This is a genomic window from Streptomyces griseorubiginosus, from assembly GCF_001514195.1.
GTDB lineage: Bacteria > Actinomycetota > Actinomycetes > Streptomycetales > Streptomycetaceae > Streptomyces > Streptomyces griseorubiginosus.
Genome location: NZ_KQ948739.1, coordinates 289,058 through 404,400, shown reverse-complemented (window position 1 = coordinate 404,400; position 115,343 = coordinate 289,058). Strand labels below are relative to the sequence as shown.

General features: G+C 71.0%; 101 protein-coding genes, 1 tRNA gene and 2 pseudogenes (2 of these 104 running past the window's edge). 65 read left to right on the top strand and 39 right to left on the bottom strand.

The annotated features are described in order from the left end of the window. The 8 genes and pseudogenes from AQJ54_RS27600 to AQJ54_RS27565 all read left to right on the top strand — a co-directional run. A protein-coding gene (locus AQJ54_RS27600) for a molybdopterin oxidoreductase family protein (protein ID WP_062241752.1) crosses the window boundary here: on the top strand, positions 1-290 show its end. Its footprint begins 1,942 nt before the window's first position; 290 of the gene's 2,232 nt are visible here — the last part of the coding sequence; its start codon lies beyond the left edge, outside the window; the stop codon is at positions 288-290. Positions 291-411: 121 nt separating this feature from the next. Further along, complete coding sequence (locus AQJ54_RS27595) at positions 412-1,836, top strand: CitMHS family transporter (RefSeq protein WP_062241751.1); 1,425 nt, start codon at positions 412-414, stop codon at positions 1,834-1,836. A gap of 23 nt (positions 1,837-1,859) precedes the next feature. Then, positions 1,860-3,101, top strand: coding sequence for an MFS transporter (locus AQJ54_RS27590; protein ID WP_062241750.1), 1,242 nt, complete (start codon positions 1,860-1,862; stop codon positions 3,099-3,101). 101 nt (positions 3,102-3,202) lie between these two features. After that, positions 3,203-3,865 carry a hypothetical protein gene (locus AQJ54_RS27585; protein ID WP_062241749.1) on the top strand — a complete coding sequence of 221 codons (663 nt, stop codon included), beginning with the start codon at positions 3,203-3,205 and terminating at the stop codon, positions 3,863-3,865. Next, a pseudogene (locus AQJ54_RS27580) lies at positions 3,852-4,610 on the top strand (class F sortase); the annotation flags it as partial. The gene AQJ54_RS27585 and the pseudogene AQJ54_RS27580, both read left to right, overlap by 14 nt. 496 nt (positions 4,611-5,106) lie before the next feature. Beyond that, positions 5,107-6,444, top strand: coding sequence for an ABC transporter ATP-binding protein (locus tag AQJ54_RS27575; protein ID WP_062241748.1), 1,338 nt, complete (start codon positions 5,107-5,109; stop codon positions 6,442-6,444). A 318-nt stretch (positions 6,445-6,762) separates the two neighbouring features. Continuing rightward, positions 6,763-8,151 (top strand): aldehyde dehydrogenase family protein, encoded by a 1,389-nt coding sequence (locus AQJ54_RS27570; RefSeq protein WP_062241747.1) that lies wholly within the window; start codon positions 6,763-6,765, stop codon positions 8,149-8,151. Between the two features lie 10 nt (positions 8,152-8,161). After that, positions 8,162-9,241 carry a Zn-dependent alcohol dehydrogenase gene (locus tag AQJ54_RS27565; RefSeq protein ID WP_062241746.1) on the top strand — a complete coding sequence of 360 codons (1,080 nt, stop codon included), beginning with the start codon at positions 8,162-8,164 and terminating at the stop codon, positions 9,239-9,241. Between the two features lie 26 nt (positions 9,242-9,267). Here AQJ54_RS27565 and AQJ54_RS27560 read toward each other — a convergent pair whose 3' ends face one another. Together AQJ54_RS27560 and AQJ54_RS27555 are read right to left on the bottom strand one after the other, a co-directional pair. Further along, complete coding sequence (locus tag AQJ54_RS27560) at positions 9,268-10,212, bottom strand: DMT family transporter (RefSeq protein ID WP_062028683.1); 945 nt, start codon at positions 10,210-10,212, stop codon at positions 9,268-9,270. A 207-nt stretch (positions 10,213-10,419) separates the two neighbouring features. Beyond that, a complete protein-coding gene (locus AQJ54_RS27555; protein ID WP_062241745.1) occupies positions 10,420-11,061 on the bottom strand; it encodes a TetR/AcrR family transcriptional regulator in 642 nt (213 codons plus the stop codon). A 76-nt stretch (positions 11,062-11,137) separates the two neighbouring features. Here AQJ54_RS27555 and AQJ54_RS27550 point away from each other — a divergent pair, with 76 nt between their 5' ends. The 3 genes from AQJ54_RS27550 to AQJ54_RS27540 all read left to right on the top strand — a co-directional run bounded on the left by AQJ54_RS27550 (position 11,138) and on the right by AQJ54_RS27540 (position 13,650). Then, positions 11,138-12,292, top strand: coding sequence for an acyl-CoA dehydrogenase family protein (locus AQJ54_RS27550; RefSeq protein ID WP_062028682.1), 1,155 nt, complete (start codon positions 11,138-11,140; stop codon positions 12,290-12,292). A 59-nt stretch (positions 12,293-12,351) separates the two neighbouring features. Beyond that, the gene (locus AQJ54_RS27545; protein ID WP_028809924.1) at positions 12,352-12,639 is read left to right on the top strand and encodes a YiaA/YiaB family inner membrane protein; all 288 of its coding nucleotides are present in this window, start codon (positions 12,352-12,354) and stop codon (positions 12,637-12,639) included. Between the two features lie 384 nt (positions 12,640-13,023). Beyond that, entirely contained in the window at positions 13,024-13,650 is a 627-nt protein-coding gene (locus AQJ54_RS27540; protein ID WP_062241744.1) for a TetR/AcrR family transcriptional regulator, read from the top strand. A gap of 42 nt (positions 13,651-13,692) precedes the next feature. Here the strand turns inward: AQJ54_RS27540 and AQJ54_RS27535 are convergent, their stop codons facing one another. Continuing rightward, positions 13,693-14,154, bottom strand: a complete 462-nt coding sequence (locus AQJ54_RS27535; protein WP_062241742.1) for a MaoC family dehydratase — start codon at positions 14,152-14,154, stop codon at positions 13,693-13,695. A 108-nt stretch (positions 14,155-14,262) separates the two neighbouring features. On the opposite strand from AQJ54_RS27535, the gene soxR reads away from it, so the two are divergent. Together soxR and AQJ54_RS27525 are read left to right on the top strand one after the other, a co-directional pair. Continuing rightward, positions 14,263-14,760, top strand: a complete 498-nt coding sequence (gene soxR / locus AQJ54_RS27530) for a redox-sensitive transcriptional activator SoxR (RefSeq protein WP_062028677.1) — start codon at positions 14,263-14,265, stop codon at positions 14,758-14,760. Between the two features lie 121 nt (positions 14,761-14,881). Beyond that, positions 14,882-15,616, top strand: a complete 735-nt coding sequence (locus tag AQJ54_RS27525) for a hypothetical protein (RefSeq protein ID WP_062241740.1) — start codon at positions 14,882-14,884, stop codon at positions 15,614-15,616. Here AQJ54_RS27525 and AQJ54_RS27520 read toward each other — a convergent pair. Together AQJ54_RS27520 and AQJ54_RS27515 are read right to left on the bottom strand one after the other, a co-directional pair. Further along, a complete protein-coding gene (locus AQJ54_RS27520; protein WP_062241738.1) occupies positions 15,562-16,284 on the bottom strand; it encodes a 3-keto-5-aminohexanoate cleavage protein in 723 nt (240 codons plus the stop codon). The genes AQJ54_RS27525 and AQJ54_RS27520 overlap by 55 nt on opposite strands. 93 nt (positions 16,285-16,377) lie before the next feature. Next, positions 16,378-16,980, bottom strand: coding sequence for a hypothetical protein (locus AQJ54_RS27515; protein WP_062241737.1), 603 nt, complete (start codon positions 16,978-16,980; stop codon positions 16,378-16,380). 222 nt (positions 16,981-17,202) lie between these two features. On the opposite strand from AQJ54_RS27515, the gene AQJ54_RS27510 reads away from it, so the two are divergent. Continuing rightward, positions 17,203-20,007 (top strand): penicillin acylase family protein, encoded by a 2,805-nt coding sequence (locus AQJ54_RS27510; protein ID WP_062241735.1) that lies wholly within the window; start codon positions 17,203-17,205, stop codon positions 20,005-20,007. Between the two features lie 32 nt (positions 20,008-20,039). On the opposite strand, the gene AQJ54_RS27505 is transcribed toward AQJ54_RS27510, so the two are convergent. Together AQJ54_RS27505 and AQJ54_RS27500 are read right to left on the bottom strand one after the other, a co-directional pair. Beyond that, positions 20,040-21,356 (bottom strand): hypothetical protein, encoded by a 1,317-nt coding sequence (locus tag AQJ54_RS27505; protein WP_062241733.1) that lies wholly within the window; start codon positions 21,354-21,356, stop codon positions 20,040-20,042. A 71-nt stretch (positions 21,357-21,427) separates the two neighbouring features. After that, on the bottom strand, positions 21,428-22,660 hold the full coding sequence (locus tag AQJ54_RS27500; protein WP_062241890.1) for an exo-beta-N-acetylmuramidase NamZ family protein: 1,233 nt from the start codon (positions 22,658-22,660) through the stop codon (positions 21,428-21,430). A 163-nt stretch (positions 22,661-22,823) separates the two neighbouring features. On the opposite strand from AQJ54_RS27500, the gene AQJ54_RS27495 reads away from it, so the two are divergent. The 3 genes from AQJ54_RS27495 to AQJ54_RS27485 are packed head-to-tail and all read left to right on the top strand — an operon-like array spanning position 22,824 to position 25,869. Further along, entirely contained in the window at positions 22,824-23,585 is a 762-nt protein-coding gene (locus AQJ54_RS27495) for an SDR family oxidoreductase (protein WP_062241731.1), read from the top strand. Continuing rightward, positions 23,582-25,249, top strand: coding sequence for a class I adenylate-forming enzyme family protein (locus tag AQJ54_RS27490; RefSeq protein ID WP_062241729.1), 1,668 nt, complete (start codon positions 23,582-23,584; stop codon positions 25,247-25,249). The genes AQJ54_RS27495 and AQJ54_RS27490 overlap by 4 nt, the downstream gene beginning before the upstream one ends. 26 nt (positions 25,250-25,275) lie before the next feature. After that, on the top strand, positions 25,276-25,869 hold the full coding sequence (locus AQJ54_RS27485; protein WP_062028657.1) for a TetR/AcrR family transcriptional regulator: 594 nt from the start codon (positions 25,276-25,278) through the stop codon (positions 25,867-25,869). 7 nt (positions 25,870-25,876) lie between these two features. Here AQJ54_RS27485 and AQJ54_RS27480 read toward each other — a convergent pair whose 3' ends face one another. The 5 genes from AQJ54_RS27480 to AQJ54_RS27460 form a co-directional block, all read right to left on the bottom strand. Then, positions 25,877-27,091: an acyl-CoA dehydrogenase family protein gene (locus tag AQJ54_RS27480; protein WP_062241728.1), complete on the bottom strand. Its 1,215-nt coding sequence runs from the start codon at positions 27,089-27,091 to the stop codon at positions 25,877-25,879. 5 nt (positions 27,092-27,096) lie between these two features. Further along, positions 27,097-28,143, bottom strand: coding sequence for a phosphotransferase family protein (locus AQJ54_RS27475; RefSeq protein WP_062241726.1), 1,047 nt, complete (start codon positions 28,141-28,143; stop codon positions 27,097-27,099). 173 nt (positions 28,144-28,316) lie between these two features. After that, positions 28,317-28,613, bottom strand: a complete 297-nt coding sequence (locus AQJ54_RS27470; protein ID WP_062028644.1) for a hypothetical protein — start codon at positions 28,611-28,613, stop codon at positions 28,317-28,319. Between the two features lie 574 nt (positions 28,614-29,187). Next, positions 29,188-29,511, bottom strand: coding sequence for a DUF202 domain-containing protein (locus tag AQJ54_RS27465; protein ID WP_062241723.1), 324 nt, complete (start codon positions 29,509-29,511; stop codon positions 29,188-29,190). Beyond that, on the bottom strand, positions 29,508-29,900 hold the full coding sequence (locus tag AQJ54_RS27460; protein ID WP_030324239.1) for a YidH family protein: 393 nt from the start codon (positions 29,898-29,900) through the stop codon (positions 29,508-29,510). Before AQJ54_RS27460 ends, AQJ54_RS27465 begins: the two co-directional genes overlap by 4 nt. A 126-nt stretch (positions 29,901-30,026) precedes the next feature. Here AQJ54_RS27460 and AQJ54_RS27455 point away from each other — a divergent pair. Both AQJ54_RS27455 and AQJ54_RS27450 read left to right on the top strand, forming a co-directional pair. Next, positions 30,027-30,689, top strand: a pseudogene (locus AQJ54_RS27455) (response regulator transcription factor); the annotation flags it as partial. A 223-nt stretch (positions 30,690-30,912) separates the two neighbouring features. Then, the gene (locus tag AQJ54_RS27450; protein WP_062241721.1) at positions 30,913-32,007 is read left to right on the top strand and encodes a sensor histidine kinase; all 1,095 of its coding nucleotides are present in this window, start codon (positions 30,913-30,915) and stop codon (positions 32,005-32,007) included. Here AQJ54_RS27450 and AQJ54_RS27445 read toward each other — a convergent pair. Together AQJ54_RS27445 and AQJ54_RS27440 are read right to left on the bottom strand one after the other, a co-directional pair. Then, entirely contained in the window at positions 31,982-32,497 is a 516-nt protein-coding gene (locus tag AQJ54_RS27445) for an NUDIX hydrolase (protein WP_062241719.1), read from the bottom strand. The genes AQJ54_RS27450 and AQJ54_RS27445 overlap by 26 nt on opposite strands. Before the next feature lie 114 nt (positions 32,498-32,611). Continuing rightward, the gene (locus AQJ54_RS27440; RefSeq protein ID WP_062028896.1) at positions 32,612-33,505 is read right to left on the bottom strand and encodes a DMT family transporter; all 894 of its coding nucleotides are present in this window, start codon (positions 33,503-33,505) and stop codon (positions 32,612-32,614) included. A gap of 540 nt (positions 33,506-34,045) precedes the next feature. Here AQJ54_RS27440 and AQJ54_RS27430 point away from each other — a divergent pair. The 4 genes from AQJ54_RS27430 to AQJ54_RS27415 all read left to right on the top strand — a co-directional run bounded on the left by AQJ54_RS27430 (position 34,046) and on the right by AQJ54_RS27415 (position 38,076). Beyond that, positions 34,046-34,990, top strand: a complete 945-nt coding sequence (locus AQJ54_RS27430; protein ID WP_062241715.1) for a hypothetical protein — start codon at positions 34,046-34,048, stop codon at positions 34,988-34,990. 29 nt (positions 34,991-35,019) lie between these two features. Further along, entirely contained in the window at positions 35,020-36,552 is a 1,533-nt protein-coding gene (locus tag AQJ54_RS27425; protein ID WP_062241713.1) for an APC family permease, read from the top strand. A gap of 191 nt (positions 36,553-36,743) precedes the next feature. Then, the gene (locus AQJ54_RS27420) at positions 36,744-37,472 is read left to right on the top strand and encodes a molybdopterin-dependent oxidoreductase (protein ID WP_062028631.1); all 729 of its coding nucleotides are present in this window, start codon (positions 36,744-36,746) and stop codon (positions 37,470-37,472) included. Then, positions 37,456-38,076, top strand: coding sequence for a cytochrome b/b6 domain-containing protein (locus tag AQJ54_RS27415; RefSeq protein WP_062241711.1), 621 nt, complete (start codon positions 37,456-37,458; stop codon positions 38,074-38,076). Before AQJ54_RS27420 ends, AQJ54_RS27415 begins: the two co-directional genes overlap by 17 nt. 213 nt (positions 38,077-38,289) lie before the next feature. On the opposite strand, the gene AQJ54_RS27410 is transcribed toward AQJ54_RS27415, so the two are convergent. Next, complete coding sequence (locus AQJ54_RS27410) at positions 38,290-39,687, bottom strand: GntP family permease (protein ID WP_062028627.1); 1,398 nt, start codon at positions 39,685-39,687, stop codon at positions 38,290-38,292. Positions 39,688-39,797: 110 nt separating this feature from the next. Next, on the bottom strand, positions 39,798-40,304 hold the full coding sequence (locus AQJ54_RS27405; RefSeq protein ID WP_062028625.1) for a gluconokinase: 507 nt from the start codon (positions 40,302-40,304) through the stop codon (positions 39,798-39,800). Positions 40,305-40,446: 142 nt separating this feature from the next. Between AQJ54_RS27405 and AQJ54_RS27400 the strand changes: the two genes are divergently transcribed. After that, positions 40,447-41,148, top strand: coding sequence for a FadR/GntR family transcriptional regulator (locus tag AQJ54_RS27400; protein WP_062028623.1), 702 nt, complete (start codon positions 40,447-40,449; stop codon positions 41,146-41,148). Here the strand turns inward: AQJ54_RS27400 and AQJ54_RS27395 are convergent. From AQJ54_RS27395 to AQJ54_RS27380, 4 genes are all read right to left on the bottom strand, one after another. After that, positions 41,145-41,537 (bottom strand): YchJ family protein, encoded by a 393-nt coding sequence (locus AQJ54_RS27395; RefSeq protein WP_062028621.1) that lies wholly within the window; start codon positions 41,535-41,537, stop codon positions 41,145-41,147. The two genes, AQJ54_RS27400 and AQJ54_RS27395, sit on opposite strands and share 4 nt — an antisense overlap. Continuing rightward, positions 41,534-42,910, bottom strand: coding sequence for a M1 family metallopeptidase (locus AQJ54_RS27390; RefSeq protein WP_062241886.1), 1,377 nt, complete (start codon positions 42,908-42,910; stop codon positions 41,534-41,536). Before AQJ54_RS27390 ends, AQJ54_RS27395 begins: the two co-directional genes overlap by 4 nt. A 77-nt stretch (positions 42,911-42,987) precedes the next feature. Next, positions 42,988-46,851 carry a Pls/PosA family non-ribosomal peptide synthetase gene (locus AQJ54_RS27385; protein ID WP_062241709.1) on the bottom strand — a complete coding sequence of 1,288 codons (3,864 nt, stop codon included), beginning with the start codon at positions 46,849-46,851 and terminating at the stop codon, positions 42,988-42,990. 272 nt (positions 46,852-47,123) lie between these two features. Continuing rightward, positions 47,124-47,211, bottom strand: a tRNA-Leu gene (locus AQJ54_RS27380). 197 nt (positions 47,212-47,408) lie between these two features. Here AQJ54_RS27380 and AQJ54_RS27375 point away from each other — a divergent pair. The 3 genes from AQJ54_RS27375 (at position 47,409) to AQJ54_RS27365 (ending at position 50,233) form a co-directional block, all read left to right on the top strand. Then, on the top strand, positions 47,409-48,734 hold the full coding sequence (locus tag AQJ54_RS27375) for a M20/M25/M40 family metallo-hydrolase (protein ID WP_062241707.1): 1,326 nt from the start codon (positions 47,409-47,411) through the stop codon (positions 48,732-48,734). 168 nt (positions 48,735-48,902) lie between these two features. Continuing rightward, on the top strand, positions 48,903-49,136 hold the full coding sequence (chpH, locus tag AQJ54_RS27370) for a chaplin ChpH (protein WP_007380902.1): 234 nt from the start codon (positions 48,903-48,905) through the stop codon (positions 49,134-49,136). 149 nt (positions 49,137-49,285) lie between these two features. Beyond that, positions 49,286-50,233 (top strand): chaplin, encoded by a 948-nt coding sequence (locus tag AQJ54_RS27365; RefSeq protein ID WP_062241705.1) that lies wholly within the window; start codon positions 49,286-49,288, stop codon positions 50,231-50,233. Positions 50,234-50,294: 61 nt separating this feature from the next. On the opposite strand, the gene AQJ54_RS27360 is transcribed toward AQJ54_RS27365, so the two are convergent. Beyond that, complete coding sequence (locus tag AQJ54_RS27360; protein ID WP_007380901.1) at positions 50,295-50,483, bottom strand: DUF5703 family protein; 189 nt, start codon at positions 50,481-50,483, stop codon at positions 50,295-50,297. Between the two features lie 47 nt (positions 50,484-50,530). Here AQJ54_RS27360 and AQJ54_RS27355 point away from each other — a divergent pair, with 47 nt between their 5' ends. Next, positions 50,531-51,199, top strand: coding sequence for a hypothetical protein (locus AQJ54_RS27355; RefSeq protein WP_062028614.1), 669 nt, complete (start codon positions 50,531-50,533; stop codon positions 51,197-51,199). Between the two features lie 101 nt (positions 51,200-51,300). Here AQJ54_RS27355 and AQJ54_RS27350 read toward each other — a convergent pair whose 3' ends face one another. Beyond that, positions 51,301-53,658, bottom strand: coding sequence for an ATP-dependent DNA helicase (locus tag AQJ54_RS27350; RefSeq protein WP_062241703.1), 2,358 nt, complete (start codon positions 53,656-53,658; stop codon positions 51,301-51,303). Then, a complete protein-coding gene (locus tag AQJ54_RS27345; RefSeq protein ID WP_062028610.1) occupies positions 53,655-54,641 on the bottom strand; it encodes an aldo/keto reductase in 987 nt (328 codons plus the stop codon). The genes AQJ54_RS27350 and AQJ54_RS27345 overlap by 4 nt, the downstream gene beginning before the upstream one ends. 174 nt (positions 54,642-54,815) lie before the next feature. Between AQJ54_RS27345 and AQJ54_RS27340 the strand changes: the two genes are divergently transcribed. Both AQJ54_RS27340 and AQJ54_RS27335 read left to right on the top strand, forming a co-directional pair. Then, on the top strand, positions 54,816-55,871 hold the full coding sequence (locus AQJ54_RS27340; RefSeq protein ID WP_062028608.1) for an LLM class F420-dependent oxidoreductase: 1,056 nt from the start codon (positions 54,816-54,818) through the stop codon (positions 55,869-55,871). A gap of 743 nt (positions 55,872-56,614) precedes the next feature. After that, on the top strand, positions 56,615-57,403 hold the full coding sequence (locus AQJ54_RS27335; protein WP_062241702.1) for a hypothetical protein: 789 nt from the start codon (positions 56,615-56,617) through the stop codon (positions 57,401-57,403). 88 nt (positions 57,404-57,491) lie between these two features. Here the strand turns inward: AQJ54_RS27335 and corA are convergent, their stop codons facing one another. Continuing rightward, the gene (gene corA, locus AQJ54_RS27330; RefSeq protein WP_062241700.1) at positions 57,492-58,487 is read right to left on the bottom strand and encodes a magnesium/cobalt transporter CorA; all 996 of its coding nucleotides are present in this window, start codon (positions 58,485-58,487) and stop codon (positions 57,492-57,494) included. A 61-nt stretch (positions 58,488-58,548) separates the two neighbouring features. On the opposite strand from corA, the gene AQJ54_RS27325 reads away from it, so the two are divergent. The 5 genes from AQJ54_RS27325 (at position 58,549) to AQJ54_RS27305 (ending at position 63,205) form a co-directional block, all read left to right on the top strand. Beyond that, positions 58,549-59,235, top strand: a complete 687-nt coding sequence (locus AQJ54_RS27325) for a histidine phosphatase family protein (RefSeq protein ID WP_062028602.1) — start codon at positions 58,549-58,551, stop codon at positions 59,233-59,235. 114 nt (positions 59,236-59,349) lie between these two features. Continuing rightward, positions 59,350-59,940 carry a DUF3090 domain-containing protein gene (locus AQJ54_RS27320; protein ID WP_020139287.1) on the top strand — a complete coding sequence of 197 codons (591 nt, stop codon included), beginning with the start codon at positions 59,350-59,352 and terminating at the stop codon, positions 59,938-59,940. Continuing rightward, on the top strand, positions 59,904-60,716 hold the full coding sequence (locus AQJ54_RS27315; RefSeq protein ID WP_211278592.1) for an SCO1664 family protein: 813 nt from the start codon (positions 59,904-59,906) through the stop codon (positions 60,714-60,716). Before AQJ54_RS27320 ends, AQJ54_RS27315 begins: the two co-directional genes overlap by 37 nt. Before the next feature lie 101 nt (positions 60,717-60,817). Next, entirely contained in the window at positions 60,818-62,047 is a 1,230-nt protein-coding gene (mshC, locus tag AQJ54_RS27310) for a cysteine--1-D-myo-inosityl 2-amino-2-deoxy-alpha-D-glucopyranoside ligase (protein WP_030324297.1), read from the top strand. Between the two features lie 174 nt (positions 62,048-62,221). After that, positions 62,222-63,205, top strand: a complete 984-nt coding sequence (locus AQJ54_RS27305) for an SMP-30/gluconolactonase/LRE family protein (RefSeq protein ID WP_062241696.1) — start codon at positions 62,222-62,224, stop codon at positions 63,203-63,205. A gap of 67 nt (positions 63,206-63,272) precedes the next feature. On the opposite strand, the gene AQJ54_RS27300 is transcribed toward AQJ54_RS27305, so the two are convergent. Together AQJ54_RS27300 and AQJ54_RS27295 are read right to left on the bottom strand one after the other, a co-directional pair. Next, positions 63,273-64,322, bottom strand: a complete 1,050-nt coding sequence (locus AQJ54_RS27300; RefSeq protein ID WP_062241694.1) for a PAC2 family protein — start codon at positions 64,320-64,322, stop codon at positions 63,273-63,275. A 243-nt stretch (positions 64,323-64,565) separates the two neighbouring features. Further along, complete coding sequence (locus AQJ54_RS27295; protein ID WP_062028592.1) at positions 64,566-65,237, bottom strand: FadR/GntR family transcriptional regulator; 672 nt, start codon at positions 65,235-65,237, stop codon at positions 64,566-64,568. 260 nt (positions 65,238-65,497) lie between these two features. On the opposite strand from AQJ54_RS27295, the gene mtnA reads away from it, so the two are divergent. Then, positions 65,498-66,532 carry an S-methyl-5-thioribose-1-phosphate isomerase gene (gene mtnA / locus AQJ54_RS27290; protein ID WP_062241691.1) on the top strand — a complete coding sequence of 345 codons (1,035 nt, stop codon included), beginning with the start codon at positions 65,498-65,500 and terminating at the stop codon, positions 66,530-66,532. Between the two features lie 62 nt (positions 66,533-66,594). On the opposite strand, the gene mtnB is transcribed toward mtnA, so the two are convergent. Genes mtnB through AQJ54_RS27275 form a run of 3 tightly spaced genes read right to left on the bottom strand, consistent with a single transcriptional unit; the run spans position 66,595 to position 68,500 of the window. Continuing rightward, complete coding sequence (gene mtnB, locus AQJ54_RS27285; protein WP_062241690.1) at positions 66,595-67,203, bottom strand: methylthioribulose 1-phosphate dehydratase; 609 nt, start codon at positions 67,201-67,203, stop codon at positions 66,595-66,597. After that, positions 67,200-67,919 (bottom strand): acireductone synthase, encoded by a 720-nt coding sequence (gene mtnC / locus AQJ54_RS27280; protein ID WP_062241688.1) that lies wholly within the window; start codon positions 67,917-67,919, stop codon positions 67,200-67,202. The genes mtnB and mtnC overlap by 4 nt, the downstream gene beginning before the upstream one ends. After that, positions 67,916-68,500 carry a 1,2-dihydroxy-3-keto-5-methylthiopentene dioxygenase gene (locus AQJ54_RS27275; protein ID WP_062241687.1) on the bottom strand — a complete coding sequence of 195 codons (585 nt, stop codon included), beginning with the start codon at positions 68,498-68,500 and terminating at the stop codon, positions 67,916-67,918. The genes mtnC and AQJ54_RS27275 overlap by 4 nt, the downstream gene beginning before the upstream one ends. Before the next feature lie 504 nt (positions 68,501-69,004). On the opposite strand from AQJ54_RS27275, the gene AQJ54_RS27270 reads away from it, so the two are divergent. Genes AQJ54_RS27270 through mtnK form a run of 4 tightly spaced genes read left to right on the top strand, consistent with a single transcriptional unit; the run spans position 69,005 to position 73,869 of the window. Next, positions 69,005-70,102: a substrate-binding domain-containing protein gene (locus tag AQJ54_RS27270; protein ID WP_062028582.1), complete on the top strand. Its 1,098-nt coding sequence runs from the start codon at positions 69,005-69,007 to the stop codon at positions 70,100-70,102. Next, complete coding sequence (locus tag AQJ54_RS27265; RefSeq protein WP_062241685.1) at positions 70,089-71,609, top strand: sugar ABC transporter ATP-binding protein; 1,521 nt, start codon at positions 70,089-70,091, stop codon at positions 71,607-71,609. The genes AQJ54_RS27270 and AQJ54_RS27265 overlap by 14 nt, the downstream gene beginning before the upstream one ends. Positions 71,610-71,634: 25 nt before the next feature. Beyond that, positions 71,635-72,681, top strand: a complete 1,047-nt coding sequence (locus AQJ54_RS27260; RefSeq protein ID WP_062028578.1) for an ABC transporter permease — start codon at positions 71,635-71,637, stop codon at positions 72,679-72,681. A 15-nt stretch (positions 72,682-72,696) separates the two neighbouring features. Next, complete coding sequence (gene mtnK, locus AQJ54_RS27255) at positions 72,697-73,869, top strand: S-methyl-5-thioribose kinase (protein WP_062241682.1); 1,173 nt, start codon at positions 72,697-72,699, stop codon at positions 73,867-73,869. Here the strand turns inward: mtnK and AQJ54_RS27250 are convergent. The 5 genes from AQJ54_RS27250 to AQJ54_RS27230 all read right to left on the bottom strand — a co-directional run bounded on the left by AQJ54_RS27250 (position 73,841) and on the right by AQJ54_RS27230 (position 79,746). Beyond that, positions 73,841-74,356, bottom strand: coding sequence for a hypothetical protein (locus tag AQJ54_RS27250; protein ID WP_063806462.1), 516 nt, complete (start codon positions 74,354-74,356; stop codon positions 73,841-73,843). The two genes, mtnK and AQJ54_RS27250, sit on opposite strands and share 29 nt — an antisense overlap. A gap of 221 nt (positions 74,357-74,577) precedes the next feature. Then, entirely contained in the window at positions 74,578-76,194 is a 1,617-nt protein-coding gene (locus AQJ54_RS27245; protein ID WP_062028574.1) for a glycerol-3-phosphate dehydrogenase/oxidase, read from the bottom strand. A 46-nt stretch (positions 76,195-76,240) separates the two neighbouring features. Beyond that, a complete protein-coding gene (gene glpK, locus AQJ54_RS27240; protein WP_062028572.1) occupies positions 76,241-77,782 on the bottom strand; it encodes a glycerol kinase GlpK in 1,542 nt (513 codons plus the stop codon). A gap of 48 nt (positions 77,783-77,830) precedes the next feature. After that, entirely contained in the window at positions 77,831-78,631 is an 801-nt protein-coding gene (locus tag AQJ54_RS27235) for an MIP/aquaporin family protein (RefSeq protein WP_062028571.1), read from the bottom strand. A 341-nt stretch (positions 78,632-78,972) separates the two neighbouring features. Next, on the bottom strand, positions 78,973-79,746 hold the full coding sequence (locus AQJ54_RS27230; RefSeq protein WP_062241680.1) for an IclR family transcriptional regulator: 774 nt from the start codon (positions 79,744-79,746) through the stop codon (positions 78,973-78,975). Between the two features lie 307 nt (positions 79,747-80,053). Here AQJ54_RS27230 and metH point away from each other — a divergent pair, with 307 nt between their 5' ends. The 4 genes from metH to AQJ54_RS27210 all read left to right on the top strand — a co-directional run bounded on the left by metH (position 80,054) and on the right by AQJ54_RS27210 (position 88,106). After that, positions 80,054-83,575 (top strand): methionine synthase, encoded by a 3,522-nt coding sequence (gene metH / locus AQJ54_RS27225; protein WP_062241678.1) that lies wholly within the window; start codon positions 80,054-80,056, stop codon positions 83,573-83,575. 125 nt (positions 83,576-83,700) lie between these two features. Beyond that, the gene (locus AQJ54_RS27220; protein WP_062241676.1) at positions 83,701-84,399 is read left to right on the top strand and encodes an HAD family hydrolase; all 699 of its coding nucleotides are present in this window, start codon (positions 83,701-83,703) and stop codon (positions 84,397-84,399) included. Positions 84,400-84,844: 445 nt separating this feature from the next. After that, positions 84,845-86,449, top strand: coding sequence for an ABC transporter substrate-binding protein (locus tag AQJ54_RS27215; protein ID WP_062028563.1), 1,605 nt, complete (start codon positions 84,845-84,847; stop codon positions 86,447-86,449). A 76-nt stretch (positions 86,450-86,525) separates the two neighbouring features. Further along, on the top strand, positions 86,526-88,106 hold the full coding sequence (locus tag AQJ54_RS27210) for an ABC transporter substrate-binding protein (protein WP_062241674.1): 1,581 nt from the start codon (positions 86,526-86,528) through the stop codon (positions 88,104-88,106). 108 nt (positions 88,107-88,214) lie between these two features. On the opposite strand, the gene AQJ54_RS27205 is transcribed toward AQJ54_RS27210, so the two are convergent. After that, positions 88,215-88,886, bottom strand: a complete 672-nt coding sequence (locus AQJ54_RS27205; protein ID WP_020141342.1) for a response regulator — start codon at positions 88,884-88,886, stop codon at positions 88,215-88,217. A gap of 14 nt (positions 88,887-88,900) precedes the next feature. Then, entirely contained in the window at positions 88,901-89,821 is a 921-nt protein-coding gene (locus AQJ54_RS27200; protein ID WP_062241672.1) for a RecB family exonuclease, read from the bottom strand. 935 nt (positions 89,822-90,756) lie between these two features. Between AQJ54_RS27200 and AQJ54_RS27195 the strand changes: the two genes are divergently transcribed. The 3 genes from AQJ54_RS27195 (at position 90,757) to AQJ54_RS27185 (ending at position 94,161) form a co-directional block, all read left to right on the top strand. Continuing rightward, complete coding sequence (locus AQJ54_RS27195) at positions 90,757-92,427, top strand: site-2 protease family protein (protein ID WP_062241670.1); 1,671 nt, start codon at positions 90,757-90,759, stop codon at positions 92,425-92,427. A gap of 38 nt (positions 92,428-92,465) precedes the next feature. Then, positions 92,466-93,368, top strand: a complete 903-nt coding sequence (locus AQJ54_RS27190) for a tRNA (adenine-N1)-methyltransferase (RefSeq protein ID WP_020141345.1) — start codon at positions 92,466-92,468, stop codon at positions 93,366-93,368. Positions 93,369-93,582: 214 nt separating this feature from the next. After that, positions 93,583-94,161 carry a hypothetical protein gene (locus tag AQJ54_RS27185; protein ID WP_062241668.1) on the top strand — a complete coding sequence of 193 codons (579 nt, stop codon included), beginning with the start codon at positions 93,583-93,585 and terminating at the stop codon, positions 94,159-94,161. A 57-nt stretch (positions 94,162-94,218) separates the two neighbouring features. On the opposite strand, the gene AQJ54_RS27180 is transcribed toward AQJ54_RS27185, so the two are convergent. Further along, complete coding sequence (locus tag AQJ54_RS27180; protein WP_062241666.1) at positions 94,219-94,524, bottom strand: ferredoxin; 306 nt, start codon at positions 94,522-94,524, stop codon at positions 94,219-94,221. 244 nt (positions 94,525-94,768) lie between these two features. On the opposite strand from AQJ54_RS27180, the gene arc reads away from it, so the two are divergent. The 6 genes from arc (at position 94,769) to prcA (ending at position 100,933) form a co-directional block, all read left to right on the top strand. Next, positions 94,769-96,535, top strand: coding sequence for a proteasome ATPase (gene arc, locus AQJ54_RS27175; RefSeq protein WP_030324355.1), 1,767 nt, complete (start codon positions 94,769-94,771; stop codon positions 96,533-96,535). A 245-nt stretch (positions 96,536-96,780) separates the two neighbouring features. Further along, entirely contained in the window at positions 96,781-98,292 is a 1,512-nt protein-coding gene (gene dop / locus AQJ54_RS27170) for a depupylase/deamidase Dop (RefSeq protein WP_174856997.1), read from the top strand. Positions 98,293-98,447: 155 nt separating this feature from the next. Continuing rightward, positions 98,448-98,666: a ubiquitin-like protein Pup gene (locus tag AQJ54_RS27165; protein ID WP_020141350.1), complete on the top strand. Its 219-nt coding sequence runs from the start codon at positions 98,448-98,450 to the stop codon at positions 98,664-98,666. 48 nt (positions 98,667-98,714) lie between these two features. Further along, on the top strand, positions 98,715-99,320 hold the full coding sequence (locus AQJ54_RS43855; RefSeq protein WP_079070035.1) for an endonuclease VII domain-containing protein: 606 nt from the start codon (positions 98,715-98,717) through the stop codon (positions 99,318-99,320). Beyond that, positions 99,272-100,117, top strand: coding sequence for a proteasome subunit beta (prcB, locus tag AQJ54_RS27160; protein ID WP_062241664.1), 846 nt, complete (start codon positions 99,272-99,274; stop codon positions 100,115-100,117). Before AQJ54_RS43855 ends, prcB begins: the two co-directional genes overlap by 49 nt. A 60-nt stretch (positions 100,118-100,177) precedes the next feature. Continuing rightward, on the top strand, positions 100,178-100,933 hold the full coding sequence (gene prcA / locus AQJ54_RS27155) for a proteasome subunit alpha (RefSeq protein WP_062241662.1): 756 nt from the start codon (positions 100,178-100,180) through the stop codon (positions 100,931-100,933). Between the two features lie 80 nt (positions 100,934-101,013). Here the strand turns inward: prcA and AQJ54_RS27150 are convergent, their stop codons facing one another. Next, positions 101,014-102,030, bottom strand: coding sequence for a LacI family DNA-binding transcriptional regulator (locus tag AQJ54_RS27150; RefSeq protein ID WP_062241660.1), 1,017 nt, complete (start codon positions 102,028-102,030; stop codon positions 101,014-101,016). A gap of 137 nt (positions 102,031-102,167) precedes the next feature. Here AQJ54_RS27150 and AQJ54_RS27145 point away from each other — a divergent pair, with 137 nt between their 5' ends. From AQJ54_RS27145 to AQJ54_RS27090, 12 genes are all read left to right on the top strand, one after another. Further along, complete coding sequence (locus AQJ54_RS27145; RefSeq protein WP_062241658.1) at positions 102,168-103,427, top strand: MFS transporter; 1,260 nt, start codon at positions 102,168-102,170, stop codon at positions 103,425-103,427. A gap of 9 nt (positions 103,428-103,436) precedes the next feature. Then, a complete protein-coding gene (gene pafA / locus AQJ54_RS27140; protein ID WP_020117715.1) occupies positions 103,437-104,798 on the top strand; it encodes a Pup--protein ligase in 1,362 nt (453 codons plus the stop codon). Positions 104,799-104,925: 127 nt separating this feature from the next. Next, the gene (locus tag AQJ54_RS27135; protein ID WP_062241657.1) at positions 104,926-105,930 is read left to right on the top strand and encodes an FKBP-type peptidyl-prolyl cis-trans isomerase; all 1,005 of its coding nucleotides are present in this window, start codon (positions 104,926-104,928) and stop codon (positions 105,928-105,930) included. An 86-nt stretch (positions 105,931-106,016) separates the two neighbouring features. Beyond that, positions 106,017-106,388, top strand: coding sequence for an FKBP-type peptidyl-prolyl cis-trans isomerase (locus AQJ54_RS27130; RefSeq protein WP_062028544.1), 372 nt, complete (start codon positions 106,017-106,019; stop codon positions 106,386-106,388). Positions 106,389-106,575: 187 nt separating this feature from the next. Further along, the gene (locus AQJ54_RS27125) at positions 106,576-107,529 is read left to right on the top strand and encodes a helix-turn-helix transcriptional regulator (RefSeq protein WP_020141357.1); all 954 of its coding nucleotides are present in this window, start codon (positions 106,576-106,578) and stop codon (positions 107,527-107,529) included. A gap of 18 nt (positions 107,530-107,547) precedes the next feature. Continuing rightward, entirely contained in the window at positions 107,548-108,612 is a 1,065-nt protein-coding gene (locus AQJ54_RS27120) for a helix-turn-helix transcriptional regulator (protein WP_062241655.1), read from the top strand. Continuing rightward, positions 108,609-108,899 (top strand): hypothetical protein, encoded by a 291-nt coding sequence (locus tag AQJ54_RS27115; RefSeq protein WP_028810250.1) that lies wholly within the window; start codon positions 108,609-108,611, stop codon positions 108,897-108,899. The genes AQJ54_RS27120 and AQJ54_RS27115 overlap by 4 nt, the downstream gene beginning before the upstream one ends. A 10-nt stretch (positions 108,900-108,909) precedes the next feature. Then, positions 108,910-109,104 (top strand): hypothetical protein, encoded by a 195-nt coding sequence (locus AQJ54_RS27110; protein ID WP_062028539.1) that lies wholly within the window; start codon positions 108,910-108,912, stop codon positions 109,102-109,104. A gap of 258 nt (positions 109,105-109,362) precedes the next feature. Beyond that, positions 109,363-109,650: a Sec-independent protein translocase subunit TatA gene (tatA, locus tag AQJ54_RS27105; protein WP_062028537.1), complete on the top strand. Its 288-nt coding sequence runs from the start codon at positions 109,363-109,365 to the stop codon at positions 109,648-109,650. 48 nt (positions 109,651-109,698) lie between these two features. Beyond that, positions 109,699-110,649, top strand: a complete 951-nt coding sequence (gene tatC, locus AQJ54_RS27100; RefSeq protein ID WP_030324384.1) for a twin-arginine translocase subunit TatC — start codon at positions 109,699-109,701, stop codon at positions 110,647-110,649. Between the two features lie 31 nt (positions 110,650-110,680). After that, on the top strand, positions 110,681-111,571 hold the full coding sequence (locus tag AQJ54_RS27095) for a diacylglycerol kinase (protein WP_062241654.1): 891 nt from the start codon (positions 110,681-110,683) through the stop codon (positions 111,569-111,571). A 40-nt stretch (positions 111,572-111,611) separates the two neighbouring features. Beyond that, positions 111,612-114,476 carry a DEAD/DEAH box helicase gene (locus tag AQJ54_RS27090; RefSeq protein ID WP_062028533.1) on the top strand — a complete coding sequence of 955 codons (2,865 nt, stop codon included), beginning with the start codon at positions 111,612-111,614 and terminating at the stop codon, positions 114,474-114,476. A 70-nt stretch (positions 114,477-114,546) separates the two neighbouring features. On the opposite strand, the gene atzF is transcribed toward AQJ54_RS27090, so the two are convergent. Continuing rightward, positions 114,547-115,343 carry the 3' portion of an allophanate hydrolase gene (gene atzF, locus AQJ54_RS27085; RefSeq protein WP_062241651.1) on the bottom strand. The gene runs 850 nt beyond the window's last position, so 797 of the gene's 1,647 nt are visible here — the last part of the coding sequence; the start codon falls outside the window, past its right edge; it ends in the stop codon at positions 114,547-114,549.

The following is a 115,343-nucleotide window of genomic DNA, read 5'->3' as shown; positions in this document are numbered from 1 at the left end:
TCCACCCCGAGGACGCGGAGGACCTGCGGCTCGCCGACGGCCAGCTGGTCGGGATCAAGGGGGCCGGGGGAGCGGTGACCGCGCCGGTGGAGATCACCGACACGGTACGGCGGGGCGTCGTGAGCCTGCCGCACGGCTGGGGCCACGACCGCCCCGGGACCCGTCTGCGGCACGCGGCCCAGGACCCCGGTGTCAATGTGAACCAGCTGCTCGACGGCACTCTCCTGGACCCCCTGTCGGGCAACGCGGTCCTCAACGGAGTGCCCGTCGAACTGATCGCAAGTCCGTGACCTGGAGTTTTGCGCTTATTGCTCGCACGTCAACGTCTTGTTAACGCCAAACGAACGGACCTAACGTCGTCGAACCGCCGGCCCTGGTGGGAGTTCAAGGGCGAACGTTAGGTATCCACTCATGTTGACCATCCTCGGCTTCGCCATGATCGCGACCTTCCTGGTCCTGATCATGATGAAGAAGATGTCGCCGATCGCGGCGCTCGTGCTGATCCCGGCACTGTTCTGTGTGTTCGTCGGGAAGGGCGCCAAGCTCGGTGACTACGTCATCGACGGCGTCACCAGCCTCGCCCCCACGGCGGCGATGCTCATGTTCGCGATCGTCTACTTCGGTGTGATGATCGACGTCGGCCTCTTCGACCCGGTCGTGCGCGGCATCCTGAAGTTCTGCAAGGCCGACCCGATGCGGATCGTCGTCGGCACCGCGGTGCTCGCCGCGATCGTCTCGCTCGACGGCGACGGCTCGACCACCTTCATGATCACCGTCTCGGCGATGTACCCGCTGTACAAGCGCCTGAAGATGAGCCTGGTCGTGATGACCGGTGTCGCCGCCATGGCCAACGGCGTGATGAACACGCTGCCCTGGGGCGGTCCGACGGCCCGCGCGGCCACCGCGCTGAAGGTCGACGCCAGCGACATCTTCGTCCCGATGATCCCGGCCCTGGCCGTCGGTCTGCTGGGCGTCCTCGTCCTCTCGTACGTCCTCGGCATGCGCGAGCGCAAGCGGCTGGGCGTGCTCACGCTGGGCGACGTCCTCGTCGAGGAGAAGGTCGAGGAGAAGGAGACCGAGTCCGTCCTGGTCGGCGCCGGCTCCGGCGGCTCCGGCACCATCAAGTCCACGGCGGCCACCGGCGGTTCGAGCTCCGGCGCCGACGCCGACGACGAGGCCGACGAGCAGAAGCGCTTCCAGGTCCTCGACCCGAACCGCCCCACCCTGCGCCCCAAGCTGTACTGGTTCAACGCGCTGCTCACGGTCGCCCTGCTCACCTGCATGATCATGGAGTGGCTGCCGATCCCGGTGCTGTTCCTGCTCGGCGCCGCGCTCGCGCTCACCGTCAACTTCCCGCACATCCCCGACCAGAAGGCGCGGCTCGCCGCCCACGCGGACAACGTCCTCAACGTCTCCGGCATGGTCTTCGCCGCCGCCGTCTTCACCGGCGTCCTCCAGGGCACCGGCATGGTCGACCACATGGCCCGCTGGATGGTGGACGTCATCCCCGCGGGCATGGGGCCGCACATGGCCCTCGTCACCGGTGTGCTGAGCCTTCCGCTCACCTACTTCATGTCGAACGACGGCTTCTACTTCGGTGTCCTGCCGGTGCTCGCCGAGGCCGGTGCCGCGCACGGCGTCACCCCGCTGGAGATGGCCCGCGCCTCCCTCGTCGGCCAGCCCCTGCACATGTCGAGCCCGCTCGTCCCGGCCGTGTACGTGCTCGTCGGCATGGCCAAGGTGGAGTTCGGCGACCACACGAAGTTCGTGGTCAAGTGGGCCGCTCTCACATGCCTGGTGATCCTCGGGGCAGGCATCCTCTTCGGCATCATCTGATCCATCTCCAGGGAGACTTGAACATGGCGCCCGGTGGGAACCGCGGCTGGCTGCTCCGCCTCGTCATCGCCTTCAGCTTCACGCAGGGGGCGGTGTCGATGGCACGGCCCGCCGTCTCCTACCGGGCCCTCGCGCTGGGCGCGGACGAACGCGCGATCGGTGTCATCGCCGGTGTGTACGCGCTGCTCCCGCTGTTCGCCGCCGTACCGCTGGGCCGCCGTACGGACCACGGGCGGTGTGCGCCGCTGCTGCCCGTGGGAGTGGTGCTCATCTCCGGCGGGTGCGCGCTGAGCGGGGTCGCCGACTCCCTGTGGACGATGGCGGTCTGGAGCGGGGTGATGGGGCTCGGCCACCTCTGCTTCGTCATCGGCTCCCAGTCCCTGGTCGCCCGCCAGTCCGCCCCGCACGAACAGGACCGCAACTTCGGCCACTTCACCATCGGCGTCTCCCTCGGCCAGCTGGTGGGCCCGCTCGCGGCAGGCGCGCTGATCGGCGGTTCCGACCGGGCGGGCACCAGCGCGCTCGCGCTGCTCGTCGCGGGCGCGGGGGCGGCGGTCTCGTTCACCTCGCTGTGGCGCATCGAGCACCGCGACACGGCGGCCACGTCCCGTAGCGGGCCGGGCGACCGGGTCCCCGTCGGACGCATCCTGCGCGCCAGGGGCGTACCCGGCGGGATCTTCGTGAGCCTGTCCGTGCTGTCCGCCACCGACATCCTCACCGCGTACCTCCCGGTGGTCGGCGAGCACCGGGGCATAGCTCCCTCGGTGATCGGTCTGCTGCTGAGCCTGCGCGCGGCGGCGACCATCGCCTGCCGTCTGGTGCTGACTCCGCTGCTACGGCTGCTGGGGCGCGCGGCGCTCCTCACCGTGACGTGTCTGCTGGGCGCCCTCCTGTGCGCGGGTGTCGCACTGCCGGTCCCGGGGTGGGCGCTGGCGGTGATGCTCGCGCTGCTCGGCTTCTGCCTCGGTGTCGGACAGCCCCTGTCGATGACGACGGTCGTCCAGGCCGCCCCCGACGGCGCCCGCTCCACCGCCCTCGCCCTGCGCCTGACCGGCAACCGCCTCGGCCAGGTCGCCGCACCGGCCACCGCGGGGCTGGTGGCGGGGGTCGCGGGAGTAGCGGCTCCGTTCGTGATGCTGGGCGGCCTGCTGCTGGTGTCGTCGGGAGTCGCGCTGCGCTCGGCGGCGCGGCGCGAGGAGGGGGCCGGACCGGCCGCGGGGGAGCGGCCGAAGCGCTCGGGATTGCGCCGCACGAGCGATATCTGACGGCGCGCCGGGCGTCGATGCGGCCGACCGCCGCACCCATGAAGCAGAGTCCTCGCGAAAGAACGATTTGTATGAAAATCGTCTGAATCGGAGGAGCGCGCATGCCCAGCCTGACACTCCCACGTGGTCTCCGCGCCCGCGCGGGTGCCACTGTCGTCCTCACCGCCCTCGCCGCGTCCGGCGCCTCCTGGGTGGCGGCACCGGCCGCCTCGGCCGCAGGAGAGAACGGTGACATCAGGATCCACCGCGTGGGTGTGCCCTTCGGCGTCTCGAAGGACGACCCCAGGGTCTGCAAGTTCTACCTGGATGCCGTCAACTTCGACACTCTCACCACCATCCCCTACACCATCACCCCCCAGCCTCCGTTGCCCACCGCCGCGACCGTGACCGGCGCCATCCAGCTCGCCGGAGGTGCCGGCCACACCGACCCGCTGGGCGTGGCGGACGGACAGTACAAGATCACGTGGATCGTGGCGGGTGTCACCAAGGAGAAGGTCTTCCGCGTCAACTGCCATGAGGCCAACCGCGACGGCGGGCGCCGTCCGGGCGACCAGATCGAGGACCGGCAGCAGGGCGGCGGCGCGGCCTGGGGTCAGAGCGACTCCAACGGCCCGAAGGGCGGTGTGCACGCGGGTGGCGGCGGTCTCGTCGACACCGCGGCCGCGTACGCGCCGGTGGCCGGCGCCGGCGCGGTCGGCCTGGTGGCGGTCGGCGGCGTCGCCTGGTTCCGGCAGAACCGCCGTCGGCCCCATGGCGCCGCGTAGGCGCAGACGCAGGCCCTGGTACCGGACCCGCGCCTACCGTCTCACCAGGACGGCCCTGCTCACGGTCGTCCTGGTGACGACGGGGGTGCGGTGCACGGCCGATGACGGGCCGCCCCTGCCGGACGGGGCCGGCGGCCCGGACGCCGTGGCGGCCGCCGGCTCGGGCGCCGGCCCGGATGCGAAGGTGGCCGGTGGGCCGGGAGCGGCCGTGGGGTCGACTCCCTCGGCCCGCCGCCCGCCGCGGAGCACCCCGCCGCGCATGCCCCCGCCGCGCCCGTTGTCCCGGTCCCGGCCGACGTCCCTGCGCATTCCGTCCCTGGGCATCAACGCCCCGGTCATGGGCCTCGGGCTCATCAAGGGCCGGGAGCTGGCGACACCGCCGGTCGACAAGCCGAAGCTCGTGGGCTGGTACGAGGGCGGCCCGACCCCCGGTGAGCCCGGCACGGCGATCGCCGTGGGCCACCGCGACACCAGGACCGGCCCCGCCGTCTTCGCCGCCCTCGCCGAGGTGAAGCCCGGCAAGCTCATCGAGGCGCGGCGCGCGGACGGCCGTACCGCCGTCTACGCCGTGGACCGGGTGAAGGTCTTCGACAAGGCGGGCTTCCCCGACAAGGAGGTCTACGGCCGGTCCCGGCGCCCGGAACTGCGCGTGATCACCTGCGGCGGGCTCTTCACGAGACGGACGGGCTACACCAGCAACGTCGTGGTCTTCGCCCACCTCGTCCGGACCCGCGAGCCCCGGCCCGGCCCGACCCGGTCCACCGGGCTCCGCAGTCCCGGGCCGACAGGTTCCGGGCCCGCCAGTCCCGGGCTCCAGAGCCCCGGGTCCTCAAGTCCTGGGTCCTCAAGTCCCGGCTTCCAGAGCCCCGGATCCGCAAGTACCGGACTCCAGAGCCCCGGGCCCGCAAGTCCCGGGTCCTCGAACGCCGGGCTCCCAGGTCCCGGCTCGCGTGCCCCCGATCCCTCGGACAACGGGCCCCGGAGCTCCGTGCCGCAAGGTGCCGACCCCCGGAATCGCGAGCCCGAGATCCCCGTGTGGCAGCTGTCCACGAACGTGGCGGTTCGCTGAACCAGGTCGTCCGCTTTCTCAGGGACTGGACGGGAGTGCCGGATCCCGTCCGGTCCCTTCCCCCCACCGGGTGCGTTCCGTTAACTTCCGTGACCCACAGCCCCGTGCGAGCCGTCCGGGGTCGTCCGAACGCGGAGCACCAACGCCTGAGTCAGCCCCCGGGGGCACTGCCATGACACGCTCCATCTCCCTGCACGACGTGAGCAAGACGTACACCCGAGGCACCCGGGTGGTGGACCGTCTCACGCTCGACATCGCGCCCGGCGAGTTCCTCGTCCTGCTCGGCCCCTCCGGCTGCGGCAAGTCCACCGTCCTGCGCATGATCGCCGGGCTGGAGGAGATCACCGAGGGCGAACTCAGGCTCGACGGCGAGTACGCCAACGACCTGGGGCCCGCCGAGCGGCGCATGGCGATGGTGTTCCAGAACTTCGCCCTCTACCCGAACATGACGACCCGCGCGAACATCGGCTTCCCGCTGCGCATCGAGGCCCCTGGCGCGGACCCGCGCCCGCGGGTGGACGCCACCGCCCGCATGCTGGGCATCGAGGACCTCCTCGACCGCTACCCGGCCCAGCTCTCCGGCGGTGAACGCCAGCGCGTGGCGATGGGCCGGGCCATCTCCCGCCACCCCTCCGCCTTCCTGATGGACGAGCCGCTGTCCAACCTCGACGCCAAGCTCCGCAACCACCTGCGCGCCGAGATAGCGAGCCTCACCCGCGAACTGGGCGTCACCACCGTCTACGTCACCCACGACCAGGCCGAGGCCATGTCGCTGGGCGACCGGGTCGCCGTGATGCGCGGGGGAGTCCTCCAGCAGGTCGACTCCCCGCGCTCGGTGTACGCCCTGCCCCGCAACGTCTTCGTCGCCGCGTTCATCGGCACCCCGCGCATCAACCTCCTGCGCGGCCTGGTCCGGGCCCCGCTGGACGGGGCCATGACCATCAGCCTCGGCAAGCAGTACCTGCGGCTGCCCGAACCGCTTTCCCTGGACCACCAGTTGCTCCGCGTCCAGCAGGGCCGTGAGGTCATCGTCGGGCTGCGTTCGGAGGCCGTCCGCATCGCCCACCCCGGCTCCGCCCGGCCGGGCGAGATGCCGATCACCGGGCTGGTCGAGCACGTGGAGTTCCAGGGGCACGAGGTCCTCGTCCACTTCAACACCGGTTCCCGTCCGGCCCACGTCCCCGACCTGGAGGCCGCGCGGCCCACCGCCCGCCCGGCGGCCCGGCGCCGCCGCGACGGCACCGTCCTGAACCGCCTAAGAGAGCGCGCCGGCTCCCTGCGGGCGGGCCCGGTCGTGGTCCTGGACGACGCGCCGGAGCCCGGTCCCGGCGCCACACCGCCCGACCCCCGCCTCCCCGGCGACCTGGTCGTCCGCACCACCCCGGACATCGACCTCCGCCGCGGCATGCAGGTCCCCCTCCTCGTCGACATCTCCCACCTGTTCGTCTTCGACCAGCACGGCGAACGCATCTGCCCGTCCCCGGACCACCTGCCGGACCTGGACGAGTGAACTCCGTGCGCGCCGAAGGGGCTTGGCACCGGACAGGCCCTGGGCGGTGCGATGCGACCGCACCTCACCAGTACCGGGGCGGTCCTGAACCAGTGCCGGGGCGGTCCTGAACCAGTTCCAGGGCCGTCCTGATCGTCGCCCGTACATCGACACACAGCTCTTCGCCGGCACCGAACGGCCCGACGAGCGGCCGCGGGCCGACTTCTGATCTCCTGGGGTCGTCCGGCCCGCCCTGGCGTCGAAAAACTATCGCCGCTAGTTTGTGGGCTGGACTATGTGAGCCGGACGACGACACGGCCCAGCCCGGGAGGACGCACCATGAAGGCGCACGACGGCATGTACATCGACGGCGAGTGGCGCCCGGCCACCGGACCGGACGTGATCGAGGTCGTGAACCCGGCCGACGAACAGGTCATCGGGCGGGTCCCGGCGGGCACCGCCGAGGACGTCGACCTCGCCGTACGGGCCGCCCTCGCCGCCCTCCCGGCCTGGGCCGCCACCGCTCCGGCCGAGCGGGCCGCCCGGCTGGCCGCCCTCCGGGACGTGCTGGCCGCCCGCAAGGACGAGATCGCCGAGACGGTCACCGCCGAACTCGGCTCGCCGCTGAAGTTCTCGCAGAACGTCCACGCGGCCGTCCCCGTCGCGGTCGCCGGCTCCTACGCCGAGCTGGCCGCGACCCACCCGTTCGAGGAGAAGGTCGGCAACTCCACGGTCCACCTGGAACCGGTCGGTGTGGTGGCCGCGATCACCCCCTGGAACTACCCGCTGCACCAGATCGTCGCCAAGGTCGCCCCGGCGCTGGCGGCGGGCTGCACGGTGGTCCTGAAGCCCGCCGAGGACACCCCGCTGGTCGCCCAGCTCTTCGCCGAGGCGGTCCATGAGGCGGGCGTCCCGGCCGGTGTCTTTAACCTGGTCACCGGCCTCGGCCCGGTCGCCGGACAGGCCCTCGCCGAGCACCCCGGGGTCGACCTGGTCTCCTTCACCGGCTCCACCGCCGTCGGCCGGCAGATCGGCGCGACCGCCGGTGCCGCGCTCAAGAAGGTCGCCCTGGAGCTCGGCGGCAAGTCCGCCAACGTCATCCTGCCGAGCGCCGACCTCGCCAAGGCCGTCAACGTCGGCGTCGCCAACGTCATGTCCAACTCCGGCCAGACATGCAGTGCCTGGACCCGGATGCTGGTCCACCGGGACCAGTACGAGGAGGCCGTCGAGCTGGCCGCCGCCGCTGCCGCGAAGTACGGCGAGCGCATCGGCCCCGTCGTCAACGCCAAGCAGCAGGCACGGGTGCGCGGTTACATCGAGAAGGGCGTGGCCGAGGGTGCCCGGCTGGTCGCCGGTGGCCCCGAATCCCCGCGAGATCAGGGCTACTTCGTCGCCCCGACGGTCTTCGCCGACGTGACGTCCGAGATGACGATCGCCCAGGAGGAGATCTTCGGCCCGGTCCTGTCGATCCTGCGCTACGAGGACGAGGAGGACGCCCTGCGCATCGCCAACGGCACGGTGTACGGCCTCGCGGGCGCCGTCTGGGCCGGTGAGGAGGCGGAGGCGGTGGCCTTCGCGCGCAGGATGGACACCGGCCAGGTCGACATCAACGGCGGCCGCTTCAACCCCCTTGCCCCCTTCGGCGGTTACAAGCAGTCCGGCGTCGGCCGCGAGCTCGGCTCGCACGGCCTCACCGAGTACCTCCAGACCAAGTCCCTCCAGTTCTAGGAGCCTTCACGTGGTTCGCGCAGCAGTCCTTCCCGCCGTAGGCGCTCCCCTGGAGGTCACCGACATCGAGCTCCCGGACCCCGGCCCCGGCCAGGTCCGGGTCCGGCTCGCCGCCGCCGGGGTCTGCCACTCCGACCTGTCCCTCTCCAACGGCACCATGCGCGTCCCCGTCCCGGCCGTCCTCGGCCACGAGGGCGCGGGGACGGTCGTCGCCGTGGGCGAGGGCGTCACCGGTGTGGCGCCCGGCGCCGGAGTCGTCCTCAACTGGGCTCCCTCCTGCGGCAGTTGCCACGCCTGCTCGCTCGGCGAGGTCTGGCTGTGCGCCAACGCCCTCAAGGGTGCCGCCGACGTCTACGCCCGCACCGCCGACGGCACCGACCTCCACCCTGGCCTGAACGTCGCCGCGTTCGCCGAGGAGACGGTCGTCCCGCAGTCCTGCCTCCTGCCCCTCCCCGACGGCATCCCGCTCACCGACGCGGCCCTCCTGGGCTGTGCCGTCCTCACCGGCTACGGCGCCGTCCACCACGCCTCCCGGGTCCGCGAGGGCGAGACGGTCGCGGTGTACGGCGTCGGGGGCGTGGGCCTGGCCGCGCTCCAGGCGGCCCGGATCGCCGGTGCCTCGCGGATCGTCGCGGTCGATGTCTCCCCGGAGAAGGAGGAGTTGGCGCGCGCCGCCGGAGCCACCGACTACGTGATCGCCTCGGAGAACACCGCCCGCGAGATCAGGGGTCTCACCGGAAAGCAGGGCGTCGATGTCGCCGTCGAGTGCGTCGGCCGCGCCTCCACCATCCGCACGGCCTGGGACTCCACCCGCCGCGGCGGCCGTACGACGGTCGTCGGCATCGGCGGCAAGGACCAGCAGGTCACCTTCAACGCCCTGGAGATCTTCCACTGGGGACGGACCCTCGCGGGCTGCGTCTACGGCAACTCCGACCCCGCCCAGGACCTGCCGGTGCTCGCCGAGCACGTCCGGGCGGGCCGCCTGGACCTCGGGATGCTGGTGACCGAGCGGATCGCCCTGGACGGCATCCCGGCGGCCTTCGACAACATGCTGGCGGGCAAGGGCGGCAGGGCGTTGGTCGTGTTCTGACCCACGGTCCTCGCGGACGGGGTCCTTTACGAGGAGTCCGAGGCCTTCTCGGGCTGCGGAACCGGTGCCGTCACGGTCACCAGGCCCGCGGCGTTCCGGTTCCGGGACCGCGACACCGCCACGCCCGCCAGGCACAGCGCCCCGCCCGCGAGGGTGAGCAGCCCGGGGACCTCGCCGAGCGCCAGCCAGGACATCAGGACGACCAGGGCGGGCACCGCGTACGTGGTCGCGCCCATCCGGCTGGCCGTCGTACGGGCGAGGGCGTAGGCCCAGGTGGTGAAGGCCAGGGCGGTCGGGAAGACGCCCAGGTAGACCATGTTGAGCGTGGCGGAGGCGGGGGCGTGGGCCGCCTCCGACACCAGCTGCCCGGCGAACGGCAGGCAGACGACGGCCCCGACCAGGCAGCCGAACGTCGTCACCTGGAGGGGACTCGCCGACCCGAGGGCGGGCTTCTGGGCGACGACCCCGCCCGCGTAGGCGATCGCCGCGAGCAGGCACAGCACCACGCCGAGCACGGAGGAGCCGCCCTCGTCCGTCATCGACAGGCCCACGGTGACCGCGCCCGCGAAGGACACCGCCATGCCGGCCAGCAGCCGGGGCGGCATCGCGTCGCCGAGCAGTCGGGCGCCGAGCAGGGCGATCAGCAGGGGGCCGATGTTGACGACCAGGGCGGCGGTGCCCGCGTCGACCTGCTGTTCGCCCCAGTTCAGGACGACCATGTAGAAGCCGAACCAGAGGATGCCGGAGACGGCGATGCCTCGCCAGGCCTCGCGCGGCGGAAGGCCTTCCCGCCGCACCAGGCAGAGCACGCCCAGGGCGAGTGCGCCGGACAGGAGCCGGCCGAGGGCCAGGGCGCCGGGGGAGTAGGCCTCGCCCGCGCTGCGGATGGAGACGAAGGCGGAGGCCCACAGGACGACGGTGACGGTGGCTGCGCCGGCTGCCAGCAGTTCGGTGCGGCGGGGGTTCATCATGCTTCCGAGGGTAGGAAGGCGCGGGGCCGAAAAGCTCGCGGATTTCGGACGGCTGCGTTGCCGTGCCGGTGCCAACGCCGGTGCTTGAGTGCCCGTTCCCATGCCCGTGCCGGTGCTTGTGTGCCTGTGCCTGTGCCCGTGCCGACCCCGCGCTGGACCGCGGACGTACCGGTGGCGGCCCCGGAGTTCCTCTGCCGGCAGGCGCCGCTACGCGGTGCGTCCGACCTGCTCGTACTGCTGGGCCAGCCCCTCCAGCAGGGCGCCGAGGCCCGTCTCGAAGGCCCGCTCGTCGATCTTCTCCTGCTGTTCCGCGAGCAGGTGGGCCTGGCCGAGGTGGGGGTAGTCGGCCGGGTCGTACGCGCTGGCGTCGTCCACGAAGCCGCCCGCGAAGGAGCCGAGGGCCGAGCCCATGATGAAGTACCGCATCAGCGCGCCGATGGACGTGGCCTGGGCCGGGGGCCAGCCCGCGTCGACCATCGCGCCGTAGACCGCGTCGGCGAGCCGGAGTCCCGCGGGACGTCGGCCGGGGCCCTGGGCCAGGACCGGGACGATGTTGGGGTGGTCGCGCAGGGCGGAGCGGTAGGAGACGGCCCAGTCGTGCAGGGCGGTCCGCCACGGCCGGCCGTCCTGGAACATCGACAGGTCGACCTGGGCGCTCACCGAGTCGGCGACCGCCTCCAGGATCTCGTCCTTCGTGCGGAAGTGGTTGTACAGCGACGGGCCGCTGACCCCGAGCTCCGCGGCGAGCCGGCGGGTGGAGAGGCCCGCCAGACCCTCGGTGTCCACGAGCGCGCGGGCCGTCTCGACGATCCGGTCGGTGCTGAGGAGGGGCTTGCGCGGTCGGGCCATGGCGCACATAGTAGGGCGGCGGAAGCTAAACTAGCAGTGCTAATTTAAAGGTGTCCTTCTCAAGTGAGGTGATCTCGTGGTCGACCTGGGGCTCAGCGAGGAGCAGACCGCCGTCCGGCGGCTGGCGCGGGACTTCGTGGACCGTGAGATCGCTCCCCATGTCGTGGCCTGGGATCGCGCCGAAGAAGTGGACCGTTCGATCGTCAAGAAACTCGGCGAGGTCGGGTTCCTCGGGCTGACGATCGACGAGGAGTACGGCGGCTCGGGCGGTGACCATCTCGCGTACTGCCTGGTCACCGAGGAGCTCGGGCGGGGCGACTCCTCCGTGCGCGGGATCGTGTCGGTCTCCCTGGGGCTGGTCGCCAAGACGGTCGCGGCCTGGGGGAGCGAGGAGCAGAAGCGGCGCTGGCTGCCGGGGCTCACCTCCGGGGAGTACGTCGGCTGCTTCGGCCTCACCGAGCCCGGGACCGGCTCCGACGCGGGCAACCTCGCCACCCGCGCGGTGCGGGACGGCGACGAGTACGTCATCGACGGCACCAAGATGTTCATCACCAACGGCACGTGGGCCGACGTGGTGCTCCTGTTCGCCCGCTCGACGGACGCGCCCGGCCACAAGGGCGTCTCCGCGTTCCTGGTCCCGACCGACACCCCCGGTCTGACCCGCCGGACCGTCCACGGCAAGCTCGGCCTGCGCGGACAGGCGACCGCCGAACTCGTCCTGGAGGGGGTGCGGGTGCCGGCCTCCGCGATGCTGGCACCCGAGGGCAAGGGGTTCTCCGTCGCGATGTCCGCGCTGGCCAAGGGGCGGATGTCGGTGGCGGCGGGATGTGTGGGGATCGCGCAGGCCGCGCTGGACGCGGCGGTCCGGTACGCCGGTGAGCGCGAGCAGTTCGGCAAGCCGATCGCGGGGCACCAGCTGGTCCAGGAGCTGATCAGCGACATCGCCGTGGACGTGGACGCGGCCCGACTGCTGACCTGGCGGGTCGCCGATCTGATCGACCGCGGCCTGCCCTTCGCCGTGGAGTCCTCCAAGGCCAAGCTGTTCGCCTCGGAGGCCGCGGTGCGGGCCGCGAACAACGCGGTGCAGGTGTTCGGCGGATACGGCTACATAGACGAGTACCCGGTGGGCAAACTGCTGCGGGACGCGCGCGTGATGACCCTGTACGAGGGCACGAGCCAGATCCAGAAGCTGGTGATCGGGCGCGCGTTGACCGGTGTGTCGGCGTTCTGAGTACGGGATGAGTATCTGAGCGGATGTGGCCGGGGTCGCCGCAGTCCGAGACTCTGTCCATGAGTGAGACACCGGTCAAGCAGCAGAACACCGCGGCCTTCTACGGACAGGCCGTGGCCTCCTTCGGTGTGGCCATGGCGGCCACGGCCATCGGCATCTTCCGGCTGAACGCGGATGCCTGGGTGCGGGGGTTCCTCGCCATCGCCGTCCTGTACCTCGTCACCTCCGCCTTCACCCTGGCCAAGGTGATCCGTGACCGCCAGGAGGCCGGCCAGATCGTCAGCCGCGTCGACCAGGCCCGCCTGGAGAAGCTCCTCGCCGAACACGACCCCTTCGAGAAGCTCTGAGGCTCCGCCGTCACCGGCCCTCCGCGTGCCGCCACCTGCGGAGGGCGGGGATGACGGCCGCCTTGAGGTGCGCACGGGCCCGTCCTTCCCCGGAAGCACGCCCTTGGCGTGGTGGACGACGTCGAGCCGCCCCTCGCGTCGCCGCCGTACTCGGCCGCCGTCCAGCGGCCTGTGGGGGCATCCTCGGCCGGGCCCCGTCGGGCGATGTGAACTCCGGCCCCGCCGACCCGGTGATCGGCGTCCGCGTCCCATGCCCGCCACGTGCCACCTGTCCTCCCCGCCCTGTCGGCCCTCCCGCGGTCCCCCCGTCCGAGCGGGGAGGCTAAGCGGTTGCTCAGGTTCGGCGGTATGGTGGGGGTTCTGAACGGTGGAGAGGGGTGTGCGATGAGCACGGCGGAGGAGACGGCCGGCGGCGAGACGTCGGCGTGGGGTGAGGTCACGCCCGACGCGGCGCGGCGGCTGCTCGTCGCCGCGGTGGAGGCGTTCGCCGAGCGCGGCTACCACGCCACCACGACCCGCGACATCGCCGGCCGGGCCGGAATGAGCCCCGCCGCGCTCTACATCCACTACAAGACCAAGGAAGAACTGCTCCACCGCATCAGCCGGATCGGGCACACCAAGGCCCTGGAGATCCTCCAGGTCGCCGCCCGCCGCGAGGGCACCGCCACCGAGCGGCTGACCGACGCCGTGAGCTCGTTCGTCCGCTGGCACGCCGGCGGCCGTACCACCGCCCGGGTCGTCCAGTACGAACTCGACTCCCTCGGCCCCGACGCCCGCGCCGAGATCCTCGACCTGCGCCGCCAGTGCGACGCCGTGGTGCGCGGGATCATCGAGGACGGCATCGCCTCCGGCGAGTTCGACGTCCTCGACGTCAAGGGCACCACCCTCGCCGTGATGTCGCTCTGCATCGACGTGGCCCGCTGGTTCAACGTCGACGGGCCGTGGACCCCCGACGAGGTCGGCGCGCTCGACGCCGACCTCGTGCTGCGGATGGTGGGGGCGGCGAAGTAGCCCCCATGGGCCCCTGCGACAGCCCCGCCGGTAGTACCGCGTCTACAGGTAGTACCGCGACACCGACTCCGCCACGCACACCGGCTTGTCCCCGCCCTCGCGCTCCACGCTGAAGGCCACGGTGACCTGCACCCCGCCCGCGACGTCGTCGACTCCGGTGATCCGCGCGGTGGCGCGCAGCCGGGAGCCGACGGGCACCGGCGCGGGGAAACGCACCTTGTTCGTCCCGTAGTTGACGCCCATCTTCACGCCCTCGACCTTGATCAGCTGGGGCCCGAAGAGCGGCAGCAGGGAGAGCGTGAGGTAGCCGTGCGCGATGGTCGTGCCGAAGGGCCCCGCGGCGGCCTTCTCCGGGTCGACGTGGATCCACTGGTGGTCGCCGGTGGCCTCCGCGAACAGGTCGATGCGCTTCTGGTCGACCTCCAGCCAGTCGGTGTACCCCAGCTCCTCGCCCACCGCCGCCTTCAGGTCGTCCGCACCCGTGAAGATCCTCGGCTCTGCCATGTCCCGGCCTCCTCGCCCCATCATGTCTAAGCGACTGCTTAGCATGGTCGGCCGGAGAGCCCCTGTCAACGGACTCGCGGCGGTGGCGGCATGGGTAGGGTTCGAGGGGTGCCCCAGATTCCCGAGAAGATCCACGAGCTCACGGTCGGCCAGCTCGCCGCGCGCAGCGGCGCCGCCGTCTCCGCCCTGCACTTCTACGAGTCCAAGGGGCTGATCAGCAGCCGCCGCACCACGGGCAACCAGCGCCGCTACTCCCGTGACGCGCTGCGCCGGGTCGCCTTCGTCCGGGCCGCGCAGCGGGTCGGCATCCCGCTGGCCACGATCCGCGACGCCCTCTCCGAGCTCCCCGAGGAACGCACCCCCACCCGTGAGGACTGGGCCCGGCTCTCCGAGGCCTGGCGCTCCGAACTGGACGAGCGCATCAAGCAGTTGAACCGTCTGCGCGACCATCTCACCGACTGCATCAGCTGCGGCTGCCTCTCCCTCGACACCTGCGTGCTGTCCAACCCGGACGACGTCTTCGGCGACCGTCACACGGGGTCTCGCCTGCTGGTGCAGCAGAGCGGGGAACGGCGACCGAAAGGGGCGGCGGGGGAGTGCTGTTGAGCCACGGTGGCGGTCACTGCGTCCCGGGGAAATCGCTGGCTCCCCCTTCGAGGGCCTGGTAGCGTCGCGATCTTCGGTCGGCGGCGACACCGCGGCCGGAGTCCTGACGGGACCAACTCCCATGACCTCAACGGCCCTTGCCGCGGCCCTCGCCGACATCGACACCGTGTTCAACGGCTTCGCGAGCCCCACCGAGACCGGCTGCGAGCGGTGTTACGGGCCCGAGGAGATCGCGTATCTGCGTACGCCGTACACGCGCGTGCCCGCCGATCTGGTCCGCCGGTTCGTGTTCGAGAGCCCCGGTCACTTCGAGGACCACCCGGCGGTGATGCGTCGCCTCCTCCCGCAGACCGCGCACGCCATGGCCGACGGCAGTCTGGACGGCATCGGCTGGGCCTGGCACGGCCTGAGCCGCGTCGACTGGCGGGCCTGGCCGCCCCGGCAGGCCGGAGCCGTCGAGGCGTTCGTGCTGGCCTGGTGGGACGACACCCTCACGAACCCCGAGCCGCCGTACCCCGTCCACGACGTGTTCGAGACGTGCGCCATGATCCTGGACGACATGACCCCGCTCCTCGACCGCTTCCGGGACGGGCCCGCCGTCGAGGCGCACCTGGTGAGCTGTGCGAAGGACTGGCTGTACCACCTGATCACCGACGGTTCGCCGTGGCTCTGGTGGATCCAGGACGACGAGGGCTCCGCGGTCGCCGCCCTCCGGTCCTGGCTGGCCGCCCATGCCCCCGCCCGCCTCCGCGCCTGCGGCGAGGCCGACCTGGCCGTCCAGGCCGAACTCCTCGCCCTGCCCTACGACGAGCGCTGGGCGCACCCGTACTGGACCAGCCCCTCGGACACCAACTGAGCGTTGGACACGGCCCGTTGCCCGTCCGGCAGGACCAGCGTGTCCTCCAGGCCCACCCGGGTCGCGAGCCCCAGCCGTCCGGCCAGCCGCAGCACCGGCCAGGCTCCGGCGTCCTCGCCGTGCAGCAGCACCGGGCGGCCGTGAGCCGGGCCCAGGTCGGCGAGGAGGCGGTGCGCTGCGGTCTCGGCCGCCTCCGTGTCGGTCACCTCCGCGAGCACCCGCAGCACCCTCGGTCCGAGCGGTGACCTCGCGAACCGGGCCGCCGCGTCGGTCCCCGACCAGACCCCGGCCTCCACGCCCACCCCGCGCTCGATCAGGGCGGCCGCCACCGACTCGGCACCCGGCTCGTGCCAGTTGACCGAGGCGTGGTCGGGCAGCACGGTCCACTCCCGGACGCGCGCGACCCGGGCGGCGGGGTCCGGCTCGGACCAGGCGCCGGTGGTCACACCGACCGGGACCGACACCAGGGCCCGGATCGCCTCCAGCGTCGCCGCGACCACACGCGGCGACAGGCTGTCCTGTCCGCACGGTGTCTTGGGGTGGACATGGATGTCCGTCGCGCCTGCCGCGACGGCTTCGGCCGCCGACCGGGCCATGGCCTCGGGCGTCAGCGGTACCGCCGTCCCGTCGGCCGCCCCACGCGGACCGTTCAGACACACCTGCACCATCCCCCGATGATGCCAGCCGGCACCGACAGTCCCGCCGGGCCCGGCAAAACAGGGGGTGCGGCATCCCCGGCGCACCCCCAGCGCGCACCTGCTCTAGGCGGACACCAGCTGCCGTCCGCGCCTGGCGTCCGCCAGGGCCTCCGGGGTGAGCACGGGCCGCGGCACCAGGATCCCGCAGTCCACGCAGACCGGACCCGTCGAGGGTTCGTGGTCCAGTTCGTACTTCCAGACGAGCCGCTCGCCGTCGCACACCGGGCACACCGCGCCCGGCTCGCGCTCCAGCGCGGAGATCAGCCGGCGCAGCACCTCCGCCAGCGGCTCACCGGGGTGCACCCGGGGGTCGTCGCACCACGCGACACCGAACCCGCCCCAGGTCAGCCGGTGCCAGTCGTCCACACTGCCCGGCCTGCGCAACCCGTCGTGCTTCTCCTTCTTGCGCCGCTCGGCGAACCCGGCCTCGTATGCCAGCCACACCGAACGCGCCTCCTCCAGTTCCACCAGTGCGGCCACGAGCCGCGCTGGGTCGGGGGAGCGGTCCTCGGGACCGAATCCCGCCCGGGAGCACAAATGGTCCCAGGTCGCCCTGTGCCCGTAAGGAGCGAACCTCTCAAGGCACTTGCGCAGTGAGTAGCGCCGAAGCGCCAGATCGCACCGCGGATCTCGCACCTGTCTCGCCAGACTCCGGAAACCGGCCATCGCCCTGCACCTCCGTCACACCTGCACCTGTACTTCGGTCACTTCGGCGTCGTCGTTCGGACTTCGCCGAATAGACGTATCGACAAGCGATTTGGCTCCATCCGATTTCCGATGCCCTCCATCAGCCCACGCACCCCTGTCAAAACTTGACGCATGTTCATCTTCAAATCTGGGGGCTACCGGCGGTAACCTCCGGCCACACCCCCGTCGGTTGGAGCTGCCATGCCTCGACGTAACCCGCGCACCCTCCTTGACAGACTGAGAACTCCCGGCAGGCTCTCCGGGTTCCTGAAGTCGGCATCCATATGCGTCCTGATTGCAGGTCTTTTGTCCCCGCTCGCAGGGACCTCGGCCACCGCGCAGACCTCGGCCACCGCGGCAGCGGCCGCCGCCAACGACTACTGCGGCGGCCAGTGTTCCGACATCCTGCCGCCCGGTGAGAACGGCAACGCGACCCTCGCGCAGGTCCTCCTCAACCAGGCCTTCGGCACCCAGCCCGACCACGCGGAGGACCAGCTCGGCCCCTACGCCAACCTGGCCAAGGGCTACCCGAGTCTCACCAATTCCACGATCAACACCTTCTTCAACGACGCCTCCTTCGGGGTCCCCTCCGACCAGGTCGCCTCCACCCTCAGCCCGGCCGGCCGCACCGACGTGACGATCGTCCGCGACAAGAAGACGGGTGTGCCGCACATCACCGGTACCACCAGGTACGGCACCGAGTTCGGCGCGGGCTATGCGGCGGCCCAGGACCGGCTGTGGCTCATGGACGTCTTCCGGCACGTGGGCCGGGGCCAGCTGACCGGCTTCGCCGGCGGGGCCGCCTCCAACCAGGGCCTGGAACAGCAGTTCTGGCGCAACGCCCCCTACAGCGAGGCCGACCTCCAGGCCCAGATCGACAACGCGGTCGCGGCCAACGGCGCCCGCGGCCAGCAGGCCCTCGCCGACGCCAACGCCTACATCGCCGGCATCAACGCCTACATCGACGCCTCCGACAGCGGCCGCTACTTCCCCGGCGAGTACGTCCTGACCGGACACAAGGACTCGATCACCAACGCGGGCACCATCGACCACTTCAAGCTCACCGACCTGGTCGCGCTGGCCTCCGTCATCGGCGCCCTCTTCGGCTCCGGCGGCGGCGGCGAGGTCAACAACGCGATCTCGCTGCTGGCCGCCCAGCAGCAGTACGGCGTGACGAAGGGCACCGAGGTCTGGGAGTCCTTCCGGGAGCGCAACGACCCCGAGGCCGTCCTCACCGTCCACAACGGCGAGAGCTTCCCCTACGCCACCAAGCCCACCGACCCGCAGGGCGAGGCGCTGCCCGACGCCGGTTCGGTGAGCACCGAGCCGCTGGTCTACGACGCCACGGGCACCGGCGCGTCCCAGAGCGCGACCGCCGCCTCCGCCGCGGCCACCGCGAACGCCCTCACCTCCGCCAAGCGCGGCATGTCCAACGCCCTCGTGGTGAGCGGGAAGTACACGGCCAGCGGCCACCCGGTCGCCGTCTTCGGGCCCCAGACCGGCTACTTCGCCCCCCAGCTGCTGATGCTCCAGGAGATCCAGGGCCCCGGCATCAGCGCCCGCGGCGCCTCCTTCGCGGGCCTGAGCATGTACGTCGAACTGGGCCGCGGCCAGGACTACTCGTGGTCCGCCACGACCTCCGGCCAGGACATCATCGACACCTACGCCGTCGAGCTGTGCCAGGACGACTACCACTACCTGTACCACGGCACCTGCACGGCCATGGACAAGATCGAGCAGAAGAACTCCTGGACCCCGACCACGGCCGACGGCACCGCCGCGGGGTCGTACACGATGAGGGTCTGGCGCACGAAGTACGGACCCGTCGAGTACCGGGCGACCGTCGGCGGCAAGAAGGTCGCCTACACCACCCTGCGCTCCTCCTACATGCACGAGGCCGACTCGATCATCGGCTTCCAGATGCTCAACGACCCCGACTACGTCAAGAGCCCGCAGACCTTCCAGAGCGCGGTGCAGCACATCAACTACACCTTCAACTGGTTCTACGCCGACTCCTCGCACACCGCGTACTACAACAGCGGCGACAACCCGGTGCGCGCCTCCGGCGTCGACGCCGAGTTCCCGGTGTGGGCGCAGGCCGCGTACGAGTGGCGGAACTGGAACCCGACGACCAACACCGCCGACTACACCCCGCCCTCCGCGCACCCCAACTCCATCGACCAGGACTACTACATCTCCTGGAACAACAAGCAGGCCAAGGACTACACCACCGCGCCCTGGGGCGACGGCTCGGTGCACCGCGGCAACCTGCTGGAGGACCGGGTGAAGAAACTGGTCGCCGCGGGCGGGGTCACCAGGGCCTCGCTGGTGAAGGCCATGGCCGACGCGTCCCTCACCGACCTGCGCGCCGAGGACGTCCTGCCCGACCTGCTCAAGGTGATCAACAGCTCGACGGTCACCGACTCCACGGCCGCCGCCGCGGTCACCAAGCTCCAGACGTGGCTGACGGCCGGCGGCAAGCGCACCGAGACCTCCGCGGGTTCGAAGAAGTACGCCGACGCCGACGCGATCCGCATCCTGGACGCGTGGTGGCCGCTGCTGGCCAAGGGCATCTTCGAACCGGGCCTCGGCACCGCCCTGTACACCGACCTCCAGGCCAACCTGCCCGTCGACGAGTCCCCGTCCGCCGCGCACGGCCCCACCGGCTCCCACGCGGGCAGCTCCTTCCAGTACGGCTGGTGGAGCTACGTCGACAAGGACGTCCGCGCGGTGCTCGGGGAGAACGTGCAGGGCCCGCTGGCGAACAAGTACTGCGGCGGCGGCAGCCTCAGCGCCTGCCGGGACATCCTCATCAGCACCCTGAAGACCGCGTCCGGCAAGACCGCGGCCCAGGTCTACCCGGGCGACAGCCTGTGCTCGGCGGGTGACCAGTGGTGCGCCGACTCGATCGTGCAGCGCACCCTGGGCGGCATCAAGCACTACAACATCAGCTGGCAGAACCGTCCGACCTTCCAGCAGGTGGTGGAGTACACCTCGCACCGGTAACACCGTTCATCAGTACGCCTGTTGGCGGCGGGTCAGTGCACACGGCCCGCCGCCAGCACCAGCCGGGCCAGCTCGCGGTGGCAGATGTCGCTGTGCGCGCCCGAGGGCGGCCCGCCCCGTCTGACGACGGCCGCCGCGTCGACGTTCACACATCCCTGCGCCGGCAGCCCCGTCACGAGGGCGTCGGCGAGCTTCAGGGCTTTCGTGCCCGGCACCGCCTGCACCCCGTCGTGCCCCATCGCGCCCCACCGGTCGCCCAGCATCCGCCCGATGCCGAAGTCCGCGACGCCCTGCGCGTCCCCCGCCATCCGCGACGCGAGCGGGTACAACGTGCCCAGCGCCGAGTCATGGCTGGAGTAACAGCACACCAGCGGCCCGTCGACACGGTTCTGCTGCCCCTGGAGCACCCCTCCCGCGCGCGGGTCGTGCGGCAGCCGGGCCGCGAACGCGTAGTGGGAGAAGGCCCCTTGCAGCAGGGTGACCGACTTGACCGTGTGCACCCCCTCCGGCAGCCCGCGCAGCGCGAACGACACCAGCCGGGCGCCGAAACTGTGCCCGACCAGATGCACCCGCACCCCGGGCGCCCGCTCGGCGAGCTGCCCGATCGCCCGGCCGAGCCCGCGCTCGCCGACGGTGCCCGCGCGCCGCTTCATCGCGTAGTACGTCCCCTGCCGCAGCAGTTCGTGCGCCCCGTCCCACGGGTTCGGGAGCGCGAACCCCCGCATCCCGTCGGGGTCTTCGAGCTGCGCGACGGCCCGCGCGAACTCCTCGCACAGGGTCGCCGTGTCCCCGGCGAGGATCTCGGGCTCGTCCTGAGGCACCCCCTCCGCGAGCGTGTCCGCCGCGAACAGCGCCTGCGGCCCCGGCGGCACGACCTCCACGAGCAGCCGCACCAGCCGCCCGAACTCCGCCAACTCCGCTTCCTCCCGCGGCTGTTGATCCAGCAGCTGGGCCAGCCGGTCGATCACCGTGGCCCGGCCGGGGAAGGTCTCCAGGAGGGCGTGCCGGGTGTCCTTGTCCAGCACCGGACGCGGCGGCAGCTCGGCGGCCACCGCCCTCGGGAAGTCCGGGATCGGCTCGTCCGAGAACCGCATCGACGGCCATACGACCCCCACGTACCCGAGCCTGGCCGCCGGCGCGAGCTCCGGGAACGGGGCGAAGAAGTGGCTGTAGAGCCGGGTCGCCCCCGAGCGGTCGCTGTTCCAGCCGTGCGCGAAGACGACCAGGTCCCTGACGCCCCGGGCCGTCACCTCCGCGAGCAGCCGGTCCCGCCGGCCGGTGTCCGGGTCGCCGTCCGCGTCGAAGGTCAGCTCCCAGTACGGTGTCACGCTCATCGCCGGATCCGCCATGACAGGCTCCCTCGTCCCCGCAGTGGTGCGTATCGTCCTGCTACCGGGCGAAGTTGGCCATACGTCACGGCTCATCCGTAGAGGAGGTAATTCTTTCGAATCCGCCGGAACGCCCTCAGTTCGTCCTGCCAGCCGCCGACGACCTCGTCGGTGCCCGCGCCGGCGTCGATCATCGTGCGGACCCGGGTGGAGCCGGTGAGCTTGTCGATCCAGTTGTCCGGGCGCCAGGCGAAGTCGGACCACGTCCTCCTGGCGGTCACGAGCAGGCCGACGCCGGTGCGGACGGGGTCGTACGCGGGCCTGTCGTGGACGTGGATCTGCACCCCGCCGATCGTCTTGCCCTGGAACTTGGAGAACGTTGGGGCGAAGTAGGCCTCCCTGAAGTGCACACCGGGCAGGCCCAGTTCGTTCGCGGCGGCGGCCCAGCGGCCGTCCAGGCCCTCCGCGCCGAGGAGTTCGAAGGGGCGGGTGGTGCCGCGGCCCTCGGAGAGGTTCGTGCCCTCGAAGAGACAGGTCCCGGAGTAGACGAGCGCCGTGTCCGGGGTGGGCATGTTCGGGCTCGGCGGGACCCAGGGGAGGTCCCAGGCGTCGTAGAACTCCTCGCGCCGCCAGCCGGTCATCAGGACGGTGTCCAGGGCCACCGGGGTGGTCAGGAACTCGCCGTTGAAGAGGCGGGCCAGTTCCGCGACCGTCATGCCGTGCGCCTGGGAGATGGGCTGCCGGCCCACGAAGGTCGCGAACTCCCTGTGCAGGACCGGTCCTTGGGCCCGGCGGCCGGTGACGGGGTTGGGGCGGTCCAGGACGACGAACCGCTTGCCGGCGAGCCGGGCGGCCTCCATGCAGTCGTACAGCGTCCAGATGTAGGTGTAGAAGCGGGCCCCGACGTCCTGGATGTCGAAGACGACCGTGTCCACGGCGGAGGCGGCGAAGATGTCGGCGAGGGCCTGGCCGCTCTTGAGATATGTGTCGTAGACGGGGAGGCCGGTGGCCGGGTCGTCGTAACGGCCTTCCGACCCTCCCGCCTGCGCGGTGCCCCGGAAGCCGTGTTCGGGGCCGAAGACGGCCCCCAGGTTCACCCTTTCATCGGCGTGCATCACGTCGACGATGTGGTGGACGTCGCGGGTCACGCCGGTGGGGTTGGTGACGATTCCTACGCGTTGGCCTCGGAGTGGTTCGTAGCCGGATGCGGCGAGGTTCTCGAATCCGGTGCGTCTGCGATGGTGGGCCGCTTGGGTGGGGGGTGCGGAGGTGAGTGACGCCGTTGCCGTTGCTGCTGCGAGCAGGGTTCGTCTGGATAGGCGCATGAGCTGCACGGTAGGTGCTCCCGCCGGTTGTGGGGAGGCTGCGGGTTCGTCGTGGCTTGTCGCGCAGTTCCCCGCGCCCCTGGGTGGGCCTCCCTTCACCTTCCTTTCAACATACCGACCGGTTAGTCTGGCCACGCAGTCGAGCCGTAGTCGAAGGAGACCGATGGTGGAAGCCCTGCACGACGCCGGAGTGGTTGTTACCGGAGCGGGAGGTGGCATCGGGGCTGCGCTTGCGCGGCGGTTTGCCGCGGAAGGGGCGAGGGTCGTCGTCAATGACCTGGATGCCGGGCGGGCCAAGGCTGTCGCCGAGGAGGTCGGGGGGATTGCCCTGGCCGGGGATGCCTCCGCGGTCGTTCCCGATGCGCTGGACGCTCTCGGTGGGAGCGTCGATGTCTACTGCGCCAACGCCGGTGTCGCCTTCGGCGGGGACTCGCTCGACGAGGGTGCCTGGGCCGCCTCCTGGGACGTCAATGTGATGGCCCATGTGCGGGCCGCCCACGCGCTGCTCCCGGGGTGGCTGGAGCGGGGGAGCGGGCGGTTCGTGTCGACCGTGTCCGCGGCCGGGCTGCTGACCATGATCGGGGCCGCTCCCTACGCCGTGACCAAGCACGGGGCGCTCGCCTTCGCCGAGTACCTGTCGCTGACGTACCGGCACCGCGGGATCAAGGTGCACGCGATCTGTCCGCAGGGTGTGCGCACCGACATGCTCGCCGCCACCGGGAGCGCGGGGGACCTGGTGCTCAAGCCGACCGCCGTGGAGCCCGAGGACGTGGCCGAGGCGCTGTTCCGGGGGATCGAGGAGGACCGGTTCCTGATCCTTCCGCATCCGGAGGTCGCCGAGTACTACCAGGCGCGGGCCGCCACGCCCGACCGGTGGCTGGCCGGGATGAACCACCTCCAGCAGAAGTGGGAGGAGATGCGATGACCGACTCGTTGTACGCGGCCAAGCCGTGGCTCGGGCTGCTGAGCGAGGCCCAGCGTGGTCCGGTCGCGCCCGACGACTCCCTGGTCCACGCCCTGCGACGGGCCGTGGCCGAGGCGCCGGAGCGGCCCTTCCTCGCCTACTTCGACGGACGGCTGAGCTACCGCGAGGTCGACGAGCTCAGCGACTCCGTCGCCGGGCACCTGGCCGCGCGCGGACTGGAGCGCGGGGAGCGGGTGGCGATCCTGCTCCAGAACTCCCCGCTCTTCGTGCTCGCCCTGCTCGGCGCCTGGAAGGCGGGCGCCGTCGTGGTGCCGGTCAACCCCATGTACAAGGCGGGGGAGGTCGGGCATGTGCTGCGGGACGGCGAGGTGGCCGCGCTGATCTGCTCCGACCGGGCCTGGGAGTCGTACCTGCGCGAGACGGCGGCCGGCTCGCCGGTGCGGATCGCGCTCACCGGGTGCGAGCTGGACTTCCAGAGCCGCGGGGACGCGCGCGTGCTCACCTTCGAGCGGCTGCCGCAGGCCGGGGACGCCGATGATCTGGTCGCGGTCGCCCGCGCCGGGCACAAGGCGCCCGAGGGCCGGGACGTCACACCCGGCGACCTCGCGCTGATCAGCTACACCTCCGGCACCAGCGGCACCCCCAAGGGAGCCACCAACACGCACGGCAACATCATGTACAACGCCGAACGGCAGCGGACCGGGCTCGCGCTGCCGGACGCGCCCGTCTACTTCGCGCTCGCACCCCTGTTCCACATCACCGGGATGGTCTGCCAGCTCGGGGCGTGCCTGAACAGCGTGGGCACACTCGTGCTGGCATACCGCTTCGAGGCGGGCGTGGTCCTGGAGGCGTTCGCCGAGCACCGGCCGCACTACACCGTGGGCCCCTCGACCGCGTTCATGGCCCTGGCCGCCCACCCGGCCGTGACCCGCGAGCACTTCGCGTCCTTCGTCAACATCTCCTCCGGCGGGGCCCCGCTGCCGCCCGCCCTGGTGGAGAAGTTCCGGGCCGGCTTCGGGCCGTACATCCGCAACGGCTACGGGCTGACCGAGTGCACCGCGCCCTGTGCGTCCGTGCCGCCCCAGCTGGAGGCGCCGGTCGACCCGGTGTCCGGGACGCTCGCGGTGGGCGTGCCGGGGCCCGACACCGTCGTCCGCATCGTCGACGACCAGGGCGCCGAGGTGCCCTTCGGGGAGCAGGGCGAGATCGTCGTACGGGGGCCGCAGGTCGTGCCCGGGTACTGGCGCCGGCCCGACGCCACCGCCGAGACCTTCCCGGACGGTGAGCTGCGCACGGGTGACATCGGGTTCATGGACCCGCAGGGCTGGCTCTACGTCGTCGACCGCAAGAAGGACATGATCAACGCGTCCGGCTTCAAGGTGTGGCCGCGCGAGGTCGAGGACGTCCTCTACACCCACCCGGCGGTGCGCGAGGCGGCCGTCGTCGGGGTGCCCGACGGGTACCGCGGGGAGACAGTCAAGGCGTACATCAGCCTCCGTCCGGGTGCCGAAACCGACCCCGATGCACTCGCCGCGTACTGCAAGGAGAGACTGGCCGCCTACAAATACCCGCGGCACGTGGAGATACTGACCGACCTGCCCAAGACGGCAAGTGGGAAGATCCTCCGTCGGGAACTGCGTTCCCGACCGCAAGGCAGTGAATGACCTCCAGGAAGGCAGGTGGCGGCACAGTGCCCAGGACGACCGACGGAGACGGTACGCCCGTCCCGCAGCGGCTGCTGGCCGCCGCCACCCGGCTCTTCGCCGAGCAGGGCTACGACCGCACCTCGGTGCAGGAGATCGTCGAGGCGGCCGGCGTCACCAAGGGCGCGCTGTACCACTACTTCGGCTCCAAGGACGACCTCCTGCACGAGGTGTACGCGCGCGTGCTGCGCGTGCAGCAGGAGCGGCTCGACGCGCTCGCGGGCACCGACGAGCCGATCGAGAAGCGGCTGCGGGCGGCGGCCGCCGACGTCGTCGTGACCACCATCGAGAACCTCGACGACGCGATGATCTTCTTCCGGTCGATGCACCACCTCAGCCCGGAGAAGAACAAGCAGGTGCGGGCCGAGCGGCGCAAGTACCACGAGCGCTTCCGCGCGCTCATCGAGGAAGGCCAGGAGGCGGGAGTCTTCTCGACGGCGACCCCGGCCGACCTGGTGGTGGACTACCACTTCGGTTCCGTCCACCACCTGTCCACCTGGTACCGCCCGGACGGACCGATGGGCCCGCAGGAGGTGGCCGACCACCTGGCCGACCTGCTGCTGCGGGCCCTACGGCCCTAGCCGCCCGTCACAGGTACTTCTTCAGCTCCCGCCGGGCCAGCGACCGCTGGTGCACCTCGTCCGGGCCGTCCGCGATCATCAGGGTGCGGGCGCCGGCGTAGAGCTCGGCCAGCGGGAAGTCCTGGCTGACGCCGCCCGCGCCGTGCAGCTGGATGGCCCGGTCGATGATGTCGACGACCGCGCGGGGCGTGGCGATCTTGATGGACTGGATCTCGGTGTGGGCGCCCCGGTTGCCGACGGTGTCCATCAGCCAGGCCGTCTTCAGGACCAGCAGCCGCAGCTGCTCCACGGTCACGCGCGCGTCGGCGATCCAGTTGTGGACCACGCCCTGCTGGGCCAGCGCCTTGCCGAAGGCGGTACGGGAGACCGCCCGGCGGCACATCAGCTCGATCGCCCGCTCGGCCATGCCGATCAGCCGCATGCAGTGGTGGATCCGCCCCGGGCCCAGACGGGCCTGGGCGATGGCGAAGCCGCCGCCCTCCTCACCGATCAGGTTCGAGGCCGGCACGCGCGCGTGGTCGAAGATCACCTCGGCGTGGCCGCCGTGGTAGTGGTCCTCGTAGCCGAAGACCTTCATCGCGCGCCTGACCGTGACGCCGGAGGTGTCCCGAGGTACCAGGATCATCGACTGCTGGCGGCGGATGTCCGTGCCGTCCGGGTCGGTCTTGCCCATCACGATGAAGATCTTGCAGTCCGGGTTCATCGCCCCGGAGATGTACCACTTGCGGCCCGTGACGACGTACTCGTCGCCCTCGCGCTCGATGTACGTGGTGATGTTGGTGGCGTCCGAGGAGGCCACCTCCGGCTCGGTCATCGCGAACGCCGAGCGGATCTCACCGGCGAGCAGCGGCTCCAGCCACTGCTTCTTCTGCCGCTCGTCGCCGAACTGGCTCAGCACCTCCATGTTGCCGGTGTCCGGCGCGGCGCAGTTCAGCGCGGTGGGCGCGAGCTGCGGGGAGCGGCCGGTGATCTCGGCGAGGGGCGCGTACTGGAGGTTGGTGAGGCCGGCGCCGTACTCGGCGTCGGGCAGGAAGAGGTTCCACAGGCCCTGCCTGCGCGCCTCCGCCTTCAGCTCCTCCACCACGGCCGGCGTGTCCCACGGCGAGGCGAGCTCGGCACGCTGCTCCTCCGCGACGGCCTCGGCGGGGTAGACGTACTCGTCCATGAAGGCGAGCAGCTTGGCCCGCAGTTCCTCGGTGCGTGCGTCGAACGCGAAGTCCATGCGGGTCAGCCTTCCTGGATGCGGTCTTGGATGCCGCCTTGAAGAGTGGTCAGACCGTGCCGGATGAAGACCGGGACGAGGTCCCCGATGCGGTCGAAGCCCCGGCCGACCGTCTGGCCGAGGGTGTAGCGGTAGTGGATGCCCTCCAGGATCACGGCGAGCTTGAACCACGCGAACGCCGTGTACCAGGACACCGCCGTCACGTCCCGCCCGGAGCGCTCGGCGTAGCGTGCGACCAGCTCGGCGGGGTCCGGGTGGCCGGGGGCCTCGGCGGTCGTGGAGACGGGGGAGTCGGACATGCCGAGCGGCATGCTGTACATCACCAGCAGACCGAGGTCGGTGAGCGGGTCGCCCAGGGTCGACATCTCCCAGTCGAGGATCGCCTTGATGCGGTCGTCGTCGCCCATCAGGACGTTGTCCAGCCGGTAGTCGCCGTGCACGACCGTGGCCGCGGGGGACTCGGGGAGGTGACGCCCGAGGGCCGCGTGCAGCTCGTCGATGCCGGGCAGGTCGCGGTTGCGGGAGGCGTCCAGCTGCTTGCCCCAGCGGCGCAGCTGGCGGTCCAGGAAGCCCTCGGGGCGCCCGAAGTCCGCGAGGCCGACCTCGGCGGGGTCCACCGCGTGCAGCTCCACGAGGGTGTCGACGAGGGAGAGCACGGCCTCGCGGGTGCGCTCGGGGCCGAGGGGGGCGAGCTGGTCGGCGGTGCGGTACGGGGTGCCCTCGACGAACTCCATGACGTAGAAGGGCGATCCGAGGACTTCCTCGTCCTCGCACAGCAGGACCGGCTTCGGGACCGGTACGTCGGTGGGGTGCAGGGCGCTGATGACCCGGTGCTCGCGCTTCATGTCGTGGGCGGTGGCCAGGACATGGCCGAGCGGGGGCCGTCGTACGACCCATCGCGCGCTGCCGTCCGAGACTGCGTAGGTGAGGTTGGACCGTCCGCCCTCGATCAGCCGTCCGGTCAGGGGGCCCTGCACCAGGCCGGGCCGCTCGCGGTCGAGCAGGCCGCGCAGCCGGTCGAGGTCGAGGCCTGGCGGATGGTCGGGGCTCATCGGGGCTCCTTACGCGCGTGAACGGTTGTGACCATCATGCCGACTGGTCGGTATGTCGTCCAGGGGTGGGGGTGAACGTGATCCGGCCCACGATAGGCCGACAGCTCCCCGCGGGGTGCGGCGGGGAGCTGTCGGCGGTGCCTGTTCTCCGGTTCTCCGGTTCTCCGGTCAGGTCAGTGGTCGTCCCAGTGGCCGTCGTGCGCGGCGTGGCGGTGGCCGTCGTGGAGGTAGTCGACGTGGTCGCCGTGCAGGACGCTCTCGTGTCCGCAGTCCTGGCCGTGCCGGTGCTCGTGACCGTCGTGCGAGACGTGCCCGCCGGCCTCGCACTCGTCCCAGTGGCCGTCGTGCGCGCGGTGCAGGTGCCCGTCGTGCGCGTAGTCGACATGCCCCTCGTGCGGCACCTCGGTGTGCCCGCAGCCGGGGCCGTGGTCGTGCGTGTGGGAGGCGTGCTCGTGGTGGAGGGTGGTCATGATGCGGTCCCCTTCGGGGTGGCGGGCGATGACGTCGGAAAGGGTGCCACGGGAAAGGGGTATATGGGGCGATTCGGGTGGTGTGGCGTGGGGATGGCGGGTGGTGAGTGGTGGGTGGTGGGTTATGGGGGCGTGCGATTGTCGGATGGGTGCGGGTCGGTGGGGGCTGGTCGCGCAGTTCCCCGCGCCCCTGGGGGAGTGCGGGGGGCGTGTGTCGGGGGCTGGAGTGGGGCCGGGCGGGAGGCGCTGGATCGGCTGGCCTTGTCGCGCTCGCCCGTGTGACTTCGCGCTGCGTGCCTGGATGTCTCGCCGGGCCCGGCGCCCTGGATCCGCCGAGCCCGGACCGCCGGACCTCGGTCACCGAAATCCGGGCTCTCGGCCTCCGCCCCTGACCCCCGACCCTCCCGCCTGACGGGCTACCCGGGCCCATGCCTGGGGCTCCCCGATGCGGGCCGCTGGGCCTAGACCGCCCGGACTCCTGGTCTCGCACCCCCGGAGCCCTGACCGTGAACCCTCAAACCCGCGATCTGAAACCCCCAGCCCCTCCGCCGAAGCGCCACCCCCCGTCACCCCCTCACAGCACCAACGCCGCCCCGCAAACCGCCAACGCGACCGTGCACAGCGCCGCTGCTGTTGCGTGGCGGGGGGTGAGGGGGGTCGGGAGGGCTGGGGATGCCAGGGAATGGATGCGGCGGTGGGCGGCGTAGAGGAAGGTCAGCCAGAAGGTGCAGCACAGGGCGCAGGCGATCAGGCCCGCGGGGGACGGTCCGCCGTGCAGTGCGGTCTTCGCGGCGAGGACGGCACAGACGGTCCCCGAGAGAGTCGTACGGCGCCAGGCGAGCCGGGTGCGTTCGGGCTGGAGTCCCGGGTCGCGCTCCCCTTCGGCGCCCTCGCTCACCCCTCCCACCCGAGGAACACGACGACGACCATGGCCACGGCCACCACCGCGACCACGAGACTCAGCAGCGTGGGGAACCGGGACGCCGGCAGATCCTCACCCCGCCGCATCGCCCGCTCGCACCGCACCCAGTGGTTGACCGCCCGCAACGAGCACAGGACCCCCGCCGCGAGCAGCGCCAGCGCCAGCCCGACCCGCCAGCCCCAGCGCAGGTCCGGCAGGAACTGGTCCACGGCGAAGCCGCCGCCGATCAGGGCGAGCGCGGTCCGCAGCCAGGCCAGGAAGGTGCGTTCGTTGGCGAGGGAGAACCGGTAGTCGGGGGTACGGCCCTCCTGTCGTACCTCCTCAGGGGCGAACCAGACGCGGACGTTCCGTGCGAAATCGATCACGCGCACGAGCCTAGCGGCCCCGCTGCGGGAGGACGCCGTCGCCCGGTGTTCACCGGCCGCGCCCGGCGCAGCGCCTCGCGGTTTTCGATATGCCGCCGATACGCGCCGGTTCGTAGCATCGGGACCATGCGTGTGCTGATTGTCGAGGACGAGCCCTATCTGGCGGAGGCCATCCGTGACGGCCTGCGCCTGGAGGCGATCGCCGCCGACGTCGCGGGCGACGGGGACACCGCGCTGGAACTGCTGGACGTCAACTCCTACGACATCGCCGTCCTCGACCGCGACATCCCCGGACCCTCCGGTGACGAGATAGCCGAACGCATCGTCGCCTCCGGCAGCGGGATGCCGATCCTCATGCTCACCGCCGCCGACCGCCTCGACGACAAGGCCTCCGGGTTCGAACTGGGTGCCGACGACTACCTCACGAAACCCTTCGAACTGCGGGAACTCGCGCTCCGGCTCAGGGCGCTCGACCGCAGACGCGCCCACAGCAGGCCTCCGGTGCGGGAGATCGCCGGGCTGCGTCTCGACCCGTTCCGCCGGGAGGTCTTCCGGGACGGCCGCTTCGTCGCGCTGACCAGGAAGCAGTTCGCCGTGCTGGAGGTCCTCGTCGCCGCCGAGGGCGGAGTCGTCAGCGCCGAGGAGCTGCTGGAGCGGGCGTGGGACGAGAACGCCGACCCGTTCACCAACGCCGTCCGCATCACCGTCTCGGCCCTGCGCAAACGGCTCGGCGAACCGTGGATCATCGCCACCGTGCCGGGCGTCGGCTACCGGATCGACCCGCAGCCCGGCGTCGGCTCCAGCGACGACCCGCAGTCCGGCGTCGGCTCCGGCAACGAACCGCAGTCCGGCGTCGGCTCCGGCAACGAACCGCAGTCCGGCGTCGGCTCTAGCGGCGAACCGCAGCCCGGCGTCGAGTCCCGCATCCACCCCCAGCCCCGAGTCGGTTCCCGCATCGACCCGCAGCCGGGCACCGGGGACGCCGGAGCGGGCCGTGGATAGGCGGCCCGGGGTGAGCGTCCGCCTGAAACTCACCCTCAGCTACGCCGGGTTCCTCATGGTCGCCGGTCTCCTGCTGCTCGCCGCGGTGTGGCTGTTCCTGCTGCGGTACGTCCCCGACCGCGGGATGCTCTACAACCCCGACGACCGGCCCGCGGGAGTCTTCCCCATCCGGTCCGCCCTCCTGGAGGTCTTCGCGCCGAGGGCGGCCGCCGTGCTGGCGTTCCTGCTGGTGTTCGGCCTGGTGGGCGGGTGGATCCTCGCAGGCCGGATGCTCGCCCCGCTGACCCGCATCACGGACGCCACCCGCTCGGCCACCCACGGATCGCTCTCCCACCGGGTCCTGCTGCCGGGCCGCAGGGACGAGTTCCGTGAGCTCGCCGACGCCTTCGACGCGATGCTCGCCCGGCTGGAGGCGCACGTCGCCGAGCAGCAGAGGTTCGCGGCCAACGCCTCGCACGAGTTGCGCACCCCGCTGGCCGTCTCGAAGACCCTGCTCGACGTGGCCCGCGCCGACCCGCACGCCGACACCGGCGAGGTCATCGAACGCCTGCACTCCGTCAACGCCCGGGCGATCGACCTCACGGAGGCGCTGCTCCTGCTCAGCCGCGCCAACCAGCGGTCCTTCACCCGCGAGCCCGTCGACCTGTCCCTGCTCGCGGAGGAGGCCACCGAGACGCTCCTCCCCCTCGCGGAGAAGCACGGGGTCGGGGTCGAGACCGGCGGGGACGCCGCCGCCACCGGCGGATCACCCGCGCTGCTGCTGCAACTCACCGTGAACCTCGTGCACAACGCGATCGTCCACAACCTGCCCGACGGGGGCGCGGTGCGGGTCACGACCGGCGTGCGTCCGGGGACGGCGGTGCTCACGGTCGAGAACACCGGCGAGAGACTCACCCCGGAGCGGGCCGCCACCTTCGCCGAGCCGTTCCAGCGGGGCACGGAGCGCGTGCACACCGACCACGCGGGCGTCGGCCTCGGGCTCGCCATCGCCAGGACCATCACCCACGCGCACGACGGCACCCTCGACCTCGCGCCACGTGCGGGCGGCGGGCTCCGGGTCACGGTGGAGCTTCCGGCGGTCAGCCCATCGAGCGGTACGCCTTGAGGCGTTCGTAGGCCGCCAGTCCGTCGGGCACCCACTCCCAGTCGCGCAGCCGCAGCTCCACCTCGTCCTCGGGCAGGAAGTCGTGCCAGGCGACCTCCTCCACCTGGGGGCTGACCGGGAGCTCGCAGCGGACCTCGTAGACCGCGGACCACCAGGTGTGACCGGCGCCATCGTCGTAGAGGAACTTGAAGAGGAACTCCGGCCGGGGCAGCCCGCTCACACCGAGCTCCTCCTCCGCCTCGCGCAGGGCCGCGTCGTCGTAGGACTCACCCGCGCCGACGACTCCGCCCACGAACATGTCGTGGAGCGAGGGGAAGACCAGCTTGGTGTCCGTACGGCGATGCACGAACAGCCGCCCCGCGGCGTCCCGGGCCTGGACGAACACACAGCGGTGCCGCAGCCCCTCGGCGTACGCCGCACCACGGGGGGACTGGGAGACGACGTTGTCGTTCTCGTCGACGATGTCGAGGATCTCGTCAGCAGAACTCATGGCCCCATCCAACCAGGGGCCACGATTCAACCAGGGGCCACGATTCAACCGGCGGCCAGGATTCAACCAGGGCCACCCACGCGAACCCACGGGCGACCGACGCCCCGGAAACCCTCAGCTCGGCTGAAGATCCCGCGCAGGTGCCGAGTTGTCCGCCCCGCACGGCATCGCCGGGTGCATGCCCAGCAGGACGATGCCCGTGACGATCGCCGCGAGGCCCACCGCCTCCCAGGTCAGCGCGGCCGTGTCGGTGCGCAGGCGGTCGCCCAGGAAACCCACTCCGCAGACGATCCCGGCGAGCGGCTGGGCCGCGGTCAGTGCGGGGAGCGACATCCGCAGCGGGGCCGTCTCGAACGCGCTCTGCACCAGGACCAGCCCGGTGACCCCGAGGGCCAGCACGGCGTACGGCTGCCAGCCGGTCAGCAGCTCGGCGAGGCCGCCCTCGGTGAAGCGCTGGCCACTGACCCGGGTCAGCGCGTCCTGGACGCCGTAGAGGAGACCGGCCGCCAGGGCGAGCAGCACCGGGCCCGCGCTCAGCCGGGAGCGCTTCGCGTACGTCGTGAGCAGCAGGGCGAGGCCGATCATCGCGCCGATGATCAGCCAGTGCCGGAAGGGGTCGGTGACCGCGCTGCCCCCGCGCGGCTCGCCCGCCACGATGAACGCGCTCACCCCGCCCGCGAGGAGCGCCAGGCCCGCCCAGCCCTGGCGGCCCAGGGGCTGCTTCGTCTGCCGGCGGGACAGGGCGAGGGCGAAGAGCAGGTTCGTGGCGAGCAGGGGTTCGACCAGCGAGACCTCGCCCTGGCCCAGCGCGATCGCGCCCAGCACCATGCCCACCACCATCAGGCCGATGCCGCCGAGCCACCGCGGCACCTTGACCAGGTCGAGCAGCAGCCGGGGCGAGAGGAAGTCGCTCAGCGGTGCCTGACGGGCCGCGTTCTGCTGGAGCACGAACCCGAAGCCCAGGCAACAGGCCGCACTCACCGCGAGAGTCAGAACCAGAACCGACACGCTGTCTACCTCGATCATCCGGCCGGGCGGCGGCGGGGTGGGGGTGGTGGTAGTCGCCGACTGTAGCGTCCCAGTGCCCGGCTTGCCCCTGGGAGTACCCGCATTCGGACCGTCGACTCTGCCGTCGACACGTCGAAGCCGTGGCCGTCATCGACACCGTGGCCGTCATCGACGCCATCGACACCGTGGCCGTCAGCGACGCCGCCGACCCGGACCTCGCGTCCGTCTCGGCGGCGGGGGTTCCCGTCATGGTGCGGGGCGACGGGAGGCCGCGCCATGGCGTACGCCACAACCATAAGGCCTTGACCGGGCCTCACCAGCACCAATTCACCACAACTTCCCCTTAGGTATGGAGAGTTGACGCGTGTAACGCGCCTTCTGCTCTTGACTCGAACCATGGGTGAGGGGTTGGCTGTGCGTGATCGATCGATGGCGGCGCGAATCAGCCCGTCGATCTGCCCGCATCGGTTGTCGGCCTGCCCGCACCGGGCCGGGCACCCCTGTGTACATTCGCCACGTTCCGTGAGGAAAGCTCACACGGTGTCCCCGCCCCCCTTCGGCCGCAGCCGCAAACGCGCCGCCCAGGCTTTCGACGCGGCCCTCGACGACGCCGAACTCGTCGACGCACGCGCCGCGTTGGCGCAGGGCAGATGGCAGGCGGTCCGGACGCTGCTGTCCCGCACCGGCGACGACTGGGACCGGCGCGGCCACCGCGTGACGGTGCTCGCCGCGGAGTCGTACAGCGAGGCCTGGGCCCGCGACTGGCTGGTGGCCGAACCGGACGCCCCGGACGCCGCCGTACTCCTGGCCCTGGCCCTGGTCCAGCGCGTCCGGCACGGCAAGGGCAAGCCCGACGCCGCCCGTGAGGCCTGCCGGACCGCGGCCCTGCGCGCGCCCGCCGACCCCACCCCCTGGCTCGGCCTGCTCCTGCTGGAGCGCGACCTCGGCGCGGCCGACGTGATGTCCGAGGTCTTCGGCGAGATCAGACAGCGTCACGCCGACCACCACCACGCCCACCACCTCATGGTCGCCCGGCTGGCCGAGCGCCGCGCCGAGGCCGGTCCCGACCCGCTGCACGAGGTGTACGACTTCGCCAACTGGGCCGCCGAGCAGGCACCCGCCGACTCCCCGCTCGCCATCCTGCCGGTCATCGCGCACGCCGAGCGCTACCGCGCCCTGGCCACCGCCGGGCACGAGCCGGGAGACCCCACCGCCTCCGGCCACTGGACCGGCCGCCGGGCCCGCCAGGTGATGAAGTCGGCCTTCGACTGGTGGCTGGAGTGGGAGCACGAGGGCCACCCCCGCCGCCTGGTCGACCTGAACTTCCTCGCCCACGCGAAGGTCTGCGAGGGCCGCGGCGCCGAGGCCGCCGCCCTCTTCCACCGCATCGGCGAACGCCCCACCCCGGCCCCCTGGTCCTATCCGGACCGGGATCCGTACTCCGCCTTCCGTACGGCCCGCGACAGCGCGCTCGGCACGGTGTAGCACCCCCCAGACCCCAGAAGGACGGTCCCATGACCACCGAGAGTTCCAACAAGAGCAGACCAGGCATCAGTACGTTCAAGGGGGAGGACCGCGCGCTGCGGGCCGGCCGCCTGGGCACGGGGGGTCTGCTGCTCTCCGTCCTCGCGGCGACCGCGCCCCTCATGGTCGTCGCGGGTGTCATGCCCACCACATTCGCGGTGATGGGGATCGTCGGCCAGCCCCTGCTCTTCGTCGTCCTCGGTGTCGTCCTCGTGCTGTTCAGCGTCGGGTACGCCGAGATGAGCCGGCACGTCCACAACGCGGGCGCCTTCTACGCCTACATCTCCCGCGGCCTCGGCGGCACCGCGGGCGCGAGCGCGGCCCTGGTCGCCCTGGTCGCCTACAACGCCCTCCAGGTCGGCATCTACGGCATCTTCGGCTTCGAGGTCTCCGGACTGTTCGCCACCTACGCCGACCTGTCCGTGGCCTGGTGGATCCCGGCCCTGGTCGCCGCCCTGGTCGTCGGCACGCTCGGCTGGCTGAAGATCGACGTCAACGCGCGCGTGCTCGGCGTCCTGCTGATCATCGAGGTCGCCCTGGTGGTCATCTTCGACATCGCCGCCGTCTCCGACCCGGCCGCCCAGGGCCTGTCCCTGCACGCCTTCAACCCGGACACCCTCAGCGGGGCCGGCATCGGCACCGCCCTGTGCTTCTGCATCGCCGCCTTCACCGGCTTCGAGCAGGCGCCCGTCTACGCCGAGGAGACCAGCCGCCCGCACGTGCTCGTCCCGCGCGTGATGTTCCTCGCCGTCAGCGGCGTCGCCGTGTTCTTCGCGCTCAGCAGCTGGGCCCTCACCGTCGCCACCGGCCCCTCGGCCATCGTCGGCGAGGCCCAGAAGCAGAGCGCGGGACTGCTCTTCGGGCTCACCGAGGACCGCCTCGGCGCCACCTTCACCGACGTGCTGCACTTCCTCTTCGTGACCGGCATGTTCGCGGCCCTGCTCAGCTTCCACAACGTCGTCGCCCGCTACGCCTTCGCCATGGGCCGCGAGGGTCTGCTGCCCGCCGCCTTCGGGCGCACGAACAGCGCGAGCGGCGCGCCCGGCACCGGCTCGCTCCTCCAGACCGCCGTGTCCGTCGTGGTCATCGCGGTCTTCGCGATCGCCGACGACAAGCCCACGGGCGACCCGACCGAGCCGGTCCTGCACCTGTTCACCTGGTTCGGCAACATCGGCTCCCTCGGCGTGATCCTGCTGATGGCGGCGGCCTCCGCCTCCGTGGTCGTCTTCTTCGTCCGGCGCGGCGCGGCGGGCGCCCAGGCCTGGCGGCTGATCACCTCGACCCTCGCGGGGATCGCCCTGCTGGTGATCGCCGTCTACACGGTGAAGGACTTCGACGTCCTGGTCGGCGCGGGCCCGGACTCCTCGCTGAGCTGGGTGCTGCCCGGCATCATCGGCCTCGCCGTGCTGGTGGGCCTGGCGCAGGGCCTGGTCATGCGGGCCCGCAGCCCCGAGGCGCACGCGCGGATCGGGCTCGGCAACGAGGCGTTCCAACTGGAGAAGGCCGCCGAGGAGACGCCGTAGCACTCCGAGGGCGACGCCGAGGAGACGCCGTAGCCCTCTGAGAGCGGCGCCGAGGAGCCGCCGTAGCACTCTGAAGCACCGCCGAGGAGACACCGCAGCACTCTGAGAGCGGCGTGAGAAGTCGTTACGGAAGTCTGACGAGCACCCGCGATTCCTGGTCCCGCCGGGGTCGCGGGTGTTCGAATGGATACGTGAACTCCGAACAACCCGGGGAGCAGCCCGGCAAGCCGATCGGCCGCCGTGTCCTCCTCGGCACCCTCGGCCTCGGCGCCCTCGGCGTGGTCGCCGCGCCCACCCTGCAACGCGGCCTGGAGGCCTTCCTCGGCAGCGCCGCCGACAAGGACCCCACGGGCCTGACCGGACTGCTCCCCAACGGCGGCGGATTCCGCTACTACTCGGTGACCTCGTCCGTGCCGCACAAGGACGCCCAGAACTACCAGCTCAAGATCGACGGCCTGGTCTCCCGCCCCCGCACCTACACCCTGGCCGACCTGCGGGCGCTGCCCCAGACCCGGCTGGTCAAGGACGTGCAGTGCGTGACGGGCTGGCGGGTCCCGGACACCCCGTTCGAAGGCGTACGGCTCTCCGCGCTGCTGGACGCCGCCGGGGTGACCGCCAAGGCCGGAGCCGTCCGCTTCAGCTGCTTCGACGGGGCGTACACCGAGAGCCTCACCCTGGAGCAGGCCCGCCGCCCGGACGTCCTGGTCGCCCTGCGCATGCAGGACAAGGACATCGGCCACTCCCACGGCGGCCCGGTCCGCCTCTACGTGGCCCCCATGTACTTCTACAAGTCGGCCAAGTGGCTCTCCGGCATCACCGTCACCGAGGACGTGGAACCGGGCTACTGGGAGGACCGGGGCTACGACGTGGACGCCTGGGTCGGCAAGTCGAACGGGCGGGACGATGAACCTACGAGTTGACGCCCCGCCCCGGGCCCAGATCCGGCGCTTCGGCCGCTCCCAGAAGTGGGTGCACCGCACGACGGCCGCTCTGATGGGCGTCTGCGTGGCGACAGCGGCCTGTCTCTACATCCCCCAGTTCGCCGAACTCGTCGGCCGCCGCGAGCTGGTGGTGCGCGTCCACGAGTGGGCGGGCCTGGCCCTGCCGGTACCGGTCCTCCTGGGCCTGGCCTCCCGCGCCTTCCGCGCCGACCTGGGCTTCCTGAACCGCTTCGGCCCGCACGACCGTGTCTGGCTGCGCGCCGCCCTGCACCGCGACAAACGCCGGGCCTCGCGCCCCGCGGGCAAGTTCAACGCGGGCCAGAAGGTCTACGCCGCCTGGATCGCCGGCGCGACCCTCGTCATGCTCGGCACGGGCCTGCTGATGTGGTTCACCCACCTCACCCCGATCCAGTGGCGCACCAGCGCGACCTTCGTCCACGACTGGCTCGCCCTGACGATCGGCATCGTCCTCGCGGGCCACATCGGGATGGCCCTGGGCGACCCGGAGGCGAGGAGAGGCCTCAGAACCGGCGAGGTGAGCCAGGAGTGGGCGGAACGCGAACACCCCCTGTGGCGCCCGTAGCCGCGCCGCCCGCGGGGACCGCCCGACGCCCGGCGATGCTCCACCCCCGGTGACGCTCCCTTGCAGGGGAAACGCCCCTTGCAAGGGAACGCCCCCCCGGGTCCGGACGGATACCACAGGGCCCCCTCGCCACCGCGGGCCCCGCCCTGGGGCGGAGGACCGGAAGGTGGCGAGGAGGCCGGGCCGGGATGCGGTGCCGGGGCCGTCGTACCCCTAGATGACCAGCGACAGCAGCAGTACCAGGCCGCCCGCGACCACCGAGATGATCGTCTCCATGATCGACCAGGTCTTGAGGGTCTGCGGGACGTCCAGCCCGAAGTACTCCTTGACCAGCCAGAACCCGGCGTCGTTGACATGGCTGAAGAAGAGCGAGCCGGCGCCGATGGCGAGGACCAGCAGGGCCGTCTCCCCGGTCGACATGCCTTCCGCGAGCGGCGCGACCAGGCCGGCCGCGGAGATCGTGGCCACCGTCGCCGAACCCGTCGCGAGCCGGATAGCCACCGCGATCAGCCAGGCCAGCAGCAGGGCGGGGATCGACCAGTCCTTGGAGATGTCCAGGACCATCTGACCCACCCCGCAGTCGATCAGGGTCTGCTTGAAGCCGCCGCCCGCGCCGACGATCAGCAGGATGCCGGCGATGGGCGCGAGGCCCCTCTCGACGAGCGGGGAGAGCCGTTCCCTGCCGAAGCCGGCCGGGCGCAGCAGCGTGAAGATGCCCACCAGGACCGAGGCCAGCAGGGCGATCAGCGGGGAGCCGATCACGTCGAAGACGCGCTGGGTGAGGTTCTCCGGGTCGTCGATCACGATGTCGACCAGGGCCTTGGACAGCATCAGCACGACCGGGAGCAGGATCGTGGCGAGCGTCGGACCGAAGCCCGGTCGCTTCTCCAGCTCCTCGGAGGCACGCTGAGGGATCATCCGGTCCGGCGCCGGCACGTCCACCCAGCGGGCCGCGTACCGCGAGAACACCGGACCCGCGATGATCACCGTCGGTATGGCGACCAGGACACCGAGCGCGAGCGTGACGCCGAGGTTGGCGCCGACCGCGTCGATCGCGACCAGCGGGCCCGGGTGCGGAGGCACCAGACCGTGCATCACGGACAGGCCCGCGAGGGCCGGGATGCCGATGCGCATGAGCGAGTAGTTGCCGCGCTTGGCGACCATCAGCACGACCGGGATCAGCAGCACCACGCCGACCTCGAAGAACAGCGGCAGACCGATCACGGAGGCGATGAGGACCATCGCCCACGGCATCGAACGGCCGCCCGCCTTCTCCAGGATCGTGTCGACGATCTGGTCGGCCCCGCCCGAGTCGGCGAGCATCTTGCCGAGGATCGCGCCGAGGGCGATCAGCACACCGACACCGGCGACCGTGGTGCCGAGGCCCGTGGTGAAGCTGGCGATGGCCTTGTCGAGCGGCGCTCCGGCCACCGCGCCGAGCACGAGCGTGCCGAGGGTCAGCGACAGGAAGGCGTGGAGCTTGAACTTGGTGATGAGCAGCACGATGACGGCGATGCCCGCCAAAACGGCGATGCCCAGCTGAGCGTGCCCGGCCGAGGTGATCGGCTCCGGTGCGTCCGCTGCCAGCATCTCGACGCTGAGTCTGGTCACGGGGGTTCCCTTGCAGGTACGGGGGTGTTCTTCGGAAGGGGGATGGGTGTTCTTCGGAAGGGGGCGTTCTTCGGACTTCGGAAGGCGTTCTCAGGACTTCGGCAGAGCGGCTACGGCAGTTCCGCGAGCGCCTTCGCGGCCCGCGCGGTGATCTCCTCGGGGCTGCCGGACACGTCCACCGCGACCCCGGCCTCGTCCTCCTGGAGGGGCTGGAGCGTGCCGAACTGCGAGTCCAGCAGCGCGGTGGGCATGAAGTGCCCCTGCCGGTGGGACATCCGGTCCTCGATGAGGGCCCGGTCGCCCGCCAGGTGCACGAAGACGACCCCGGGCGCCTCGGCCCGCAGCCGGTCGCGGTACGACCGCTTCAGCGCCGAGCAGCTGACCACCCCGCCGAGCCCCGCCCGTCCGTGCGCCCAGGAGCCGATGGCGTCCAGCCAGGGCCACCGGTCGTCGTCGGTGAGGGGGGTGCCGGCGGACATCTTGGCGATGTTGGCGGGCGGGTGGAAGTCGTCGCCCTCGGCGTAGGGAACGCCGAGCCGGGCGGCGAGCAGGGGACCGATGGTGGTCTTCCCGGTGCCCGCGACGCCCATGACCACGACGACCTTCGGGGTACTCATCACTGCCTCGCTGTCCTCGTCGGGTGCCGTCCCCGGCATCTGATGCCGACGCCACTGAAACCGATTAGGTACGACTATTCAAGAGTCTGTGCCAAATAAGTCTGACTTTTTCTCGGCGTGACGCGCCCCGTACTCTGAGTGCATGAGCACATCGGGCCGGGGGCTGCACGGCCGGGTTCTGGAAACCCTCGGCCCCGCGATCACTGCGGGCGAGTACCCGCCGGGCAGCGTTCTGCGCACCGACGAACTGGCCCAGCGTTTCGACGTCTCACGCTCGGTGATGCGGGAGGCGGTCCGGGTCCTGGAGTCGATGCACCTGGTCGAGTCCCGCCGCCGGGTGGGCGTCACGGTCCGCCCGAAGGCCGAATGGAATGTCTACGACCCGCAGGTCATCCGCTGGCGGCTGGCCGGCGCCGACCGCCCCCACCAGCTGCGCTCACTGACCGTGCTGCGCTCGGCGATCGAGCCGGTGGCGGCGGGTCTGGCCGCCAAGCACGCGACCGCCGAGCAGTGCGCCGAACTCACCGAGTGCGCGCTCGGCATGGTCGCCAACTCCAAGGGCCACCGCCTGGAGGGCTACCTCTTCCACGACATCGCCTTCCACCGGGTGATCCTCAACGCGTCCGGCAACGAGATGTTCGCCCGCCTCGGGGACGTCGTCGCCGAGGTCCTCACCGGCCGCACCCGGCACGAGGTCATGTTCGAGGACCCCGACCCGGCCGCCGTCACCCTCCACGTCCGGCTCGCCGAGGCGATCCGCGCGGGCGACGCGGGCCACGCCGAGGCACTGACCCGCGAGATCGCGGAGGGCGCGCTCCACGAACTGGACATCCTCGCGCCCTAGTCCAGGAACTCCCCGTCGACGTACACCCAAGCCCCGTCCACCCGCTCGAAGCGGCTGCGCTCATGCAGGGACCCGCCCCGGAACGAGGCGCGGAAGGTCACCGTGGCGGTGGTGTGGAAGGCCGAACCGTCGGTCGTGTCCAGGATCTCGAGTCCCGTCCAGCGCATGGCCGGGTCGAGCTCCAGCGCACCGGGACGGGTCCGGAGGTGCCAGGTGCGCAGCAGGTAGTCCCGCTCCAGCTTCACGAAGGCGCTGTACCGCGAACGCATCAGCGCCTCGGCCGTCGGCGCGGCGGCCTCGCCCCGGTGAAAGCGGCCGCAGCAGGCGTCGTACGGCTCCGGACGACCGCAGGGACAGCCGGGCCGCTGCCGTGCGGCACGGCGGCTCACGGCTGCACCTTCCCCGAGTTGGTCGGAGGATGCGCCGGCCGTGCCGGACCCAGCGTCGGCAGCGCGGGCAGGGCCCCGCCGTGCACCCAGGCCCGGAACAGGCCGTCCAGCGACTCGTCCGCGTACCGGTTCACGTGGGCCGCGAGGGTCGCGGTGGTCACGGCCCCGCCCTTGTGCAGCCCGGCCCAGCCGCGCAGCATCCGGAAGAACGCCTCGTCGCCCAGCGCACAGCGGATCGCGTGCACGGTGAGCCCGCCGCGCTCGTAGAGCCGGTCGTCGAACATGGACTTGCGGCCGGGGTCCGCGAGGCGCAGGTCCTGGGGGAGCGAGGACAGCAACCGGTGCGCGGCGGCGGCGAGTTGCTGGGCCGTACGGCCGCCGGAGCGCTCGGACCACAGCCACTCGGCGTACTTGGCGAATCCCTCGTTCAGCCAGATGTGCCGCCAGTCCGCGATGGAGACGCTGTTGCCGAACCACTGGTGGGCCAGCTCGTGGGCGACCAGCCGCTCCGAACCCCGGGCCCCGTCCACGTGGTTGGCGCCGAACAGCGACAACCCCTGGGCCTCGACGGGCACATCGAGCTCCTCCTCGGTGACGAGGACCGCGTACTCGTCGAAGGGGTAGGGCCCGAACAGCTCCTGGAACAGGTCCATCATCTGCGGCTGCCGCGCGAAGTCCCGCGAGAACTCCGGCAGCAGATGCGCCGGGATGTGCCCGTGCTGGGGCACCCCGCCGGGGCCCGGGTCGCCGAGCAGCACCGTCTGGTACTTGCCGATCGCCAGCCCGACGAGATAGCTGGACGTGGGCGCGGCCTGCTCGTACACCCAGGTCGTCGTGGACGCCTTGGTCGTACGGGTCAGCAGCCGCCCGCCCGCCACCACCGCGTAGGCCGACGGTGTGGTGACCGAGATCTGGTACGACGCCTTGTCCGCGGGCCGGTCGTTGCACGGGTACCAGGACGGAGCCCCGATCGGCTGGCTCGCCACCAGCGCCCCGTCCTCCAGCTCCTCCCAGCCGAGCCCGCCCCACGGGCTGTTCACCGGCTTGGGATTGCCCGACCAGTGCACCTCGACCGTGAACGCGGCCCCGGGGCGCACCGGCTTCGTGGGCCGGACCCGCAGCTTGCCGCCGCGATGCGTGTAGTGCGCCTGCCGCCCGTCCACCCGCACCCGGCCGATCTTGAAGTCGGACAGGTTGAGCATGAACTCGGCGAGCGGCGAGCGCCCCGCTATGGCGTTGATCCGGGCGCTCGCGGCCAGCCGGTTCGGGGCGGGGCGGTAGTCCAGCGCGAGCTCGTACCGGTGCACCCGGTACCGGGCGTCACCGTGGTCCGGGAAGTACGGGTCCGAACCCGCCGCCTGCTGAACTGCCACTGCCGCTTCCGCTCCCTGCGCCGCGTCGCCACTCGGATCCGCCGGTACACCGCTCACCGACTCCGAGTGGCCCGCGTTCAGGGACGCCATGCCTCGATCGGGTTGCCGAGCCAGCGGGTGTCGTCCGGGACGGACTCCGCGGCCATGACGAGCGACGCGGGACCCAGCGTGGTGCGGGCCCCGACCGTGCTGCCGGGCAGCACGATCCCGCCAGGGCCCAGCGTGGCGCCCTCACGGAGAACAACAGTATCCGTCCGCAAGATCCGGTCGTGGAAGAGGTGGGTCTGGAGCACACAGCCCCGGTTGACCGTCACCGCGTCCTCCAGCGTCACCAGGTCGGTCTCGGGCAGCCAGTAGCTCTCCACCCAGACGCCCTTGCCGATCTTCGCACCGAGCCCCCGCAGCCACGCCGTCATCAGCGGCGTACCGGGCACCGAACCCGCCAGCCACGGCACCGCCAGCACCTCGACGAAGGTGTCCGCGAGCTCGTTGCGCCACACGAAGCCACTCCACAGCGGGTGCTCCCCGCTCCGGTGCCGCCCCACCAGCAGCCACTTCGCGATCACCGACACGAGCCCCGCCGCCACCCCGGCGGCCAGCAGCACCACCCCGGCAAGCAGCCAGGCCCACGGCCCCAGCACACACAGCGCGGCGATCGTCAGCACCGCGAGCCCCGCCGAGCAGAACACCGGCACGATCCGGCACAGCTCCACCAGACCACGCGCCCACAGCAGCCCCGCCGAGGGCTCGTACGTCCGGCTCTGATCGCTGTCGGCCGTGCTGCGCGGCAGCTTCACCGGCGGCAGCCCCAGATACGACGTGCCCTTCTTGGCCTTCTTCGGCGTCGCCGACAGCACACCCACCAGACCGCCGTCCGGTACGGTCCGCCCGGGCGCGGTCATCCCGGAGTTCCCGAGGAACGCCCGCCGCCCGATCTCCGCACGCCCTATCCGCACCCAGCCGCCACCGAGCTCGTATGGCGCGGTCAGCGTGTCGTCGGCCAGGAACGCGCCCTCACCGACCGTGGTCAGGCTCGGCAGCGCCAGCACCGTCGACACCTCGGCCCCGCGCCCGATCCGCATCCCGAGCAGCCGCAGCCACACCGGGGTGACCAGACCGGCGTAGAGCGGGAACAGCGTCTCGCGCGAGCGGTCCATCAGCTGCGTCACGGTCCACGCCTGCCACCCGATGCGGCTGTGCGTCGGATACGTCCCCTCGCGCAGCCCCAGGCTGAGCAACCGTACGGCGACCAGGAGCAGCAGCGCGTAGGCGAGCCCGAAGGCGAGCGTGGCCGGGACCAGCGCGAGGGCCACACCGGCGGCCGTGAGCTCCGGCATGACGATCGCGTGGGCCACGAGGAGGGCCGCCCCTCCGGCGAGCACCGGCAGCGCACTGAGCGCGAAGCCCGTGACGCCGTACATCACCCGCCACCACGTGCCCCGCACCGGCCGCTCCTTCGGCCAGTTCCGCTTGGCCTTGCCGAGCTTGACCGCGGGCGCGCCCGCCCAGCGCTGACCGGTCGGGATCTGACCGGTGACCGCCGAACCCGGTGCCACCTCGGCCCGCTTGCCGACCCGGGCGCCCGGGAAGAGCATGCTGCGGGTCCCGACGACCGCGTGCGCACCCACCTTGACCTGGCCGATCTCCAGCCGGTCGCCGTCCAGCCACCAGCCGGACAGGTCCACCTCGGACTCCACCGCCGCGCCCCGGCCCAGCTTGAGCATGCCGGTCACCGGCGGCAGCGAGTGCAGGTCCACGTCCTGACCGACCTTTGCGCCCAGCGCCCGCGCGTACCGCTCCAGCCAGGAGCCGGTCAGCGAGGTCGCGCCGGTGAACTCGGCGAGCCGCTCGGCCGTCCACAGCCGCAGATGGACGCTGCCACCGCGCGGGTGACGGCCGGGCTGCACCCCGCGCAGCAACAGCCGCGCCCCGCCCGCCGCCAGGGCGAGCCGCCCGGGCGGACTGAACAGCAGCAGGGCCCCGGCTCCGACCAGCCACCAGGAGACGTCCGGCAGCCAGGAGTACGGCAGGACATGGCCGAGCGCGGCCAGCGGCACCATCCAGCGCAGCCCCATCAGGGTGAACAGGGGCAGCAGGACGAGGAGTTGAATCGACTTGGCCCGCAGCGGCACCGGCGCGATCACCCGCGCCGCGCTGTCGTCCTGGGCCGACTCCTCCAGCCGCCGGGCCAACTTCCGCAGCGTGGGCTGCTGGTAGATGTCGAGGACGGCCGCGCTCGGGTAGCGGGTGCGCAGCCGGGTGGTCAACTGGGCGGCGGCCAGACTGGATCCGCCGATCGCGAAGAAGTCGTCACGGGCACTGGAGACCGGCATGCCCAGCACCTCCGCCCACTGCTCGGCGAGCCAGGCCTCGGTGCCGTACAACTCCTCGCTCTGCACGGCGCCTTCGAGCCCCTCCAGCGGCCAGGGCAGGGCGTTGCGGTCCACCTTGCCGGAGGTGCGGGTCGGCAGGTCCTCGACCGGGGCCAGCAACGGCACCAGCGCGGCGGGGAGTTCGGCCCGCAGCTTCGCGACCGCGGCCGCCTGGTCCCAGCCGTCCTGCGTGACGACGTACCCGACCAGGAGCTGGTTGCCGCTGCGGGCGGTGCGCACGGCGGCGGCCGCTCCCGCGACCCCGGGCAGCGCCTGGAGGGCCGCGTCGACCTCACCGAGCTCGATCCGCCGGCCGCCGAGCTTGATCTGCTCGTCGGCCCGCCCGAGGAAGACCAGCCCCTCGGGCTCCGCCTTCACCAGGTCACCACTGCGGTACGCCCGCTCCCAGCCCAGCGACTTCAGCGGCGCGTACTTCTCCGCGTCCTTCTCGGCGTCCAGGTACCGGGCCAGCCCGACCCCGCCGATCACCAGCTGCCCGCTCGCGCCCATCGGAACGGGCTCCCCGGCCTCGTCCACCACGGCCAGCTCCCAGCCGTCCAGCGGCAGCCCGATCCGGATCGGCTCCGCACCGGACATGAGCGAGGCACAGGCCACCACGGTCGCCTCCGTCGGACCGTAGGTGTTCCACACCTCGCGCCCCTCGGTGACCAGCCGCTGCGCCAGCTCGGGCGGACAGGCCTCGCCGCCGAAGATCAGCAGCCGTACGTCGTTGAGCGTCTCGGGCTCCCACAGCGCGGCGAGCGTCGGCACGGTCGACACGACCGTGATCTCCTGCTCGACCAGCCAGGGTCCGAGATCGGCTCCGCTCCTGACCTGCGCCCGCGGCACCGGCACCAGACAGGCCCCGTACCGCCACGCCAGCCACATCTCCTCGCAGGAGGCGTCGAAGGCGACCGACAGACCCGCCATCACCCGGTCACCGGGGCCGATGGGGTCGTCGGTCAGGAACAGGTTGGCCTCGGCGTCCACGAAGGCCGCCGCGCTGCGGTGCGAGACGGCGACGCCCTTGGGCTTGCCGGTGGAGCCGGAGGTGAAGATGATCCACGCGTCGTTGTCGATGCCGGGCCGCGCCGCGGGAGCCTCGGCGCGGCCGTGCACGGTCAGCTCGTGCCCGGCGCCGACCACGGCCCGCACCTCGGCCTCCCCGAACACCAGCTCGGCCCGCTCGTCGGGGTCCTCGGCGTCCACGGGGACGTAGGCGGCGCCGGCGGCGAGCACGGCCAGGATCGCGACGTACAGGTCGTTGCTGCCGGACGGCACCCGGACGCCCACCCGGTCGCCGAGCCCGACCCCGGCAGCGGCGAGCTTGCGGCGCAGCCGCTCCACCTCGACGGCCAGCACCCGGTAGGTGAGCCGGGTCGTGCCGTCGTCCAGGGCGAGCTCGTCGGGGTAGGACCGCACGGACGCGTCGAGCACGTCGACGAGCGTGCGGGGTGAGGCGGCGTGACCCCCGGAGAAACGGGCGGTGTCGCCGAACTGTTCGCGGATCTCTGCGCTGAACTCTTCGTTGAGCAGGCCGAGAGCACTGCTCTCGTGAGTGGCTGCCATCGGTCCTCGCGTCTCGATCCCGGAGGCCTCCGGGGCGCTGGCGGGCCCGCAGGTCTGCCTGGGGTTGTCCGGGTCCAGCTCGTAACAAGCCGGAAATTTTAGTACGAAGCTAGGTCCGTGCGGCTGGATCGGCCATTCCGGTGGACCGTTCGAGGACGGAAAGAGATCATCGGCGACGCTTTGACCTGCGGGTCTTCACTCCGACGAGAGATCGCACACACTGTGCGTGAAACGCAGACGACGCCGACCGATGAATCGGTCGGCGTCGTGCCTGGTGTCCGAGGGGGGACTTGAACCCCCACGCCCGATAAAGGGCACTAGCACCTCAAGCTAGCGCGTCTGCCATTCCGCCACCCGGACAAGGTGTCTGTCGTGCGGGGTCCTCCCCGCGGCGACGAAGGAAACATTACCAGGCTTTCGAGGGGCCCCGATCACCCCCCGACGGCCGCCGGACCTCCCGTGAACGGCGTGTGACGGGCCGGGACCCGTCTTGGGCCGGGCCGGGTCGCGGAGGGAGGATGAGGGGGACCACCAGCAGTGACAGCGGGAGGAACAGCGTGAGCGACACGGACACGGCCAGGGGCGTCACCGGCGAGGACGAGGTCGTGGACCTCTGCCGCGACCTGATCCGCTTCGACACCAGCAACTACGGCGACCACTCGGGGCCGGGGGAGCGCAAGGCGGCCGAGTGGGTCGCGGAGAAGCTCGCCGAGGTGGGCCTCGACCCGCAGATCTACGAGTCGCACCCGGGACGCGCCTCCACCGTGGCCCGGATCGCCGGCGAGGACCCCTCCCGGCCCGCGCTGCTGATCCACGGCCACCTGGACGTCGTACCCGCCAACGCACAGGACTGGACCCACGACCCCTTCTCCGGCGAGGTCGCGGACGGGTGCGTGTGGGGGCGGGGCGCCGTCGACATGAAGGACATGGACGCGATGACCCTCGCGGTGGTCCGTGACCGGCTGCGCAGCGGGCGCAGGCCGCCCCGGGACATCGTCCTCGCCTTCCTCGCCGACGAGGAGGCCGGCGGCACCTTCGGCGCCCGGCACCTCGTCGACCACCACCCCGACCTCTTCGAGGGCGTCACCGAGGCGATCAGCGAGGTGGGCGGCTTCTCCTTCACCGTGAACGAGCAGCGCCGGCTCTACCTGATCCAGACGGCCGAGAAGGGCATGCACTGGATGAAGCTGACCGTGGCCGGCACCGCAGGGCACGGCTCGATGATCCACCGGGACAACGCCATCACCGAACTGTCCGAGGCGGTCGCCCGGCTCGGCCGGCACAAGTTCCCGGTCCGCGTCACCAAGACCACCCGCGCCTTCCTGGACGAGCTCGGCGACGCGCTCGGCACCGAGCTGGACCCCGAGGACATGGAGGGCACCCTCGCCCGGCTCGGCGGTATCGCCAAGCTCATCGGCGCCACCCTCAGCAACACCGCCAACCCGACCCAGCTCGGCGCCGGCTACAAGGTCAACGTCATCCCGGGCGAGGCCACCGCGCACGTCGACGGGCGCTTCCTGCCCGGCTTCGAGGAGGAGTTCCTCGCCGACCTCGACAAGATCCTCGGCCCCAAGGTCAGGCGCGAGGACGTGCACTCGGACAAGGCCGTGGAGACCACCTTCGACGGCGCGCTCGTGGACGCCATGCAGTCCGCGCTGGTCGCCGAGGACCCGGCCGCCAAGGCGATCCCCTACATGCTCTCCGGCGGCACCGACGCCAAGTCCTTCGACGAGCTCGGCATCCGCGGCTTCGGCTTCGCCCCCCTCAAGCTGCCGCCGGAGCTGGACTTCGCCGGCATGTTCCACGGCGTGGACGAGCGGGTGCCGGTGGACGGTCTGAAGTTCGGTGTGCGGGTGCTCGACCGATTTATCGACGCGAGCTGACGGAGGCGCGGGCGCGGCCTTCGGGCTGTTGACGCGTTTATTCGCCTGCGCGTGCGAGATCGCCCGGGAAGAGTGAATGCGCTCATAAGCTGGTATCCCCAATTAACCCTCCTCGTTACAGGTGATGCGATCCGCTGCTTGGGATCGCATTGCCAACAAGGAGGAATAATGATCAAGAAGGTCGTCGCCGCTGCGGCTGCTACTGGTGGCCTGGTTCTGGCGGGCGCGGGCCTTGCCGTCGCCGATGCGGGTGCGCAGGGTGCCGCCGTGGGCTCCCCGGGCGTGCTGTCCGGCAACGTCGTCCAGGTTCCCGTGCACGTGCCGGTGAACGTCTGCGGCAACACGGTTTCGGTGATCGGTCTGCTGAACCCCGCCTTCGGCAACACGTGCATCAACAAGTGACGTTGTGCCTCGCCCTCAGTTAGACAGGGCTGAGCCCGTCGGCCCCGGAGTGCGCGCCATGCGCTCCGGGGCCGACCGGCCTTTTCGAAAAGAAAAGAACCGCGTGAAAGCGGTATTTCGCGACAAGGTCGAAGGCAGGGAATCAGTACATGCGACAAGTCACCCGTAAGGGCCTGATGACAGTGGCGGCGGCGACCGGCGTGATCGCCGCCGCGGGAGGCGCCGCCCACGCGGACGCGGGCGCGAGCGGATCGAGCACGAACTCACCCGGCGTGCTGTCGGGCAACACGGTGTCCGCGCCGGTGCACGCGCCCGTGAACGCCTGCGGCAACACCGTGGACGTCGTCGGGGTCCTCAACCCCGCGATGGGCAACAGCTGCGCCAACAAGAGCGGAAACAGCGGCGGCGGCCACGGGGCGCCCGGTGGCTATGGCGATTCGGGCGGTCACGGCGGCTCGGGTGGTTACGGCGACTCCGGCGACTCCGGCGGCTACGGCGACTCGGGCGGCTACGGCGGTCACGGAAGCCACGGCGGATCCGGGGGGCACGGAAGCCACGGCGGATCCGGGGGCTCGGCAGGCCACGGCGGTCACTGGGGCCACGGCGGGCACGGCGGTCACTGGGGCCACGGCGGCTCGCACGCCGGCGGGCACACCGGTGGCTCGCCCGGCGTGGGCTCCGGCAACCACGTCGAGGTGCCGGTCGACGCCCCCGTGAACGTCTGCGGGAACAGTGTCGACGTCATCGGGATCGGCAACCCCGCCATGGGCAACGACTGCGGAAACGGCTCCGGCGGGCACCACACCCCGCCCGGCTCCCAGACGCCGCCCGGATCGCCGGAACAGCCGGGCAGCCCCGGCCACCCGGGAAGCCCTGAGGTGCCCGGTCCGCCCGGAACCCCGGGCACTCCGCACACCCCCGGAGCCCCGGGCGGCCACGGCAACCACCCCGGCACCCAGACGGTGACCCAGCCCCTGGGCAGCGCTCAGCTCGCCCGGACCGGCAACGACCTGCCGATCGGTCTGGCCGTCCCGGTCGGAGCGGGCGCGCTCCTGGCGGGCGCGGTGCTCTACCGCAAGGCACGGGCCTCGGCGTAAGGCGCACCACGTGAAACGGAGCGGGCCCCGCCTCGGCGGGGCACGCTCCGTTCGCGCTGTCTCACCACGTGGCCCGCACCTGGCGGATGATCCGCCGGCGCAACCGCACCCTGCGGCTGCCGTCGCGCATGAGGCTCAGTCGGTCCAACTCCCAGTGTCCGTACTCGGCATGGTCCGTCAGCAGGCGTGTGGCGTCCTTGCGGGAGACCCCGCGCGGTACGTACACGTCGACAAATTCGTATTCCGGCATCGCATCTATTGTGCGGGCCGGGGCCCGGTACGGATAGCGTCTGCACTATGTCTGATGCTGTGCAGCCCACCGCTGCCGAGGTACGTGCCGCCGCCGAGGCGGTCAAGACCGCGCTCGACCGCCACCTGGCCGCGGTCGAACGGAGGTCGGGGGAGGACGACCCGGCCGTCTACGAGGCCTTCAACGAACTGGCCGCGGCCGCCGAGGTGTACGACGAGCTGCTCTACGACCGCTACGACGAGGTCACCCCCTTCGAGATCCCCGGCGCGGACGACACCGCGCCCTACACCGGCCCCGAGGAGCCGAACGCGCTGAGCGTGCTGATCCGCCGTGACTACTCGGTGGTGGAGCCGCAGCGGCTGCTGGCGCAGGCGCAGCGGGTGGAGGCGGCCGACGAGACGCTCGGCACGGAGGCCTCCGGCACCGTGCACGGCGCGCTGGGCGTGCTCTTCGGCGAGTTCGAGCCGGACGAGATCGCCTCCCGGCACAAGGAGTTCGGCCTGGAGGAGGGCGATTCCACGCTGTGGGTGACCGCGGCGGACGAACCGGCCGACCCGGGGGAGTGGCTGGAGACGCCGTTCGATCAGGTGGACGTGGAGCGGGTGGTGTGCCGGTTCGACGTCAGCGCGATGTTCGACGACGACGATGACGACCTGGCCGACGGCGTCGATCTCGAGGACGAGGATCTGGAGCCGTTGGACCTGGATCAGCGCTGAGGCCCTGCGACGGCGGCCCCGGAGTTCTGGACTCCGGGGCCGCCGTCGTGCTGTCCGTCCGTCGTGCCGTCCGTCCGGTGCCGGTCCGCGCCCTGGACCACTCAGCCGGCCGCCGGTGTGGCCAGAAGGGTGGGGAGGCGGGTCGTGCGGGGCTTGGCCGGGATCTCGGCCACCGCCCTCGGCAGGGCCTGGTCCGCGCCCTGGACCACGGAGAGATGGCGGGCCGCCCTGCCGAAGGCCGTGTAGACCCAGGGCCGGGTCAGGGCCTGAGCGGCGTCACCCGGCAGGACCACCACCACCGCCGGCCAGCGGCCCCCCACCGCCTGGTGCGCGGTCAGGGCCCAGCCGTGCCGTACGGACTGCTCCACCCGCTCCTTCGGCACGACGACGGGCCGGCCGGCGCAGGTCAGGTGCAGGCCGTCCGCGTCCGCCCTGACCACCCGGCCGGGGACCGTACGGCCCGGGGTGGGGGAGTAGGCGACGCGGTCGCCGGGGTCGAAGCCGCCGAAGCGGCCGGGGCCGGGGTTGAGGCGCTCCTTCAGGGCCGCGTTGAGCGCGCGGGTGCCCGCGGCTCCGCCGTGGCCCGGCGTGATCACCTGGGTCTCCTCGGCGGGCACGCCGATCGCCCGCGGTACCGAGTCCGCGACCAGCTGCACGGTCCGGTGCACGGCCTCACCCGCGTCCCGCACCGGCACGATCACGACCTCCTTGCCGGGCGCCTCGACCTTGTTCAGCTCACCGATGCCGATCCCGGAGACCAGCTCGCCCAGCGGTCCGGGGTCCGGGGTGCGCGAGGCGACCTGCGGGCAGATCCGCGCGGCGAGGAGGTCCGCGAAGACCCGCCCGGGTCCCGCCGACCACAGCACCGCCGGATCCCCGGCCAGCACCAGCCGCGCCCCGTCCGGCAGCGACTCCACCAGCAGCGCGGCCGTCTCGACGTCCAGCTGGGGCGCGTCGAGCACGACGAGCACATCGAGATCGAACGCCCCGTCCCCGTCCCGCCCGGGCCCCTCGGCCCCGGAGAGCAGTCCGGCGACGGTGACGACGGGCCCTGCGGCTCCCCGTGGGGCGGCCTCACCGTCCCCGTCGGATCCGAGGAGCGCCTCGAAGCGGGCGAGGCCGAGCGGGCTGTGGGTGGCCGCCCAGGCCCGCAGACCCAGGCTCCGGGCCGCCTCCAGCAGGACCGCCGGTTCGGCCACGGACGCCTCACCGCCGGTGTGCAGCACCAGGCCGTGGGCCGCCGTCGCCCGGATCAGCTCGGCGGCGGAGCCCTTGGCCGACGCGGCCGCGCGCTCCCAGTCCTCGGCCGAACCGTCCGCCTTGGGCACGGAGTTGATCAGCCGGGCAAGACCGTCGGCGAGGCTCTCCTCCGCGAGGGCGTAGCGCTCAAGCCCGACCAGGATCCGCACCGGCCGCTCCGCACCCTCCTCCTGGTCCTCCGCGGGCTCGGGTGCGGTCGGATCGAGGGCGTCCTGGAAGACCAGGGCCTCCGCCTCGGCGATCGTGCTCTGTACGGCCGCCTCGGTGTCCGGCACGCCCCGCTTGGCCAGCGCGGCGGTGAGCGCCGGCATCTCCAGCGCGGTGTGCCCGGCGAGCGCCGCCTGCTCCAGGAGCCAGACGGTGACCGCCCGGCCCCGCCGCTCGTCGTCCGGCGCGCACTGAGCCCCGAGCAACGCCCGCGCGAACCCGTCGGCCTGCTCGGGCCGCACCCCGGCGACCCGCAGCAACTGCCATGGATCCGCCCGCAGCTCGTCGTCCGCAGCTTCCCCGAGCACCGTCGCCACCTGCGGTGCGAGCCCTTCCGGCGCGCCGCCCTCGGCGAGCACCCGCCGCACGGCCTCGACGACCTCCGGCCCGGGCCCGGACCCGACGGGGGAACCGGCCCCACCGGCTCCCGTACCGCCACCGGCACCGCCACCGCCACCGCCATTGGCACCGCCACCGCCACCGCCATTGGCACCGGCACCGGCTCGCTCCGCCTCCGCCGACACCGGTCGGGGCCGAGCCGCCTCCGGCGCCGGTCGGCGCGGCGGCTCGGGCTCGCCGAACACGGCGGCCACCGGCTTCGCCCCGCTCTCCACGGCCCGTACGGCGGCGAGGAGGTCGGCGGCCTTGCCGCTGAGCTTGGCCCCGCTCTCGACGGGCCCCTTCTTCTCGGCCTTGCGCCGGGCGATCCGCTCCCGCTCGACCCGCTGCGCCGCCAGCTCGGCCTCGGCCTCGGAGAGCTGCGCCTTGTCCGCGCCCTCGCCGGCTTCCCCGCTCGCGCCCTCACCGGCATCGCTCCCGGTCGGCTCCGCCTCCGCCTCGGTCGTCCTGCCCTCGGCCTCCGCCTCCGCCTCGGCCGTCCTGCCCTCGGCCTCCGCTCCCGGCTCGCCGTCCGTGTCCTGCGGCTCCGGCTCCGGCGCGGCCTCCCGCGTCCCCGGCTCGGTCTTCTCCGTGGGCTCCGGCTCCGTGCTCACAGCGTGCTCCAGTCGTGATCGGGATAGCGGTGCACGGGCGCCGACACATCGTCGAGCGCCCGGCAGATCTCGTCAGGAAGACTAAGGGCCTCCACTGACAATGCCGCTGTGAGCTGCTGCGAGTTGCGCGCGCCGACGATCGGGGCGACCACCCCCGGCCGGTCCCGGACCCAGGCGAGGGCCACCTGGAGCGGGGTGACGGCGAGCCCGTCGGCCGCGGTCGCCACCGCGTCCACGATGCGGCTCGCCGTGTCGTCGAGGTAGGGCGCGACGAACGGCGCCAGATGCTCCGAGGCACCCCGCGAGTCGGCCGGGGTCGCGTCCCCGCGGTACTTGCCCGTCAGCACACCGCGCCCCAGGGGTGAGGACGGCAGCAGTCCGATGCCCAGATCCAGCGCGGCCGGCAGCACCTCGCGCTCGATGCCGCGCTGGAGCAGCGAGTACTCCAGCTGCGTCGCGGCCAGCCGGGTCCGCACCCCTGGCGCCGCCAGCTGCCAGGTCCCCGCCTTGGCGAGCTGCCAGCCGCAGAAGTCGGACACCCCGGCATAACGGACCCGGCCGCTGCTGACCGCCAGGTCGAGCGCGTGCAGCGTCTCCTCCAGCGGGGTGCGGGGGTCGTAGGAGTGGATGTGCCACACGTCGACGTAGTCCGTGCCGAGCCGGGCCAGCGAGTCGTCCAGCGCGGAGAGGAGGTGCCCGCGCGAGCCGTCGACGCGGCGGTCCGGGTCGGGCACGCTGCCCGCCTTCGTGGAGATGACCAGGTCCCGGCGCGGGACCAGGCCGTCTATGAGGCGACCGAGCAGGTACTCGGCCTCCCCGTCGCCGTACACGTCCGCCGTGTCGACCAGCGTCCCGCCCGCCTCCCAGAACGTTTTCAGGAGGTCCGCCGCGTCGTGCTCGTCGGTGTCCCTGCCCCAGGTGAGGGTGCCGAGTCCGATGCGGGACACGCGCAGGCCGGTACGGCCGAGATGCCTCTGCTCCATGGACGCCGAGATTACTGGCCAGAACCTGTCGCGTGGGGGCCTGTGGACAACGGATTCCAGCAGGTACGGGGAATCCCGTCCGGTCACCGCACGGGCCACCACCTGCCCCGGCCCGTCCGGCCGCGCTAAGGTCTGCCCCCAAGGGACGTTACTGATCGGTAAGGGGAATCGGCCATGCAGCTCGGGATCAACCTCGGCTACTGGGGCGCCGGAATGGACGCGGACAATCTCGCCGTCGCCAAGGAGGCCGACCGCCTCGGGTACTCGGTCTGCTGGGCCGCCGAGGCCTACGGTTCGGACGCGGCCACCGTGCTCACCTGGGTCGCCGCCCAGACCGAGCGCATCGACGTCGGCTCGGCCATCTTCCAGATCCCGGCCCGCCAGCCGGCCATGACCGCGATGACCGCCGCGACCCTCGACTCGCTCTCCGGGGGCCGCTTCCGCCTCGGCCTCGGCGTCTCGGGACCGCAGGTCTCCGAGGGCTGGTACGGCGTCAAGTTCGACAAGCCGCTGGCACGCACGCGTGAGTACGTCGAGATCGTCCGCAAGGCCATGTCGCGTGAGCGCCTGTCCTACGAGGGGCAGCACTGGACGCTGCCGCTGCCCGGTGGCCCGGGCAAGCCGCTCAAGCTGACCGTGCACCCCGAGCGCGAGTACATCCCGCTGTACATCGCCGCCATCGGCCCGAAGAACCTGGAGCAGACCGGCGAGATCGCCGACGGCGCCCTGCTGATCTTCCCCTCCGCGGAGCACCTGGAGGAGACCGCGATCCAGTACCTGCGGGCGGGCCGTGAGAAGGCGGGCAAGACCCTCGAGGGCTTCGACATCGTGCCGACCCTGCCGCTCGCCCTGGGCGAGGACAAGGACGTGACGACGCTCGCCGACACCTTCCGCCCCTACACCGCGCTGTACGTGGGCGGCATGGGCAGCCGCAAGCAGAACTTCTACAACCAGCTCGCCCGGCGGATGGGCTTCGAGGCGGCGGCCACCGAGATCCAGGACAAGTACCTGGCCGGTGACAAGGAGGGCGCAGCGGCGGCGATCCCGCACGACCTGATCGACAAGACGACGCTGCTCGGTTCGGTGGACCGGATCGCGGACCGGATGAAGGAGTACGCGGCGGCCGGCGTCACCACCCTGACCCTCGCCCCCGCCGGCTTCACCCTCGACGAACGCCTCGCCGCACTCCGCGCGGGCACGGAGGCCCTGGAGCGCGCGGGCCTCGCATAGCCGTACCCCGGCACCGTTCGCGGGCGGGCGTCAGGGCCGTACACCCCGGCCCCCGCCCGCCTGGGACACCGCCAGCTCTCCGCGCGGCGGCCGCACCGGCCTTCCGCGCGCACGGGGCCCAGCCCGACGCCTGAGACATCAGCGCGAACTCGGTCCGGCCCCAGAGAGGCCGGAAGCCACCTGGTCGACGCCGGTAGGTCGGTCCGCCGCCGGGAGCGTTGGCGTGCACCCGCCCCGCCTGCCGCCTGCCTCGACACGCACCCGGCCCAACCTGTCGGGGACGTAGGTGCGCAGCCGAATCGCCGGCCGACGACGTCACCGGCACCCTGCGCAACCTGTCGGGGATGCCGGTGCACAGCCGAATCGCCGGCCGAAGACCTCACCCGGCACCCTGCCCGACCGCCGACCGCCGGCCGCATCACCGCACCCCCGCGGCATCACCGCACCCCGGCCGCATCACCGCACCCCGGCCCGCCCGCCGTAACCCCGCTCCGGCCCGGCCCACTCCCGTACCCGGCCCGACCGCCGGAAGCAACCGGCCGTGGTGGGGGCTCGGGGGTCTTCCCCGCCACGGCCGTCATGTGGACCAACGCGCCCGTGCCCGCGCGGTTACGCCCCTGGGGCGACCCCGCTGGTCCTCCTTTTGGCGGAGTTGTCCGACACAGCTGTTGCGGCACCCTTCACGCCGCATTTGACTCGTTCTTTGCGGATTGCCGCGGAGTCCGGCAGAGAGGTGCCCCACGATGCTTTCGGCCAAGAGTCTGTTCCAGGAGATCCTCGACGACGACGAGTCCTTCCGGCTGTTCTGCTCCATCGCGGCCAGCGGGGAGTCCCAGGGCGGCTGGGAGAACGCCCGCATCGCCGCCCTCGTGCCGCCCGGCGAACGCGCCCTCGCCCCCAAGATCACCCGGCACGGCGCGGACGAGGACAAGCATGGGCGGATCTTCAACGCCCTGATGAAGAAGCGCAGGCTCGAACCCGTCCCGGTCCCCCCGGAGACCGACTACACGATGCTCCTGGAGCGGCACGGCATCGGCCTGGCCCACGACAAGCTCAAGAGCGACGAACCGCTCAGCGTGCAGGACATCGTCACCTACCTCGCACACAGCAGGGTCACCGAGCAGCGGGCCTCCGAGCAGATGGAGCTGCTGCGCAAGCACTTCGCCGACCATCCCGAACTCGGCCGCGCGGTGCGGATGATCTCGGCCGACGAGGACAACCACCTCGCCTACTGCCACGAGGAACTGCTCCGCTTCGCCCGCGCGGGCCACGGCCGTGCCATCCAGCGCACGCTCAGGGAGTGCGCGCTGGCCGAGATCCGGGTCTACCGGGACGTCAGCCTCGCCGTGATGGCCCACATGGGCCGCATCCTCGGCTGGTCGCGCGCGAAGTCCGCCGTGCTCGCCGCGGGCATCCACGCCGTCTACGCCTACGAGCGCGCTGCGGGCTGGCGCCGCATGGTCTCGCTGCGGATGCCGGAACGCCGCGACGCTCTCGGCGGCCCGGCCACCTCGGCACCAGAGTTCGCCTGAGTCAGCCAGAGTCAGGCCAGAGGCCGCCTGTACCCCCGCCCGGGGCCCCTATAGCCCTCAGGACCCCCTGAAACCGCCCCAAGGACCCCTACAGCCACCCCCGGCGCTTGAACGTCCGGTACAGCAGTACCTCCAGGACAGCCATCACCACGATGACCGCCGGGTACGACCACACCCAGTGCAGCTCCGGCATGTGGTCGAAGTTCATGCCGTAGATCCCCGCGATCATCGTGGGGACCGCGGCCATGGCCGCCCACGCGGAGATCTTCCGCATGTCGTCGTTCTGCCGCACGCTCATCTGCGCGAGATGCGCCGACAGCACGTCCGACACCAGCCGGTCCAGACCCTCCACGGACTCGTTCACGCGCACGAGATGGTCGTTGACGTCCCGGAAGAAGGGCCGTGCCCGGTCGTTCACGAACGGCACCGTGCCGCCCGACGTCCCCACTCCCGCGAGCCTCGCCATCGGCATCGAGAGCGGGACCGTGGCCCTGCGGAACTCCAGGACCTGCCTCTTGAACGTGTAGATCCGCGACGCGGTGCCCCGTGAACCGCCGCCGTCCGGCGAGAAGACCTCCGCCTCCAGTTCCTCCAGGTCGGTGCCGAGTTCCGTCGCCACCTCCAGGTAGTGGTCCACGACGGCGTCCGCGACGGCGTACAGGACCGCGGTGGGTCCCTTGCCGAGCAGCTTCGGCTCCCGCTCCAGACGCTCACGGACGGCCTTCAGCGGCGAGCCCACGCCGTGACGGACCGTCACCACGAAGGCGTCGCCGAGGAAGAGCATCACCTCGCCGGTGGAGACGGCATCGCTGTCCGGCTCGTACACGACCGGCTTGAGAACGACGAACAGGGAGTCGTCGTACACCTCCAGCTTGGGTCGCTGATGGGCTTTGAGGGCGTCCTCCACGGCCAGCGGATGCAGTCCGAACTCCTTGGTGACCAGCTCGAACTCCTGCTCCGACGGCTCGTGCAACCCGATCCACACGAACCCGCCCGCCGACCGCGCCTCGTCCAGCGCGTCGGACAGGTCCTCAGGTCCATCGGTCCGGTGTCCCTCCCGGTAGATGGCACAGTCGACGATCACGGAGGGTGTTCTCCCGTCGCTCGAAAAACACGGCATTACGGCGTACGCCTACCCTTGCCGCATGCCCACGTTGATCCTTGTCAGGCACGGACGGTCCACCGCGAACACCGAAGGGCTGCTCGCCGGGTGGACGCCCGGGGTCGCCCTGGACGAGCGCGGCGCCGCACAGGCCGCCGCGCTGCCCGGCCGGCTCGACGGCGTGCCGATCTCCGAGGTCGTCGTCAGCCCCCTCCAGCGCTGCCAGGAGACGGTCCAGCCGCTGCTCGACGCCCGGCCCGGCCTCCCCGTGCACAGCGAGGAGCGCATCGGCGAGTGCCACTACGGCGACTGGTCCGGCCGCAAGCTCGCCGAACTCATGGACGAGCCCCTCATGGAGGTCGTCCAGGCCCACCCCTCGGCGGCCGCGTTCCCCGGCGGCGAGTCCATGCGGGCGATGCAGACCCGCGCGGCGGAGGCCGTACGGGAGTGGAACGCGCGCGTGGAGCGTGATCACGGCGCCGACGCCGTCTATCTGATGTGCTCGCACGGCGACATCATCAAGTCGCTCGTGGCGGACGCGCTCGGACTTCATCTGGACCTCTTCCAGAGGATCTCCGTCGAACCCTGCTCGCTCACGGTCATCCGCTACACACGACTGAGGCCGTTCCTCGTCCGTCTCGGCGACACCGGTGACTTCGCGTCCCTGATGCCGCGCGAGGAGACGGCGGGCGGTGACGCCCCGGTCGGTGGTGGTGCGGGCGCACCGTGATCGCCGGGCGCAGTAGGGTGAAGCGGTTCACACACGCGCGTTCACGCATGGACGATCCCAGCGTTTCCACCGTTCCCGTCGTTCCCGTACTCACGAATCCCATGGAGACAGGACGTGTCCCGTCAGGTGTTCCTCTTTGACCCGCCGGACCGCTTCGTGGCCGGCACGGTCGGACTGCCCGGGCGCCGTACGTTCTTCCTCCAGGCCACGGCCGGCCCCCGAGTGACCAGCGTGGCCCTGGAGAAGACACAGGTCGCCGCCCTCGCCGAGCGGATGGACGAACTCCTCGACGAGGTCGTGCGCCGCAGCGGCGGCAGCGCCCCCGTGCCGGCCGTGCCGCCCACCGACGTCGCCGACACCGCACCCCTCGACACCCCCGTCGAGGAGGAGTTCCGGGTCGGCACCATGGCGCTGGCCTGGGACGGCGAGGAACAGCGCATGATCGTCGAGGCGCAGGCCCTCGTCGAGCTGGAGGCCGACTCCGAGGAGGACCTCGCCGAGGCCGAGGAGCGGCTCCTCCAGGACGAGGAGAACGGACCCCCGATGCTGCGGGTCCGGCTCACCGGCGCGCAGGCCAGAGCCTTCGCCAAGCGCGCCCTGGAGGTCGTCAACGCCGGGCGGCCGCCGTGCCCGCTGTGCAGTCTCCCGCTCGACCCGGAAGGACACGTATGTCCGCGCCAGAACGGATACCGCCGCGGAGCGTGACCACGGCAGAGGTGCTCACCCGCGGTGAGCTGACGGTACGCGGGCAGATCCGGGACGCCTCCAACGCGGTGCTCCAGTGCTCCGTCGCGTACGACGGCCAGGAGGTCCTCTGCGTCTACAAGCCGGTGCGCGGCGAGCGCCCCCTGTGGGACTTCCCCGACGGCACCCTCGCCCAGCGCGAGGTCGCCGCGTACGAGGTGTCCGAGGCGACCGGCTGGGGGCTCGTCCCGCCCACGGTGCTGCGTGACGGGCCCTACGGCGAGGGCATGTGCCAGCTGTGGATCGAGGGCGCCCCGGGCAGCGAGCTGCTCGCCCTCGTCGACGCCGAGGAGCCCGAGCCGGGCTGGAAGGCCATCGGATTCGCCGAGGTCGGCGAGGGGCGGACCGCGCTGCTGGTGCACGCCGACGACGAGCGGCTGCGCAGGCTGGCCGTCCTCGACGCGGTGATCAACAACGCCGACCGCAAGGGCGGCCATCTGCTGCCCGCGGAGGGCGGCCGCCTCTACGGCATCGACCACGGCGTGACCTTCAACGCCGAGAACAAGTTGCGCACCCTGCTGTGGGGCTGGGCGGGGGAGCCCCTGACGGGGGAGGCGGTCGAGGTGCTGAAGGGCCTCAAGGACGCCCTCGCGGGACAGCTCGCCGCCCGGCTGGCCGTCCTGATCACCCCCGCCGAACTGGACGCCACGCGCGCGCGTGTCGACGCGCTGCTGGAGACCGGCAAGCACCCCGAGCCGAGCGGAGAGTGGCCCGCCATTCCCTGGCCGCCCGTCTAGCGGCACACTGCACACCGGGCCGTATCGCGCAAGAAGGCCTTACCGGCCATCCGGCCCGGTCCGGTTCGTATACGGAACATCCGTCCGGTTAGGCTCATGACATGCATGCCTGGCCCGCTTCCGAGGTCCCCGCCCTGCCTGGTCAGGGCCGCGACCTGAGGATCCACGACACCGCGACCGGTGGCTTGGTCTCCCTTGACCCCGGTCCCGTCGCCCGTCTCTACGTCTGCGGCATCACGCCGTACGACGCCACCCACATGGGGCACGCGGCGACCTACAACGCGTTCGACCTCGTGCAGCGCGTGTGGCTCGACACCAAGCGGCAGGTTCACTACGTCCAGAACGTCACCGACATCGACGACCCGCTCCTGGAGCGGGCCGAGCGGGACAGCGTCGACTGGGCCGCCCTCGCCGAGAAGGAGACGGCCCTCTTCCGCGAGGACATGACCGCCCTGCGCATGCTGCCCCCGCGGCACTACATCGGCGCGGTCGAGGCGATACCCGGGATCGTGCCGCTCGTCGAGCGCCTGCGGGATGCCGGTGCCGCCTACGAACTCGAAGGGGACACCTACTTCTCCGTCGAGTCCGACCCTAACTTCGGCAAGGTCTCGAACCTCGACGCGGCCGCGATGCGCCTGCTGTCCGCCGAGCGCGGCGGCGACCCGGACCGGCCGGGCAAGAAGAACCCCCTCGACCCGATGCTGTGGATGGCCGCCCGTGACGGCGAGCCCAGCTGGGACGGCGGCTCCCTGGGCCGCGGACGCCCCGGCTGGCACATCGAGTGCGTCGCCATCGCCCTCGACCACCTCGGCATGACCTTCGACGTCCAGGGCGGCGGCTCCGACCTCGCCTTCCCGCACCACGAGATGGGCGCCTCCCACGCCCAGGTGCTCACCGGCGAGTTCCCCATGGCCAAGGCGTACGTCCACGCCGGCATGGTCGCCCTGGACGGCGAGAAGATGTCCAAGTCCAAGGGCAACCTGGTCTTCGTGTCGCAGCTGCGGCGCGAGGGCGTCGACCCCGCCGCCATCCGCCTGGCGCTGCTCGCCCACCACTACCGCGCCGACTGGGAGTGGACCGACCAGGTCCTCCAGGACGCCCTGGACCGGCTCGGGCGCTGGCGTGCCGCCGTCTCCCGGCCCGACGGACCGTCCGCCGAGGCGCTCGTCGAGGAGATCCGCGAGGCCCTCTCCAACGACCTGGACGCCCCCGCCGCGCTTCTCGCCGTCGACCGCTGGGCCGCCGTGCAGCAGGAGCAGGGCGGCACCGACGCGGGCGCGCCGGGTGTGGTGACACGTGCGGTGGACGCGCTCCTGGGCGTGGCCCTGTAGGCAGCACCACCGAAGCACCACCGAAGGGGCCCTCCCGCCGGGGAGCGCCCCTTCGTCCGTCACCGGGCCGGCAAGAAACGCGGGATCACTGTGGAGGCGGCCGTCATGTGATGGGGTAGGAGCGTCGCTTGACCGTTCGGCCGGCCCCGCCGGCCTCCTTGCGGAAGGACGCACGTGGCACACGCAGAACGTTCCTTCGCACGTCGCACACTCCTGACCTCGACCGCCGCCCTGACCGGAGCGGCCCTGCTCGGCGGCACCGCGCGGGCGGCCGACGCCGGGCAGACCTCCGGCGCCGCGCAGGCTTCCGGCACCGCGCAGGCGGCCGGCACCCGGCACGCCCCGTGGCCCGCCCGATTCCTGCTCCCCGACGGCTTCCAGCCCGAGGGCATCACCATCGGCTCCCACCCGTACGCGTACTTCGGCTCCCTGGCCGACGGCGACGTCTACCGGGCGAGCCTGGCCACCGGCCGCGGCTCGGTCGTCGTGAAGGGCTCCGGCCGCCCGACCGTCGGTCTCAAGATCGACCGGCACGGCACGCTCTTCCTCGCCGGCGGCGACAGCGCCGAGATCCGGGTCGCCGACGCCCGCACCGGCGCGACCGAGCAGGTGCACGCCACAGGCGGCACCTTCGTGAACGACGTGGTCCTCACCCCGGGTGCCGCCTGGTTCACCGACTCCTTCAAGCCGGTGCTCTACCGGCTGGCCAAGGGAGCGGTGGAGACCGTACCGCTGACGGGCGACTGGCAGCAGGGGCCCGACTTCACCGCCAACGGCATCGAGCGCACGCCCGACGGCCGCGCGCTGCTGGTGGTGAACGCCTTCGCGAACGGCGGCGGCCTCATGCGGGTCGACCCGCGCACCGGCGCCGCCCGCGCGGTCGACCTGGGCGGGGCGAAACTCCCCAACGGCGACGGCCTGTTGCTGCTCGGCCGGATCCTCTACGCCGTCCAGCAGCAGCAGAACGCGATCGACGTGTTCCGGCTGAACGACTCCGGCACCCGGGGCACCGTCGTCACCCGCATCACCGACCCGCGCTTCCGCATCCCGACCACGGTCGCCGCCTGGGGCAGCCGTCTCTATCTGCCCAACGCGCGCTTCGACACGGAGCCGACGCCGACCACCGAGTACGACGTGGTGGCGGTGGACCAGGTCTGACACGGCCAAGGGCGGTGCGCGGCATTCCGCGCACCGCCCTTGACCGGCTCGGCTCGGACCGGCCGGCTCACTCCTCCGACGGCGAGTCCCCGTCGTCCGGGCCGGTCCCCGGCCCCGTCCCCGCGTCGGTGTCCCGGTCCGCCTCCGGCTCCGCGCCTGTCTCCGGCTTCGGCGCCTTGGGCGGCCTGGCACGGCCGGCGCCGGGGCTGTCCCGCAGATAGGCGGTGCTGTCACTGCCGTCCGCCGTCGCGTGCCCGCCCGGCTGACCCGGCTGGCCGCCGTCCCGGCGCCGCAGATACCGCTCGAACTCCCGGGCGATCGCCTCGCCCGAGGCCTCCGGCAGCTCCGCGGTGTCCCGGGCCTCCTCCAGCGTCTGGACGTACTCCGCGACCTCGCTGTCCTCGGCGGCCAGCTGGTCGACGCCCACCTGCCAGGCGCGCGCGTCCTCGGCCAGCTCGCCCAGCGGGATCCGTACGTCGATCAGGTCCTCCAGACGGTTCAGGAGGGCCAGCGTCGCCTTCGGGTTCGGCGGCTGCGACACGTAGTGGGGTACGGCGGCCCACAGCGACACCGCGGGCACGCCCGCGTGGGTGCAGGCCTCCTGCAGGATCCCGACGATGCCCGTGGGGCCCTCGTACTTGGTCTCCTCCAGGTCCATCCGCTGGGCCAGGTCCGGATCGGACGTGGTCCCGCTGATCGGCACCGGACGGGTGTGCGGGGTGTCGCCGAGCAGCGCGCCCAGGATCACCACCAGCTCCACGCCCAGTTCGTGGGCGAAGCCCAGCAACTCGTTGCAGAACGACCGCCACCGCATCGACGGTTCGATACCTCGGACCAGTACGAGATCGCGCGGCTTCTCACCGCCGACGCGGACCACCGACAACCTTGTCGTCGGCCACGTGATCTTGCGCACTCCGCCGTCCAGCCACACCGTGGGGCGGTTCACCTGGAAGTCGTAGTAGTCCTCGGCGTCGAGCGCCGCGAACACCTCGCCCTTCCACTCCCTGTCCAGATGCGCGACCGCGGTGGAGGCGGCGTCGCCGGCGTCGTTCCAGCCCTCGAACGCGGCCACCATGACCGGGTCGATCAGCTCGGGAACCCCCTCGAGCTCGATCACCCAGCGCCTCCTTCCGACGTGCCCTCGCTTAACGCACCAACCTTACGGCGTCGGGCGGGGGCGACCGCAGCCCCCTTGCACGGGGGAGTGAACGGATCACTGCCCCGTCCGCCACCCCGGAACACCCCCCGTTCCGGTGCTGATCGGCGGCTTCACACAGGCTTCTCACAGGGCGGCTTCCCGCGGACTTCTCACGCGGCGGCTTCCCGCGGACTTCTCGCAGGGCGGCCTCCTGCCGGCTCGTCACAGAGAAGAGCGCAACCACTGCTCCACGCTCGCGATGTGCACGGTCGCCCAGGAGCGGGCCGCCTCGGTGTCCCGGTCGCGCAGGGCCGCGAGGATCGCCCGGTGCTCGTGCAGGGTGCGGCTGACCGCGTCCTCCTGGGTCAGTCCGCGCCAGATCCGGGCCCGGGTGGTGGGCCCGGACAGCCCGTCCATGAGCGAACAGAGCACGGAGTTGCCGGAGCTCTGCACGATCCCGCGGTGGAAGTCCAGGTCGGCGGCGACCAGCTCCTCCACGGACGGGCTGTCGCCGAGCTTGTCCAACTGGGCGCCCAGCGCGTCCAGTTGCTGCTCGCTGATCCGGGAGGCGGCCATCGCCGTGGCGGCCGGCTCCAGGATGCGCCGTACGGCCAGGAACTCCAGGACCGTGTCGTCGCGGTGGAAGTCCACGACGAAGCTCAGGGCCTCCAGCAGGAGTTGCGGATCCAGGCTGGTCACATAGGTGCCGTCGCCCTGCCGGACGTCCAGGATCCGGATGAGCGACAGCGCCCGGACCGCCTCGCGCAGCGAGTTGCGGGACAGCCCCAGGTCGGCGGCGAGCTCGCTCTCCTTGGGGAGCCGGTCGCCGGGGCGCAGCGCGCCGGAGACGATCATGTCCTTGATCTTCTCGATCGCCTCGTCGGTGACAGCCATGACAGGCCCCCTTCTCGCCCCGCACTGTGCTGAGACGTCCGATGTCTCAGCACAGTATGCCGAGTGCGTCGCGTACGCCGGAGTCGACCAGGGGTCATGCGGAGTCCGCCGATGCCGGGCTTCCCCCTTCGTCTCACTCTGTGGACAGGGCGCTCGGTCGCGAGACCCGTTTCCGGGCGAGTGCTCGATTGGCTCGAACTGTGGTTCGCCCAGGTCATGTACGGTGGCGAGAGCCACCGGAACATCAGGAGTATCCCGAAATGCCCCAGGAACTGCGCGCCGTCGAATGGACCGGATCCGGCCTCGCGCTCATAGACCAGACGCTGCTGCCGCAGCGCACCGAGCTGAGAAGTGTCCATGATGTGGACGCCCTGGTCGACGCGATCCAGCGCCTCGTGGTCCGGGGCGCACCCGCGATCGGCGCGGCCGGCGGCTACGGCGTCGCCCTCGCCCTCATCGAGGGGCAGCGCAAGGGGTGGTCCGAGGCCGAGGTGCGGGCGGCCGTCGCCCGGGTCCGCGAGGCCCGGCCCACCGCGGTCAACCTCATGGTCTGCGTGGACCGGGTCATGACCCGCTTCGAGGAGGGCCTGGACGCGGTGCTGGAGGAGGCCGCCGCCGTCCAGCGCGAGGACGTCGCCGCGAACCGCGCGATGGGCGCGTTCGGTGCCGACTGGCTGCTCGAACGGGTCGGCGGGGACCGGCCGTTGCGGATCCTCACGCACTGCAACACGGGAGCGCTGGCCACCGCGGGCTGGGGCACGGCCCTCGGCGTCGTCCGCGAACTCCACGCGCGCGGCCGCCTGGAGGTCGTCTACGCCGACGAGACGCGCCCCCTGCTCCAGGGATCCCGGCTCACCGCCTGGGAGTTGGTCCAGGAGGGCATCCCGCACCACGTCCAGGTCGACGGGGCCGCCGCCGGAACGATCCTGCGCGGCGAGGTCGACGCGGCGATCGTCGGGGCCGACCGCATCGCGGCGAACGGCGACACGGCGAACAAGGTGGGCACCGTGGGCGTGGCCCTCGCCTGCGCCGACGCGGGCATCCCCTTCCTGGTGGCGGCACCGACCACCACGGTCGACCTCGCCACCAAGACAGGCGACGACATCCACATCGAACTCCGCGCCGAGGAAGAGGTGCTGGAGTGGGCGGGCGTCCGGACGGCGCCGGCGGAGTCACGCGGCCACAACCCGGCCTTCGACGTGACACCGGGCCGGCTGATCACGGGGCTGGTGACCGAGCGGGGCGTGCTGGAGATCTCGGCCGGTGAACTGCCGGGCGACCGGCTGAAGCAGTAGACGCACACAGCAGAGGGGATCCCCCGGCCGAGGATCCCCTCCAATGGTGTCAGCTCCCGGTTTCAGCGGCCCGTCAGCTCCAACTCCAGCAGCCACTCCACCACTTCGGTGTGATGCCGGGCCTGGCGCGGATCGGCGCCCCACACGTACAGCCCGTGCCCGGCCACGACCACCGCCGGCATCCGGGGATCGCGCGCCTCCTCCAGCCGGTCGCCCAGCACCTTCATGTCCTGGCTGTTGGCGATGACCGGCAGGGTCACCTCGACCTCGTGCGCGGGCTGACCGACTCCCTTGAGCATCTCCAGGTCGCTGAAGACGATCCCGCCCGGCTCCCGCCTGCCCATGGCCACCGAGGCGACGGTGTGCACATGGACCACGGCACCGGCCCCGGTGAGCGCGGCCACGCGCGCGTGCAGCTCGGCCTCGGCGGACGGCTTGCCGCCATGTACGGCCGCCCCCTGTCCGTCCACCAACACGACGTCCGCGGGCGTCAGTTCACCCTTGTCGTGGCCGCTGGCGGTGACCGCGAGCCGCAGCGGGTCACGCGAGAGCACCACGGACAGGTTGCCGGAGGTGCCGCGCATCCAGCCGAAGGAGGCGAAGCGGGCGGACTCGGCGGCGAGGACCGCCCCTGCCTCTTCCAGGTCGAGTGCGCTGATGTCGGCGGTCACGTGGTGCTCCTTGAAACGGTGATCTCGTCGAACGTCCCCGCCGCGGCGTGGTCGCCGACGCCTTGCTCGAAGTACGGTTCCCCGGGCCGCCGTACGCCGACCGTGTGCCAGCCCGCCGCACGGGCCGCGTCCAGTTCGCCGGGCCGGTCGGACAGGAACAGCAGACGGTCCGGCGCGACGCCGGTCGCGGCGGCGATCCGGCGGTACGACTCCGCCTCCTGCTTGGGCCCGGCGTTCTCGGTGTCGTAGAGCCCGGAGACCAGTGACGTCAGGTCGCCCTCCGGGCTGTTGGTGAACCACGCCCGCTGCGCCGCCACCGACCCGGAGGAGTACACGTACAGCCGTACGCCCGCGGAGTGCCAGGCGCGCAGCCGCGGTACGACGTCGTCGTAGAAGTGCGAGACGAGCTCGCCGCGGGCGAAGCCCTCGGACCAGACGATGCCCTGGAGGGTCTTCAGCGGGGTCGCCTTGACGTCGTCGTCGAGCCAGGAGTTCAGCGCCTTCTCGACGCGCCCGGCGTCGGCGTCCGGTTCGCCGATCTCCTCGCGCACCTGGGCCACCGCCCGCGCCACCTCGGGCTCGTCGGCCCGCTCGGTGAGCAACTCGGCGAAGCGGGCGCGGGAGTAGGGATAGAGCACGTCGACGACGAACCCGGTGGCGCTCGTGGTGCCCTCGATGTCGAGCACCACGGCGTCGACCTCGTAGTGCTGGCTCACGCGTGGTACCCGGCCGCGATGGTGTCGTAGTCCGGGAAGCGGGAGGCGATGGTGGAACCGGTGAAGTTGCCGATCCAGCCGTCCTCCTCGTGGAAGAAGCGGATCGCCGTGAACGACGGCCTGGTGCCCATGTCGAACCAGTGGGTGGTGCCGCGCGGCACGCCCAGCAGGTCGCCCTTCTCGCAGAAGACCGCGTGCACCTCGCCGTTCACGTGCAGGTAGAAGATGCCGGAGCCGGAGACGAAGAAGCGCACCTCGTCATCGTCGTCGTGCGTGTGCTCCTGGAGGAACTTCTCGCGCGCCGCCTTGGCCTTCGCGGGGAACTCCGGGTCGTCGCTGGGGTGCAGACCGAGGACGTCGACCGTCGTGAAGCCCTCCTCGGCGTTCAGCTTGTCGATCTCGGGGCCGTAGGCGGCGAACACGGTCTCGCTGTCGGCGTCGAAGGGGACGTCCTCGCGGACCGGCCACTGCTCGTAGCGCACCCCCAGGGGCTTCAGCGCCTCGGCGATCTCGGCCGGGTCCGAGGTGCGGCGGACCAGGGTCTCGGGGCCGGACTCGGACCAGGTGGTCAGCAGCGTCATGGGAACAACTCCAGGATTCTGGAAGGGAAGTCCGGATACCGAGACAAGCACCGGACGGGCAGGGGAGGAAGAGGGACGGCGGCGGCGGGTCAGCCGTGACACAGCGCGCGGCAACAGCGGCGCACGTCAGGCATGCACATCGCTTTCGTGCCAGCTGTCGTCATCGGGGCCTCACTGTGCCGGGTCGGGTGCCGGTCTTGTGATGGTAACCGGGGTCATGACCTGCACCTGGTGTGACGTAGTCGTTGTCTCACCTGCTGAGAAAGCGGTTCCAAAACATTTGACGCCTGGCTGAAAACGTTCCCATGATCTGCGTATGAAGACGCTGCTGCTCGTGCGGCGGCTGTACGTGGACCTGCTTCGGACGACCACCGCCAGCTGTCGCTGACCTCTTCCGGAGCCCCCTCGCGCCCCGCCACCCTCCTGCTTCGGTGGCGCACTTCCCCTGCCCGCTCCGGGACGCACACCCCTCTTGTCTTCTCCCTCTCGCCCCTGGAGCACCTCATGTCCCGCACCCGTCTGCCCCTTGCCGCGCTCTCCCTCGCGTCCGTGTCCGCCCTCGCGCTCGCCGGCTGCTCGCAGTCCACGGACGCGTCGAAGAACACCGGCGACACCGTCGCCTCCGCCTCGGCCGCCACCGGCAAGAAGCCCGCCCCCTTCAGCGCGGGCCCGGTCAAGGTGGCCCTGGTCCGGCAGAGCGGCGCCGGCGACTACTTCGAGCAGTGGGGCAACGGCGCCAAGGCCCAGGCCAAGGCCCTCGGCATCGACCTGACGGTGTACGACGCCCAGGCCGACAACGCCAAGCAGGCCACCGATCTGTCCTCCGCGATCAACTCCGGCGCCAAGGCGATCATCATCGACCACGGCTTCCCTGCGACCATCCAGCCGGAGATCGACCAGGCCGTGAAGAAGGGCATCAAGGTCGTCGTCTACGACGTGGAGACCCCCACCAAGGGCGTGGTGAGCACCGAGCAGGACGACGCCAGCATGGCCCAGGCCGTCCTCGACGTGATGTCCAAGGACCTCGGCAAGAACGCCAAGGTCGGCTACGTCAACGTCGCCGGCTACGCCGCCCTCGACAAGCGGAACACCGTGTGGGCGAAGGAGGTCGCCGCGCAGGCCTGGAAGCAGCAGTTCAAGGTCGGCAAGGTCACCGACTCCACGGCCACCGACAATGTTCCCCTGGTCTCCGCCGCGCTCACCCAGCACTCCGACGTGACCGGCATCTTCGCGCCCTACGACGAGCTCGCCAAGGGCACGGTCCTCGCCGTGCAGAACAAGAAGCTCCAGGGCAAGGTGAAGGTCTTCGGCGCGGACGTCTCCAACGCCGACATCCAGCAGATGACCGCCGCCGACAGCCCCTGGGTGGCCACGGCCGGCACCGACCCCTCCGCGGTCGGCGCGGCCGTCGTCCGCACCACCGCGCTGGAACTGGCCGGTCAGCTGAACAAGTCCTCCGTGGAGTTCCCGGCCGTCGCCATCACCCAGGACTTCCTGCGCGCGAAGAAGATCGAGAACATGGACCAGCTGCGGGCGGCCCTTCCCGCACTGAACCTGTCCCAGGTCTCCACCGCGGACTGGATCTCGAATGTCGCCCACTGAGGTTCCCGCGGTCGCCCTGACCGACGTCAGCATGGCGTTCGGCGGCAAGACCGTGCTCGCCTCCGTCTCGCTCGACATCGCTCCGGGCAGCGTGGTCGCGCTGCTCGGGGCGAACGGCGCCGGCAAGTCCACGCTGATCAAGATCCTGTCCGGCGTGCACACCGACCACGGGGGCCAGGTGCGGGTCGCCGGGGAGCCCGCGGCCCTCCAGTCCCCGCTCGCCGCCCGCCAGTTGGGCATCCAGACGGTGCACCAGCGCATCGGCGAGGGCATCGTGCCGGGGCTCTCGGTCGCGGAGAACCTGGTCTTCGAGGAGCTGGCGCAGGCACGGGGCAACCCGTTCCTGAACGGACGCCGCCTGCTGGCGCGGGCCCGCGAGATCCAGGCGGGCCTCGAACTCGGCTGGAGCGACGCCGTACTCAGGAAGGATGTCACCGAACTCGGCATCTCCGACCGCCAGTTGCTGATCCTCGCCCGCGCACTGGCCACCCGGCCCCGGCTGCTGATCCTCGACGAACCCACCTCGGCGCTGTCCGCCGCCGAGGCCGAACGCCTCTTCGCGCTCGTGGAGCGGATGCGCGACGACGGCATCGCGGTCCTCTACGTCTCCCACCGCCTCGGTGAGATCGACGCGCTCGCCGACCGCCTGGTCGTCCTGCGGGACGGCCGGCTCACCGAGGACCAGGCCAAGCCCTTCGACTGGGACAGCGCCCTGCGCGCGATGCTGGCGCAGGCCCAGGAGGCGACCACGGCACGACCCGTCCGGGAAGGCGCGGAGGGCGACGTCGTCCTCTCCCTGCGCGGCGTCCAGCTCTTCGAGGGCCGAAAGCCCCTCGACCTCGACCTGCGCACCGGCGAAGTCACCGGCGTCGTGGGCCTGTTGGGTGCCGGCAAGACCGAGCTGGCCCGCGGTCTGTTCGGCGCCGAGCCCTTCACGACCGGTTCCACCGCGCTGGACGGCGAGCCGTACGCGCCCAGGCGGCCCTCCGAAGCGATCCGGGCCGGAGTGCACCTGGTCCCCGAGGACCGGCACGCCGACGCCCTCGTCCCGGGCTGGTCGCTGGCCCAGAACATCTCGCTGCCGTTCCTGAGGTCCCTCTCGAAGGCCGGACTGGTCCAGCGCGCCAAGGAGGACACCCTCGGCCGCGACACCATCGAGGCCCTCGGTGTCGTCGCCCGCGACGAGCACAGCACCGTGGAGGAACTGTCCGGCGGCAACCAGCAGAAGGTCGTCGTCGGCCGCTGGCTCGCCGAGACCCCCCGTGTCCTCATCCTGGACGAGCCGTTCCGAGGCGTGGACATCGGTGCCCGCCGGGACATCGGCCGCCGCGCCCGGACCCTCGCCGCCGAGGGCGCCGCCGTGCTCGTCCTGTCCGCCGACGTCGACGAGGTCCTCGAGATCGCCGACCGGGTCGTCGTGCTCGCCGCCGGCGAGATCCACCTCGACGCGTACGGCGAGGACGCGGAACGCGACCGCGTGATCCAGACCATCTCGGCGTCCGTGTGACCCCGGCTCCCTGAGGAACTACGCCATGACCACCACCCAGAGCACGGAAGTCCCCACGAAGGCGGCGCTCCCGCCCGCCACCAGCACCGCCGTACGGGTCCAGAACGCCGTCATCAAGTACGGCTTCATCTTCGTCACCGTCGCGCTGTTCCTGTACTTCGCGCTGAGCGAGGGCTCCTTCCGCGAGTCGGCGACCCTCCTCGACACCCTCCGCTACGTCTCCGTCGCCGCGATCCTCGGCCTCGGCGTCACCCTCACCATGGCCGTCGGCGGGATGGACATGTCCGTCGGCGCGGTCGCGGGCCTCGGCGTCTCGGTCGCCGCCCAGACGATGGTCGTGCAGAACCAGGTCGGCACGGTCGCCATCGTCGCGGTCCTCGCGGCCGGCGCCCTCGCGGGCCTGCTCAACGCGCTGCTGATCGTCGTACTGAAGATCCCCGACATGCTCGCCACCCTCGGCACCATGTTCGTGATCCAGGGCGGCAAGCTCATCCTGGTCGACGGCCAGTCCATCACCCCCGGCATGACCCTGGACGACGGCACCACCGCCCCCGGCAGGTTCACCGCCGGGTTCCTGCGCATCGACCGCGGCACGGTCCTCGGCATCCCCGTCTCGGTCATCATCTTCGGCGGCCTGACCCTCGCCGCCTGGGTCTTCCTCGCCCGCACCCGCTGGGGCCGGGTGCTCTACGCGATCGGCGCCAACCCCGAGGCCTCCCGCCTGGCCGGCATCCGCGTCGGCGCGTACCGGGCGCTCGCCTACGTCCTCTCCGGCGTCCTCGCCTCCATCGGCGGACTCATCCTGGCGTCCCGCATCGGCCAGGGCGACGTCTCCGCCGGCACCTCGCAGCTGCTGGAGGCGGTGGCCGTCGCGCTCGTCGGCACCTCGGTGCTCGGCCGGGGCCGACCCAACGTCTGGGGCACGGCCCTCGGCGCGGTGCTCATCGGCATCATCACCACCGGCCTGACCATCAAGGGCCTGCCCTACTACACCCAGGACGTCGTCGAGGGCGCGGTCCTCATCCTCGCCCTGGTCTTCAGCTTCACCCTGTCCAAGCGCCGCACCGCATAAGGGAGTTCTCCCACCATGGGCTACCGCATCCTGGAGACCGACGACATCCCGGCGTACCTGCGCGAGCGCGGCCACTGGGACGACCTGGACGACATCGCCGTACGGGAGGTCTCCGACGGCAACGTCAACCGGGTCTTCCTGGCCTCGAACGCCGCCGGCACCCGCAGCCTCGCCCTCAAGCAGGCCCTGCCCTGGGTGCGCGTCGCCGGTCCCTCCTGGCCGCTGAGCCCCGACCGCGCGAACGCCGAGGCCCGCGCCTACGAGCAGCTCGCCAAGGTCGCCCCCGACGAGATCCCGGCGATCCACGGCTACGACCCCGAGAACTACGCCCTCGTCATGGAGGACCTCTCCGACCTGGAGGTCCTGCGCACGGTCCTCAACGAGGGCGCCTCCTACGGCCCCCACACCTCGGCCCAGATCGGCCGCCTGGTGGCCCGACTCGCCTTCTCCACCAGCGACTTCGGCATGCCGTCCGCCGAACGCAAGGCGCTGGTCGCGGCCTCGGTCAACCCGGAGCTGTGCAAGATCACCGAGGACGTGGTGCTGTCCGAGCCGTACATCGAGCACGAGCACAACCACTGGCACGAGGGCGTGGCCGACCTGGCGGCGGACTTCCGCTCCGACCCCGTGCTCCGCACCGAGGTCGCCGACCTCCGCCACGTCTTCATGACCAGCGCCCAGGCCCTCCTGCACGGCGACCTCCACTCGGGCAGCGTCATGGTCGGCACCCGTGACGGCGCCCCGGTCGTGCGCGTCTTCGACCCCGAGTTCTCCTTCGTGGGCCCGATCGGCTTCGACCTCGGCCTGTACTGGGCCAACGCGCTGGTCTCGGAGGAACGGGCCCGTGCCCTGGGCCGCCTGACGGACCATGCCGACCAACTCCGGCTGTCCTGGGAGGCGTTCGAGACGGAGTTCCGCGCCCTGTGGCCCACCAGGGTGGACACCTTCTTCGACGCGGCGTACCTGGACCGCTTCCTGAGGAGGGTCTGGGCCGAGTCCCTCGGCTTCGCGGGCACGGAGATCATCCGCAGGATCATCGGCTTCGCGCACCTGACCGACCTGACCACACTCCCGGACCCGGTGGAGGCATCCCGCAGGGCATTGCTGATCGGCCGCGAACTGATCGTGCGCCGGGCCGAGTTGGCGACGCCGGACGAGGTCAGGGCAGTAGTCGCGACGGACAGATGACGATGGTGCTGACCGTCCCGTCGCCCCACAGGGTGGTGTTCATCAGCAGGCGGCCGTCGAGGCTCATCACGGTGAACTCCGGGACGAACCTGCGGCCCATGTAGAACCGCATCCACGAGGGCAGCGGGCCGTCGTCGCCACCACCCAGGTCCCACGCGTCGAGAAGTCGCACACGGGCCCATGCCCACTCGCTGTCGACGTCCCCGGGGTCCGAGTAGTCGACGCCGAGCAGGAACTCGCGGTCGTCGTCGAGGAGTCCGTACTCGACGGCCATGTCCTGCCAGCCGGCCCGCACCTTCGCCGCCAGGTCCGGGTCGTCGATGTCCACCAGCGGAGAGTCGACCCGGCCGTGCTCGCCCAGACAGCTCGCCGCTCCGCGGTCGGGCGGTGTCGGCAGGGGCGGGACCTCGTCCTCGGCCAGGCGCCGCAGGAAGTGGAAGCCTCCGGGGGCGAGCAGGGCGGCCATCTCGGCGTCGGTGATCGTCACAGCCGTACCGTAGACAGGGCACGGACCTGTGCGCCCGCTCTTTTCCCGGACCGCCGAAGGGACGCGACCGCTGGAGGGACGCGACCGCCGAAGGACCGCGACCGCCGAAGGGGCGGCCCCTCGATCGAGGAGCCGCCCCTTCGCACACCGGCCCCCATAGGGGGAGGGGCCGTTCTCGGGACGCCGGCCCCGGTCGGGGAGGGGTGGGGCCGGGCCGAGCGCTACTTCTTGTCGAGCACGTCCTGCACCTTCGCGCGCACCTCGTCCGTGGCCAGGCCGCGGATCGTGAGGGTCGTACGGCGGCGCAGCACGTCGTCCTGCGTCTCGGCCCACTCGTTGTCCCGGGCGTAGACGACCTGCGCCCAGATCTCCGGGGCGTCGGGGTGCACCCGCTCGCCCAGCTCGGGGTTCTCGTTGGCCAGCCGGGCGATGTCGAAGGCCAGCGAACCGTAGTGCGTGGCCAGGTGCTTCGCCGTGTCGGCGGCCATCCGCGGACCCGGCGCCGGGTTGTCCACCAGCAGCCGGTGCGCGACCGCGCGCGGGTTGGCGACACCGGGCAGCGGAAGCTTCTTCGGCAGCGAGGAGATGGGCTCGAAGTCGTCGCCCAGCGGGTGGCCCGGCAGCGCCTCCAGCTTCTGCATGACCGTACGGCCGATGTGCCGGAACGTCGTCCACTTGCCGCCCGCGACGGACAGCATCCCGCCCCGGCCCTCCGTGACCACGGTCTCGCGCTTGGCCTTCGCGGTGTCGCCGGGGCCGCCCGGCAGCACCCGCAGGCCCGCGAAGGAGTAGGTGATCAGGTCACGGCTCAGCTGCTGGTCGCGGACCGAGAACGCGGCCTCGTCCAGGATCTGGGCTATGTCCTTCTCGGTGACCTGGACGTCGGCCGGGTCGCCCTCGAACTCCTCGTCGGTCGTGCCGAGCAGCAGCATGTCCTCCCAGGGGAGGGCGAAGGTGATGCGGTACTTGTCGATGGGGGTGGCCAGCGCGGCCTTCCAGGGGGAGGTGCGCTTGAGGACCAGGTGCGCGCCCTTGGACAGGCGGATGGACGGGGCCGCGTTCGGGTCCTCCATCCGGCGCAGGTGGTCCACCCACGGGCCGGTCGCGTTGAGCACGAGCCGGGCGTTCACGCCGAACTCGTCACCGGACTGCCGGTCGCGCAGCTCCGCGCCGGTCACCCGGCCCTTGGTGAACCGGAGCCCGGTCACCTCGGCGTGGTTCAGCACGACCGCGCCCGCCTCGACGGCCGCACGGACCGTCATCAGCGCCATGCGCGCGTCGTTCATCTGGTCGTCGCCGTACACGGCCACGGCCTTGAGGTTCTCGGTGCGCAGCTCGGGCACGTCCTGCGCCGCCTTCGCGGGGGACAGGAGGTGGCCGACGCCGTCGCCGAACGCGGAGAGCGCGGAGTAGGCGAAGACGCCCGCCCCGAGCTTCGCCGCGCCGTGCGGTCCGCCCTTGTACACCGGGAGGTAGAAGGTGAGCGGGTTCGCCAGGTGGGGGGCCACCTGGCGGGAGACCGCACGGCGCTCGAAGTGGTTCTCCGCCACCAGCTTCACCGCGCCGGTCTGCAGGTAGCGCAGACCGCCGTGGAGCAGCTTGGAGGAGGCGGAGGAGGTGGCGCCGGCGAAGTCGCCGGCGTCGACCAGGGCCACCCTCAGGCCGGACTGCGCGGCGTGCCAGGCGGTGGAGATGCCCAGGATGCCGCCGCCGATGACGAGAAGGTCGTACGACGCCTTGGCGAGCTGCTCCCGGGTCTCGGCGCGGCTCGGGTTGGAGCCGGAGGCCGGGCGCGTGCCGAGGGCAGGCACGGACTGGAGGGTGGACTGACTGGTCATGTGGGGTTCTAACTCCTCTTCAGAGCCGCAGAGGGGGGTGTTTCTCTCAGCTCTCGTCGTCCTCGAGCCAGCCCATGGTCCGCTCGACGGCCTTGAGCCAGCTCTTGTACTCACGGTCGCGGGCGTCCGCGTCCATGCGGGGGGTCCACTCGGCGGCCCGGCGCCAGTTGGCGCGCAGGTCGTCGGTGCTGGTCCAGAAGCCGACGGCGAGACCGGCGGCGTAGGCGGCACCGAGGCAGGTGGTCTCGGCGACCATCGGGCGCACCACGGGGGCGTCCAGGAAGTCCGAGAGGGTCTGCATCAGCAGGTTGTTGGAGGTCATGCCGCCGTCGACCTTGAGGGCCGCGAGCTCGACGCCCGAGTCCTTGGTCATGGCGTCCGTGATCTCACGGGTCTGCCAGGCGGTGGCCTCCAGGACGGCGCGCGCGAGGTGCGCCTTGGTGACGTACCGGGTCAGACCGGCGATCACACCGCGGGCGTCGGAGCGCCAGTACGGGGCGAACAGACCGGAGAAGGCCGGCACGAAGTAGGCGCCGCCGTTGTCCTCGACGGACAGGGCGAGCGTCTCGATCTCGGCGGCGGTGGAGATCAGGCCCATCTGGTCGCGCATCCACTGCACCAGCGAACCGGTGACGGCGATCGAGCCCTCCAGGGCGTAGACCGGCTTGTCGTCGCCGATGCGGTAGCCGACCGTGGTCAGCAGGCCCGAGTAGGAGTTGATGATCTTCTCGCCGGTGTTCATCAGCATGAATGTGCCGGTGCCGTACGTCGACTTGGCCTCGCCCTCGGCGAAACAGGTCTGGCCGAACAGGGCCGCCTGCTGGTCGCCGAGCGCGGAGGCGACCGGGATGCCGCCGAGCAGGTCGCCCAGCTTGCCGCCGGTGACCTCGCCGTAGACCTCGGCGGAGGAACGGATCTCCGGGAGCATCGACAGCGGCACGCCGATGGACTCGGCGATCTTCTCGTCCCACTCCAGGGTGTGGAGGTTCATCAGCATGGTGCGGGAGGCGTTGGTGACGTCGGTGTAGTGCTTGCCGCCGTTGACACCACCGGTCAGGTTCCAGATGACCCAGGTGTCCATCGTGCCGAAGAGGATGTCGCCGCGCTCGGCGCGCTCGCGCAGGCCCTCGACGTTGTCGAGCAGCCAGCGGGCCTTCGGGCCGGCGAAGTAGGAGGCCAGCGGCAGACCGGTCTCGCGGCGGAAGCGGTCCTGGCCGACGTTGCGGCCGAGCTCCTTGCACAGGGCGTCGGTGCGGGTGTCCTGCCAGACGATGGCGTTGTGGACGGGCTCACCGGTGTTCTTGTCCCACAGCAGCGTGGTCTCGCGCTGGTTGGTGATGCCGATGGCCTTGATGTCGTCACGGGTGATGCCGGCCTTCTGGATGGCTCCGGCGACGACTTCCTGGACGTTGGTCCAGATCTCGTTGGCGTTGTGCTCGACCCAACCCGGCTTCGGGAAGATCTGCTCGTGCTCCTTCTGGTCGACCGAGACGATACGGCCGTCCTTGTCGAAGACGATGCAGCGGCTGGACGTGGTGCCCTGGTCGATCGCGGCGATGAAGGGGCCGGCGGTGTGGGCGTCGGTCACTGTGTGCTCCTGGGATTCCGTGAGGGAGAGGGACGTTCTACCGGTGCTTTAAGCGAAAGCGACGTTGTAGATGCCTGCGGCGATCGCACCGCCGACCAGCGGGCCGACGATCGGAACCCAGGCGTAGCCCCAGTCGGAGCCGCCCTTGTTGGGCAGGGGCAGGAGGGCGTGCACGATACGCGGACCGAGGTCACGGGCCGGGTTGATGGCGTACCCGGTCGGACCACCGAGGGACAGACCGATGGAGACCACGACGAACGCGGTGATCAGGGCGCCCAGGGTGCCCAGGCCCTTGCCGTCGCCGTTGAGGCCCTGGGTGAGGACGGCGAGCACCAGCACGATGGTGCCGATGACCTCGGTGGCGACGTTCTGCCAGGCGACCCGCACCTCGGGTCCGGTGGAGAAGACGCCCAGGACCGGGCCGGCGCCCTTCTCCTGCGCCTCGACGGCCTTGGCGGCGGTGGCCTGCGCGCCCGGAGCACCGACGATCTCCTTGTCGGTGAGGTGCGCGTGGAACTGGCCGTAGTAGGCGATCCAGACCAGGGCCGCACCGATCATGGCGCCGAGCAGCTGCCCGCCCCAGTAGATCGGGACGTCACTCCAGGAGATGCCGTCCTTCTTGAGCGCGAGCGCCAGCGTGACGGCCGGGTTGAGGTGGGCGCCGGAGAGCGGCGCCGAGGTGTACACGGCCGTCAGAACGGCGAAACCCCACCCGAAGGTGATGGCGAGCCAGCCGGCGTTGCGGGCCTTGGAGGCCTTCAGCGTCACGGCGGCGCACACGCCTCCGCCGAGCAGGATGAGTATGGCGGTACCGATGGTCTCGCCGATGAAGATGTCGGAGCTGGACACCCGCGACTCCTTTGTCCTTCGTCCAGGGGACCGAACCCCGGGTCCCTCCGGTGGTTCGAGCTGCCCTCGGGGGTGAGAGCGATGCCGGCCCTTGGCTTGTCACACTCTAGCGCGTATTGCCGGTAGGTGTTCGACAATGCCGACCGATGGACGGGAGTCTTTCTCCGGCGTTACGTGCACGTCAAGAGTTTGGGTGTCGAAAACACGATCGTTATGGATACCTGTGCGTCAACGATCTTGTTCAGGCGATTTGTGGCGTTGTGTCAGGTTACGACTGAGGGCCGGTCGTCACCTGACGTACCGGCCCCTCCCGGTCCTCGGAACCGGTTCCCCCGCAGAACTCAGAAGCGCCCGGCGCCCAGGTCCCGCGACACCGCACGGGCGCAGTCCCGCACCGCCGCGATCAGCTCCGGACGCAGCGCGCCCGCTTCGTCGGACCGGCACAGCCGCTCCACCGCCCCGGTGATGCCGACCGCGCCGACCGGCATGCGCCGCCGGTCGTGGATGGGCGCGGCGACGGAGGCCACGCCCTCCCAGGTCTCCTCGACGTCCGCCGCGTACCCACGCGCGCGCGTGAGGTCGAGGATCTGCTCGAAGGCGTCCAGCTCGCACACGGTCCGGTCGGTGAACGCCTTGCGGTCGCTCTCCAGCGCCTCGCTGTGCGCCACCGGGTCGTACGCCGACAGCACCTTGCCCAGTGCCGTGCAGTGCAGCGGCTGCATGGCGCCGATCTCCAGCACCTGCCGGCTGTCGTCGGGCCGGAAGACGTGGTGCACGATCAGCACGCCCTGCTGGTGCAGCACGCCCAGGTGGACGCTCTCGCCGCTGGAGCGGGCCAGGTCGTCCGTCCACACCAGCGCACGCGCGCGCAGTTCGTGGACGTCCAGATAGGTGGTGCCTAGGCGCAGCAGCTCGGCACCCAGCTGGTACCGCCCCGAGGCGTCGTCCTGCTCCACGAACCCCTCCGCCTGGAGGGTGCGCAGGATGCCGTGCGCGGTGCCCTTGGCCAGGTCCAGGGACGAGGCGATGTCCGACAGGCCGAGTCTCCGCTCGCCGCCCGCGAGGAGCCGCAGCATCGCGGCCGCCCGTTCGAGCGACTGGATGTTCCGTGCCATCGCCGTGCTGCCTCCGTCCCCTTCGACTGCCGATTGTTACGGCGTCGCTGCCGCTGTTCGGCAATGCCGAACACTACCGGTCCATGCCGACCTCCCGCTAATGGTCGGTCGACATCTGTTGCGTCACCGGTCGGCATCTGTTGCATCACTGGTCTCCCACCGGTGACCTGCCCGCCATCCTCGTCCGTCCCGTGGACGCACCGACCATCCGCACCCGGACCCGGCTACCCTGGCGTGGTGCGCCCGGAGCGGGACCTCTCGCGGGCGCCGTGAAGCCGACAGCCGTCGCAACTGAGGGAGCCCCTTCATGGCCTCGTCGCCACTGACCCCTTCCGCCGACAGCCGGACCCGTGTGTCCGCGCTCCGCGAGGCGCTCGCCACCAGAGTGGTGGTCGCCGACGGAGCGATGGGCACCATGTTGCAGGCCCAGGACCCCACCCTGGAGGACTTCGAGAACCTCGAGGGCTGCAACGAGATCCTGAACGTCACCCGGCCCGACATCGTCCGTTCGGTCCATGACGCCTACTTCGAGGTGGGCGTCGACTGCGTGGAGACCAACACCTTCGGCTCCAACCACACGGCCGCCTCCGAGTACGACATCGCCGACCGTGTGCACGAACTGTCCGAGGCCGGTGCCCGGATCGCCCGCGAGGCGGCCGACGAGCACACCGCCCGCGACGGCCGGCAGCGCTGGGTCCTGGGCTCCGTCGGCCCCGGCACCAAGCTGCCCACCCTGGGCCACATCGACTACGCCACCATCCGCGACGGCTACCAGGCCAACGTGGAGGGCCTCCTCGCCGGCGGCGCCGACGCCCTGATCGTGGAGACCACCCAGGACCTCCTCCAGACCAAGGCCTCCGTGCTCGGCGCCCGCCGCGCCCTGGAGGCGACCGGCGCCGACGTGCCGCTGGTGGTCTCGATGGCGTTCGAGACCACGGGCACCATGCTGCTCGGCTCGGAGATCGGCGCCGCGCTGACCGCGCTGGAGCCGCTCGGCATCGACATGATCGGCCTGAACTGCTCGACCGGCCCCGCCGAGATGAGCGAGCACCTGCGCTACCTCGCCCGGCACTCCCGCATCCCGCTGCTGTGCATGCCGAACGCCGGCCTGCCGATCCTCACCAAGGACGGCGCGCACTTCCCGCTCGACCCCGAGGGCCTGGCCGACGCCCAGGAGAACTTCGTCCGCGACTACGGCCTCTCCCTGATCGGCGGCTGCTGCGGCACCACCCCCGAGCACCTGCGCCAGGTCGTCGAGCGCGTCCGCGACCTCACGCCCTCCGAGCGCACCCCGCAGCCCGAGCCCGGCGCCGCCTCCCTCTACCAGACGGTCCCCTTCCGCCAGGACACCTCCTACCTGGCGATCGGCGAGCGCACCAACGCCAACGGCTCCAAGAAGTTCCGCGAGGCCATGCTGGAGGCCCGCTGGGACGACTGTGTGGAGATGGCCCGCGAGCAGATCCGCGAGGGCGCCCACATGCTGGACCTCTGCGTGGACTACGTCGGCCGGGACGGCGTCGCCGACATGCAGGAACTGGCCGGCCGCTTCGCCACCGCCTCCACCCTGCCGATCGTCCTGGACTCCACCGAGGTCCCCGTCATCCAGGCCGGCCTGGAGAAGCTCGGCGGCCGCGCGGTCATCAACTCCGTCAACTACGAGGACGGCGACGGCCCCGAGTCCCGCTTCGCCAAGGTCACCAAGCTCGCCCGGGAGCACGGCGCCGCCCTGATCGCGCTGACCATCGACGAGGAGGGCCAGGCCCGCACCCCGGAGACCAAGGTCGCCATCGCCGAACGGCTGATCGAGGACCTGACGACGAACTGGGGCATCCACGAGTCGGACATCCTCATCGACACCCTGACCTTCACCATCTGCACCGGTCAGGAGGAGTCCCGCAAGGACGGCATCGCCACCATCGAGGCGATCCGCGAACTCAAGCGCCGCCACCCCGACGTCCAGACCACCCTCGGCCTGTCCAACATCTCCTTCGGCCTCAACCCGGCCGCCCGCATCCTGCTCAACTCCGTCTTCCTCGACGAGTGCGTCAAGGCGGGCCTGGACTCGGCGATCGTCCACGCGTCGAAGATCCTCCCCATCGCCCGCTTCAGCGAGGAGGAGGTCCGGACCGCCCTCGACCTCATCTACGACCGTCGCGCCGAGGGCTACGACCCGCTCCAGAAGCTGATGGCCCTGTTCGAGGGCGCCACCGCCAAGTCCCTCAAGGCCGGCAAGGCCGAGGAACTGGCCGCGCTCCCGCTGGAGGAGCGCCTCAAGCGCCGCATCATCGACGGCGAGAAGAACGGCCTGGAGGCCGACCTCGACGAGGCCCTCCAGACCCGCCCCGCCCTCGACATCGTCAACGACACCCTCCTGGACGGCATGAAGGTCGTCGGCGAGCTCTTCGGCTCCGGCCAGATGCAGCTGCCGTTCGTCCTCCAGTCCGCCGAGGTCATGAAGACCGCCGTCGCCTACCTCGAACCGCACATGGAGAAGGTCGAGGGCGAGGAGGCCGGCAAGGGCACCATCGTGCTCGCCACCGTCCGCGGCGACGTCCACGACATCGGCAAGAACCTCGTCGACATCATCCTGTCCAACAACGGCTACAACGTGGTCAACCTCGGCATCAAGCAGCCGGTCTCCGCGATCCTGGACGCCGCCGAGGAACACCGCGCCGACGTCATCGGCATGTCGGGGCTCCTGGTCAAATCCACGGTGATCATGAAGGAGAACCTGGAGGAGCTCAACCAGCGCGGACTCGCCGCCGACTTCCCCGTCATCCTCGGCGGAGCGGCGCTCACGAGGGCGTACGTCGAGCAGGACCTCCACGAGATCTACGAGGGCGAGGTCCGCTACGCCCGCGACGCGTTCGAGGGCCTGCGCCTCATGGACGCCCTCATCGGCGTCAAGCGCGGCGTGCCCGGCGCCAAGCTGCCCGAGCTCAAGCAGCGGCGCGTGCGCTCCGGCGCCGTGGCCGTGCAGGAGGAGCGGCCCGAGGAGGGGCACGTCCGCTCCGACGTGGCCACCGACAACCCGGTGCCCACACCGCCGTTCTGGGACACCCGGGTCATCAAGGGCATCCAGCTCAAGGAGTACGCCTCCTGGCTCGACGAAGGCGCCCTGTTCAAGGGCCAGTGGGGGCTCAAGCAGGCCCGCACCGGCGAGGGACCGACCTACGAGGAGCTCGTCGAGACCGAGGGCAGGCCCCGGCTGCGCGGCCTCCTCGACCGGCTCCAGACCGAGAACCTCCTCGAGGCCGCCGTCGTCTACGGCTACTTCCCGTGCGTGTCCAAGGACGACGACCTGATCATCCTGGACGAGCAGGGCAACGAACGCACCCGCTTCACCTTCCCGCGCCAGCGCCGCGGCCGCCGGCTGTGCCTCGCCGACTTCTTCCGTCCCGAGGAGTCGGGGGAGACCGACGTGGTGGGCCTCCAGGTCGTCACCGTCGGCTCCCGGATCGGCGAGCAGACCGCCAAGCTGTTCGAGGCCAACGCCTACCGCGACTACCTCGAACTGCACGGACTGTCCGTCCAGCTCGCCGAGGCCCTCGCCGAGTACTGGCACGCGCGCGTGCGCTCCGAACTCGGCTTCTCCGGCGAGGACCCGGCCGACGTCGAGGACATGTTCGCCCTGAAGTACCGCGGTGCCCGCTTCTCGCTGGGCTACGGCGCCTGCCCCGACCTGGAGGACCGCGCCAAGATCGCCGACCTGCTCCGGCCCGAGCGCATCGGCGTCCACCTCAGCGAGGAGTTCCAGCTCCACCCCGAGCAGTCCACCGACGCGATCGTCATCCACCACCCGGAGGCGAAGTACTTCAACGCCCGCTGAAGCCCGCCGGGTCGCAGAAGCGCTCACCGAGCACACTGATCGGATAAGTCGTACACTGGTCGGTCCACCGCAGGCCGGTTCCCTTCGTGGGAACCGGCCTGCTCGTCCCTCAAGGAGGTACGTGGATGACCAGCACGGTCCCCGCACCCATGACCCGTACGGCCGACGGCTCCGCCCTCCAGGCCGTCCTCCTCGACATGGACGGCACCCTGGTGGACACCGAGGGCTTCTGGTGGGACGTCGAGGTGGAGGTCTTCGCCCGCCTCGGCCACACCCTCGACGACTCCTGGCGCCATGTCGTGGTCGGCGGCCCCATGACCCGCAGCGCGGGCTTCCTCATCGAGGCCACCGGCGCCGACATCACCCTCCCCGAACTCACCGTCCTGCTCAACGAGGGCTTCGAGGAGCGCATCGGCCGCGCCCTGCCCCTGATGCCGGGCGCCATGCGGCTGCTCGCCGAACTCTCCGCCCACCGGATCCCCACGGCCCTGGTCTCCGCCTCGCACCGGCGCATCATCGACCGCGTCCTCGCCTCCCTCGGCCCCCGGCACTTCGCGCTCACGGTCGCCGGCGACGAGGTGCCGCGCACCAAGCCCCACCCCGACCCGTATCTGTTCGCCGCCGCCGGACTGGGCGCGGATCCGGCCAGATGCGCGGTCGTCGAGGACACCGCGACCGGAGTGGCCGCGGCCGAGGCGGCCGGCTGCCAGGTCGTGGCCGTACCCTCCGTCGCCCCCATCCCGCCCGCCCCCGGCCGCACCGTCGTCGGCTCCCTCGAAGAGGTCGACCTGACGTTTCTGCGCGGCTTGATCAGCTTTCGATGATCCATCGATGACGGAAATGCCTCCGCTGTTCACCCAGCGTGCAACGCGGATAGCGCGGTAATTCCCCAGATCCCCGTCGCCGGAATTCGAACCACGCCGGATGGCCGAATTCCGGTCGGCTGCCGCCCCGTTACGGGTGTGAGGTTCCCCACTCGACGGAGGCTCGACAGCCGGGCCGCGCTGTGCCGGACGCGTCGCTTCCGCAGGCCCGGCCGTGCCCATGTGTCCCGATTCATGGAACCCTGCACTAATCCTTCCCCTGTCGGGTTTTCGGTGCGTCCACGCCCGGTTCCGCTGTGTGATGGCACTTCAACTCCGGTACCCGCGAACCCTCCTTCAGGTGCGGACTAATCTCCTGCTGAGAACATCGCCCCACCCCCGTGATCCGCCGCACCACCCATGCATGCCGGTTACACGGACCCAAGAGCTCTGGAGAAACTCGAGCATGAACCGCAAGACTTTGGTGCTGCCGGCCGTCATCGGTCTGCTCGCGCCGGTGCTCGCCGCCTGCGGCGGGACCGACGCCGGCAGCGGCTCGAGCGACGCGATCGGCGTCGGCACCACGGACCGGTTCACCGCCACGAAGGACGCCCCGGCGCCGCTCGACCCGGCCTACGCGTACGACGTCGGCACCTGGAACGTCCTGCGCCAGACCGTGCAGACCCTGATGATCCAGCCCAAGGGCGACGGCGAACCCGTGCCCGAGGCAGCCCAGTCCTGCGGCTTCAGCGACAGCGGCAACGAGCGCTACGTCTGCACCCTGCGCGACGGCCTGAAGTTCGCCAACGGCCACGCCATCACCGCGGCCGACGTGAAGTACTCCATCGACCGGGCCCGTGCCATCAAGGCCGACTCCGGCGTCTTCGCGCTGCTCTCCACGATCGACACCGTCGAGACCAAGGGCGAGCGGGAGGTCATCTTCCACCTCAAGACCGCGGACGCCACCTTCCCGTACAAGCTCTCGACCCCGGTCGCCGGCATCGTCGACCCCGAGGACTACCCGAAGGACAAGCTCCGCGACGGCTTCGACGTCGACGGCTCCGGCCCCTACACCATGAAGGCCGACGTCAAGAACGACGAGCTGGTCGACGCCGTGTTCACCAAGAACCCCAACTACAAGGGTTCGTTGACCGTGAACAACGACAAGGTCGAGCTGCGCTCCTACGCGGACGCCGACAAGATGGGCGAGGCCCTCGAGAAGGGCGACATCGACCTCATCACCCGCACCATGTCGCCCGCGCAGATCAACAAGCTCTCCAACGAATCCGGCGGCGACGTCGACCTCGTCGAGATGGCCGGCCTGGAGATCCGCTACCTGGCCTTCAACACCAACGCGCCGACCGTGAAGTCCCGCGCCGTACGCCAGGCCATGGCCCAGCTGATCAACCGCAGTGAACTCGTCTCCAAGGTCTACGGCACCCAGGCCGAGCCGCTCTTCTCGCTGGTCCCGGCCTCCATCACCGGCCACTCCAACTCGTTCTTCAACAAGTACGGCGACCCCAGCGTCACCAAGGCCAAGTCCCTCATGGCCCAGGCCGGCGTCAGCACCCCGGTGAAGCTGACCCTGCACTACACGACCGACCACTACGGTCCGGCCACCAAGGAGGAGTTCGAGGACCTCCAGAAGCAGCTCAACGACAGCGGGCTCTTCGACGTCAGCATCCAGGGCACCCCCTGGGACACCTTCCGCCCGGCCGAGCAGAAGGGCAAGTACGACGTCTACGGCATGGGCTGGTTCCCGGACTTCCCCGACGCCGACAACTACCTCGCGCCCTTCCTCGACAAGGACAACTTCCTCGGCTCGCCGTACGACAACAGCAAGATCCGCAACACCCTGATTCCGGACTCCCGCCGCGAGGCCGACCGCATCGCCGCAGCCGGAAGCCTGACCGAGATCCAGGACATCGTCGCCAACGACGTCCCCGTGCTGCCGCTGTGGCAGGGCAACCAGTACGTCGCCGCGCGCGACGACGTCACGGGCACCGCCTACGCGCTCAACTCCTCGTCGACGCTGCAGCTGTGGGAACTCGGCAAGGGCGTGAGCGGCTGACCGGCCGTCACCCCTTAGCCCCGGGCCGCGGGACCGGCCCGGGATCCCAACAGAATCGACGACAAGGCACTCGCACGTGAACAAGCGCTTCCAGTGGCCGGTCCTGCCGATCGTGGCGGGGCTGGCCTCCGGCCTGTTGACCGGCTGCGGTACGGACTCGGGTGACTCCGGTTCCGGCGGCTCCTCGGTGGTCATGGGCATGTCCGACGACGTCCTCGCCACCGACCCGGCCTCCGGCTACGACCCCGGCTCCTGGCTGTTGTTCAACAACGTCTTCCAGTCGCTGCTCAGCTTCCCCAAGGGCGGCACCGAACCGGAGCCGGACGCCGCCCAGAAGTGCGAGTTCACCGACACCAGGACCCAGGTGTTCACGTGCACGCTCAAGGACGGCCTCAAGTTCAGCAACGGTGACGCTCTCACCTCGAAGGACGTCAAGTTCTCCTTCGATCGCACGCTGAAGATCAACGACGACGCCGGTCCGGCGATCATGTTCCCGATGCTCGAGAAGGTCGAGACCCCGGACGCCAAGACCGTCGTCTTCAAGCTCAACACCCCGGACGCCACCTTCCCCAGCAAGATCGCCTCCGGCGCCGGCTCGATCGTCGACCACACCCAGTACGACGCCGACGGCCTGCGCAAGGACGGCAAGGCGGTCGGCTCCGGCCCGTACAAGCTCGACTCGTTCGACGACGACCAGGCCGTCTTCTCCGTCAACGAGAACTACAAGGGCACCGCCGAGACCCACAACTCCGGCGTCACCCTGAAGTTCTTCCACGGCGACCAGGCCGCCCTGAAGACCGCGCTGACCGACAAGAAGGTCGACCTCGCCTACCGCGGTCTGACCGCCGGCGACATCACCGACATCGAGAACGCCTCACCCGACTCCGGGGTCGAGGTCGTCGAGGGCACCAGCGCCGAGGTCCAGCACCTCGTCTTCAACATGAAGGACCCGGTCGCCGGCAAGGTCGGCGTCCGCAAGGCGATCGCCTACCTCCTCGACCGCGAAGCCCTCATCCACGACGTCTACCAGGGCACCGCCACCCCGCTCTACTCGATCATCCCGGCCGGTATCGCGGGCCACAACACGGCCTTCTTCGACACCTACGGCGCCGAGCCCTCCCGGGCCAAGGCCGCCACCGCCCTCGCCGACGACAACGTCACCGGCAAGGTCAAGCTGACCCTGTGGTCCACGCCGTCCCGCTACGGCCCGGCCACCGACCAGGAACTCCGCACCATCGCCAAGCAGCTCAACGCCAGCGGGCTGTTCGCCGCCGACGTGAAGTCCGTGCCCTTCGGCCAGTACGAGAAGGACATCGCCGCCGGGAAGTACGGCGTGTACGTCAAGGGCTGGGTCCCCGACTACCCGGACGCCGACAACTTCACCGCGCCCTTCTTCGGCAAGGGCAACGTGCTGAACAACAACTACAGCAACAGCAAGATCACCGGCACGCTCATCCCCGAGACCGCCGCCCAGCCGGACCGCTCCGCCACGGACGACCACTTCGGCACCCTCCAGGACATCGTCGCCGACGACGTCCCCGTCCTGCCGGTCTGGCAGGCCAAGCAGTACGCCGTCGTCCGCGACGACGTCTACGGCCTGGAGTACTGCCTCGACGCCTCGACCGTCTTCCGCTTCTGGGAGCTCAGCAAGGGCTGAACCGGCCGCCGGCTGAACCGGCCCCGCGGACACGAAGAGGGCGCCCCCGGTCAGGGAGGGGGCGCCCTCTTCGCCGTACGGTGCCGTGCTCGGAGTACGACTGCCGGACTACTGCGCGCCGGGGCGCACCAGCCCGCTCTCGTACGCGTACACCGCGGCCTGCACCCGGTCCCGCAGCCCCAGCTTCGTCAGGACATGACCCACATGCGTCTTCACGGTGGTCTCGCTGACGAACAGGTCCGCGGCGATCTCCGCGTTGGACAGCCCGCGCGCCACCAGCTTCAGCACCTCGACCTCGCGGTCCGTGAGCGTGTGCAGCGTGTCCGGCACCGGCTCGTCACCGGAGGGCAGATGCGTGGCGTACTTGTCGAGCAGCCGGCGCGTGATGCTCGGCGCCAGCATCGCCTCGCCAGCGGCCACCACCCGGATCGCCTGCACGAGCTCATTGGCCGGAGCGTCCTTCAGCAGGAACCCGCTGGCCCCCGCCCGCAACGCCTCCACCACGTACTCGTCGAGGTCGAACGTGGTCAGCACCAGCACCTTCGCCGGACCGTCCCGGCCGGGGCCGGTGATCTGCCGGGTCGCCTCCACACCGTCCATCCGCGGCATACGGATGTCCATCAGGACCACATCGGGCTGGAGCGCCCGCACCTGGTCCAGAGCCTGAAGGCCGTCTCCGGCCTCGCCCACGACCGCGATGTCCTGCTCCGCCTCCAGAATCATCCGGAAGCCGGTTCGCAGCAGCGGCTGGTCGTCGACCAGTAGGACGCGGATGGCCACGTAAGTCTCCTTCGCTAGTCCGGCCCCATTCTGCCCTGCGCATCCGCCGCCGACCCGGCCGCCCTCACCGGCAGCGGATACGGCGGGGGAGTACCGCCGAACTCCGGGCAGTGCTCCTGGTGGTCGCACCAGCCGCACAGCTTGGTCGGACGGGGCCGCCAGTCGCCCGTCTCCGTGGCCTGCCGGATCGCCTCCCACAGCGCCAGCAGCTTGCGCTCGACCCGCTCCAGGTCGGCGAGGACGGGGTCGTACGTCAGGACGTCACCGCTGCCGAGGTACACCAGCTGGAGCCGGCGCGGGATCACGTTTTTCAGCCGCCACACCACCAGGGCGTAGAACTTCATCTGGAACAGCGCGCCCTCGGCGTACTCCGGCCGGGGCGCCTTGCCCGTCTTGTAGTCGACGATCCGCACCTCGCCGGTCGGCGCCACGTCCACCCGGTCGATGATGCCGCGCAGCGTCAGCCCCGACTCCAGCCGCGTCTCGACGAACAGCTCGCGCTCGGCGGGCTCGAGCCGGGTGGGGTCCTCCAGCGTGAACCAGCGCTCCACGAGCCGCTCCGCCTCACCGAGCCAGCGCGCGAGCCGCTCGCCCTCCGGATCGTCGGCGAACAGCTCGACCACCTCGGGGCGGCTCTCCCGCAGCCGGTCCCACTGCCCCGGGATCAACGACTTGGCCGCGGGCGCGGTCCGCTCACCCGCCGGCGCGTCGAACAGCCGCTCCAGCACCGCGTGCACGAGGGTGCCCCGCGTGGCCGCCTCGCTCGGCTTCTCGGGCAGCCGGTCGATCACCCGGAACCGGTACAGCAACGGACACTGCATGAAGTCACCGGCACGCGAGGGGGAGAGGGAGGCGGGCGCGGCGGGGAGTGCCCTGGAAGGTGCCTCGCCCGGGACGGGACCGGAGGCGACCGACTCGACGCCGACGGGGACCACCGGTTCCGCAACGCCGCCGGGGACGAGCGGGAGCCCCTCCTGCGGCGCTGCTCCGGGAGCGGGCAGGGGTGCCGAGGGGGCGGGAGGGGGCAGGGGAGCCGAGGGTGCGGGGGAGGCCTGCGACGTCCCCGAGGCAGCCGTGTCCCGTTCCGCCCCTCCCGGATCGGCCGCCTCCACCCCCTGGCTCGCGCCGCGGTCGGCCGCGTCGGGGGCCTCGACTGCTGCGGGGTCGGCCGCGAGCGCGTCGGCCACTGCGGGCTCGGCCGACGCCGCGTCAGCCGCCACAGGCTCCGCCATGGCCGCGTCGGCTGCTCCCGGCTTGGTCGACACTGCGTGGGCCGCACCAGGCTCAGCCGTGGCCGCGTCGGCCGATTGGGGTTCCGCCGCTCCCGGATCGGGCGTTCCCGGATCGGCCGCTTCTGGTCCCTGGCTCGCGCCGCGGTCGGCCGCGTCGGGGGCCTCGACTGCTGCGGGGTCGGCCGCGAGCGCGTCGGCCACTGCGGGCTCGGCCGACGCCGCGTCGCCCGCTACAGGCTCAGCCGTGGCCGCCGCGGCCGATTCGGGCTTCGTTGCCCCCGGGTCGGCCGCTTCGGGCTCGGACGTGTGGCTCTCGGTCGCCCCGCGTCCGGTCGCGTCCGGGGGCTCGGCTGTCCGGGGCTGCCTCGCGACCGGTGGGGCCGCCGCCTCCGGGGGCTCGACCGGGGCTTCGGGCGCCGACTCGGCCACGCCCTCCGTGCTCGTCTCCATGACCACAGACCATACGGCCCGCCACTGACAGTGACCCAGCCGCGACCGTTACGGCTGCGACGCCTGAGGAAACACAGGGGGTGCCGGGGCGGAACGCGCCGCGACCGCCGCATACCATCGACCCGAGACCCTTCCGCACGGCAGGCGCGGAAGACGCTTCCGGAAGACGTTTCGAACGAGGGGACATCGTGGACGAGAGCGGCGGGAGCGGGCAGCCGCGATCCGGTACGGACGGGTCGGCCGAGCCCCACGCAGGGCCCCCGACCCGGGCCACCGACCCCACACCCCCCGACCCCCACGACAACGGGACCCGGCCGACGTCCGACCGACCCGCCGAGACCACCGACGCCGACGCCGCACCGGAGCCGGATGCGGAGGGGGACCCCGCCCAGGGCACCACGCCGCCCACCGAGGCAGGCGACACCAGCACCTCCGCACCCACCGGCGACGCCCCCGCCGTACGACCGGCCGAGCCCCCCGCCCCGGAAACCGCCGAGCCCACCGACCCCGCCGACGCCGCACCGCAAACCGCTCACCCCCACACGGCCCACGACCGGTTCCAGCCGCCCGCAGGCCCGGCCAAGCCCGAAGGCACCCCCGAACACGTCACCCCCGACCACGGGACCTCCGAACACGGCGCCCCCGACCACCACCGCACCCTCGCCCACTCCGGCACCACCCCCAAGAACCCCCCGCCGCAGTCCCCCCAGCCCCGCGGCGGCCTCCTGATGGGCCGGCCCTTCGGCGTGCCCGTCTACGTCGCCCCCAGCTGGTTCCTCGTCGCCGCGCTCATCACCTGGGTGTTCGGCGGCCAACTGGACCGCGTCCTGCCGGAACTCGGCGCCGCCCGCTACCTCGTCTCCCTCTTCTTCGCGGTCGCCTTCTACGCCTCCGTCCTGGTCCACGAACTGGCCCACACCGTCGCAGCCCTCCGCTTCAAGCTCCCCGTCCGCCGTATCCAGCTCCAGTTCTTCGGCGGCGTCTCCGAGATCGAGAAAGAGGCCGAGACCCCCGGCCGGGAGTTCGTGCTGGCCTTCGTCGGCCCGCTGCTCTCCCTGGTGCTCGCCGGCGTCTTCTACCTCGCGATGCAGCCCGTCGAACCCGGCACGGTCCCCGGGGTCCTGCTCGCCGGCCTGATGATCTCCAACCTCATCGTGGCCGCCTTCAACCTCCTGCCCGGCCTCCCCCTCGACGGCGGCCGCATGCTCCGCGCCGTCGTCTGGAAGATCACCGGCAAGCCCATGAGCGGCACCATCGCCGCCGCCTGGGTCGGCCGCGCCCTCGCCGTCTGCGTCCTCATCGGCCTCCCGCTGCTCACCCAGTCCGGCGCCCTCGGCTCCTCCGCCGAGGACAACGTCGGCATGGACACCGTGATGGACGCCCTGCTCGCCGCGATCCTCGCCGCCATCATCTGGACCGGCGCCGGCAACAGCCTCCGCATGGCACGCCTGCGCGAACACCTCCCCGAACTGCGCGCCCGCACCCTCACCCGCCGCGCGGTCCCCGTCGAGACCGACACCCCCCTGTCCGAGGCCCTGCGCCGCGCCAACGACGCCGGCGCCCGCGCCCTGGTCGTCGTCGACACCGAAGGCACCCCGCTCTCCCTCGTCCGCGAGGCCGCCATCGTCGGCGTACCGGAACACCGCCGCCCCTGGGTCGCCGTCAGCGGCCTCGCCCAGGACCTCACCGACGGCATGCGCGTCTCCGCCGAACTCGCCGGCGAGGACCTCCTGGACGCCCTGCGCGCGACCCCCGCGACCGAGTACCTGGTCGTCGAGGAGACCGGCGAGATCTACGGCGTCCTCTCCGCGGCCGACGTGGAGCGCGCGTTCGTGAAGGCCATGGCCAGGCCCTCCTAGTGGTCGGCGGCCCCTCCCGGGACCGGTAGGCTGTTCACATGTCCGAACCGACCGGTGCCGCCCGCAGGCGCGGGCCCTTCAAGGTCGGGGACCAGGTTCAGCTGACCGACCCCAAGGGCCGCCACTACACGTTCACGCTCGAAGAGGGAAAGAACTTCCACACCCACAAGGGTTCCTTCCCGCACGACGAGCTGATCGGCGCACCCGAGGGCAGCGTTGTCCGCACCACCGGTAACGTCGCCTACCTCGCGCTGCGCCCCCTGCTCCCCGACTACGTCCTGTCCATGCCCCGCGGCGCCGCCGTGGTCTACCCCAAGGACGCGGGGCAGATCCTCGCCTTCGCCGACATCTTCACCGGCGCCCGCGTCGTCGAGGCAGGCGTCGGCTCCGGCTCGCTGAGCAGCTTCCTGCTGCGCGCCATCGGCGACCAGGGCATGCTGCACAGCTACGAGCGCCGCGAGGACTTCGCCGACATCGCCCGGCAGAACGTGGAGCGCTACTTCGGCGGCCCGCACCCCGCCTGGCAGCTCACCGTCGGCGACCTCCAGGACAACCTGTCCGACACCGACGTCGACCGCGTCATCCTCGACATGCTCGCCCCCTGGGAGTGCCTGGAGGCCGTCTCCAAGGCGCTCGTCCCCGGCGGCATCCTGTGCTGCTACGTCGCCACCACCACCCAGCTCGCCCGGACCGTGGAGTCCATCCGCGAGATCGGCTCCTTCAACGAGCCGACCGCCTGGGAGACGATGATCCGCAACTGGCACATCGAGGGCCTGGCCGTCCGCCCCGACCACCGGATGATCGGCCACACCGGCTTCCTGCTCACCGCCCGCCGCCTCGCCGACGGCGTCGAGCCCCCCATGCGCCGCCGCCGCCCCGCCAAGGGCGCCTACGGCGAGGACTACGCCGGCCCCAACGCCGACGGAGGCTCCGGCCGCTAGGGCGGCCCCGTGCCGCAGTCAACGTACGGGCGCCGGGGTGGAGTTCCCGCAGACCAGGGGAACTCCACCCCGGCGCCCTCATGTTGAACGAGCGACACGAGCAGGCGCGGCGCAACCCGCACAAGTACCCACCCCGCCGTTCCCCAGATCTGTGACGTGTGGCACCATGCTGGCCACCCCCCCACCGGCACAGCCCTCACAGGAGACGCTCCTAGTGCAGCAATCCGCCGTCCCGGAACTGGCACACACGCACACCCGTCCGATCCACTGGGTCGCCACCGCCACCGCCGTGGCAGCCGTCGTGGCCTTCTCCTCGGTCCTGCAGCCCAACCCCGCGACGGCGGCACAGGCGGCCGGCCCCGAAGCCAGACCCGCCCCGGTGGTCACCACCGCACCCGACCCCACCCACGTGCACTTCCCGATCGACTGCGGCCCGGTCAAGGCGAAGGTGCAAAAACGCGTCTCCGGAGACCTCGACGGCGACGGACGGCCGGAAACCGCCGTAGTGGTGCACTGCGACGCCCCCATGGGCACCCCGCCCGACGCCGTCTACGTCATCACACGCGCGAAGGACAGCGGCGAACCCCGAGTCGTCGCCACCCTGCTGAGCCCGAAGAGCCGCAACACCGTCACCGACTTCACGGTGAGCGACGAAGCGGTCGAAGCGACCCTGCTCGGCTATTCCACGTCGGACGTACCCAGTTGCTGCCCGGACGTCACGGACAAGGCGAAATGGCAGTGGAAGGACGGCGCGTTCGTCCGCTCGACCCCGGCGGGCACACACACCGTCTGACCGAAGCGATCACACTTGTGAGAAATCAGACAACCCTCACGCGGAGTACCCGAGCGGTCACTCCGCGTCCGGACCGTAGACCTCGACGCTGTCCGAAACGCGCCGTACATGAATGCACTCACCCGGACACTCCTTCGCGGAGTCGACCACATCGGTGAGAAGCGGCAGCGGAACGGGCGTTGTGGCGCCCTTATCCTGCAACAGCTCGTCGTCCGAGCCCTTCACATAGGCCAGACCGTCGATGTCCAGCTCGAACACCTCCGGCGCGTACTGCACACAGATGCCGTCACCCGTACACAGGTCCTGATCGATCCAGACCTCCAGGGTCTCGCCACCGGCCCCGGCCTCCTGCTGCACGCCCATGTCTCCTGCCGTTTACGAGTCGAGCGGAACGGGAATCCGGCCAGCTCTGACGGGTGTTGAACGCTTCGACACTACCTCGGGCTGGGTTCCCGGCACGTTCGCTGGGTATTCCCCTGGCGTGAGGGAGAGCGCAAGGGTGAAGATCGGACACACCCCGACCGTCTTTGTGATCTAGGGGTTTCAATCGACACCCGCCCAGGTAGGGTCTGGAAGCGTCCAGCTCCCCTTGGAGGAGGTGAGGACCGTGGCAGCCCACGACGACGACATGAACCGCGGCATCCGCCCGGGACGAGGGTCCGACGACCCGTCCGGGCAGATTGCCTACCTTGAGCAGGAGATCGCCGTCCTGCGGCGCAAGCTCGCCGACTCTCCGCGACACACGAGGATTCTCGAAGAGCGGATCGTCGAGCTGCAGACCAACCTGGCCGGCGTATCCGCACAGAACGAACGACTCGCCAACACGCTCCGTGAGGCCCGCGACCAGATCGTGGCCCTCAAGGAGGAGGTCGACCGGCTCGCACAGCCGCCGGCCGGCTTCGGCGTCTTCCTCGAAGCGAACGAGGACGGCACCGCCGACATCTTCACCGGCGGCCGCAAACTGCGGGTGAACGTCAGCCCCAGCGTCGAACTCGAAGAGCTCCGGCGCGGCCAGGAAGTGATGCTCAACGAGGCTCTCAACGTGGTCGAGGCCATGCAGTTCGAGAGTGTCGGCGACATCGTCACCCTCAAGGAGATCCTCGAGGACGGCGAGCGCGCCCTGGTGCAGGGGCACACCGACGAAGAGCGCGTGGTACGGCTCGCCGAACCACTCCTCGACGTCACCATCCGCCCCGGCGACGCCCTGCTGCTCGAACCGCGCTCCGGCTACGTCTACGAGGTCGTCCCCAAGAGCGAGGTCGAGGAACTCGTCCTCGAAGAGGTCCCCGACATCGGCTACGAGCAGATCGGCGGACTCGGCGGCCAGATCGAGGCCATCCGCGACGCGGTCGAGCTGCCGTACCTCTACCCGGACCTGTTCAAGGAGCACGAACTGCGCCCGCCCAAGGGCGTCCTGCTCTACGGGCCCCCCGGATGCGGAAAGACGCTCATCGCCAAGGCCGTCGCCAACTCGCTGGCCAAGAAGGTCGCCGAAGTCACCGGCCAGGCCCAGGGCAAGAGCTTCTTCCTCAACATCAAGGGCCCCGAGCTCCTCAACAAGTACGTCGGCGAGACCGAGCGGCAGATCCGCCTCGTCTTCCAGCGTGCCCGCGAGAAGGCCAGCGAGGGCACCCCCGTCATCGTCTTCTTCGACGAGATGGAATCCCTCTTCCGCACCCGCGGCTCCGGCGTCAGCTCGGACGTGGAGAACACCATCGTCCCGCAGCTCCTCGCCGAGATCGACGGCGTCGAAGGCCTCCAGAACGTGGTCGTCATCGGTGCCTCCAACCGCGAGGACATGATCGACCCCGCCATCCTGCGCCCCGGCCGACTCGACGTGAAGATCAAGATCGAGCGTCCCGACGCCGAGGCCGCCAAGGACATCTTCGGCAAGTACCTCACCGAGCGCCTCCCCCTGCACGCCGACGACCTCGGCGAGCACAGCGGCAGCAAGGCCACCACCGTCGCCAGCATGATCCAGACGGCCGTGGAACACATGTACGCCGAATCCGAGGAAAACCGCTTCCTGGAAGTCACCTACGCCAACGGAGACAAGGAAGTCCTCTACTTCAAGGACTTCAACTCCGGCGCCATGATCGAGAACATCGTCGGCCGCGCCAAGAAAATGGCGATCAAGGACTTCCTCGACCACAACCAGAAGGGCCTCCGCGTCTCCCACCTCCTCCAGGCCTGCGTGGACGAGTTCAAGGAGAACGAGGACCTGCCCAACACCACCAACCCGGACGACTGGGCCCGCATCTCCGGAAAGAAGGGCGAACGGATCGTCTACATCCGTACCCTCATCACCGGAAAGCAGGGCGCCGACACCGGACGCTCCATCGACACGGTGGCGAACACCGGTCAGTACCTGTAAACACAGGGCGGCTGCGGGTGCCCTCGACGGGGTACCCGCAGCCGACTGTTTTTCAGGCAACTAACCGGACCAAAGGCGAGCAAGGCAATGACGCAAATGATCTCCCCACCAGCGCAGAGCCGTTCTAGGCTCTTCGGTACCGCCGAGTCGCGCAGTGCGGGGACGGGCACCGCACACGCACCGGAGCGCCAGCGGTACTTGAGCGCCGCCCCCGACCGAGGGCGCCGCCGGGCAAGGAGGGCCGCATGACCGTACGGCGAGTAATGGGCATCGAGACGGAGTACGGGATCTCCGTCCCCGGCCACCCCAACGCCAATGCCATGCTCACCTCATCCCAGATCGTCAACGCCTACGCGGCGGCGATGCACCGGGCCCGCCGGGCCCGCTGGGACTTCGAGGAGGAAAACCCGCTGCGAGACGCACGGGGCTTCGACCTCGCCCGCGAGGCCGCAGACTCCAGCCAGCTCACCGACGAGGACATCGGCCTCGCCAACGTCATCCTCACCAACGGTGCGCGCCTCTACGTCGACCACGCACACCCCGAATACAGCTCCCCCGAGGTCACCAACCCCCGCGACGCCGTCCTCTGGGACAAGGCCGGCGAACGCATCATGGCCGAGGCCGCCGAACGCGCCGCAGCGCTCCCCGGCGCCCAGCCCATCCACCTCTACAAGAACAACACCGACAACAAGGGCGCCTCCTACGGCACGCACGAGAACTACCTGATGAAGCGGGAAACCCCCTTCTCCGACATCGTGCGCCACCTCACGCCCTTCTTCGTCTCCCGCCAGGTCGTCACCGGCGCCGGCCGCGTCGGCATCGGCCAGGACGGCCACGAACACGGCTTCCAGCTCAGCCAGCGCGCGGACTACTTCGAAGTCGAGGTCGGCCTCGAGACCACCCTCAAGCGCCCCATCATCAACACCCGCGACGAACCCCACGCCGACGCCGAGAAGTACCGCCGCCTCCACGTGATCATCGGCGACGCCAACCTCTCCGAGATCTCCACCTACCTCAAGCTCGGCACCACGGCCCTGGTCCTGTCCATGATCGAGGACGGCTTCATCGCCGTCGACCTCGCCGTCGACCAGCCCGTCCGCACCCTCCACCAGGTCTCCCACGACCCGACACTCCAACGCCTGGTCACCCTGCGCAGCGGCCGCACACTCACCGCCGTCCAGCTCCAGATGGAGTACTACGAACTGGCCCGCAAGTACGTCGAGGAGCGCTACGGCGCCGACGCCGACGACCAGACCAAGGACGTCCTCACCCGCTGGGAGGACACCCTCAACCGACTCGAGAACGACCCCATGAGCCTCGCCGGCGAGCTCGACTGGGTCGCCAAGCGGGAACTCATGGAGGGCTACCGGCGCCGTGACGGCCTCGACTGGGACGCCGCCAAGCTGCACCTCCTCGACCTCCAGTACGCCGACGTACGGGCCGACAAGGGCCTCTACAACCGTCTCGCGGCCCGCGGCCGCATGAAGCGCCTCCTCGACGAACAGGACGTCGAGACGGCCCGCACCAAGCCCCCGGAGGACACCCGCGCCTACTTCCGCGGCCGCTGCCTGGAGCAGTACGCCGACGACGTCGCCGCGGCCTCCTGGGACTCGGTCATCTTCGACCTCCCGGGCCGGGACTCGCTCCAGCGCGTCCCAACCCTCGAACCGCTTCGCGGAACGCGAAATCACGTCAAGGAGCTGCTGGACCGCTGCCGCACGGCAGAAGACCTGGTCAGGGTCCTGTCCGGCAGCTGAACAGGTCCATCGGCCGGGTGCTCCCGCAGGGTGGAAAACCCGGCCAGAGGGAATCATCGAGATGGCCCCCGTACGTTGTAGGAACTGCGGGGCCGATGTCAGTCCCTGCAAGTAGGGTCTGATCAAGAACGTCGAACCGAGCGGGGTGAGGGGTTATGGCGACCAAGGACACCGGCGGCGGACAGCAGAAGGCCACGCGCAACACCGAGGAGGTCGAGGAGCAGACCGCGGAGGCGCAGGGCTCCGAAGACCTCAAGGAACGCCACGAGAAGCTGAGCGACGACGTGGACTCCGTCCTGGACGAGATCGACGACGTACTCGAGGAAAATGCCGAGGATTTCGTGCGGTCCTTCGTGCAAAAAGGCGGCGAGTAAAGGTCGATTGGCTACTTTGCCTTCGATGTGAAGGTGCGGGGGATCCGGGTGGCCGAGGAGCCGAGTACCAAGGAATGCCGCAAATGCCGGCGGGATCTGTCTCTCGCGGCTTTCGCGCGTGACAAGAACCGTCGTGACGGTCTCCAGGTGCACTGCCGGGAGTGCGTGGCGGAGTACAGCGCCGCGCACTACCGGCGGCGCCGGGAGGCCATGGGTAAGTCGGTACGGGAGCACGTGGATGTCCCGGACGGATACAAGCTTTGCCGCACATGCGGCGAGATCAAGCCGCACAGCGAGTGGCATCGAAACGCCACGGCCTCAGACGGCCTGTCGACGCGCTGCAAGGCTTGTCGGGCAATCCAGGGGCGGCAAGACCATCTGAAGCGTCAGTACGGCATCACCGAAGCCGAGCGCGACGAGTTGGTCGCCTCTCAAGGGGGCGTCTGCTGCATATGTTTGGCGGCTGTGCCGGAGCATGTGGATCACTGCCACAAGACGGGTAGGGTCCGAGGCGTACTGTGCTTCAGCTGCAATGCCGCACTGGGGCAGTTCAAGGATCGGCCCGATGCCATAAGGCGGGCTGCTGCTTACGTGGAAGGAATCGCGTGGAAGCCAACACTCGTAGCACCGGGCGTCTACCAGCTGCCTTCCTGACGCCTGGGTCGTCGTCCTTCATGGACTTCCTGTCCGAGCATCAGCCGGAGATGCTGCCGGGGAACCGGCAACTGCCGCCCACGCAGGGCGTGATCGAGGCGCCGCACGGGACGACCATCGTCGCGGTCACCTTCCCCGGAGGGGTCGTGCTGGCCGGTGACCGTCGCGCCACGATGGGCAATGTCATCGCCCAGCGGGACATCGAGAAGGTGTTCCCGGCCGACGAGTACTCGGCCGTCGGGATCGCCGGCACCGCCGGTCTCGCCGTGGAGATGGTGAAGCTGTTCCAGCTGGAGCTGGAGCACTTCGAGAAGGTCGAGGGCGCCCAACTGTCGCTGGAGGGCAAGGCGAACCGGCTGTCCACCATGATCCGGTCGAACCTCGGCATGGCGATGCAGGGTCTGGCCGTGGTGCCGCTGTTCGCGGGGTACGACGTGGACCGGGACAAGGGGCGGATCTTCTCGTACGACGTCACGGGCGGCCGGAGCGAGGAGCACAACTACGCGGCCACCGGTTCGGGCTCGATCTTCGCGCGGGGTGCGATGAAGAAGCTCTTCCGTGACGACCTGACCGAGGAGCAGGCGACCACGCTCGTGGTGCAGGCCCTGTACGACGCGGCTGACGACGACTCGGCGACCGGTGGTCCCGATGTCGCCCGCCGGATCTACCCGATCGTCACCGTGATCACCGAGGACGGCTTCCGCCGGCTGACCGACGAGGAGTCCTCCGAGATCGCCCGTTCGATTCTCGAGCGGCGGCTGGAGCAGCCGGACGGCCCGCGGGCCGCGCTGCTGTAGCGGGCTCTGGTCTTGTTCGAGGTGATCGCAGTGACTTCCACAGAAAGGGACGGATAACCGGTGTCGACGCCGTTCTATGTTTCTCCCCAGCAGGCGATGGCCGACCGGGCCGAGTACGCCCGCAAGGGCATCGCCCGTGGTCGCAGCCTTGCCGTGCTGCAGTATGCCGATGGCATCGTGTTCGTCGGTGAGAATCCGTCCCGCGCGCTGCACAAGTTCAGCGAGATCTACGACCGGATCGGCTTCGCGGCCGCCGGGAAGTACAACGAGTACGAGAACCTGCGGATCGGCGGCGTCCGGTATGCCGATCTCCGTGGGTACACCTATGACCGCAACGACGTGACCGCGCGGGGTCTGGCGAACGTCTACGCGCAGACCTTGGGCACGATCTTCTCCTCGGGTGCTGAGAAGCCGTACGAGGTGGAGCTGGTGGTGGCGGAGGTCGGTGAGACGCCGGACGGCGACCAGATCTACCGGTTGCCGCACGACGGGTCGATCGTGGACGAGCACGGTTCGGTCGCGGTGGGTGGCAATGCCGAGCAGATCGGCAGCTATCTGGACCAGCGGCATCAGGACGGGATGAGTCTCGCGGAGGCGTTGAAGCTGGCCGTGCAGGCGCTGTCCCGTGACACCAACGGCACCGAGCGGGAGATTCCCGCGGAGCGTCTTGAGGTGGCGGTGCTGGACCGGACGCGTCCGCAGCAGCGGAAGTTCAAGCGGATCGTGGGTCGTCAGCTGTCCCGGCTGCTGGAGGTCGACGGGGCGTCGACCGAGGCGGAGAGTGCCGAGGAGGCGGAGGGTTCCGAGGAGGAGTAGTCGCTCCGGTTCCGTCCGGCGTTCGCTGACGTTCGCCCTTTCTGTGCCCCGGCCGTTCACTCGGCCGGGGCACAGGGCGTTCAGGGGGCGCTGGGCGGGGCTGTGGAGCCTCGTACGACCAGTTCGACGGGGATGTCTCCCGCGTCGGGTGTGCGGCCCTCCAGGACGGCCAGGAGGGCGCGCATGCCGTGTTCGCCGAAGAGTTCGGCGTCCAGTCGCACGGTGGTGAGCTCGGGGTCGATGGCGGTGGCGAGGGCGAGGTCGTCGAGGCCGGTGACGGAGATGTCGTGGGGGACGCGCAGGCCGAGTCGTCGTACGGCTTTGTAGGCGCCGGCGGCGAGTTTGTCGTCGTCGCAGATCAGGGCGGTGGGTCGGGGGCCGGGTGCGGCGAGGGCGGTTTCGGCGGCGGTGCGGGCGTCCTCGATGGTGATGGGTGCGTGGGCGGTGCGCAGGGAGGTGCCGGGGACGGCGGCGAGCTGTGCGGCGAGTTCGCGTGCGCGTACCTCGAAGGTCCAGGACGGGATGTCGGCGGCGAGGTGCAGGAAGCTGCGGTGGCCGAGGTGCAGGAGGTGGGCGGCAACCTGGCGGATGCCGTCGGCGATGTCGAGGTTGACGGTGGCGGCGCCGAGGTTGGCGGAGGGGTCGCTGTCGAGCATGACGAGGGGGAGCTGGTCGCCGCGGATGGCGGTGAGGGCGTCGGCGGCCATGGAGGAGGCGATGACGCCGTCGAGGGCGGCCTGGGCGGAGGCGAAGGGGTCGCGGGCGGGGCCGATGCCTTCGGGGGAGGGGTAGAGGACGACGCCGAAGCCGTGGTCGGCGGCGACGCGGGCGGCGCCGGTGTAGACGCCGGCGAAGAACTCCGTGGTGAGGGCGGGGACGACCAGCAGGACGGTGCGGGTGCGGCCGAGGCGGAGGTTGCGGGCGGCGAGGTTGGGGCGGTAGCCGAGGTCGCGGGCTGCTTCGCGGACGCGCTGGGCGGTGGCTTCGGAGACGCGGCCGCGCCATTTGTCGCCCAGGACGAGGGAGACGGCGGCCTGGGAGACTCCTGCCGCCTGGGCGACGTCACGGCTGGTGGGGCGCGTGCTGCTGGGTGCCACCGAGGGCGTGCTCCTTCTGCTGGTGCGGGCTTGTGGGCGTGGTGAGCGCCTTTGGCTCGCTCCGGTCGTCTGGACGTCCGAACAGCGCACATGGTACGTATGGGAGGGGACGTTATACGTATGACTTGGAGGCGGGGATGGCCGCGGGGTACCTGGAGATCCTCAGGGCGAGGCACGCGGCGCGCCTGCTGACGGGCACGCTGGTGGGCCGGCTGCCCAATGCGACCGCGGCGATCGCCATGGTGCTGTTCGTGCGCGCCGAGGGCGGCACCTACAGCCTGGCGGGCGGTCTCGCGGCGGTGTACGGCGTCGCCAACGCCGTGGGGCAGCCGGTCCTGGGCCGGCTGGTGGACCTGTACGGCCAGCCGCGCGTGCAGCTGCCGGCCGCCGTCCTGTCGGCGCTCGCGATGGCGGGCTTCGCGTTCTGCGGCATCGAGCCGCTGGCGCTCGCCTACGCGTGCGTGGCGGCCGCCGGGCTGTTCACGCCGCCTCTGGAGGGCGGTCTGCGGGCGCTGTGGCCCTCGGTGCTGCGCCGGGAGGAGCAGGTGCACCGGGCGTACGCGATGGACGCGGTGGCGCAGGAAGTGATGTTCACCGTGGGCCCGTTGCTGGTGACGCTGTGCGTGTCGTTGTGGTCGGAGCGGGCGGCCCTGCTGGTGCTGAACGCCGTGGGGGTGCTGGGCGCGCTCTCGGTGGCCGTGGCGCCGCCCGCGCGCGCGTGGCGGTCGGCGCCGCGTGAGGCGCACTGGCTGGGCGCCCTGCGCTCGCCGGGCCTGCTGGCGATGCTGGGTGCGTTCCTGTTCGTCGGGATCGCGCTGGGGTCCATCACGGTGGCCTCCGTGTCGTACGCCGACGGCCACGGCGGGGACGCGGTGTACGGCTGGCTGATGGCCGGGATCGGTCTGGGCGCGCTGGTGGGCGGGCTGGCGTACGGGGCGCGGCAGTGGGCCGGTGAGCCGGCGCGGCGACTCCAGGTGCTGGTGGGCTTCCTGGCGGTGTGTTACCTGCCGCTGACGCTGATGCCGGGCGCGGTGGCCATGACGCTGCTTGCGGTGCTCGCGGGGGTGTTCCTGGCGCCGGTCATCGCGTGTGCCTTCGTCCTGGTCGACCGGCACGCGCCGGTCGGGACGGTCACCGAGGCCTTCTCGTGGCTGGTGACGACGTTCACCGTGGGTGCCTCGGTCGGAACGGGCCTGGCGGGCCCGGTCGTCGAGCGGGGCGGGGCCCTGTGGGGGTTCGCGGTGCCGGGGGCCGCGGGGGGTGTGTCGCTGCTGGTTCTGCTGGTCACGGGGCGCGTCCTGTCAGCGCCCGTGGGGCGGGCGGTAGTTGCGTCGTCGTCGGAAAATGATCCAAACCGTGCTGCCGAACCCCGTTTCAGCTCGGGGGATCGGGCGTAATGTTCAGTCATGGACCGCCGCATTTTCGGGCTGGAGAACGAGTACGGCGTCACGTGTACGTTCAGGGGACAGCGGCGCCTGTCTCCCGACGAGGTGGCGCGGTACCTCTTCCGCCGTGTCGTGTCATGGGGCCGCAGCAGCAATGTCTTTCTGCGAAACGGCGCACGCCTCTATCTCGACGTGGGCTCACATCCGGAATACGCGACACCCGAATGTGACAACGTGACCGAGCTGGTCACCCACGACAAGGCCGGCGAGCGCATTCTCGAAGGACTCCTGGTGGACGCCGAACGACGCCTGCACGAGGAAGGAATCGCGGGCGACGTCTACCTCTTCAAGAACAACACCGACTCGGCCGGAAACTCCTACGGCTGCCACGAGAACTACCTCGTCGCACGCCATGGGGAGTTCTCCCGGCTCGCGGACATTCTCATTCCGTTCCTGGTCACCCGGCAGCTGCTGTGCGGCGCGGGCAAGGTGTTGCAGACCCCGCGGGGCGCGGTGTACTGCGTCAGCCAGCGGGCCGAGCACATCTGGGAGGGCGTCTCCTCGGCGACGACCCGTTCCCGGCCGATCATCAACACCCGCGACGAACCGCATGCCGACGCCGAGCGCTACCGCCGTCTGCATGTCATCGTGGGCGACTCGAACATGTCCGAGACGACCATGCTGCTCAAGGTCGGCGCGACCGACCTGGTGCTGCGCATGATCGAGGCGGGCACCGTGATGCGGGACCTGACCCTGGAGAACCCGATCCGGGCGATCCGCGAGGTCAGCCATGACATCACCGGCCGGCGCAAGGTGCGTCTGGCCAGCGGCCGGGAGGCCTCCGCGCTGGAGGTGCAGCGCGAGTACTACGAGAAGGCCGTGGACTTCGTGGAGCGGCGCGGGATCCGCACCGGCACCGTCGACCAGGTCCTGGAGCTGTGGGGCCGCACGCTGGACGCGATCGAGGCGGAGGACCTCGACCGGATCGGCACCGAGATCGACTGGGTCATGAAGTACAAGCTGATCGAGCGGTACCGGGCCAAGCACAACATGACCATGTCGCATCCGCGGGTCGCGCAGATAGACCTCGCTTATCACGACATTCACCGCCGTCGTGGTCTCTACTACCTTCTGGAGAGGAAGGGTCAAGCCGCCCGGATCTGCAACGACTTGAAGATCTTCGAGGGCAAGTCCGTTCCGCCGCAGACCACTCGGGCCCGGTTGCGCGGTGACTTCATTCGCAGGGCCCAGGAACAGCGCCGGGACTTCACCGTCGACTGGGTGCACCTGAAGCTCAACGACCAGGCGCAGCGCACGGTGTTGTGCAAGGACCCGTTCCGGTCGGTGGACGACCGGGTGGAGAAACTGATCGCCGGAATGTGAGCAGAGCGTTCCGCGTCACCGTCGGAACGCAACACGGGCGCCGTACGTTTCCCGTACGGCGCCCTTCGCACGCCGTAGAGTTGCGCGCACGCCATCAACAAGATCGACCGATTACGAGGCCCCCACCGTGCGCCGACGCTCACTCATCATTGCCGTTCCCGCAGGACTGGCCACTCTCGCCGCATGCGGTGACGACAAGTCCGACTCGAGCAAGGCGAGCGACAGCACGTCACCCTCGGCGTCGTCCTCGGCCTCGTCGGCGCCACCGCCGAAGATCGTCGACGGTCCGCTGCCGGCGATCACCGCGGGCGCGAAGTTCGGTGAGAAGCCGACGGTCGCCAAGGGCAGCGGTTCCCCGTCCGACCAGCTCGCGGTCAAGACGCTGATCACGGGCAACGGCACCACGGTCGCCGAGGGCGACTACATCCAGGCCCACTACCTGGGCCAGATCTACTCCACCGCGAAGATCTTCGACAACTCCTACGACCGCAAGACGCCGCTGGTCATCCAGCTCGCGCAGAGCAGCATCATCGACGGCTGGCGGTACGCCCTGCCGGGCAAGAAGGCCGGTAGCCGCGTCGAGTTCTCGGTGCCGCCCACCTGGGCGTACGGCAAGGAGGGCAACGCGCAGGCGGGCATCAAGGGCACCGACACGCTGGTGTTCGTGGTCGACATCCAGAACGCGTTCAACGGCAAGAGCTCCGCCAAGGGCAAGAACGTCCCGCAGACGGACTCCGCGCTGCCCAAGGTCGGCACCAACACCGACGGCAAGGCCCCTTCCATCGAGGTGCCCAAGAAGGCCGCGCCCACCAAGCTGGTGTCGGAGTACGTCATCGAGGGCGACGGCGACGAGGTCGCCGCGGACAGCACCCTGCTCGTGCAGTACAAGGGCGTGGTGTGGGACTCCGGCAAGGAGTTCGACTCGACGTACAGCCGGGGGCAGCTGGCCTCGTTCTCGCTCCAGCAGGTCGTCAAGGGCTGGGCGCAGGGCCTGACCGGCAAGAAGGTGGGCAGCCGGGTGCTCATCTCCATCCCGCCGAAGCTGGGCTACGGCGACAAGCCGCCGGCCGGCAGCGGTATCGAGAAGGACTCCACGCTGGTCTTCACCGTGGACATCCTGGCGAAGATGTGACGCTCGGGGGACATGCGCGCAGGTCCTTGGCGGGGATGTAAGACTGGTCCCTGTTGCCTTTCCGTGAACAAGCAGGAGCGAGTGACGTGAGCATCGACAAGCCCGAGATCGACTTCCCTGAGGGCGCGCCCCCGGCGGACCTGGAGATCAAGGACATCTGGGAGGGCGACGGCGAGGTTGCGAAGGCCGGCCAGACCGTCACCGTCCACTACGTGGGCGTCTCCTTCAGCACCGGCGAGGAGTTCGACGCCAGCTGGAACCGCGGTCAGCCCTTCCGTTTCCCGCTGGGCGGCGGCCGGGTCATCAAGGGCTGGGACCAGGGCGTGCAGGGCATGAAGGTCGGCGGCCGTCGTCAGCTGACCATTCCGGCCCACCTCGCCTACGGCAACCAGAGCCCCACCCCGGCGATCAAGCCCGGTGAGACCCTGATCTTCGTGGTCGACCTCATCGCCGTCTGATCGTCGTACCGCGGCATCAGAACAGTCGTAAAAGATCGCGTCGCGGTCGGATCGTCGTACGACATCCGACCGGATGCGATCGACCAGGGCCCATGCCTGTCCGTGCATGGGCCCTCGGCTTTTGCCTTGCTCCTTCGGGGCGGTACGGTCATCGTCCGTAAGCACCATAGGGAGGCGAAGGGCGTCGATGGCCATTGCCAAGGCCGAGCGGCTGATGAATCTGGCGCTGTGTCTGCTCGGGACGCGACGGCCGCTCAGCAAGCGGGAGCTCCGGGAGTCCATCGAGGCCTACCTGGAAGCCAATTCCGACGACTCCTTCAACCGGATGTTCGAGCGCGACAAGGACGATCTGCGCGAACTCGGCCTTGTGATCGAGACCGTTGAGAACCTCGACGGCGAAGTCGGCTATCTCGCCCGGCGGGACAGCAACCGGCTGCCGCCCATCACCCTCGACGCCGAGGAGGCCGCGGCCCTGGGGCTGGCCGCCAAGGTGTGGCAGCAGGCCCGCCTCGCGGGCGCGGCCAGCGGCGCGTTGCAGAAGCTGCGCGCGGCGGGGCTGCCCGAGGACGTCGACCCCTACGAGGCGCACGGCGCCCTGGAGCCGCGCATCCCGGTGCACGAGGCCTCCTTCGAGCCGCTGATGCTCGCCTGCCGCGACCGCCGCCCGGTCGTCTTCGACTACCGCAAGGCCACCGCCGCGCACCCCGAGCCCCGCCATGTCGAGCCGTGGGCCCTGGAGTGCTGGCGCGGCCACTGGTACCTGGCCGGCTTCGACCGCGACCGGGGTGCCGAGCGGGTGTTCCGGCTCTCCCGGATCACCGGCAAGGTCCGCTCGCGCGGGACGCGCTTCACCGCCCCGGTGCCCGACGTCGTCACCGTCCGCGAGACCGTGGCGGGCTGGGCGGGGGAGACCGCCGACCGCAGCGCGCTGATCCGGCTGCGCACGGGCGCCGGGTACCCCTTGCGGGCGAAGGCCACCGCGGTGCGGGAACTCGGCGACGGCTGGGACGAGTTGGAGATTCCGTACGGCCACGGCCTGGACGCCTGGCTGGTGGAGTTCGGCCCCGACGTGGTGGTCCTGGAGCCCGCCGAGCTGCGGGCCGACGTGGTGGACCGGCTGCGTGCCGTGGCCAAGGGCTGAGGGGGAGCGGAAGAGATCATGGCAGGCAAACCGGTCAGGCCGACGAACGCCATCGACCAGACCCGGCGGATGCTCTCCCTGGTGACCTATCTCAAGGAGCGCCCCGGGGCGCGGGTCGAGGACGTGGCCCGGGCCTTCGGGATCACCGAGGACGAACTGGTCTCCGACCTCGACGTGCTGCCCATGTGCGGCACCAGCTTCCGCGGCGGCGACCTGCTCGACATCGACACCGACGGCGAGCGGATCTGGTGGCACAACCCCGCCGCGCTGGGCGAGGAGACGGCCGAGCCGCTGCGGCTCGCCGCCGACGAGGCGACCGCGCTCCTGGTGGCCGCCCGCGCGGTCTCCACGCTGCCGGGCCTCAGGGAGAGCGACCGGCAGGCGCTGCTGCGGGCCACCGCCAAGGTGGAGACCGCGGCCGGGGAACAGGCGGGCGCGAGCTCCCGGCTGTCGGTGACCTTCGAGTCCGAGGGCGGCGTCTTCGCGGACGTCGACCGGGCCATCTCCGAGCGGCGCCGGCTGTGGATCCGCTACTACTCACCGGCCCGCGACGAGGTCACCGAACGCGAGATCGACCCGATCCGCCTGGTCAGCGTCGGTCACACCTATGTCGAGGCCTGGTGCCGGCGCTCCGAGGCGCGGCGCACCTTCCGGCTCGACCGGGTCGCCGAGATCAAGATCCTCGACGAGCCGTCGGCGCCCCCGGAGATCGAGCTCAGGGACCTGTCGGAGGGGCTCGTGCAGCCCGCTGCCGAGGACCCCGAGGTGGTCGTCGAGGTCGGTCCCGGCGGCCGCTGGGTCGCCGAGTACTACCCGCACGACAGTGCGGATGAGCTTTCCGACGGCGGGCTGCGTATTACCCTGCGCACCCCCGACCCGGCGTCGCTGCGGCGCCTGGCGCTCCGGCTCGGCCGCGACGGCCGCATCGTCTCGCCGCGCGATCTCGCCGACAGCGCGCGGGAGGCGGCCCGCGAGGCGCTGGCGGCCTACGACGGGGTCGAGGCGCACGGCGCCCACGGGGCGGGCGCGGGGCGCGAGGGGCGGGGCGACGGTCAGGACGACAGGCGGGAGCAGGGGCTTTGAGCGAGTCGGCGACGTCCGGTGCGGGGATGACGGTGGCGGCCGCCTTCGCGGGGATGAGAAGCGCTGCGCCCGTGACCTTCAAGGCCGGCTGCCCGGACTGCCGGGAGCGGTTCGAGCTGGCCGCGAGCGCCCTGCGCCTGGCCATCGGCGCCTCCAGCCGCACCACCTTCTACTCCTTCACCTGCCCCGAGTGCGGCGCCGCCGTCCGCAAGCCCGCCGGTGAACGGATCGTGGAGCTGCTGACCGGTGGCGGGGTGCGGACGCTGCGGCTGCACTCCACCCTCTAGGCTCGGTGCCATGTTCTGGCCGATGTTCGCGGTAGCCGCGGGTTTCACGGGTCTCGCCGTCCTGGGCGTGCTCGCCGTCCGGGTCTTCCTGGAGGCGCAGCGCCTTGCCCGCCAGGTCACGGAGTCCACGCGGCGCATCAACCGGGCCGCCGAGGACCTGGAACGGGCGGCGGTGAGCACGGCCCGGTCCGCGAACTCCCTGTGAGAGCGGCTGAGAGTCGGGTGTGAGTCGAGCGCCGGAAGCGTTTTGGGACACTTCGCCCTGTCACCGGGCCGGGGTCGGCAGGTACGCTGCTGGTCGCGGTCCGGATAACGAGGCTCGGTCGCGAACCGGGAGTACGCACAGGGATTGCCAGGCGTTCACCCCTGAGCGTTACGATCGCTGCCAGCACGACTGGTCGGACAGGTGTCCGACCGGTCGGACAGCACCCCACAAGCCGCCTCGGTGAGAAGGTAAAGACTTATGTTCGGAAGGCTCGGCGCCCCCGAGATCATTCTCATCCTCGTCGTCATCATCCTGCTGTTCGGCGCGAAGAAGCTTCCCGACATGGCGCGCTCGCTCGGCAAGTCCGCCCGCATCCTCAAGAGCGAGGCGAAGGCGATGAAGGAAGAGGGCAGCGGCGGCACGACCACCCCCGCCGGCCCGCCCAGCACCGACGAGCAGGCCTCTCAGCGCACCATCCAGGCTTCCCCGGGCGACGTGACCAGCTCGCGCCCGGTCACCGAGCCGACGGACACGACCAAGCGCTGACGCGGGGCCGGTGACCTCCGGCCCGCCTGCACGAGATGGGAACGTGGGTTGCTCAAGTCTGCCCGCAAAGAGGAGAAGGATCCCGAGGGGCGGATGCCTCTCGCGGATCACCTTCGTGAGCTCCGCAACCGGCTCGCGAAGGCGATGCTGGCCATCATCGTCGTCACGGTGATCGCCGCCTTCTTCTACAACGACATCATCAACTTGATCACCAGGCCGATCCTCGACGCGGTCGGCTGTGACAAGTCCTTCGCGGAACTGGCCAGGTCGACGAAGTCGACCAAGCCGTGCGCCGAGATCACCATCAACGGCCTCCTGACGCCCTTCACGCTCGCGCTGAAGGTGTCCCTGATGGCCGGTGTCGTCGCGGCATCGCCGGTCTGGCTCTACCAGCTGTGGGCCTTCGTCGCCCCCGGCCTGCACCGCCACGAGAAGAAGTACGCCTACGCGTTCGTCGGCACCGGTGCCCCGCTCTTCCTCGTCGGCGCCTACTTCGCCTACTCGGTCCTGCCGACCACGGCCCAGGTGCTGATCGGCTTCACCCCGGGCGGCACCTCCAACCTGCTGCCCCTGGACGACCTGCTCGACCTCGTCCTGCGCATGGTGCTGGTCTTCGGCCTCTCCTTCGAGCTGCCGCTGCTGCTGGTCTTCCTCAACCTCACCGGGCTGATCACCGGCAAGCGCATGCTCGGCTGGTGGCGCGGCATGATCATGGCCATCACCGTGTTCGCGGCCGTCGCCACGCCGAGCACCGACCCCCTGACGATGCTGGCGCTCGCCGCGCCGATCTGGGTGCTGTACTTCGGTGCGACCGTCTTCTCCCTGCTCAACGACCGCCGCAAGCGCCGCCGCGAGGCCGAGGGGCCCGCCGACGACGAGGCGTCCGAGCTGGACCTGACCCCCGAGGCCATAGGCGAGGTCGAGACCGTCTCCGCGAGCCGGGCGCTGCCCGAGCAGTCGGCCACGGACCGGGTCAACGGTTATGACGACGTGACCTGACGACCGGGGCCCAGCTCATAAGGTCACTTCCGTGACCTGCGAGATCACCCTCTTCGTCAACCCCACCGCGGGCCGCGGCCGGGGCGCCCGAGCGGCGCGGCCGGCCGCTTCCGCGTTGCGGGCGGCCGGCTTCTCGGTGCGGACCGTCCTCGGCGAGAACGCCCCCGACGCCCTCGCACGCGCGCGTGCCGCCGTGCGGGACGGCACCGGAGCCCTCATCGCCGTCGGCGGCGACGGCATGGCCCACCTCGCCCTCCAGGCCGTCGCCGGCACCCGCACCCCCTTCGGCCTGATCGCCGTCGGCACCGGCAACGACCTCGCCCGCACCCTCGGCCTGCCGGTGCGCGACCCCGCCGCCGCGGCCCGGCTGATCGCCGAGGCACTCAAGGACAGCCGCCTGAACGACATCGACCTCGGCCAGGTCGGCGACCACTGGTTCGGCACCGTCCTCGCCTCCGGCCTGGACTCCCGCGTCAACGACCGCGGCAACCGCATGAGATGGCCCCTCGGCCGCTTCAAGTACGACCTCGCCCTGCTCGCCGAACTCGCCGCCTTCCGGCCCCTCCCGTACCGGATCACGCTCGACGACGGCGAGGTGCGCGAGGTCGAGGCGACCCTGGTGGCCGTCGGCAACGGCTCCTCGTACGGCGGCGGCATGCGGATCTGCCCGGGCGCCGACCTCACCGACGGGCTCTTCGACGTCACGGTGGTCGGTGACTGCACCCGTACGACCCTGCTGCGGGTGTTCCCGCGCGTGTACCGCGGCACCCACGTCGAGCATCCCAAGGTCAGCGTCGTGCGGGCGGCCAAGGTCGAGATCGCCGCACCGGACGTGACCGGGTACGCGGACGGCGAACCGCTCGGGCCGCTGCCGCTCACCGCACGGTGCGTCCGCGCGGCCGTGTCCGTCATAGGTCCGTGAACTGCGTGAAGAGCAGGTTTCACGGGATCCGATCCGGATAATGATCGTCCTGTTGTCAGTGGGGCCCGGTACGCTCGAAAGCACGATGACAGAGGACCTCTCACCGGCCGAGCGGTACGCGGCAGCCCGCCTGCGGGCAGCCGAGCAGGCCACCGCGCTCGCGGGCTTCCGCGAGATGTACGACTTCGGTCTCGACCCCTTCCAGATCGAGGCCTGCAAGGCTCTCGAGGCCGGCAAGGGCGTGCTGGTGGCCGCCCCCACCGGCTCCGGCAAGACGATCGTCGGCGAGTTCGCCGTCCACCTCGCCCTGAAACAGGGCAAGAAGTGCTTCTACACCACCCCCATCAAGGCGCTGTCCAACCAGAAGTACGCGGACCTCAGCCGCCGTTACGGCGCCGACAAGGTCGGCCTGCTCACCGGCGACAACAGCGTCAACTCCGACGCCCCCGTGGTCGTGATGACCACCGAGGTGCTGCGGAACATGCTGTACGCGGGCTCGCAGACCCTCCTCGGTCTCGGCTACGTGGTCATGGACGAGGTGCACTACCTCTCCGACCGCTTCCGGGGCGCCGTGTGGGAAGAGGTGATCATCCACCTCCCCGAGTCGGTGACCCTGGTGTCGCTGTCGGCGACCGTGTCCAACGCCGAGGAGTTCGGCGACTGGCTCGACACCGTCCGCGGTGACACCCAGGTGATCGTCTCCGAGCACCGGCCCGTGCCGCTGTTCCAGCACGTCCTCGCCGGCCGCCGGATGTACGACCTGTTCGAGGAGGGCGAGGGCAGCAAGAAGGCCGTCAACCCCGACCTCGTCCGGCTGGCCCGGATGGAGGCCCAGCGGCCGTCGTACCAGGACCGCAGACGCGGCCGTGCCATGCGCGAGGCCGACCGGGAGCGCGAGCGCCGCCAGCGCTCCAGGGTGTGGACACCGAGCCGGCCCGAGGTCATCGAGCGGCTCGACGCCGAGGGCCTGCTGCCCGCCATCACCTTCATCTTCAGCCGCGCCGCCTGCGAGGCGGCCGTGCAGCAGTGCCTGTACGCCGGCCTGCGGCTGAACGACGACGAGGCGCGCGCGAAGGTGCGCGCGCTCGTCGAGGAGCGCACCGCGTCGATCCCCACCGAGGACCTCCACGTCCTCGGCTACTACGAATGGCTGGAGGGCCTGGAGCGCGGTATCGCGGCCCACCACGCGGGCATGCTGCCGACCTTCAAGGAGGTCGTCGAGGAACTGTTCGTCCGCGGACTGGTCAAGGCCGTGTTCGCGACCGAGACCCTCGCCCTGGGCATCAACATGCCCGCCCGGTCGGTGGTCCTGGAGAAGCTCGTCAAGTGGAACGGCGAGCAGCACGCCGACATCACGCCCGGCGAGTACACCCAGCTGACGGGACGTGCGGGGCGGCGCGGCATCGACGTCGAGGGCCACGCGGTGGTGCTGTGGCAGCGCGGCAGCAGCCCCGAGCACCTCGCGGGCCTGGCGGGCACGCGCACGTACCCGCTGCGGTCCAGCTTCAAGCCGTCGTACAACATGGCGGTCAACCTCGTGGAGCAGTTCGGGCGGCACCGCTCGCGTGAGCTCCTGGAGACCTCCTTCGCGCAGTTCCAGGCCGACAAGTCGGTCGTCGGGATCTCCCGGCAGGTGCAGCGCAACGAGGAGGGCCTGGACGGCTACAAGGCCTCCATGACCTGCCACCTCGGCGACTTCGAGGAGTACGCGCGGCTGCGGCGGGAGCTGAAGGACCGGGAGACCGAGCTGGCCCGGCAGGGAGCGAGCGAGCGGCGGGCCGAGGCGGCCGTGGCGCTGGAGAAGCTCAAGCCGGGTGACGTCATCCATGTGCCGACGGGCAAGTACGCCGGTCTCGCCCTGGTCCTCGACCCGGGGCTGCCCGCCGGGCGGTCCAACGGCCACCGCGGCTTCGAGCAGCACGACGGCCCGCGGCCGCTGGTGCTCACCGCCGAACGGCAGGTCAAGCGGCTCGCGTCGATGGACTTCCCGGTGCCCGTCGAGGCGTTGGAGCGGATGCGGATCCCGAAGACCTTCAACCCGCGCTCACCGCAGTCCCGTCGGGACCTCGCCTCCGCGCTGCGCAGCAAGGCCGGGCACATTCCACCGGAGCGGGCCCGCAAGAAGCGGTCCCAGGCCGCCGACGACCGCGAGATCGCCCGGCTGCGCACCGCGATCCGGGCCCACCCCTGCCACGGGTGCAACGACCGGGAGGACCACGCCCGTTGGGCCGAGCGCTACCACCGGCTGCTGCGGGACACCACCCAGCTGGAGCGGCGGATCGAGGGCCGCACCAACACCATCGCCCGCACCTTCGACCGGATCGTGGCCCTGCTGACCGAGCTGGACTACCTGCGCGCCGACGAGGTCACCGAGCACGGCAAGCGGCTGGCCCGGCTGTACGGCGAACTCGACCTGCTCGCCAGTGAGTGTCTGCGCGAAGGGGTCTGGGAGGGGCTCGGCCCCGCCGAACTCGCCGCGTGCGTCTCGGCGCTGGTGTACGAGTCGCGGGTCGGCGACGACGCGATGGCGCCCAAACTGCCGTCCGGGAAGGCCAAGGCCGCGCTCGGCGAGATGGTGCGGATCTGGGGGCGCCTCGACGCCCTGGAGGAGGACTTCCGCATCAACCAGACCGAGGGGGTCGGGCAGCGGGAGCCCGATCTCGGGTTCGCCTGGTCCGCGTACATGTGGGCTTCCGGGAAGGGGCTCGACGAGGTGCTGCGGGAGGCGGAGATGCCGGCCGGGGACTTCGTGCGGTGGTGCAAGCAGGTGATCGATGTGCTGGGGCAGATCTCGGCGGCGGCGCCTGTGTCCGGGGGCGAGGGGTCGTCCTCCGTCGCGAAGAATGCGCGCAAGGCTGTTGATCTGTTGCTGCGGGGGGTTGTGGCGTACTCGTCGGTGGGGTGACGGATCGGTGGGCGGGTGCGGGTTCGCTGTGGCTGGTCGCGCAGTTCCCCGCGCCCCTAGGTTGGTTGCTCTACTCCTTGCTGCGATATGAGCGCCAGCTGCCGTACCGCGTGATGTCCTCGGCGTCCTCCAGTGCGGCCGGTTCGCACAGGAAGCCCGGGAGCCTGCTTCCGTCCGCCAAATCCACGCTGCCCAGCGTCATCGGGCGGGGGAGTGCCGTCAGGAGGCGGCCCAGGCCCTCCGCCGGGAGGCGCCAGATCTCCGTCTCGATCTGCGCGCCGCCCTCGCCCACGTGCACCAACCCCGGCTTCGGGGGGTCCGTGCGCAGGGCGTGCAGGCGGTAGACCGGGGCCGTGGTCGTCGTGCGGTCGTAGCGGGCGCCCAGGGACAGGAGTTGGGGGTTCAGGGGCTGGCCCGTCAGGTGGGCGCCGACCACCGCCAGCCGGGTCTCCGGCTGGAGCAGGGTCGCGATCCTCGCCAGGCGTTCGTCCGTGTGGGCCGGGCCGATCAGCATCACACCGAAGGGGAGGCCGTTCACCTCGCCCGCCGGGGCCGCGACCGCGGCGAGGTCGAACAGGTTCGTGGAGTTGGTGAAACGGCCCAGGCGCGCGTTGGCGCCCAGCGGGTCCGCGGCCACCTCGGCGAGGGTGGGATGGCCGGGCGCCGTGGGCAGGAGCAGGGCGTCCGCGTCCGACAGTTCCGTCAGCGCCCTGTTCCGCAGGGCGGCCAGTCTGTCCATGTCGGCGTAGAGCTGGTGGGCCGGGAGATCGCGGGCCCGGGTGATGATGGCGGCGACCGTCGGGTCCAGGGAGTCGTCGTTCGCCTCTGTCGCCTTGTCGATAAACGCGCCCACCGCTGTGTAGCGCT

Bases quoted from the DNA above. Each gene is read 5' to 3' on its own strand.
- AQJ54_RS27595 (WP_062241751.1), top strand. From the start codon at position 412: ATGTTGACCATCCTCGGCTTCGCCATGATCGCGACCTTCCTGGTCCTG.
- AQJ54_RS27590 (WP_062241750.1), top strand. From the start codon at position 1,860: ATGGCGCCCGGTGGGAACCGCGGCTGGCTGCTCCGCCTCGTCATCGCC.
- AQJ54_RS27585 (WP_062241749.1), top strand. From the start codon at position 3,203: ATGCCCAGCCTGACACTCCCACGTGGTCTCCGCGCCCGCGCGGGTGCC.
- AQJ54_RS27575 (WP_062241748.1), top strand. From the start codon at position 5,107: ATGACACGCTCCATCTCCCTGCACGACGTGAGCAAGACGTACACCCGA.
- AQJ54_RS27570 (WP_062241747.1), top strand. From the start codon at position 6,763: ATGAAGGCGCACGACGGCATGTACATCGACGGCGAGTGGCGCCCGGCC.
- AQJ54_RS27560 (WP_062028683.1), bottom strand. From the start codon at position 10,212: ATGATGAACCCCCGCCGCACCGAACTGCTGGCAGCCGGCGCAGCCACC.
- AQJ54_RS27555 (WP_062241745.1), bottom strand. From the start codon at position 11,061: ATGGCCCGACCGCGCAAGCCCCTCCTCAGCACCGACCGGATCGTCGAG.
- AQJ54_RS27545 (WP_028809924.1), top strand. From the start codon at position 12,352: ATGAGTGAGACACCGGTCAAGCAGCAGAACACCGCGGCCTTCTACGGA.
- AQJ54_RS27540 (WP_062241744.1), top strand. From the start codon at position 13,024: ATGAGCACGGCGGAGGAGACGGCCGGCGGCGAGACGTCGGCGTGGGGT.
- AQJ54_RS27535 (WP_062241742.1), bottom strand. From the start codon at position 14,154: ATGGCAGAGCCGAGGATCTTCACGGGTGCGGACGACCTGAAGGCGGCG.
- AQJ54_RS27525 (WP_062241740.1), top strand. From the start codon at position 14,882: ATGACCTCAACGGCCCTTGCCGCGGCCCTCGCCGACATCGACACCGTG.
- AQJ54_RS27520 (WP_062241738.1), bottom strand. From the start codon at position 16,284: ATGGTGCAGGTGTGTCTGAACGGTCCGCGTGGGGCGGCCGACGGGACG.
- AQJ54_RS27515 (WP_062241737.1), bottom strand. From the start codon at position 16,980: ATGGCCGGTTTCCGGAGTCTGGCGAGACAGGTGCGAGATCCGCGGTGC.
- AQJ54_RS27510 (WP_062241735.1), top strand. From the start codon at position 17,203: ATGCCTCGACGTAACCCGCGCACCCTCCTTGACAGACTGAGAACTCCC.
- AQJ54_RS27505 (WP_062241733.1), bottom strand. From the start codon at position 21,356: ATGGCGGATCCGGCGATGAGCGTGACACCGTACTGGGAGCTGACCTTC.
- AQJ54_RS27500 (WP_062241890.1), bottom strand. From the start codon at position 22,660: ATGCGCCTATCCAGACGAACCCTGCTCGCAGCAGCAACGGCAACGGCG.
- AQJ54_RS27495 (WP_062241731.1), top strand. From the start codon at position 22,824: ATGGTGGAAGCCCTGCACGACGCCGGAGTGGTTGTTACCGGAGCGGGA.
- AQJ54_RS27490 (WP_062241729.1), top strand. From the start codon at position 23,582: ATGACCGACTCGTTGTACGCGGCCAAGCCGTGGCTCGGGCTGCTGAGC.
- AQJ54_RS27480 (WP_062241728.1), bottom strand. From the start codon at position 27,091: ATGGACTTCGCGTTCGACGCACGCACCGAGGAACTGCGGGCCAAGCTG.
- AQJ54_RS27475 (WP_062241726.1), bottom strand. From the start codon at position 28,143: ATGAGCCCCGACCATCCGCCAGGCCTCGACCTCGACCGGCTGCGCGGC.
- AQJ54_RS27470 (WP_062028644.1), bottom strand. From the start codon at position 28,613: ATGACCACCCTCCACCACGAGCACGCCTCCCACACGCACGACCACGGC.
- AQJ54_RS27445 (WP_062241719.1), bottom strand. From the start codon at position 32,497: ATGAGTTCTGCTGACGAGATCCTCGACATCGTCGACGAGAACGACAAC.
- AQJ54_RS27425 (WP_062241713.1), top strand. From the start codon at position 35,020: ATGACCACCGAGAGTTCCAACAAGAGCAGACCAGGCATCAGTACGTTC.
- AQJ54_RS27415 (WP_062241711.1), top strand. From the start codon at position 37,456: ATGAACCTACGAGTTGACGCCCCGCCCCGGGCCCAGATCCGGCGCTTC.
- AQJ54_RS27405 (WP_062028625.1), bottom strand. From the start codon at position 40,304: ATGAGTACCCCGAAGGTCGTCGTGGTCATGGGCGTCGCGGGCACCGGG.
- AQJ54_RS27400 (WP_062028623.1), top strand. From the start codon at position 40,447: ATGAGCACATCGGGCCGGGGGCTGCACGGCCGGGTTCTGGAAACCCTC.
- AQJ54_RS27385 (WP_062241709.1), bottom strand. From the start codon at position 46,851: ATGGCAGCCACTCACGAGAGCAGTGCTCTCGGCCTGCTCAACGAAGAG.
- chpH (WP_007380902.1), top strand. From the start codon at position 48,903: ATGATCAAGAAGGTCGTCGCCGCTGCGGCTGCTACTGGTGGCCTGGTT.
- AQJ54_RS27365 (WP_062241705.1), top strand. From the start codon at position 49,286: ATGCGACAAGTCACCCGTAAGGGCCTGATGACAGTGGCGGCGGCGACC.
- AQJ54_RS27360 (WP_007380901.1), bottom strand. From the start codon at position 50,483: ATGCCGGAATACGAATTTGTCGACGTGTACGTACCGCGCGGGGTCTCC.
- AQJ54_RS27355 (WP_062028614.1), top strand. From the start codon at position 50,531: ATGTCTGATGCTGTGCAGCCCACCGCTGCCGAGGTACGTGCCGCCGCC.
- AQJ54_RS27345 (WP_062028610.1), bottom strand. From the start codon at position 54,641: ATGGAGCAGAGGCATCTCGGCCGTACCGGCCTGCGCGTGTCCCGCATC.
- AQJ54_RS27340 (WP_062028608.1), top strand. From the start codon at position 54,816: ATGCAGCTCGGGATCAACCTCGGCTACTGGGGCGCCGGAATGGACGCG.
- AQJ54_RS27335 (WP_062241702.1), top strand. From the start codon at position 56,615: ATGCTTTCGGCCAAGAGTCTGTTCCAGGAGATCCTCGACGACGACGAG.
- AQJ54_RS27325 (WP_062028602.1), top strand. From the start codon at position 58,549: ATGCCCACGTTGATCCTTGTCAGGCACGGACGGTCCACCGCGAACACC.
- AQJ54_RS27315 (WP_211278592.1), top strand. From the start codon at position 59,904: ATGTCCGCGCCAGAACGGATACCGCCGCGGAGCGTGACCACGGCAGAG.
- mshC (WP_030324297.1), top strand. From the start codon at position 60,818: ATGCATGCCTGGCCCGCTTCCGAGGTCCCCGCCCTGCCTGGTCAGGGC.
- AQJ54_RS27295 (WP_062028592.1), bottom strand. From the start codon at position 65,237: ATGGCTGTCACCGACGAGGCGATCGAGAAGATCAAGGACATGATCGTC.
- mtnA (WP_062241691.1), top strand. From the start codon at position 65,498: ATGCCCCAGGAACTGCGCGCCGTCGAATGGACCGGATCCGGCCTCGCG.
- AQJ54_RS27275 (WP_062241687.1), bottom strand. From the start codon at position 68,500: ATGACGCTGCTGACCACCTGGTCCGAGTCCGGCCCCGAGACCCTGGTC.
- AQJ54_RS27270 (WP_062028582.1), top strand. From the start codon at position 69,005: ATGTCCCGCACCCGTCTGCCCCTTGCCGCGCTCTCCCTCGCGTCCGTG.
- AQJ54_RS27265 (WP_062241685.1), top strand. From the start codon at position 70,089: ATGTCGCCCACTGAGGTTCCCGCGGTCGCCCTGACCGACGTCAGCATG.
- AQJ54_RS27260 (WP_062028578.1), top strand. From the start codon at position 71,635: ATGACCACCACCCAGAGCACGGAAGTCCCCACGAAGGCGGCGCTCCCG.
- mtnK (WP_062241682.1), top strand. From the start codon at position 72,697: ATGGGCTACCGCATCCTGGAGACCGACGACATCCCGGCGTACCTGCGC.
- AQJ54_RS27245 (WP_062028574.1), bottom strand. From the start codon at position 76,194: ATGACCAGTCAGTCCACCCTCCAGTCCGTGCCTGCCCTCGGCACGCGC.
- AQJ54_RS27230 (WP_062241680.1), bottom strand. From the start codon at position 79,746: ATGGCACGGAACATCCAGTCGCTCGAACGGGCGGCCGCGATGCTGCGG.
- metH (WP_062241678.1), top strand. From the start codon at position 80,054: ATGGCCTCGTCGCCACTGACCCCTTCCGCCGACAGCCGGACCCGTGTG.
- AQJ54_RS27220 (WP_062241676.1), top strand. From the start codon at position 83,701: ATGACCAGCACGGTCCCCGCACCCATGACCCGTACGGCCGACGGCTCC.
- AQJ54_RS27215 (WP_062028563.1), top strand. From the start codon at position 84,845: ATGAACCGCAAGACTTTGGTGCTGCCGGCCGTCATCGGTCTGCTCGCG.
- AQJ54_RS27190 (WP_020141345.1), top strand. From the start codon at position 92,466: ATGTCCGAACCGACCGGTGCCGCCCGCAGGCGCGGGCCCTTCAAGGTC.
- AQJ54_RS27180 (WP_062241666.1), bottom strand. From the start codon at position 94,524: ATGGGCGTGCAGCAGGAGGCCGGGGCCGGTGGCGAGACCCTGGAGGTC.
- dop (WP_174856997.1), top strand. From the start codon at position 96,781: ATGACCGTACGGCGAGTAATGGGCATCGAGACGGAGTACGGGATCTCC.
- AQJ54_RS27165 (WP_020141350.1), top strand. From the start codon at position 98,448: ATGGCGACCAAGGACACCGGCGGCGGACAGCAGAAGGCCACGCGCAAC.
- AQJ54_RS27145 (WP_062241658.1), top strand. From the start codon at position 102,168: ATGGCCGCGGGGTACCTGGAGATCCTCAGGGCGAGGCACGCGGCGCGC.
- pafA (WP_020117715.1), top strand. From the start codon at position 103,437: ATGGACCGCCGCATTTTCGGGCTGGAGAACGAGTACGGCGTCACGTGT.
- AQJ54_RS27125 (WP_020141357.1), top strand. From the start codon at position 106,576: ATGGCCATTGCCAAGGCCGAGCGGCTGATGAATCTGGCGCTGTGTCTG.
- AQJ54_RS27120 (WP_062241655.1), top strand. From the start codon at position 107,548: ATGGCAGGCAAACCGGTCAGGCCGACGAACGCCATCGACCAGACCCGG.
- AQJ54_RS27110 (WP_062028539.1), top strand. From the start codon at position 108,910: ATGTTCTGGCCGATGTTCGCGGTAGCCGCGGGTTTCACGGGTCTCGCC.
- tatA (WP_062028537.1), top strand. From the start codon at position 109,363: ATGTTCGGAAGGCTCGGCGCCCCCGAGATCATTCTCATCCTCGTCGTC.
- AQJ54_RS27090 (WP_062028533.1), top strand. From the start codon at position 111,612: ATGATCGTCCTGTTGTCAGTGGGGCCCGGTACGCTCGAAAGCACGATG.